Annotated in this window: 90 protein-coding genes, 8 tRNA genes, 4 rRNA genes, 4 pseudogenes and 1 other annotated feature (2 of these 107 cut by a window edge); of the genes and pseudogenes, 56 read left to right on the forward strand and 50 right to left on the reverse strand. The window is 49.9% G+C overall.

The genetic code is table 11. The features are described from left to right. On the forward strand, window positions 1-383 hold the 3' portion of the coding sequence (gene arsC, locus CWC46_RS08015; RefSeq protein WP_021017388.1) for a glutaredoxin-dependent arsenate reductase. The gene continues 43 nt to the left of window position 1, outside the view; only the last 383 of its 426 coding nucleotides appear in the window; its start codon lies beyond the left edge, outside the window; the stop codon is at window positions 381-383. A gap of 30 nt (window positions 384-413) precedes the next feature. Here the strand turns inward: arsC and CWC46_RS23610 are convergent. After that, window positions 414-925, reverse strand: a pseudogene (locus CWC46_RS23610) (PTS transporter subunit EIIC). A 391-nt stretch (window positions 926-1,316) separates the two neighbouring features. Then, window positions 1,317-2,639: a 6-phospho-beta-glucosidase gene (locus CWC46_RS08030; RefSeq protein ID WP_021017386.1), complete on the reverse strand. Its 1,323-nt coding sequence runs from the start codon at window positions 2,637-2,639 to the stop codon at window positions 1,317-1,319. Between the two features lie 593 nt (window positions 2,640-3,232). Here CWC46_RS08030 and CWC46_RS08035 point away from each other — a divergent pair. Continuing rightward, the gene (locus CWC46_RS08035; protein WP_037382587.1) at window positions 3,233-4,129 is read left to right on the forward strand and encodes a LysR substrate-binding domain-containing protein; all 897 of its coding nucleotides are present in this window, start codon (window positions 3,233-3,235) and stop codon (window positions 4,127-4,129) included. Here CWC46_RS08035 and CWC46_RS23615 read toward each other — a convergent pair. The 8 genes and pseudogenes from CWC46_RS23615 to CWC46_RS08070 all read right to left on the reverse strand — a co-directional run bounded on the left by CWC46_RS23615 (window position 4,072) and on the right by CWC46_RS08070 (window position 10,893). Beyond that, entirely contained in the window at window positions 4,072-4,239 is a 168-nt protein-coding gene (locus CWC46_RS23615; RefSeq protein ID WP_157831362.1) for a transposase domain-containing protein, read from the reverse strand. The genes CWC46_RS08035 and CWC46_RS23615 overlap by 58 nt on opposite strands. Before the next feature lie 206 nt (window positions 4,240-4,445). Next, window positions 4,446-6,518, reverse strand: coding sequence for an ATP-binding cassette domain-containing protein (locus CWC46_RS08040; protein WP_021017384.1), 2,073 nt, complete (start codon window positions 6,516-6,518; stop codon window positions 4,446-4,448). A 7-nt stretch (window positions 6,519-6,525) separates the two neighbouring features. After that, window positions 6,526-7,752, reverse strand: coding sequence for a sugar ABC transporter substrate-binding protein (locus CWC46_RS08045; RefSeq protein ID WP_021017383.1), 1,227 nt, complete (start codon window positions 7,750-7,752; stop codon window positions 6,526-6,528). 582 nt (window positions 7,753-8,334) lie between these two features. Then, window positions 8,335-9,246, reverse strand: a complete 912-nt coding sequence (locus CWC46_RS08050) for a DMT family transporter (RefSeq protein ID WP_021017382.1) — start codon at window positions 9,244-9,246, stop codon at window positions 8,335-8,337. Continuing rightward, complete coding sequence (locus CWC46_RS08055) at window positions 9,243-9,746, reverse strand: DUF1203 domain-containing protein (RefSeq protein ID WP_021017381.1); 504 nt, start codon at window positions 9,744-9,746, stop codon at window positions 9,243-9,245. The genes CWC46_RS08050 and CWC46_RS08055 overlap by 4 nt, the downstream gene beginning before the upstream one ends. A gap of 246 nt (window positions 9,747-9,992) precedes the next feature. Continuing rightward, window positions 9,993-10,186, reverse strand: a pseudogene (locus CWC46_RS08060) (transposase); the annotation flags it as partial. Between the two features lie 84 nt (window positions 10,187-10,270). Next, entirely contained in the window at window positions 10,271-10,657 is a 387-nt protein-coding gene (locus CWC46_RS08065) for a VOC family protein (RefSeq protein WP_021017380.1), read from the reverse strand. Between the two features lie 11 nt (window positions 10,658-10,668). After that, on the reverse strand, window positions 10,669-10,893 hold the full coding sequence (locus CWC46_RS08070; RefSeq protein ID WP_021017379.1) for an FIG domain-containing protein: 225 nt from the start codon (window positions 10,891-10,893) through the stop codon (window positions 10,669-10,671). Window positions 10,894-10,993: 100 nt separating this feature from the next. Between CWC46_RS08070 and CWC46_RS08075 the strand changes: the two genes are divergently transcribed. Then, complete coding sequence (locus CWC46_RS08075; protein ID WP_021017378.1) at window positions 10,994-11,764, forward strand: DeoR/GlpR family DNA-binding transcription regulator; 771 nt, start codon at window positions 10,994-10,996, stop codon at window positions 11,762-11,764. A 299-nt stretch (window positions 11,765-12,063) separates the two neighbouring features. Here the strand turns inward: CWC46_RS08075 and CWC46_RS08080 are convergent, their stop codons facing one another. After that, window positions 12,064-14,448, reverse strand: coding sequence for a glycoside hydrolase family 3 N-terminal domain-containing protein (locus CWC46_RS08080; RefSeq protein WP_021017377.1), 2,385 nt, complete (start codon window positions 14,446-14,448; stop codon window positions 12,064-12,066). Window positions 14,449-14,479: 31 nt separating this feature from the next. Continuing rightward, window positions 14,480-15,871: a glycoside-pentoside-hexuronide (GPH):cation symporter gene (locus CWC46_RS08085; RefSeq protein ID WP_021017376.1), complete on the reverse strand. Its 1,392-nt coding sequence runs from the start codon at window positions 15,869-15,871 to the stop codon at window positions 14,480-14,482. Between the two features lie 427 nt (window positions 15,872-16,298). Here CWC46_RS08085 and CWC46_RS08090 point away from each other — a divergent pair, with 427 nt between their 5' ends. Continuing rightward, on the forward strand, window positions 16,299-17,540 hold the full coding sequence (locus CWC46_RS08090; RefSeq protein ID WP_021017375.1) for an NRAMP family divalent metal transporter: 1,242 nt from the start codon (window positions 16,299-16,301) through the stop codon (window positions 17,538-17,540). A gap of 87 nt (window positions 17,541-17,627) precedes the next feature. Here CWC46_RS08090 and CWC46_RS08095 read toward each other — a convergent pair whose 3' ends face one another. The 7 genes from CWC46_RS08095 to CWC46_RS08125 are packed head-to-tail and all read right to left on the reverse strand — an operon-like array spanning window position 17,628 to window position 26,328. After that, window positions 17,628-18,743: a M24 family metallopeptidase gene (locus tag CWC46_RS08095; RefSeq protein ID WP_021017374.1), complete on the reverse strand. Its 1,116-nt coding sequence runs from the start codon at window positions 18,741-18,743 to the stop codon at window positions 17,628-17,630. After that, complete coding sequence (locus CWC46_RS08100) at window positions 18,740-19,969, reverse strand: M20 family metallopeptidase (protein WP_021017373.1); 1,230 nt, start codon at window positions 19,967-19,969, stop codon at window positions 18,740-18,742. Before CWC46_RS08100 ends, CWC46_RS08095 begins: the two co-directional genes overlap by 4 nt. A gap of 18 nt (window positions 19,970-19,987) precedes the next feature. After that, entirely contained in the window at window positions 19,988-21,637 is a 1,650-nt protein-coding gene (locus CWC46_RS08105) for a dipeptide ABC transporter ATP-binding protein (protein ID WP_021017372.1), read from the reverse strand. Further along, window positions 21,637-22,464 (reverse strand): ABC transporter permease, encoded by an 828-nt coding sequence (locus CWC46_RS08110; RefSeq protein ID WP_021017371.1) that lies wholly within the window; start codon window positions 22,462-22,464, stop codon window positions 21,637-21,639. The genes CWC46_RS08105 and CWC46_RS08110 overlap by 1 nt, the downstream gene beginning before the upstream one ends. Further along, window positions 22,457-23,404, reverse strand: a complete 948-nt coding sequence (locus tag CWC46_RS08115; RefSeq protein WP_021017370.1) for an ABC transporter permease — start codon at window positions 23,402-23,404, stop codon at window positions 22,457-22,459. The genes CWC46_RS08110 and CWC46_RS08115 overlap by 8 nt, the downstream gene beginning before the upstream one ends. Before the next feature lie 13 nt (window positions 23,405-23,417). Continuing rightward, the gene (locus tag CWC46_RS08120; protein WP_021017369.1) at window positions 23,418-25,016 is read right to left on the reverse strand and encodes an ABC transporter substrate-binding protein; all 1,599 of its coding nucleotides are present in this window, start codon (window positions 25,014-25,016) and stop codon (window positions 23,418-23,420) included. 25 nt (window positions 25,017-25,041) lie between these two features. Beyond that, entirely contained in the window at window positions 25,042-26,328 is a 1,287-nt protein-coding gene (locus CWC46_RS08125; RefSeq protein WP_021017368.1) for a M20 family metallopeptidase, read from the reverse strand. A 77-nt stretch (window positions 26,329-26,405) separates the two neighbouring features. Between CWC46_RS08125 and CWC46_RS08130 the strand changes: the two genes are divergently transcribed. From CWC46_RS08130 to CWC46_RS08165, 8 genes are all read left to right on the forward strand, one after another. Further along, window positions 26,406-27,179: a GntR family transcriptional regulator gene (locus CWC46_RS08130; RefSeq protein WP_021017367.1), complete on the forward strand. Its 774-nt coding sequence runs from the start codon at window positions 26,406-26,408 to the stop codon at window positions 27,177-27,179. A gap of 1,019 nt (window positions 27,180-28,198) precedes the next feature. Next, window positions 28,199-29,188, forward strand: coding sequence for an ABC transporter substrate-binding protein (locus tag CWC46_RS08135; protein WP_021017365.1), 990 nt, complete (start codon window positions 28,199-28,201; stop codon window positions 29,186-29,188). 123 nt (window positions 29,189-29,311) lie between these two features. Further along, window positions 29,312-30,157, forward strand: coding sequence for an ABC transporter permease (locus CWC46_RS08140; protein WP_021017364.1), 846 nt, complete (start codon window positions 29,312-29,314; stop codon window positions 30,155-30,157). Further along, window positions 30,157-30,921: an ABC transporter ATP-binding protein gene (locus tag CWC46_RS08145; RefSeq protein WP_021017363.1), complete on the forward strand. Its 765-nt coding sequence runs from the start codon at window positions 30,157-30,159 to the stop codon at window positions 30,919-30,921. The genes CWC46_RS08140 and CWC46_RS08145 overlap by 1 nt, the downstream gene beginning before the upstream one ends. A 5-nt stretch (window positions 30,922-30,926) precedes the next feature. Then, the gene (hisD, locus tag CWC46_RS08150; RefSeq protein WP_037382493.1) at window positions 30,927-32,261 is read left to right on the forward strand and encodes a histidinol dehydrogenase; all 1,335 of its coding nucleotides are present in this window, start codon (window positions 30,927-30,929) and stop codon (window positions 32,259-32,261) included. Further along, a complete protein-coding gene (locus tag CWC46_RS08155; RefSeq protein ID WP_021017361.1) occupies window positions 32,254-33,540 on the forward strand; it encodes a hypothetical protein in 1,287 nt (428 codons plus the stop codon). Before hisD ends, CWC46_RS08155 begins: the two co-directional genes overlap by 8 nt. A 10-nt stretch (window positions 33,541-33,550) precedes the next feature. Continuing rightward, window positions 33,551-33,742 carry a hypothetical protein gene (locus CWC46_RS08160; protein ID WP_021017360.1) on the forward strand — a complete coding sequence of 64 codons (192 nt, stop codon included), beginning with the start codon at window positions 33,551-33,553 and terminating at the stop codon, window positions 33,740-33,742. Window positions 33,743-33,750: 8 nt separating this feature from the next. Next, window positions 33,751-34,503 (forward strand): SDR family NAD(P)-dependent oxidoreductase, encoded by a 753-nt coding sequence (locus CWC46_RS08165; protein WP_237160213.1) that lies wholly within the window; start codon window positions 33,751-33,753, stop codon window positions 34,501-34,503. Window positions 34,504-34,553: 50 nt separating this feature from the next. On the opposite strand, the gene CWC46_RS08170 is transcribed toward CWC46_RS08165, so the two are convergent. From CWC46_RS08170 to hutH, 4 genes are all read right to left on the reverse strand, one after another. Beyond that, window positions 34,554-35,705: an alpha-hydroxy acid oxidase gene (locus CWC46_RS08170; RefSeq protein WP_021017358.1), complete on the reverse strand. Its 1,152-nt coding sequence runs from the start codon at window positions 35,703-35,705 to the stop codon at window positions 34,554-34,556. Then, the gene (hisC, locus tag CWC46_RS08175) at window positions 35,702-36,814 is read right to left on the reverse strand and encodes a histidinol-phosphate transaminase (protein ID WP_021017357.1); all 1,113 of its coding nucleotides are present in this window, start codon (window positions 36,812-36,814) and stop codon (window positions 35,702-35,704) included. Before hisC ends, CWC46_RS08170 begins: the two co-directional genes overlap by 4 nt. Window positions 36,815-37,033: 219 nt before the next feature. Further along, a complete protein-coding gene (gene hutU, locus CWC46_RS08180; RefSeq protein WP_021017356.1) occupies window positions 37,034-38,719 on the reverse strand; it encodes a urocanate hydratase in 1,686 nt (561 codons plus the stop codon). A 35-nt stretch (window positions 38,720-38,754) separates the two neighbouring features. Next, window positions 38,755-40,296: a histidine ammonia-lyase gene (hutH, locus tag CWC46_RS08185; RefSeq protein ID WP_021017355.1), complete on the reverse strand. Its 1,542-nt coding sequence runs from the start codon at window positions 40,294-40,296 to the stop codon at window positions 38,755-38,757. A gap of 352 nt (window positions 40,297-40,648) precedes the next feature. Here hutH and hutC point away from each other — a divergent pair, with 352 nt between their 5' ends. Beyond that, window positions 40,649-41,404, forward strand: coding sequence for a histidine utilization repressor (gene hutC / locus CWC46_RS08190; protein ID WP_021017354.1), 756 nt, complete (start codon window positions 40,649-40,651; stop codon window positions 41,402-41,404). 199 nt (window positions 41,405-41,603) lie between these two features. On the opposite strand, the gene CWC46_RS08200 is transcribed toward hutC, so the two are convergent. The 3 genes from CWC46_RS08200 to CWC46_RS08210 all read right to left on the reverse strand — a co-directional run bounded on the left by CWC46_RS08200 (window position 41,604) and on the right by CWC46_RS08210 (window position 45,160). Further along, on the reverse strand, window positions 41,604-41,906 hold the full coding sequence (locus tag CWC46_RS08200) for a hypothetical protein (protein WP_021017353.1): 303 nt from the start codon (window positions 41,904-41,906) through the stop codon (window positions 41,604-41,606). Between the two features lie 17 nt (window positions 41,907-41,923). After that, window positions 41,924-42,928: a radical SAM protein gene (locus CWC46_RS08205; RefSeq protein ID WP_021017352.1), complete on the reverse strand. Its 1,005-nt coding sequence runs from the start codon at window positions 42,926-42,928 to the stop codon at window positions 41,924-41,926. A 588-nt stretch (window positions 42,929-43,516) separates the two neighbouring features. Continuing rightward, entirely contained in the window at window positions 43,517-45,160 is a 1,644-nt protein-coding gene (locus tag CWC46_RS08210; protein WP_237160220.1) for a dipeptidase, read from the reverse strand. On the opposite strand from CWC46_RS08210, the gene CWC46_RS23465 reads away from it, so the two are divergent. After that, window positions 45,111-45,242 carry a hypothetical protein gene (locus CWC46_RS23465; RefSeq protein ID WP_255401464.1) on the forward strand — a complete coding sequence of 44 codons (132 nt, stop codon included), beginning with the start codon at window positions 45,111-45,113 and terminating at the stop codon, window positions 45,240-45,242. The genes CWC46_RS08210 and CWC46_RS23465 overlap by 50 nt on opposite strands. A gap of 62 nt (window positions 45,243-45,304) precedes the next feature. Here the strand turns inward: CWC46_RS23465 and CWC46_RS08215 are convergent, their stop codons facing one another. Next, a complete protein-coding gene (locus CWC46_RS08215; protein ID WP_101377483.1) occupies window positions 45,305-46,729 on the reverse strand; it encodes a phosphatidylserine decarboxylase family protein in 1,425 nt (474 codons plus the stop codon). A gap of 646 nt (window positions 46,730-47,375) precedes the next feature. Between CWC46_RS08215 and CWC46_RS08220 the strand changes: the two genes are divergently transcribed. Then, a complete protein-coding gene (locus tag CWC46_RS08220) occupies window positions 47,376-48,071 on the forward strand; it encodes a DUF4336 domain-containing protein (protein WP_021017349.1) in 696 nt (231 codons plus the stop codon). Between the two features lie 35 nt (window positions 48,072-48,106). Here CWC46_RS08220 and CWC46_RS23470 read toward each other — a convergent pair whose 3' ends face one another. From CWC46_RS23470 to CWC46_RS08250, 5 genes are all read right to left on the reverse strand, one after another. Then, window positions 48,107-48,238 carry a hypothetical protein gene (locus CWC46_RS23470; protein ID WP_021017348.1) on the reverse strand — a complete coding sequence of 44 codons (132 nt, stop codon included), beginning with the start codon at window positions 48,236-48,238 and terminating at the stop codon, window positions 48,107-48,109. Then, window positions 48,238-48,906 carry a B3/B4 domain-containing protein gene (locus CWC46_RS08230; protein WP_021017347.1) on the reverse strand — a complete coding sequence of 223 codons (669 nt, stop codon included), beginning with the start codon at window positions 48,904-48,906 and terminating at the stop codon, window positions 48,238-48,240. The genes CWC46_RS23470 and CWC46_RS08230 overlap by 1 nt, the downstream gene beginning before the upstream one ends. A 99-nt stretch (window positions 48,907-49,005) precedes the next feature. Further along, window positions 49,006-49,809: a helix-turn-helix domain-containing protein gene (locus tag CWC46_RS08235; RefSeq protein WP_021017346.1), complete on the reverse strand. Its 804-nt coding sequence runs from the start codon at window positions 49,807-49,809 to the stop codon at window positions 49,006-49,008. A 165-nt stretch (window positions 49,810-49,974) separates the two neighbouring features. Then, a complete protein-coding gene (locus CWC46_RS08245; RefSeq protein WP_021017345.1) occupies window positions 49,975-50,748 on the reverse strand; it encodes a (S)-acetoin forming diacetyl reductase in 774 nt (257 codons plus the stop codon). A 333-nt stretch (window positions 50,749-51,081) separates the two neighbouring features. Further along, window positions 51,082-51,903, reverse strand: a complete 822-nt coding sequence (locus tag CWC46_RS08250) for a phage tail protein (protein ID WP_021017344.1) — start codon at window positions 51,901-51,903, stop codon at window positions 51,082-51,084. A 342-nt stretch (window positions 51,904-52,245) separates the two neighbouring features. On the opposite strand from CWC46_RS08250, the gene CWC46_RS08255 reads away from it, so the two are divergent. The 6 genes from CWC46_RS08255 (at window position 52,246) to cybB (ending at window position 66,376) form a co-directional block, all read left to right on the forward strand. After that, the gene (locus CWC46_RS08255; protein ID WP_101377484.1) at window positions 52,246-59,415 is read left to right on the forward strand and encodes an Ig-like domain-containing protein; all 7,170 of its coding nucleotides are present in this window, start codon (window positions 52,246-52,248) and stop codon (window positions 59,413-59,415) included. 46 nt (window positions 59,416-59,461) lie between these two features. Continuing rightward, window positions 59,462-60,958 (forward strand): TolC family protein, encoded by a 1,497-nt coding sequence (locus CWC46_RS08260; RefSeq protein ID WP_021017047.1) that lies wholly within the window; start codon window positions 59,462-59,464, stop codon window positions 60,956-60,958. A 184-nt stretch (window positions 60,959-61,142) separates the two neighbouring features. Continuing rightward, entirely contained in the window at window positions 61,143-61,919 is a 777-nt protein-coding gene (locus CWC46_RS08265; RefSeq protein ID WP_051391533.1) for an efflux RND transporter periplasmic adaptor subunit, read from the forward strand. Next, window positions 61,916-63,235: an efflux RND transporter periplasmic adaptor subunit gene (locus CWC46_RS08270; RefSeq protein WP_021017045.1), complete on the forward strand. Its 1,320-nt coding sequence runs from the start codon at window positions 61,916-61,918 to the stop codon at window positions 63,233-63,235. The genes CWC46_RS08265 and CWC46_RS08270 overlap by 4 nt, the downstream gene beginning before the upstream one ends. Continuing rightward, window positions 63,232-65,337, forward strand: coding sequence for a site-2 protease family protein (locus CWC46_RS08275; protein WP_084297655.1), 2,106 nt, complete (start codon window positions 63,232-63,234; stop codon window positions 65,335-65,337). Before CWC46_RS08270 ends, CWC46_RS08275 begins: the two co-directional genes overlap by 4 nt. A 505-nt stretch (window positions 65,338-65,842) precedes the next feature. Further along, window positions 65,843-66,376, forward strand: a complete 534-nt coding sequence (gene cybB, locus CWC46_RS08280; protein WP_021017043.1) for a cytochrome b561 — start codon at window positions 65,843-65,845, stop codon at window positions 66,374-66,376. Window positions 66,377-66,437: 61 nt separating this feature from the next. Here cybB and CWC46_RS08285 read toward each other — a convergent pair whose 3' ends face one another. Further along, window positions 66,438-66,926 carry an SRPBCC family protein gene (locus tag CWC46_RS08285; RefSeq protein WP_037381977.1) on the reverse strand — a complete coding sequence of 163 codons (489 nt, stop codon included), beginning with the start codon at window positions 66,924-66,926 and terminating at the stop codon, window positions 66,438-66,440. A 1,335-nt stretch (window positions 66,927-68,261) separates the two neighbouring features. Here CWC46_RS08285 and pncC point away from each other — a divergent pair. From pncC to luxS, 12 genes are all read left to right on the forward strand, one after another. Continuing rightward, window positions 68,262-68,756: a nicotinamide-nucleotide amidase gene (gene pncC / locus CWC46_RS08290; protein ID WP_037381975.1), complete on the forward strand. Its 495-nt coding sequence runs from the start codon at window positions 68,262-68,264 to the stop codon at window positions 68,754-68,756. Between the two features lie 105 nt (window positions 68,757-68,861). After that, the gene (recA, locus tag CWC46_RS08295; RefSeq protein ID WP_021017040.1) at window positions 68,862-69,938 is read left to right on the forward strand and encodes a recombinase RecA; all 1,077 of its coding nucleotides are present in this window, start codon (window positions 68,862-68,864) and stop codon (window positions 69,936-69,938) included. A 48-nt stretch (window positions 69,939-69,986) separates the two neighbouring features. Beyond that, on the forward strand, window positions 69,987-70,460 hold the full coding sequence (locus tag CWC46_RS08300) for a regulatory protein RecX (protein WP_021017039.1): 474 nt from the start codon (window positions 69,987-69,989) through the stop codon (window positions 70,458-70,460). Between the two features lie 139 nt (window positions 70,461-70,599). Then, entirely contained in the window at window positions 70,600-73,227 is a 2,628-nt protein-coding gene (gene alaS / locus CWC46_RS08305) for an alanine--tRNA ligase (protein ID WP_021017038.1), read from the forward strand. 324 nt (window positions 73,228-73,551) lie between these two features. Continuing rightward, entirely contained in the window at window positions 73,552-73,737 is a 186-nt protein-coding gene (csrA, locus tag CWC46_RS08310; RefSeq protein ID WP_005972168.1) for a carbon storage regulator CsrA, read from the forward strand. Window positions 73,738-74,038: 301 nt separating this feature from the next. Next, a tRNA-Ser gene (locus tag CWC46_RS08315) sits at window positions 74,039-74,131 on the forward strand. Window positions 74,132-74,138: 7 nt separating this feature from the next. Further along, window positions 74,139-74,215 (forward strand) — tRNA-Arg (locus tag CWC46_RS08320). A gap of 72 nt (window positions 74,216-74,287) precedes the next feature. Further along, a tRNA-Arg gene (locus tag CWC46_RS08325) sits at window positions 74,288-74,364 on the forward strand. Window positions 74,365-74,423: 59 nt separating this feature from the next. Then, a tRNA-Arg gene (locus tag CWC46_RS08330) sits at window positions 74,424-74,500 on the forward strand. A 196-nt stretch (window positions 74,501-74,696) separates the two neighbouring features. Further along, window positions 74,697-75,263: a fructose-1-phosphate/6-phosphogluconate phosphatase gene (gene yqaB, locus CWC46_RS08335; protein WP_021017037.1), complete on the forward strand. Its 567-nt coding sequence runs from the start codon at window positions 74,697-74,699 to the stop codon at window positions 75,261-75,263. A gap of 497 nt (window positions 75,264-75,760) precedes the next feature. Then, on the forward strand, window positions 75,761-77,314 hold the full coding sequence (gene gshA, locus CWC46_RS08340) for a glutamate--cysteine ligase (RefSeq protein WP_021017036.1): 1,554 nt from the start codon (window positions 75,761-75,763) through the stop codon (window positions 77,312-77,314). A gap of 169 nt (window positions 77,315-77,483) precedes the next feature. After that, on the forward strand, window positions 77,484-77,999 hold the full coding sequence (gene luxS, locus CWC46_RS08345; RefSeq protein ID WP_021017035.1) for an S-ribosylhomocysteine lyase: 516 nt from the start codon (window positions 77,484-77,486) through the stop codon (window positions 77,997-77,999). A gap of 65 nt (window positions 78,000-78,064) precedes the next feature. Here luxS and CWC46_RS08350 read toward each other — a convergent pair whose 3' ends face one another. After that, window positions 78,065-78,859 (reverse strand): cytochrome C assembly family protein, encoded by a 795-nt coding sequence (locus tag CWC46_RS08350; RefSeq protein ID WP_037382272.1) that lies wholly within the window; start codon window positions 78,857-78,859, stop codon window positions 78,065-78,067. Between the two features lie 171 nt (window positions 78,860-79,030). Between CWC46_RS08350 and ffh the strand changes: the two genes are divergently transcribed. From ffh to rplS, 5 genes are all read left to right on the forward strand, one after another. Beyond that, on the forward strand, window positions 79,031-80,392 hold the full coding sequence (gene ffh, locus CWC46_RS08355; RefSeq protein WP_021017033.1) for a signal recognition particle protein: 1,362 nt from the start codon (window positions 79,031-79,033) through the stop codon (window positions 80,390-80,392). A 159-nt stretch (window positions 80,393-80,551) separates the two neighbouring features. Next, a complete protein-coding gene (gene rpsP, locus CWC46_RS08360) occupies window positions 80,552-80,800 on the forward strand; it encodes a 30S ribosomal protein S16 (RefSeq protein ID WP_021017032.1) in 249 nt (82 codons plus the stop codon). An 18-nt stretch (window positions 80,801-80,818) separates the two neighbouring features. Beyond that, entirely contained in the window at window positions 80,819-81,367 is a 549-nt protein-coding gene (gene rimM, locus CWC46_RS08365; RefSeq protein ID WP_021017031.1) for a ribosome maturation factor RimM, read from the forward strand. A 38-nt stretch (window positions 81,368-81,405) separates the two neighbouring features. Next, the gene (trmD, locus tag CWC46_RS08370; protein WP_021017030.1) at window positions 81,406-82,161 is read left to right on the forward strand and encodes a tRNA (guanosine(37)-N1)-methyltransferase TrmD; all 756 of its coding nucleotides are present in this window, start codon (window positions 81,406-81,408) and stop codon (window positions 82,159-82,161) included. Window positions 82,162-82,224: 63 nt separating this feature from the next. Beyond that, on the forward strand, window positions 82,225-82,572 hold the full coding sequence (rplS, locus tag CWC46_RS08375; RefSeq protein WP_021017029.1) for a 50S ribosomal protein L19: 348 nt from the start codon (window positions 82,225-82,227) through the stop codon (window positions 82,570-82,572). Window positions 82,573-82,876: 304 nt separating this feature from the next. Here the strand turns inward: rplS and CWC46_RS08380 are convergent, their stop codons facing one another. Then, complete coding sequence (locus CWC46_RS08380) at window positions 82,877-83,809, reverse strand: nucleoside recognition domain-containing protein (RefSeq protein WP_021017028.1); 933 nt, start codon at window positions 83,807-83,809, stop codon at window positions 82,877-82,879. A 229-nt stretch (window positions 83,810-84,038) separates the two neighbouring features. Beyond that, entirely contained in the window at window positions 84,039-84,755 is a 717-nt protein-coding gene (gene btsR, locus CWC46_RS08385) for a two-component system response regulator BtsR (RefSeq protein WP_021017027.1), read from the reverse strand. 229 nt (window positions 84,756-84,984) lie between these two features. Between btsR and CWC46_RS08390 the strand changes: the two genes are divergently transcribed. Beyond that, entirely contained in the window at window positions 84,985-86,058 is a 1,074-nt protein-coding gene (locus tag CWC46_RS08390) for a 3-deoxy-7-phosphoheptulonate synthase (RefSeq protein WP_021017026.1), read from the forward strand. 3 nt (window positions 86,059-86,061) lie between these two features. Further along, complete coding sequence (gene tyrA / locus CWC46_RS08395) at window positions 86,062-87,183, forward strand: bifunctional chorismate mutase/prephenate dehydrogenase (RefSeq protein WP_021017025.1); 1,122 nt, start codon at window positions 86,062-86,064, stop codon at window positions 87,181-87,183. 62 nt (window positions 87,184-87,245) lie between these two features. On the opposite strand, the gene pheA is transcribed toward tyrA, so the two are convergent. From pheA to bamD, 3 genes are all read right to left on the reverse strand, one after another. Continuing rightward, window positions 87,246-88,403 (reverse strand): bifunctional chorismate mutase/prephenate dehydratase, encoded by a 1,158-nt coding sequence (gene pheA, locus CWC46_RS08400; protein ID WP_021017024.1) that lies wholly within the window; start codon window positions 88,401-88,403, stop codon window positions 87,246-87,248. A gap of 25 nt (window positions 88,404-88,428) precedes the next feature. Continuing rightward, window positions 88,429-88,552 (reverse strand) — a sequence feature (Phe leader region). Window positions 88,553-88,661: 109 nt separating this feature from the next. Next, window positions 88,662-89,000: a ribosome-associated translation inhibitor RaiA gene (gene raiA, locus CWC46_RS08405; RefSeq protein WP_021017023.1), complete on the reverse strand. Its 339-nt coding sequence runs from the start codon at window positions 88,998-89,000 to the stop codon at window positions 88,662-88,664. Between the two features lie 294 nt (window positions 89,001-89,294). After that, window positions 89,295-90,029, reverse strand: coding sequence for an outer membrane protein assembly factor BamD (gene bamD / locus CWC46_RS08410; RefSeq protein WP_021017022.1), 735 nt, complete (start codon window positions 90,027-90,029; stop codon window positions 89,295-89,297). A 132-nt stretch (window positions 90,030-90,161) separates the two neighbouring features. Between bamD and rluD the strand changes: the two genes are divergently transcribed. From rluD to CWC46_RS08470, 11 genes are all read left to right on the forward strand, one after another. Further along, on the forward strand, window positions 90,162-91,139 hold the full coding sequence (gene rluD / locus CWC46_RS08420; protein WP_021017021.1) for a 23S rRNA pseudouridine(1911/1915/1917) synthase RluD: 978 nt from the start codon (window positions 90,162-90,164) through the stop codon (window positions 91,137-91,139). Window positions 91,140-91,143: 4 nt separating this feature from the next. After that, window positions 91,144-91,869, forward strand: a complete 726-nt coding sequence (gene yfiH, locus CWC46_RS08425; protein ID WP_021017020.1) for a purine nucleoside phosphorylase YfiH — start codon at window positions 91,144-91,146, stop codon at window positions 91,867-91,869. Window positions 91,870-92,004: 135 nt separating this feature from the next. Further along, complete coding sequence (gene clpB, locus CWC46_RS08430; RefSeq protein WP_021017019.1) at window positions 92,005-94,578, forward strand: ATP-dependent chaperone ClpB; 2,574 nt, start codon at window positions 92,005-92,007, stop codon at window positions 94,576-94,578. 472 nt (window positions 94,579-95,050) lie between these two features. Beyond that, window positions 95,051-96,592: ribosomal RNA gene (locus CWC46_RS08435) — 16S ribosomal RNA — on the forward strand. 81 nt (window positions 96,593-96,673) lie between these two features. Further along, window positions 96,674-96,749: transfer RNA gene (locus tag CWC46_RS08440), tRNA-Glu, on the forward strand. A gap of 339 nt (window positions 96,750-97,088) precedes the next feature. Beyond that, window positions 97,089-100,178 (forward strand): 23S ribosomal RNA (locus CWC46_RS08445). Window positions 100,179-100,289: 111 nt separating this feature from the next. After that, window positions 100,290-100,405: ribosomal RNA gene (gene rrf / locus CWC46_RS08450) — 5S ribosomal RNA — on the forward strand. Window positions 100,406-100,421: 16 nt separating this feature from the next. After that, window positions 100,422-100,497, forward strand: a tRNA-Thr gene (locus CWC46_RS08455). Between the two features lie 41 nt (window positions 100,498-100,538). Then, a 5S ribosomal RNA gene (gene rrf, locus CWC46_RS08460) occupies window positions 100,539-100,654 on the forward strand. The 16S, 23S and 5S rRNA genes sit together here with 3 tRNA genes alongside, the layout of an rRNA operon. Before the next feature lie 121 nt (window positions 100,655-100,775). Continuing rightward, a tRNA-Asp gene (locus tag CWC46_RS08465) sits at window positions 100,776-100,852 on the forward strand. 257 nt (window positions 100,853-101,109) lie between these two features. Continuing rightward, window positions 101,110-101,343: an integrase arm-type DNA-binding domain-containing protein gene (locus CWC46_RS08470; RefSeq protein WP_021017018.1), complete on the forward strand. Its 234-nt coding sequence runs from the start codon at window positions 101,110-101,112 to the stop codon at window positions 101,341-101,343. 124 nt (window positions 101,344-101,467) lie between these two features. On the opposite strand, the gene istB is transcribed toward CWC46_RS08470, so the two are convergent. Further along, entirely contained in the window at window positions 101,468-102,256 is a 789-nt protein-coding gene (gene istB / locus CWC46_RS08475; RefSeq protein ID WP_021017017.1) for an IS21-like element helper ATPase IstB, read from the reverse strand. Further along, on the reverse strand, window positions 102,253-103,275 hold the full coding sequence (gene istA, locus CWC46_RS08480; RefSeq protein WP_021017016.1) for an IS21 family transposase: 1,023 nt from the start codon (window positions 103,273-103,275) through the stop codon (window positions 102,253-102,255). Before istA ends, istB begins: the two co-directional genes overlap by 4 nt. Before the next feature lie 535 nt (window positions 103,276-103,810). Between istA and CWC46_RS08490 the strand changes: the two genes are divergently transcribed. Then, window positions 103,811-104,599 carry an endonuclease/exonuclease/phosphatase family protein gene (locus tag CWC46_RS08490; RefSeq protein WP_021017015.1) on the forward strand — a complete coding sequence of 263 codons (789 nt, stop codon included), beginning with the start codon at window positions 103,811-103,813 and terminating at the stop codon, window positions 104,597-104,599. 88 nt (window positions 104,600-104,687) lie between these two features. On the opposite strand, the pseudogene CWC46_RS08495 reads toward CWC46_RS08490, so the two are convergent. From CWC46_RS08495 to gloB, 3 genes and pseudogenes are all read right to left on the reverse strand, one after another. Beyond that, window positions 104,688-105,475: pseudogene (locus CWC46_RS08495) on the reverse strand (transposase). A 98-nt stretch (window positions 105,476-105,573) separates the two neighbouring features. Next, a complete protein-coding gene (gene mltD, locus CWC46_RS08500; RefSeq protein WP_021017013.1) occupies window positions 105,574-106,941 on the reverse strand; it encodes a murein transglycosylase D in 1,368 nt (455 codons plus the stop codon). Between the two features lie 70 nt (window positions 106,942-107,011). Then, window positions 107,012-107,767, reverse strand: coding sequence for a hydroxyacylglutathione hydrolase (gene gloB / locus CWC46_RS08505; RefSeq protein WP_021017012.1), 756 nt, complete (start codon window positions 107,765-107,767; stop codon window positions 107,012-107,014). A gap of 43 nt (window positions 107,768-107,810) precedes the next feature. Between gloB and CWC46_RS08510 the strand changes: the two genes are divergently transcribed. Continuing rightward, window positions 107,811-108,524 (forward strand): methyltransferase domain-containing protein, encoded by a 714-nt coding sequence (locus CWC46_RS08510; RefSeq protein WP_021017011.1) that lies wholly within the window; start codon window positions 107,811-107,813, stop codon window positions 108,522-108,524. Window positions 108,525-108,531: 7 nt separating this feature from the next. Here the strand turns inward: CWC46_RS08510 and rnhA are convergent. Further along, a pseudogene (gene rnhA, locus CWC46_RS08515) lies at window positions 108,532-109,105 on the reverse strand (ribonuclease HI). Between rnhA and dnaQ the strand changes: the two are divergent. Both dnaQ and CWC46_RS08525 read left to right on the forward strand, forming a co-directional pair. Beyond that, window positions 109,059-109,796 carry a DNA polymerase III subunit epsilon gene (gene dnaQ / locus CWC46_RS08520; protein WP_021017009.1) on the forward strand — a complete coding sequence of 246 codons (738 nt, stop codon included), beginning with the start codon at window positions 109,059-109,061 and terminating at the stop codon, window positions 109,794-109,796. The pseudogene rnhA and the gene dnaQ sit on opposite strands and share 47 nt — an antisense overlap. A 128-nt stretch (window positions 109,797-109,924) precedes the next feature. Next, a tRNA-Asp gene (locus CWC46_RS08525) sits at window positions 109,925-110,001 on the forward strand. A gap of 791 nt (window positions 110,002-110,792) precedes the next feature. Here the strand turns inward: CWC46_RS08525 and CWC46_RS08530 are convergent. Then, window positions 110,793-112,028 (reverse strand): MFS transporter, encoded by a 1,236-nt coding sequence (locus CWC46_RS08530; protein ID WP_021017008.1) that lies wholly within the window; start codon window positions 112,026-112,028, stop codon window positions 110,793-110,795. A 23-nt stretch (window positions 112,029-112,051) separates the two neighbouring features. On the opposite strand from CWC46_RS08530, the gene CWC46_RS23060 reads away from it, so the two are divergent. Further along, window positions 112,052-112,381, forward strand: coding sequence for a hypothetical protein (locus CWC46_RS23060; RefSeq protein WP_157831363.1), 330 nt, complete (start codon window positions 112,052-112,054; stop codon window positions 112,379-112,381). Here CWC46_RS23060 and CWC46_RS08540 read toward each other — a convergent pair. The 4 genes from CWC46_RS08540 to speE form a co-directional block, all read right to left on the reverse strand. Beyond that, entirely contained in the window at window positions 112,353-112,916 is a 564-nt protein-coding gene (locus CWC46_RS08540; RefSeq protein WP_021017007.1) for an isochorismatase family protein, read from the reverse strand. The two genes, CWC46_RS23060 and CWC46_RS08540, sit on opposite strands and share 29 nt — an antisense overlap. A 71-nt stretch (window positions 112,917-112,987) precedes the next feature. Further along, the gene (locus CWC46_RS08545) at window positions 112,988-113,440 is read right to left on the reverse strand and encodes a MarR family transcriptional regulator (RefSeq protein WP_173861215.1); all 453 of its coding nucleotides are present in this window, start codon (window positions 113,438-113,440) and stop codon (window positions 112,988-112,990) included. A 978-nt stretch (window positions 113,441-114,418) separates the two neighbouring features. After that, window positions 114,419-115,213, reverse strand: a complete 795-nt coding sequence (gene speD, locus CWC46_RS08555) for an adenosylmethionine decarboxylase (protein ID WP_021017004.1) — start codon at window positions 115,211-115,213, stop codon at window positions 114,419-114,421. 30 nt (window positions 115,214-115,243) lie between these two features. Then, a protein-coding gene (gene speE, locus CWC46_RS08560) for a polyamine aminopropyltransferase (protein WP_021017003.1) crosses the window boundary here: on the reverse strand, window positions 115,244-115,343 show its 3' portion. It continues 764 nt past the right edge of the window; 100 of the gene's 864 nt are visible here — the last part of the coding sequence; its start codon lies off the right edge, out of view; its stop codon occupies window positions 115,244-115,246.

The raw sequence follows: 115,343 nt of genomic DNA on the forward strand, positions 1-115,343 counted from the left end.
CGCGTAATACGCTGGAGATGATCCGCAACAGCGGTACTGAGCCGAGCGTTATTCTTTACCTCGAGAACCCGCCTTCACGCGATGAGCTGGTCAAACTCATTGCAGACATGGGCATTTCAGTACGGGCTTTGCTGCGTAAAAACGTCGAGCCTTATGAGGAACTGGGCCTTGCAGAAGATAAATTTACTGACGATCAGCTCATCGATTTTATGCTGCAACATCCGATCCTGATTAACCGTCCGATTGTGGTGACGCCGCTGGGAACTAAACTGTGCCGTCCTTCGGAGGTGGTTCTGGATATCCTTCCAGATACTCAGAAAGCGGCTTTTACCAAGGAAGACGGTGAAAAAGTCGTTGATGATACAGGTAAACGATTGAAATAAAGGTGAAGGGGGCAAATGCCCCCTTATTTCTTACACAATAGTTGAACCATGTAAACCAACTGCCCAAAGTAATGTGATGAACAACGTTGTTAGCATTGCCCCCCAATAAGAACCGCCAGCATGTATTAAAGGTTTAGAAACCAAAGTCTGAATTAAATTATGAATATCCCCATAGCTTGGGTTTTCAATTAACATCCTTAAAACTAGAGAAATGATCATTATAAATAAGGCAGGGATTAGTGCTGAAAAAGACTTTGCAACGGCAGGTGGTACACTTCAGGCATTTTTATAACGATTCCCTTCCTAACAAAAAACCCCATTACTTCTACCGTAATAATAGCCATTATGATAGAAACAAACATGCCTTTTGCGCCCACATAGTTCAGGTTTATCCCCGTAACATTGATGGTTTTATCTAATCCTTTTATGAAAACAGGTATGTTGTAGGGAGATACTATAATAGATTGTAAATGCCTTTGATTTCCGACTTTTGCAGCATATGGAACAAAATACTTGTCCAAAAATGCTGTCAGTTTTCCCATGCTATCACTCACTTTCTTAATTATTTAATGCTTCATAATAGTTAATTTCTATAAGATTACATTAATCACAGGTTGTATTTTTCTTCACTCTAATTCGTTAGATTAATAATGTCGGTTTGCCAAAAAAATCCATGATCTACTTCTCAATTTTATTATAATAACTGTTCTTTATTTTTAAATAAGTAAATTCACCCTTCAATATTTTGTTTTTGATTGAAGAGTGAAAGCAGTGATAGCCAGTTATTATTAATGTTGCCGATGCTGATCACACATTAATAATAAAACTGTGCTGGGTTTTATATAGTATAAGTTTTATTCAAGGTATAAATACACCTCACTTACTCATATTGTTCACTATATATAAAAACTCTCATGATACTGGGCGTCCCTTCTATTCGGAAATCCAATGAAATTGGGGCATGAAATCCAGGTTTGACCTAATTGTTTCATCCAGGGCTTCATCAAGCACGCTGCCGGTAATAACGATTGGGTTTAGAATTAATGCTCTTTTAGCGTCATTCAGGTTTCCATTCACTGCTGCGCTAACCGTGAGTGATTCGAACTCTTTCATCAATTGAATTAAACGTAATGTGTCAGAAGGGAATGGTTCAACGTTCAGTGGTAGTGGACCACTTTGGGTTATAACTGAACTGACTTCTACAACACAATCGTCCGGTAATCCTTGAATTGTACCTTTGTTTCGAGTATTTACGTGCATAATGGTCCGTTTATCGTTGTAGATAGAAGCCATCAGTTCGCAAGCGGCTTCGGAATAATATTGGCCACCACGTTTTTCGAGCTCTTTGGGTTTGTCCGCCAGTTCTGGATTTTTATAGATATCGAACAACCGTTTTTCCATTTCTTTAACTACTTCACCACGCGTTCCTTCATTATTGGCTTCACGCTTTTCCTGCTGCAGGATATCCTGACTCATGTAGTAGTAACGCAAGTATGCACATGGGATCATTCCCATGTTTTCGATTAACTGCCGTGGCCACTCGAATTTTGGAATATTGCTGGGAACTAGATAGTCTTTGCCATTAAGTATTTCTTGTGCAATAAAGTCGATTTTATTTTTCCCTTTGTATAAAATCTTCCGAGCCCAAATCAAATGGTTAAGGCCTGCAACTTGTATAATAAAATCTTCTTCGTTTGCATTCAGAAGTTTTGCAATTCCCTTTTGCATAATAACTGGCACGTTGCACAGGCCAATGGCTTTTATTGTCGTGTGTTTAAGTATGGCTTCGGTCACGATGCCTGACGGGTTTGTGAAATTTAAAAGCCAGGCTTCAGGGCATAGCTCCTCCATATCTTTACATATGTCTAGTGCGATCGGAATAGTACGACATGCGTTTGCAAAACCACCTAGCCCATTAGTTTCTTGGCCAATCATTCCATACTTTAGTGAGATACGTTCATCTCTTATCCGTCCTTCAAGGCAACCAGCTCGAAATTGTGAACAGACAAAATCAGCGTTCTCTAATGCAGGACGGCGATCAAGTGTTACCTTGACGTCTATATTTCCCCCGGCTTTTTTAATCATACGGCGAGCGAGTCCCGCAATAATATTAACTTTCTCACGGCCCTCCTCAATATCTACTAACCATAACTCTTTAATTGGTAATTCATTCTTGCGCTTTAATAACCCTTCAATTAACTCAGGCGTATAGCTAGAACCGCCACCGATAACTGTTACTTTTAGCTGCTTTGCCATATATCACTCCTCAAATTCGTAAATGTAGAATATAGGGTATTTCATGGCAGCTAACGTTATTTAACAAACCAAATATACGCCGTTATCTATTAGTTCAACTAATGCGTATCTTCTTTAGTGCCACGGTAGTTGACACTGCACGAGAACACCCTTGGCTGGGGCTGTTTTTCATACATCCCCCATGAACCGTGATGAATAATTTTCTTCTCTCCTGACCATTCGCCAGGGCACCAGTCAGCGGCTGATCCGAGAAGCTGAAAAGATAGGGTTATGGTCGATTACAGAAGCGGCAGTGTTTCATCCGCCGTCTGCGATAGCTGTGCACGGAACTGCTGCGTTGTCAGCAACACTGATATAAGACACGTAAATCAACTGGGGTAATCAACTATCTTGACACCTACCGAAAAGCGCAGGCACAGTGATCATCGTTGCATGGCCCTGGAGCAGTTGGCCTTGTGGGGAAGGCACGGTGTTATTCAATCGACGGGGTGCATGAGACCGCGAAGCGCATTATTCAGAACGTTAGCCAGGGGACGCGTAAATCAACTGAAGTAGCCACTATCTTGATTCTTACTCTAGGGCAGACATCAACAATGGAACATAAGCAACATTTACTTGCAAACTTGTACACATTTAGTGTCGTCGCAAAGTTTTTAAGCTTTACATTAGCCGCAGAAGAACTGTGCCTAACGCAAGGTGCTGTGAGCCAGAGAATCAAAAAAATAGAGCAAGATTTGGGGTTTAAATTATTTGTACGTTTGACCCGGAAACTGGAGTTAACTGAAGAAGGTCGGCGTGTTTGGGTGACATTAACCCATTCGCTTGAGAATATTTTTTCTGAAATAGACGATATTCGCTTCAACGAGCTCAGCGGCGAGTTATATATTGGCGTCGCTCCAACATTTGCACACTTATGGCTAGTCCCTCGACTACCTATTTTTCAACAACTTTACCCCCAACTCGATGTTAAAATCCGAGTGAAAGCAAGTAAGTTGGATTTTCAAAATCAGCCCGTGGATTTGGCTATTTATTATGGAAATGCCAGGCATGCTGATTTTTATCATCGCAGGCTATTTGATGAATATTTAACACCCGTTTGTACATCTGAATATGCAGAGAAACTAGCGTTTTTCAAAGGCGATTCCAGGTTGCATGAAGCTTGTTTTTTACATTGCACTGAATCGTTAGAATTTCTTTCTCCACTTGCTGAGTGGCAACATTGGTTAAAAAAAACCGATCGTGATGTTAATATTCTCAAAAAAAAATATGTTTTCAATCATGAAGAGTTAACTATGGTTGCAACAAAAAAATCAATGGGTATTGCAATGGGGCGTTATTGTCTTATTAAGCCCTATTTAGATAGTGGTGAGTTGATCGCCCCCTTTGAGCGTGTACCGTCAGGACTTGGTTATGATCTTATTTGTCCTAAAGGTCATGAAAAAAGATCAAGATTCCACGCTTTCTCAACGTGGATTGAGGAATATTTATAGGTAGGCAAGCGCGTTAATGCGTCACGCAGCCAGATATAAGGATCGTGGGCGTTCAGTCTGGCGGTATTCAGCGGGTTCAGATAGAGGCGTGAACACGCGCGAATCGGCACCGGCAGTCTGAACGGCGTTGTTCAGTCGTCGTGGCTGCGGTACGCCATTGACCACGTCAAGGGCTGGCCGACGAACCGTGTACGCGACCTGTAACCCTGGAGAGTTTCTTGCTTCTGTTCAATCCGCCCATCCATAGGCATTGTATTTTCTCCGGGAATTCCCGCTCAAATAAAGGATGATGCCAAGCTGCTGTGAGTAGGCTTCGTTAACGCGATGTTTCACCGCGCCGGCGCACCACCACATCCACCGTAATAGCCGCTAACAATACCACTGCGGTTGCCATCAGTTGCACGGCGGCCGGCAAACCCAGCAGCGCCATCCCGTTGACAATGGCTGCAATCACAACGCCACCTAATACTGCATGCAGTGGATGGCCGCGTCCTCCAAACAAGCTTGTACCGCCGATGACGGCAGTGGCCACCACATATAAGACGATCGTACCACCATCAAAGCTGGTTGAGATTGAGCGCAAGCGTGAGGCGTAAATAATGCCGCCAATACCGGCAGTGACTGCGGCCAAAGTGAATGCCAGCAGTCTGATTTTCGCCAGATTAATTCCCGCTCTGCGCGCGGCTTCAGCATTACCACCAATGGCATATAAATAGCGGCCAAAGCGTAGTTTTCCCAGCAGCACTGCCCAAGCACATAACACCACAAATACGATGGGAATGACCCAAGGCATACCATTAATAGGGAAACGAGGAATGCCGCGATTGGCGTTAGAAATCAGCATTAAAACCAGCCCAGCCAAGATGGCCGCGGCGATTTTGAGCCAAGACAGCCCAACAGGTGGCGCAACTAAGCCACTGGCACGGCGCAGGCCATCACGACGCAGGGTGAATACGCTAAAAGTGAGGATGATCGCAATGGTCACCACCCAACCTACCAGTGGGGTGAGGGTGCCGTTGGCAAAGTTATTGATCACCTCACTGTTGATGGGAATCGTCCCGCCGGTGCCGAGGAGCTGGATCATCAGCCCTTGAAAGCCCAGTAATCCAGAGAGCGTGACCACAAAAGAGGGCAACCTTAAGCGCGTGATCAACAACCCTTGCAGCGCCCCTAAAGCGCCGCTGACACACAATGCAGCGATAACCGCCGCCGGCCAATTCCAGCCAATCGAGGGTTGTACTAATACTGTGGCGACCGTGGCGCCAATCCCTGCGACAAACCCAAGTGATAAGTCAATCTCTCCTAAAATCAAGATGAACACTTCGCCCATCCCAATCAGCATAAACACCGCACCTTGGACCAATAAATTCACTAAATTGCCAGAGGAGAGGAACTTATCATTTTGAGTTTGAAAGATAGCCGCGATGAGGATCATCCCCAGCAGTACGGGTAATACGCCGCTTTGACCTGCAAGAACTTTCGCCCACACCGCTTTGAGATAGCTACCTAATGTGTCCGCTTCGGTATTACCAATAACAGCAGCGGCATGTGCTTGGCTTGCCTGTCGTTTGGCGTTTTCTACCGCAATTGATGGCGCGGCAGATGATTTTGCATTTGCAGTGACAAGGTGATCGCTTTGTCCGGTGGTCATCAGTTCCACCACCCGCTGCGTGTCGAAGCTTTTAGCGGGGCCTTCGCCTACCATCTGCCCTAAACGCAGTACTGCAATGCGATCGGCCACCGCGAACACATCATTAAGATTATGCGAAATCATCAGTACCGCCAGCCCTTGGTCGGCCAAGCGGCGCACAAGTTCAAGGACTTGACCGGTCTGCGCCACCCCCAGCGCTGCGGTGGGTTCATCTAAAATCACCAGCTTAGAGTTCCACATCACGGCTTTGGCGACCGCTATCGATTGGCGCTGCCCGCCAGAAAGCGATGCAACCGGTTGGCGAATCGAGCGCAGCGTGGTCACGCGCAGGCTCGATAAGGTCTCGGCGGCTTCACGCTCCATGACATCTTCATTGAGCAGTCGCCCATATAATCGCTCGCGGCCAAGGAACATGTTTTGTACCACGTCTAAATTGTCGCACAATGCCAGATCTTGATAGACTACCTCAATGCCTAATTGGGCTGAATCGCGTGGTGAGCGGATTCTCACCACTTCACCTTGCCAGCGGATCTCGCCGCCATCGGCCTCATGGATCCCGGCAATGGATTTAACCAATACCGATTTACCCGCCCCGTTGTCACCGACCAGGGCAGTGACCTGCCCCAGTGGTACATCTAAATCAACGCCGATTAACGCTTGCACCGCGCCAAAGCGCTTTTCTAACCCTCGGATCTGTAATAATGGGGGGGCGCTTAGGTGTTGTGTTGTGTTTTGCATAAGGCCCCTATGGGTTGATTTGTGCATTTTGGCAAGCTTTCGCCATTCCTTCTCCTTGGCACAGTTTGGCTGCTTTGACAAAGCCATCTTTTATTACTGTGCTTTTGACGTTGCTTGGCGTGACCCAAATCGGTGAGGCTAAAACCGACGGCACGGACTTGCCGGTTTTCGAGTCAAGCGTCTTACCATTGACTAAACTTTTGGGTGGCTGCATCCCCGCACGCAGATAGATCGCCAACGCCGCCGCCGCTTGCGCTTCCAGGTAGATAGGTTTGTAGACGGTGCCACATTGATAACCGGTAATAATGTTTTTGATTCCCGTTAAGGTCGCATCTTGGCCTGTAGTAGGGAAGGCATGTGGCGGCACTTTTAGGGTTTTCAGATAGGCGATTACCGCGTTGGCATTGCCATCATTGGGGGTGACCACCGCATTCATCTCCGGGTGCGCAGTAAACTGCTGCTGGAAGGTGGTTTGAGCAACCGCTGGGTCCCAGCTGCCAGCGGGTTCGCCGACATTCACATAAGCACCTGATTTAAATTTGGGCTGCAAGACGCTCATATAACCATTGTGGAACAAGGTGGCATTGTTATCCGTTGGCGCACCGCTCATCACCAAAACGTGCGGTTTTTTGATCTGCCAATCCGTAATGCACTGTTCGAGACCTTTACCAATGAGTTTTCCGACCTCCACATTGTTAAAGCTCACATAGTAGGCGCGATTGCCGCCGAGCGTGATGCGGTCGTAGTCAATTACCGGCACGCCATGGGCTTTGGCATATTGCTCGATAGCAGCGCCACCGCCTGATGATATGGGGTCAATTAACAAAACGCTGGCACCTTGCGCGATATCTGATTGCGCTTGGGTAAGCTGGGTGGCTTCACTGCCTTGGGCGTTACTGATCATATATTGATCCGGGGTTAACCCCGCCGTTTTAAATGCCTGTTCCAGGTAAGGCTGGTCAAACGAGGTATAACGAGCCGACGTGGTGGTCTCAGGGAGGATCACGCCAATTTTCCCCGAGCCTTTTTTGACAATAGTGTGCAACTGGCTCATTGCGCTAAAGTCGGGGGTAAAATCGGCTGCTGAAATGGCTGCCTGAGCACAACCGGCGACACCAAGACCCATCAGAGCAATATAGGTGCTGATGAAGTGGACTCGTCGATTCGGGCGGCGTTCACGACTTATTACAACGCATTTCAGGTTTTCTTTTAATTGAGATGATGTCGATGTCATATTTCTCTCCGTTGGATTTTATTAAGTAAGTCCAAGTCAGTTGAGTGGCTTGTCATTGCCCTGCTATGTACATCAAAATAACCAAAAGCGTGAAGACGGCGATCGCAGAGATTCGCAGTCTGATGGCATGCAGTATGGATAGCCGTACCAAGAGAAAAGGTGAATTATGTGGCTGATGTTAAAATTAGGTTATTGCTTGATAATAAAGAGTGCGATATGTCACGTTTGTGCTAGCGAATATGTTTGCATGTATACAAAATAGGTTAGTAAATGTTAATGAAGTTGTTGCCTTTAGTTAATTTATGCGGCCTGTTTTTCCTGATCACCACGGCAGTGCGCTTGTGGTACTTGTGATAATGTATTAACGCTACCTCACAAGTGCAAAGCTGTTGCCTCGATGCGCCAGCAGACAGGTAATAAAAGATGTGGTGTTTGGTTATATTGAAATTGACGAAACCGTTACCGTCGGCACAGTGCCAATGGTTGGTTAAACTCGAAACAATATGAAATAAAGAACCTTACTTAGAACTATGCCCGTTATTGTTGGGCAGGGTCATCTATGTAAGGTTGCTAAAAAATCAGCTAACAAGTACCACTTTTTATGATCTTATATGCCTTTTCTGGACTCACCAGCATCCATACTGCAATACAGACAATTAATGAGCCGATGATAAAACCTTCTGTAATGGTTTCGCCTAATGCAAGATAACCCCACAATATTGCGAATGGTGGAATTAGAAATGTCACCGTTAAAGAACGTAGAGGGCCAATGTCCGCTATCAGTCTGAAATAGAGAATATAAGCCAGTGCAGTACAGATAAAACCGACCGCAAGCACACTTGCCCACACGTATCCCTGAGACCAGTTGATTGCCGGTCCCATGCCAACTGACCAGCAAAAGAACGGCAGCAGAAATAGAGTGGCGCCAATCTGGCTGCCAAAGGCGACTATTTTAGGATCAAGTCCGCCTCTGTTTGAGATCCAGCGACGCGTCAAAAATCCAGCCAAGCCGTAACACCCTGTTGCGACCAAACACGCAATAATGCCTGCAGCTACACTACTGGTGGAGTTGACTTCCCCTACAGTGGTAATCACTATTATCCCTATTAGCCCCAACAATACCCCCATCCATTTTTTTGCCGTCAACCTCTCACCAAAAAAGGCGAATCCGATCATTACTCCCATTAATGGTGTCGTGGCATTAAGTATTGCTGAATATCCCGCCGGTAGCCATCTGGCTGCCAAGCAGTACATAAAGAATGGCACTCCTGAATTAATAACGCCAAGTATTAATGAAAACTTAAATTTACCGTCAAAACGGAATGAAGATTTAAGTAATAAAAGAATTACAGTGAGACCCGTTAAGCCAAAAAAAACTCTTAAGAAAGCCGTGTTTACTGCACCAAACGCTGGTGCAGCAACTCTCATAAATAGAAAACTTGCTCCCCATATTGCAGCCAGAAAAAGTAATCGAATATAATCTGAAGTTCTCATGCTTCACCTTCATTAAAAATGTTGTTTTGCCTATCGCTTCGGGTAATTCGACATGAAAAACAGCCTTGTTTAGCATTGTGAGCAAGAATGTATTTTATCTGAGTATTTTCAAAATATGTTAATATGTTTTCTTCAATCTCCTCATTAGACGCGATTTCTGCATCAATCATCATGTCATTATTATCAAATGCACGTAATGACATAATTCTTGAATTCATAACTTCGGGTATGCAATCGATTAAAATAGCCGCTTCACTTTTCCCTTCCCAGATAAATATTGCATGTGACCCTCTATATGGCGTCGGACTATCCAGGTAAGTGTGATTGAGTAATATGGCATATTCTCCAACAGGAATATATCTCAATGAAATTCGGTCAGGATAGGCTTGGGATTTATCAACTTTAATCCTGATGGCACCATGCTCTTTCAGTTTACGGTCTGATAAACCGTAAAGATGTTCGAAATCACTTCCGTTCAACCCCTTAATTAGATAAGACATATTTTTATTCCAGTACAGGATGATATCGTTAATACATTTATTAATATCATATGTTCAATGTAAGCGGTAAGTCCGATTCTTGCTTTTCATTCTAAAATTCATTAATTTTTAGGCTTGATATATTTGAGAATGTTTACAAACATGTTATTTGTCATGTTATTGGACCATGGTACAGCAACCGGGTGAGATTTGACGCGCAGGTAGCCGGGATGGTTTCACCACTTTTTTTGCATCGCCTCTTGGATGATTTCGATCGGCGTACTCCGCTGGCCAGTAACCTGCACGGGTTCGCGACGGGATCAGTGCCTTGATTTTCTTACGAGTTAGTTCGTCGTGGCACCGCTATGTGTCATAAGCGCCATCAGCTGAAGCCCCCTGATTTTCCGGAGGGTCTGGCGGACAGGTCCCGGGAATGCCTCTGCATCGGTCACATCTGTCACTCTATCGCCTTCTGGCTCATTTTCAAAAGAGGCGACAACTATGCTGATACTGATGGAGCTGTGTGTCAGCTTATCTACAGTATTCTACTTTGCCACCAGTTCTATACGGTTACCATCCGGATCGGCGATGACGGCCTCGTAGTAACCGTCACCTGTCAGACGGGGAGGACTAAGCAGCGTGCCACACTGACGTGCATTCTCCGCTAAACGATCTACATCCTCACTGGCACCCACGACTACTGCAATGTGCGCCCATCCGACGAACTCTGGATATTCAAGTGCTGGAGGAAGTGCTGGCAATGTCATCAGTTCGACAGTTGGCCCTTGCGTCAGGGTGATGAAGTGTGATTCAAACCCTGGCCGGTTCTGACTAATATACCGTGCATTGCTTTTCCCGCCGAAAACCTGCTGCCAGAACAAGACCTGCGCATCCAGGTTACGGGTCCAAAGTGCTACATGTGTAATTTCCATGATTAACTCCGTTACTCTTCGCCCAGGATGGCATGATTCGGAAAGGTCAACGTTATGTATTCCCGGAGGCGCTTTTCGGGCGCCCGGTTTGCGTCGGTAACGGGGTCGACGCTGAAACCTTCTTTGGGTTTGCTTGTCATGCCCAGATTCATGCGTTGGCGATAGCTCTTCATCGTGATGTCTTCAGACAGCGCGGCCAGTTGGTGCAGGAAACAGATATCGGGTAGTGATGACATAGTGAGATCCTCTCGTCAGGTCAACATTAGTTGACAGATTCACCATCAATTCGTGATCATGGCTATTCATGCTCGATTGTGGGATTAATAAGGAGATTTCATGCTTGATTATGCAGCTTTTCCGGAGCAACGACAAGCCCTCATTCGCCAGATCCTTCAAGAGAACGGAAGGGTGATCTGTGCGAAGCTCGCTGCTCAAATGAACGTGTCTGAGCATACAATTCGTCGGGATTTACAGGAGCTTAGTAAGGAAGGTATATGTAAAAAAGTCTACGGCGGAGCTGTTCTGCAATTGCCTGATGCTGGTAGCTTTGTCAGTCGAAAAGGGCAAGAGTTTGCAGGAAAAAGCATAATCGCGCAAAAGTGTGTGGAGTTTGTTAAGCAGGGCTCCTGTGTTTTTATCGATTCAGGTACCACAAATCTTGCTATTGCCCGAGCCCTCTCAGAAGATCTCCGGGTCACGGTGGTCACCAACTCTCCGGAGATCGCCGTTGAACTGTTGAAACGTCCTCAGTGTGAAGTGATCATGCTTGGCGGACGTGTCAATAGAACTCCGGGGGGATGTGTGGGTAGCACTGCCGTAGGCCAACTCCAGGGGATGATCTTTGATCAGGCATTTATTGGCGCCTGTGCGATGGATCCGGATGCCGGGCTGACGGGCTTTGATTTTGAGGACTGTGAGTTCAAGAAAGCGGTTGTTCGCCAGAGCAATCAGGTCATTATAGCGCTGACGGCAGATAAAATTCCTGGTCTGGCGCGTTATGTTGTAGCTGATGCCAGTGAAATTGATGTGATGGTGGTGGAAGAGAACCTCAATAAGGAGTTTCTTAACGCCTTTGATGCACAGTCTATTCATATCGTTACCGTCTGAGTAGGTAATCGTGGGGGGCGCTATCGTCTTGGTATCCAAGGAGATATTAACCCTGGCGATGGGTATCATCTTAATCTGCTGTTTCGGATGCGGCGTGGCGTTGCTGCTCTGGATTTGACGTTTTTCGCTATTTTAAAACTGCCCGTAAGCACAGGTAGCGCTCGTTAAAATCTGGGTGAATACCAAGGTTTTACTGTAATTATGGGAATGGATTTTTACGCGGTAAAAATAGAGCGTCGTTTAGTTATGATGATGTTAGGTTGTAGCGGCGGAGTCATTGACTTCGCCACTACGTCGTTTTAGTCCTCCCGCGCTATCCGGCAATAGCTCTCCATACGCCAGTTTTGTGGCAGCACATGTGTTGTGCCGCGGGTCATAACGACGCCCTTGGCGCGAATATCGGCGCTGGAAGCCCCGATCTGAACCTCGAATTCGCCAGGTTCTACGATTCTGCGACCCTGAATATCGGTAAAATTCAGCATATCAGTGGGGATATGGAACTCCAGCACGGCGCTTTTTCCTGCTGCCAGCCAGATGCGCTGGAAGGCTTTTAATTCTTGTATCGGGCGTACCAGCGACGCCAGCACATCCCTGACATAGAGCTGTATCACGTCGTATCCTGCCACGGGTCCGCTGTTGGTCACGCGTATGCTAGCCACCAGTTCGCCATTGTCGATCGCCACCGGTTCCCCGATCAGTTGAAAATCCTGATAGGTAAACCGGGTCCAACTAAGACCATAGCCAAAGGGGTAGCGGGTGCCGAAGGAGAAAGCGATGGGCGTACCGCCGCTTTTCAGCTTATGGTTGTAATAATAGGGTGCGGCTCCGGCGCTAGTCGGTGCCGAGATCGTCAGTCGACCGGCCGGTGCCTGGGCGCCACTTATGATGTCGGCGATGGCCCGACCGCCTTCCTGACCTGGTGCGAATGCCATCAGGTAACCTGCCAGCCGGTCTTCCATGCCGTTAAGGTGGTAAGGCCGTCCGCCAGTCATGATCACGACGGTAGGTGTGCCAGTGGCCACTACCTGTTCTAATAGTTGCTGTTGTACGCCGGGCAACTGCAAGCTGTCCGTATCGGACCCTTCACCCACCGTCCCGCTCTGGAACAATCCAGCCAGATCACCGACAAATACCAGTGCCACATCACAACGGCGCGCCAGCGCCACTGCTTGCGGGATCAGGCTTTCATCTTGAGAAACTGGTGACGCCTGCAACGGTCGGCCACTATCACCGGGGAACACTGGTGTACCCGCTTGACGTGTCTCAAGGATATGGCAACCCTTGGCATAGTGAATATTATCGTCGCCGTAAGCGGCGTGCAGCCCCTGTAACGGTGTCGTCACCTGACTGGTCTGGGCGACAAGATCGCTGATAATCAGATGAACCGGGAAACTATAGCCGCTCAGTAGCGCCAGCGGATCATCGGCGGTGGGGCCTATCACCGCGATGCTGCTGCCGCTCGCCGGTACCAGCGGCAGCAGACCGTTGTTTTCCAACACGGTAATGGACTGTACCGCCACCCGCCAGGCCAGTTCACGGGTTGATGCCGACTGTAGGTTGATCTGCCGCTCATCGACGTAGGGGTGTTCGAACAACCCCAATCGGAATTTTTCCTGCAACACGCGCGCGACGATATCGTCTATTTTGTCCATGGTTATCAGACCTTGCGCGACGGCTTGCGCCAGATGTTGAGCGCAATCTTCCTTTGGCAATTCGATATCCAGTCCGGCGTTAAACGCCAGTGCCGCAGAGTTCGCCGCGTCGGGGCTGACACCATGATGTTGGTGCAGCAGGCTGATGCCACCATAATCCGCCACGATCAGCCCGTCGAAACCCCAGCGGGTGCGCAGCACGTCGGTCAGCAAGAAATGGTCACTGTGGCAGGGTTGGTTATCAATATCATGGTAAGCCGGCATTACCGATCCTGCGTTGGCCAGCTTCACCGCCATTTCAAATGGCAGCAAGAATGTATCATTCAGTTCTCGAAAGCCGAGATGCACCGGCGCATGGTTGCGTCCCCCTTCGCTGAAGGAGTGTCCGGCATAGTGTTTCAGTGTTGCAAGCAGATCTCGGCGCGGTCCCTGTAATCCCCGGACATAGGCGCACGCCATGATGCCCACCAGGTAGGGATCTTCGCCAAAGGTCTCCTCGGTACGCCCCCAGCGTACATCACGCGAGACATCCAGTACCGGCGCTAATCCTTGATGACAGCCAACGCTTTTGGCCTCCAGGCGGATCGCGGCGGCCACCTGTTCGATGAGCGCCGGATCCCAGGTTGCGCCATAATTAAGCGGTGAGGGGAATAAGGTAGCGTCTTTACAGAGTAATCCCACCAGGCATTCTTCATGGAACATCGCCGGAATGCCCAACCGGGTCTCTTCCATCATGGTCTTTTGCAGACGATTTAATGCCCGAACGCCTTCCACTGGCTCCACCACGTGGGATCCCAGTGGTCGGGTAATCTGTCCAATGCCAAGTTTGAGTTGGGCCTCCAGCGCCAGAGACGCCGACGCGCCGCTGAAATCATCACTCAGATCGCTACGCACCCGGTGATGGCCGTCACTGGCGAGGATCAGCCACAGCCCGTGCAGTTGCGCAAATTTTTCCTCGTCGCTCATGCGGCCGAGTAGATCCGTCACGCGCACGGACAGGGGCTGCGAAGCGTCCTGATATGGATAGACCATAGTGATTCTCCTTATTCAGACGTTGGGATGTTCAGATGTTTGCATGATTCACCGTCGGTTCCGTTGTGTCTGGTGTGGATCGGTTTTTCAGCGCCAGCTGGCTGGCAATGTCTCGCACATAGCTGCTGTTAAGTTTGTAGGTAAACAGCAGGATTCCCATCAGGGTAAAGAGCAGCGAAGGGACGAGGGTGAATAGTGCGTTGATGGTGGTTAACACCGTTGGTAGCTGCAACGCGGTGTTGGGCAAGTAGTCGACAAAGCCCAGCACCCAGCCGACTACCGCACCACCGATTGCCAATCCGAACTTGATGGCGAACAGCGCGGTAGAAAAGACCAGACCGTCCAGACGACGGCCGGTGCGGTGTTCTTCATAATCCACCACATCGGAAAACATGGTCCACTGCAACGGGGTAGTGAGATTCTGGATAAAACTGAAAATAATATTGAGGGAAAATATCAGCCACACGGCGTGTGGGGAAATAAAGAATATCACCGAGCCGCAGATGACAAAGGTCAGGATCATATATTGATAGGATTTTACCCGGTCAAATTTACCGAGCAGCGTTTCGGAAAGCAGCGCGCCAAATAGCGCCGCTACCATACCGCTGACAATAAAAGGAAATATCAGCTGTGGTTGCAATAGAACATATTTTACATAGTAAATGGTGGCTGATCCGCGGGTGACCACTGCCACCAGCAGCAATATATTGAAGATAAAAACGATACGCCACTGGTGATTACGCCACAGTAGCTTCAGGTCGTTGAATATTGAATTTTTACCACTGTTTCCTGGGTGATAGCGTTCTTTGGTCATAAAAAAACAGCAGAAAAACAGAATCACACCCAACAATCCCATCAGGCTCATGGCGTAAAAATATCCGTTGCGGGCATTGCCTTGTCCTAACCAATCCACCAATGGTAAGGCGATTACCGTGACCACCAACCCGCCGATAAACGACAAGGCAAAGCGCCATGACTGGATTGAATGACGCTCACGCGGATCCTGGGTCAGTGCTCCGGGCATCGCGCAGTAGGGTACGTTAATTGCCGAGTAAACCAGGCAGAGAAGACAGTAAGTTACGCTGGCGTAAATAATTTTTCCTGTCAGCGAAATATCGGGTACATAAAAGGTAATCAGGCAGCAGATGCCGAAAGGCACAGCAAACCATAATAACCAGGGTCGAAACTTGCCATATCGGGTATGGGTACGATCGACCAGAGAGCCAATATAGGGGTCGATAAAAGCATCCACTGCGCGTACCGCCAGGAACATGGTGCCCATTACCGCGGCGGGCAGGCCGAAAACATCGGTATAAAAATACGCCAGGAACAGGGTGGCGGTTTGCCAGACCAGCGCGCTTGCCATATCGCCGAGACCGTAACCTATTTTATCTTTTACGGAGAGTACCGGGTTATTTATCATTATGAACTTCCTTCTTTTTGTCAGGAAGATAATGGCCTTTAGGCCACTGAATTGTTTCTAATAGACACACGCTTCCCGATGTATTAAATGGCACGAGTGTTAATTCAGAGAGATAACGAATTAGCGCGGGGCAGGTGTGTCAGTGTCCATGGAGTATAAGGAGGTAGTTTTCTGGTAACCAATTGAGAAAATTAACTATAAAATTACGTTTTTTTATTTTTTGCCCTATCTGTGACGGCGAGCATGTTTTAACGCGACGATGAATAAAAGGTAATTAATTGCATACGAAATAATCCATTAGTGCTACTAATCACCGCTTCGGACAGACGCATACTCGTAATTATTTTCTGCTAAGAAAAAAACAACAATGGATCATATTTTGCTTAATAAAACCTTTGGATGACTATTCCATTGGAAGGCAAATTGTATGACGGCACAAGAAACACAGAATAAAGCGTTTGTTCGTAGTCGACGCTCTTCATTGATCGCGGCCATTTTTCTGATGGCCACCTCTGCTATTGGCCCTGGCTTTATTACGCAAACCGCTACTTTTACGGCCACGATGGGGGCCGCGTTTTCCTTCGGTATTTTGGCGTCTATCGTCATCGACTTTGTGGTGCAGCAGAACATCTGGCGCATTGTCACCTTGACCCGGATGCGTGCGGCGGATGTTGCAAATATCGCCTTGCCAGGTAGTGGGTATTTGTTGGCGGTGCTGGTTATTTTCGGCGGGTTGGTGTTTAACATCGGTAATATTGCCGGGGCCGGACTCGGATTAAATGCGATGTTCGGCCTTGATCCCAAATGGGGAGGGCTGCTAAGCGCATTTATCACGATTTATATTTTTTCGTCACGTCGAGCCAGTACGGTCATTGACCGCATGATTGTTGTTTTGGGATTGATGATGATCGTTTTGACGTTGTACGTCGCATTCATGTCCTCCCCGCCGATAGGTGAGGCACTACGCCAGAGTGTGTTTCCGGACAAGGTTAACTTTGCTTCCATCACCACTATCGTCGGGGGCACGGTGGGGGGCTACATCAGTTATGCCGGCGCCCACCGCCTGTTGGATAAAGGCATGGGCGGTGTTGAGAACATCAAGGCAGTTTCCTCTGCGGCCACCAAAGGCATTCTTGTGGTGGGGTTAATGCGCTATGTGCTGTTCCTTGCCGTATTGGGGGTGGTGGCTAGCGGGGTAACGCTTGATATATCCAGCCAGGTAGCGAATCCGGCTTCTCAAGCTTTCCAGCATGCGACTGGGGCTCTAGGGGGGCGCATCTTTGGCCTTATTTTTTGGGCATCCGCGCTGACCAGCGTTATCGGGGCCGCATATACGTCCGTCTCCTTTATTACGGTATTTAAAAAATCCATTACCGAGCGCCACCGCAATATTGCCACGATCATCTTTATTGCCGTGTCGCTGGCGGTTTATCTTCTGTTGGGGACCGCTCCTGCCGCATTACTGGTTTTTGCCGGCGGGTTTAATGGACTTATCCTGCCAATTGGTCTGAGCCTCTTTCTCTACGTAGGCTGGAAATGCGCGGAACTGATGGAGGGTTACCACTATCCGCGTTGGTTGTTGTGGCTGGGCCTGGCGATCTGCGGCTTGACCTGGTATATGGGGTTGATGTCGGTGAGTGCCATTTTCCACTTTCTGAAAATGGCTTGAGAGTGCGTTGTGTTTAGCGTGATTGATTTTAATGATTATTTCTCTCATTACCGTACAGGTGACTTTCTGTTATCGCCGCACATTTCATTATGGCAGTAATAGCAAATGACGCGGTAACTGGCTCAGTCGTTGTCCACCTTGGGGCGTTACTACCACGCTTTCACTAAACGCCAGCGAACGAGCGGAGACATACATGTGAAATACCATGTTTTCCTCCAACGGCCAGTTAGCCGTTGGTGTAAAGCAGCGCGAGAAATCACTGGGCCGGGGAGTCCGTGTATAGAGCCCCAGTGCGTAACCGGTAACGTTGCCGTAATGTTCTCTCAAACCTGCATCCAGCACCGCCTGCCGTAATAGCGCATCCACATCGCTGGCGTTTACGCCCGGTTTCATGGCGGCGATTTGCGCATTTTGAAATTGTATTAGCTGTTCCGCGCACTGGCGGTGTTCTGATGTCGGAGGGCCGATGAGAAAGGGGCGCATCAGGCGCGCACTATAATGGCGGACGGTGGGGATCAACTCGACATGCAGGATGTCGCCCGCAGTCAGATGGTGATCATGCCCACTGGCATGCAGGAAGCCGTTATCCCCGCCAGCGCAGACGATTGGGCCGGTTTCACCGCTGTCGGCGCCATTATGCAGGAATATCTGCGCGGCCAGCGCGCTGACATCACGCACCCGCCAGCCGGAAGCCGCCTGGGCGGCAATGGCACGCATTGCGTCGTCGGCGATATGCGCCGCCTGGCGTAACGCTTCCAATTCATCGGTAAATTTTACGCTACGTAGCCGATCGCTTATCCCTGTCATATCCTGCCAGTGAACGCCGGGCAGGCGCTGGCATAATTGTTGCCAGTTATGGACAGTCATGCCGTAGGAGTTGAAATCCGTGCCAATACAGGCATGGCCGTAGCCCCGCTGCGACAGGCTGTCCGCGACTGCCTGATAGGGATCCTGGTGATCATCATAAGTGACAATATCGTTCAGGTTGCTCAACGCACGGCAGGGCGCCTCATCCAGCTGGCGTAATACCATCCAGGGTTCGCCTTCCAGCGGTACCAGACAAGCGCGATAACACGTTTCCGATACTGTGTAGCCGGTTAACCATGCCAGTAATTCTCCGTGGTCGATTAACAACAGCGTGACGTCCGCCAACTGCATGGCGGCTCGGGTTCGTGCCAGGGCAAGCGCATAGTGTGATGTCATGAAAGTGTGCTTTCTGGCTGGCAGATATCCAGGATGGCCAGCAGATAAATGCGGATGGCATCGAGGAAATCGCTGATGTGGACTCGTTCATCCGGCATGGTGTTGAATTTTCCACCAGGGCCGCAAACCACACCTTCCATACCGGCACGCTGGTAGAAATGAGCAGCGTCAGTGCCGTAGAACGCGGGTGGTGTAATCGCACCCGTGGGTTGTGGTGTACCGCGCACGGTCGTATAGGCACGGTTGACCGCCGCCACAATCGCCGATTCTCGGGGGACTTCAAAAGGTAGCATGGTGGGTTTGTCCCGTTGACCATCGTCGAACAGTTCTGCTCTGAGACCGGGATGGCGAGCACAGAGATTGTCCAGCAACGCCTGCATATCTGCCAGTACGCCTTTGACCGTCTGACCAGGTGCAAAGCGTGCCGACCCCTTGATGCGGGCGAAATCTGCCACTTGAGGAGGGCGCCATTCCTGCAAATCATGCCCCAGTGCACCGTGGACTATCCCGACGTGGCAACGGTTGATGCTGAGGTGTTCTTTCGTGAGTGCGCCACTGAAGGTCATGGCATTTAACTGCGGAATCAGTTCTACGGCGGCGGCGATGGCATCCACCGCCTGTTCACGTTTGGATAGATGGCGAGTGTCACCGGTTAGTTCAATGGTGAACATCAGTGATCCGGCATGCATGGTCAGTGCCTGGATGTCGGTTGGTTCCGCGTTGATGAAGTAATCGGCCTTGATACCCTGTTCAATAGCAGCGATGGAGCCGATACCACCCTGGAGTTCCCCAACCACGTAGGTCAGGATCACGTCGCCTTTCAGTTTGATACCGGCATCGATCAGCGTTTTCAGCGCACAGAAGTAAGCCGCGTCACCCGCTTTCATATTGGACACGCCGATACCATAGATAAATTCGTCATCAATCTTGCCGTCCCACGGGCCGACGGTCCAGCCTTCGGTCACTGGGTTAGTATCCAGATGGCCGTTAAACAGCAGGCTGTTGCCGCCACCGGTGCCATGCAGGGTGCCAATGGCGTTAAGCCGTCCGCCGGGGACCGGTGTGAGAATGGTCTCCAGGCCGAGTTCGCGCATCTGTGCGGCCATGAATTCCGCCAGTTGCTGTTCGTCATCGGTGGCGCTGTAGCTTTTGTGTCGCACCATGGTGGCCAGGAAACGCAGGCAAAAATCGGTGTCGATGCGATGGAGTAACTGTTCTTTGGTCATGATGGATTCATTCTATGTTTAGTTAAATTCAGGTGAACGTGTCTCGGGGGCCGGGATGGCCGACAGTAACGCCCGGGTATAGGGGTGCTGAGCTTGTGCCGCCATCGCATCGCCCGACAATACTTCCAGCAGATCACCACGGTACATCACCGCAATGCGGTGCGCGATTTGCTGGATCAGATTGAGATCGTGGGTGATAAACAGGTAAGCGGTGCCGTAGCGTCGCCGCAGCTCAAGCAATAATTCAATTACGGTGGCCTGCACTGAGACATCCAGTGCGGCGGTGATCTCATCACAGATCACCAGTTCTGGCGGATGGGCAAAAGCGCGGGCAATCGCCACCCGTTGTTTCTGACCACCGGAAAGCTCATGGGGATAGCGTGACGCCATTGATGCCGGAAGGCGTACTTCCTCCAGCAGTCGGGTGATGGCCTGCGCTTCAGTTTCACCATCGGGCAGGCCATACAGCCGTAGCGGACGCGCAAGAATGTCACCGATGCGCATCCGTGGGTTCAGTGAGGCATCTGGATGCTGAAAAATCATCTGTACCCGGCGGCGGTAATCTTTGTCCATCTCGGCATGACCAAACAGCATGTAACCGCGGAAATCCAGCGAGCCCTCAAAGGGCACCAGACCGGTGATGGCTTTCGCCAGTGTTGATTTGCCGGAGCCGGATTCACCTACAATCCCCAGGATTTCCCCCTCATGAAGGGTCAGTGACACCGCGTTGGCAGCTTTGGTGTGGTTGGGGCGGCGTTTCAATAGTTTGTCCAGCAACCGGTGATGACCATACTGAATGGTGATCTCATTCAGGGTGAGTAGTGGTTGCGATGACGGTATGGCGTTTTCCAGCAGGCGTTTCGTGGGATCAGGTATTGCGGCGATCAGTCGCCGGGTGTAGTCATGTTGTGGCATTTGAAATAGGGAGGCTGCATCAGCCTGTTCCACAATACGGCCTTTTTCCAGCACACAGACACGATCGGCGATGTGAGACACCAGTGCGAGATCGTGTGAAATATATAAGGTGGCTACGCCAGTCTCTTCTCGTAGTCGTTCAAACAGTGCCAGAATTTGTGCTGTACTGATGACATCCAGCGCCGTGGTCGGCTCATCAAAAATCAGGCAGTCAGGCTGACAGGCGAACGCGGTAGCGATCAGGATGCGTTGCTTTTCACCGCCGGAAACCTGATGCGGGTAACGTTTCATCATTAGCGCCGGTTCTTTCAGGTCGACATCTCGTAACAGGGTTTCTGCATAGTCACGGGCTTCTTTGGCACTCAAACGACGGTGACGACGTAAGACTTCGGTAACCTGTTCGCCCAGCGTCAGGGTCGGGTTGAGTGAGGCACTGGGATCTTGAAAAATCATCCCCAGTTGTCCACCCCGAAGCTGGTGCAGTTTGTCCGTCGGCAAGGTGCGTAGATTCAGATCGCCAAGATAAATGTCTCCCTGACCCTCTCTGGCATTACTGGCCAGCCAGCGCATGATCGCCCAACCGAGTGTGGTTTTGCCGGAGCCGGATTCACCCACCAGGCCGACCACTTCCCCTCGATTTACGTGCAGGTTGATATCCTGAAGCACAGGCAGGTGTGATCCGTTCGGTAATGTATATACCAGGTTGTAATGATTGACAGCCAGTACCGGTTTTATTGCATCAGGTGTGCACATCAGTGACTCCTCGGATTCAGGACATCACGTAACCCATCACCGAGCAGGTTAAAACCGATCGCCACGATCGCGATGGCCAGTCCGGGGATCAGCATCATCCAGGGGGCGTTGAAGAAATAGGCGCGAGCCTCGGAAACCATCAACCCCCATTCCGGTTGTGGTGGTTGAGCGCCAAGCCCGAGAAAACTGAGGGTGGCGAACAACATGATGGCAAAAGATACCCGAATGGTGGATTCCACGATGATGGGGGCCACGATGTTAGGCAACATCTCCCGTAGGATGATGTAGAGCGAGGATTCTCCCCGGGCAATGGCGGCATTGACGTAATCCTGCTGGCGCGCTGCCAGCGCGACACTGCGGGCAATGCGCACCATACCGGGGACAAAGGCAATGGTGATCGCCAGTACGGCGTTCAGGCTGTTTTGTCCCAGGGTACTGACAATCAGCAGAGCGAACAGCAAACTGGGGATCGACATGATGGCATCCATAGTACGCATGATGGCTTCATCTATCCTGCCACCCAGATAGGCACTGGCGGTGCCGATGACCGAACCGATGATCATCGCCAGTACGGTGGCCAGCAGCGAGTCGATAATTGTGGTACGGGCACCGAACAGCACCCGGCTGAAAATATCACGTCCTAGTTGGTCGGTGCCGAACCAGTGCTCAGCACTCGGTGCCTGGTAACGTGCCAGAATGGATATTGCTTCTGGATCGGCGGGTGCCAGATGACTGCCAGCACACACGATCAACAGCGCCACCAGTAGAATACTGACCCCGGCAATTCCTTGCGGGGTACGCAACAGTCTTTTGACTACATCAAACATATTGGATCCGCTTATCAAGCATGGCGTAGGCCAGGTCAGCCAAAAAGTTAACCACCGCATAGGTAGTGGCGAGGATCATGACACCGCCCTGAATGGTGGGCAGATCGCGTGCTTGTACTGCAACGATCAATTCACGGCCGATACCCGGGATGGCGAAAATTTCTTCCACTACCACGATACCCCCCAACAGATACCCCACATCCAGCGCCACGATAGTAATCGCCGGCAACAGAGCGTTACGCAACGCGTGACGCCACAGGATCCGTCGTCGTGACAGTCCCTTCAGCCAGGCGGCTCGGATGTAATCGGTATGGAGGACATCTACCATTTCCGAACGCACCATGCGTGATACATGTGCCACCAGGATCATCGTCACCGTCACCGATGGTAAAATCAGGTGACGCACGCCATCCGCAAGGTTCTCGCTGAGCGGTACGTAACCGGTGGCCGGGAGCAGTTGCCAGACATCGGCAAACAGCAGCAGCATCAGGGTGGCGGTCACGAACTCGGGAAATGAAATACCGATATAGGACAGCACGCTGACCAGTACATCCGCCATCTTTCCTTTTCGCACTGCCGCCCAGATACCCAGTGGCAGTGCAATGAACAGCATCAGCGACAGGGCGCACGCCGCCAGCAACAGTGAGCGGGAGAGGGCTGTGAGCAGCGCTGGCGCCACCGGAAGATTGGTGCGCATGGACACGCCGAAGTCTCCATGCAGCATTGCCGTAAGCCAGTGCCAGTACTGTAACCAGGCGGGAGCATCCAGACCGAGGCGGGCTCTGACGGCAGCCAGCGCTTCAGGCGTGGCGTTCTGCCCAAGAAGTGTGACTGCTGCATCGGCGGGTAACAACTGGGTAATGCCAAAGACCAGCACCGAAACGACCAGCAGAGTATAAATGACCAATAACAGGCGTTTTAGTAGATAACTTGCGCTCACAACCACTCCCTGTTTAGTTCCGACGTACCGGTGCTTGAGGCGTCAGCCAGACATGATCAAGACGAAACACCGCACCGCGCGGATGCAGCGCGTAGCCGCGCACATAATGCTGGCTGGCGGAGAGTAGATTGAAGAACGCCGGAATCACTGAAGGAATCTGATCGTGCATCAGCAGTTGTGCTTTGCCATAAGACGCCCGGCGTTTGCTGTCATCCGTCGTGCTTCTGGCTGCGGCGATGGCGGCATCGAAATCGGCATTGTTCCAGCGGGTTTCATTCCAGGCGGCATCCGAGGTGTAGAGCAGGGAAAATATTGCGTCTGGTGTGGGTTGCATGTTGTAGAAACCGACGTAGAAGTTGCCTTTTTTCCAGACTTGATCCAGATAAGTGCTATTAGCCATGGTTTGGACATTGATACGGAATCCGGCCGGTTTGGCCATTTCCCGTACTGCGATCCCCAACTGGGTGCGGGATGCCGGTTTGTCCGAGGCGATCAGCGTCAGATCCAGCCCATCCGGGTAGCCTGCGTCGGCCAGTAATGTCTTGGCTTTGGCGTAGTCGACTTGTCGTAGTGGAATATTTCTGTACCACGGATAAGAGGCGCTGATGGGCGTGTCATTGCCGGGGGTACCGTAACTGTCGGCTACAAAATCGATCATCGCCTTGCGGTCAATACACAGCGCCAGCGCCTGCCGTACCCGCATGTCATCAAACGGTTTTTGATCGCACCGCATGTTGATATTCAGGAACTGGCCGGATGGCACCCGCAGTGGCTGAATACCACTGGCGGCGGACAGGCGTTTGAATTCGCTGGGCTGGGCTGCCAGCATCAGATCGGTATCCCCGGCGATCAACGCAGAACTTTCGGCAATTGCGTCAGGATAGACAACTATTTCCACCCCATCGAGATACGGGCGTTTCGGGTCGTAATAGTTCGGATTGCGTTTCACCACGATCTTGCGATCAGGCTCATACGATACCAGTATGAACGGGCCTGCCCCTAGCGCTTCTTTTGACAAGCGATCCAACTGATTCTGTGCAATAGCAGCAGGCACAATCTTGGCATCAGGATATGTCAGCATGACAGGCAGGTCGGCATAGGGAGCCTGGGTATTGATCACGACTTTGTCATTGCCATCGGCATGTAGATCTTTGATCGGGCCGATATTGTGCCGCCCCGGCGACGCGTTTTTGACGTCCAGGATAGCATTGAGGCTGGCGACAACATCATTGGCGGTCAATGGTGAACCATCGCTGAATTTCAGGTTGGGGCGCAGAGTGAATGTCCACTGCGTGAGGTCAGCGTTGGCGTGCCAGGCGCTGGCCAGATCGGGTTCGGCCTTCATCTCCTGTGTCAGCCTGGTCAGGCCGCTGTAGAGCAGTTCAGCCAGTAGGTATTCAGGGTTAACGCGTGCCTGCTGTGGATTTAGCATGTTGACTGCCTGGTCGACACTGATGCGCAGAATGCCTCCATTGCGCGGGGTGCCTCCTGCTGTCATTGCACTTGCTTCTGTCGCCTGCGCATGAAATGACAATGGCAGCATGGCAGTGCCGGTGATCAGTGTTGCGTGGGTAATAAACTGCCGTCGGTTTATTCCTTTCATTGCACACATCGCGGTTTCCTCTACTGTCTACTGTTTATAATGAAATACCCTGGGTTGGCGAAAAATCATCGGCCAGATAGGCCAAAATGGACTGCGATAAAGCGACAAGATCCTGCATGGTGGTGTATTCATCGGCAGCATGAATATGGTTATCCGGCCGTGCTAGCCCACCTAACAGAATTTCCTGAATGCCTGCCTGCTGAACCCATCCCATGTCGGAGCTGGTGGATGATCCCCAGGCGGCAAAATCGTCTGTATGAAAACCGAAGCCCAGACTCAGCGCGTGTTGCCAGCGCGGCCAGTGCGGCCCGGTCGGGTCACTGACCGGTGCCAGATGACCGATCAGATAGTGCTCGGTACTCAGTGCGGCGGAAGACGACATCGATTGCGTAATACAGTCGGTCAATTCTTGCCAGACATCGTCAAAATGCTCTTCAGGTGCGTAGCGGCGGTTAACCAGTAGGTCGAAGCAGGCTGGCAGCGTGGAACCTTTGCTGCCGCCTTGGGCCATCGCGAGTGTCAAACGGGATGTCAACGGTTTACCCGCAAAGTGCGGTGGCGATGGCATGGCAGAGGTACGCTTCTCGACTCGTTGTTTCAGCGCCATCAGCGCCTGCATCAATGACTGGCTCTCTTCAATGGCGTTGATACCGTCAACGGGATCGCCAGAGTGCGCGGCCCGGCCTGTCACACGGATCTTCACATCCAGACTACCAAAGCAGCCAGCCCAGATACGGGGAACCGCTCCACCATTGAAACTCAGCATATGTCCCTGAAATAGCTGCTGTTCGGCCAGATAGCGAATACCGGGATATAGTCCGCCCTCTTCATCGGTACACAGTAACAATACCGGGTTGAAGCGTAGCTTGAGCTTATACCGCTGTGCGGCACGAAGCGCCGCCAACGCGGCGACGATCGTCCCTTTCATGTCAGCGCTGCCACGGCCAATCAAACGCTCGCCAGTCTGACTGAGTACCAGTGGCGGGTAATGCCAGCCATCACCTGGTGGTACGGTATCGACGTGAAAATAGAGATTACAGTTTTCCGCGGCATCAGCGGGCAGCGTTGCCAGAAGATTGATCCGCTCTCCCACTGCGCTGCCATCTGGTGAATGCCATAAAGACTCGGGTACTGAAACGCGTTGAAAGGTAAATCCCATCGGTGTCAGCAGAGACTCCATCAGATTGGCAAATGCACCGTAACCATTGCCAGGCGGAAAGCTGGTATCAACGGCGAGCATCTGACGCAAATCTTGTAGAATGGCGGTTGAATCACCAGATATTGCCGCCAAAGCCTGCTTAAAATGGGATTTTACGTGCATGTCATGTTCACTGAGTTGTATTTCTATATAGTTTATAGATAATGCAGATAAGCGAGATGGTCAACAGGTAATCATTCATGATAATGAAAAGATCTGACGGACAGGATGCAGTGGTTTTTAGTCGTCTTGAGGAGTTTGAAGGTGCCCCGCGCTATGAAGTGGTGAAGCGCTATATCAGTGAATCAATACTGGTGGGGGAGCTGGCTGCGGGTACGGTGCTGCCCAGTGAAAATGCTCTGGCGGTCGATTTTGGGGTTTCTGTGGGGACGATTCGCAAAGCGCTGTCCGCCTTGACCACCGAAGGGATGCTGATGCGCCGCCGTAAAACGGGTACGGTGGTCACAGGATGGGCACCGTTGCACAATTTGAGTCACTTCTTTCGCTATTTCCGCCTTCATGGCAAAGATGGTCGTTTGCTCAATTCACAAACGATCCTGCTGGATTACCACCAAGCGCTCGCCAGTGAACAAGAAGTGGAAAAACTGAAGCTGCAATCAGGTGACACGGTTATCTACCTAAAAAGGCTGAGAAAAATAGATGGTGTACCCGCCATGCATGAAACTATTGTGCTGCCTGAAGCGCGTCTGCCCGATTTTCCGCATGAAGATCAAGTGCCGTCATTGCTCTACCGGTTTTTGATGGATCAGTACGATATTCGAGTGGCGGCGGTGCGTGAGCAGATCACCGCTGAACTGGCCAGTGAAGAAGATTGTCGATTGCTGGCGTTGCAATCGCCTCAGGCGATACTGGTCATTGATGAAATCTCTTTTGATCAGAGCGCACTGCCAGTGATTCTGGCCCATCACCGTTTCATTACCAGGAACGTCATGTATGTCAATGAGATCCGTTAACAGAGCCTGAATTTATCCTCGCATTTCAGTTCACCCGATATGCTTATTCTGAATTTGTAGAAAAATCTGTTGGTTGTGCGAGGGCCTTGTCAAGTCGCGTACAACTCTGCTCCCGGCAGCGTTGCCACCCGAATCACTAACTTGAGTAATCTCATCGGGATCCCTTCGTTTGCCGGGTTCCTGCAACTTGATTTATTTAGGGTGTAACCAGCCATACTCATCTCATTTCCTACAATACTGGAGGCAGGAACTGATTTATTTATTACTGTCGTAAGATATCCCTGATGAAGGCGAAAAAGATCCTGTATCGCGCCTGTAACTGATCTGCAACTGACACAATAGTGTGCCAGATAAATTTATATATAAATCATGTGCCTGTGATGAATATGGCTGCTTATATTTATGACAGACTTTCTGCTAAAGGCAAATCATTTGTACCGATCGATGATAGCCTTGATATAGTTGAAAACTATCAATAAAAGATTATTGATCTGTATAAACGATCGATACTATATTAGAAAATTTTAATTTATTCTCTGATTTGTGTCTTCTTTGACCACTAAAGGTGGATTTTGATGATGTCATCGCCTCTTTTATCAAAGAAAATACGGTGCTTTTACTTCTTTCTATCAGCGTTTTTTCACACCATCGTATGCAATAACGTAAACGCAGTAATTGTAACGTCCCCCCTTCTGGATAGCGTTTTCCGCCTGTGCCGATAATTTTAATAAACTCTCTTACGCACTACGACAAAGGTTAAGGCTCTTCTCATTGCCCCGCTTATGCTCAAAACGCGAGCAGTTATGGTGCAAAGAATCGCCACCCTGCACCACATTGAGCCAGTCTGCTACCCATGACGATAAAACGAAGCTCCTGCCTATGGTGGTGTAAAGCGCGAAGTAAGTATGCTGAGAGATTGGCATTTATATTGCATATACTTGTATATACATAGACAGACAATGACTTAATAGACAGACGACAACTTGAAACTTGCTTAACTTCACCAGAAGGAAATCGATATGCTTTCTTTGCGTACCATAACATTTTCACTCGCTGCTGCTTGCTGTCTTGGCGTACTAGCGTCCACCACTTCCCTGGCGGCGTCAGCGCCAGAATCTGGTGAGTTGAAATTAGGTGTGGAGCCCTGGCTGGGTTATGGCCAGTGGCATGTTGCCGCCGCTCAGAACCTGTATAAGAAAAACGGTCTGGAAAAAGTCGATATCATCAACTTTGCTGAAGACAAGGATATTAACGCGGCGCTAGCCAGCGGCCAGATCGACGCCGCCAGTATTGCGACCCATACCGCGATGGGCATGATTTCCGCCGGTTTGCCCGTGAAGATTGTCCTGTTGCTAGATCAGAGCCAGACTGCCGATGCCATGCTGGTGTCCAAGGACGTGAAAACCCTGAAGGATTTGAAAGGTAAGCGGGTGGCTTATGAAGAAGGCACCACCAGCGATATTTTGCTGCGCAGCGCCCTGTCCTCAGTCGGGATGTCGCTTCGTGACATCAAGCCAGTGCCGATGCCAGCCGCGTCTGCCGGTAGCTCGCTGATTGCCAAACGTGTACCGGTAGCGGTGACCTACGAACCTTATCTGTCGGTAGCAATGAAAGCTGACCCGAGCGTGAAAATGCTCTACAGCGGGAAAAACGATCCGGGTCTGATCAGCGACGTATTGGTCGTGCGTGATGATATGATCAAGAACCGACCCGGTCAGATTGCGGCTCTGATTAAGACCTGGGGCGCGGCAGTGACGCATTATCAGGCTAATACTACTGCCGATCGCGCAGTGATTGCCAAGGCGGTCGGCTCCACGCCGGAAGACCTTCGTACCGCTTTTAACGGTATCAAATATTACACCCTGGCCGAGAACAAGCAGCAATTGAGCCACGAGTTCTCGAACAAAACCTTCCCCCATGTACTTAAAGCGGCTACCGATGCGGGTATCGTAACCCGAGCTATTACGCCGAAAGAGGCGATTAACGCCAGTTTCGTTAACGCTGAGTGATCGTTACTGTTTCCACGTTCTCTTCCCTCTGCGGGGAGAGTTGGCGGGGACGTCGCCATGAACGTTCCTCGTCCTGATGTCCTCCGCCGGGAGGCGTAATAACCGGCTGTGTTCGGAGGCAGTATGAGTTCGTTAAAGCTGGAGAGCGTCAGCATGCCAGACAAACCGCGCCGCCGTCGTTGGAGCCTGATGACCATCGGTAAGGAACCTACACGCACGCAATTTCTGACTATCGCCGTGGCAGTGTTTGTGCTGCTGTTGCTGAGCTGGTGGCTGGCCACCCGTAACGGTGCGATCCCAGCCATTTTTCTACCTGGTCTGGATCGCGTCTGGTGGCGTATTGCCGGCCTCGCGGCTGATGGGACACTGTGGGGGGATGTGAAAAGTAGCCTGTACCGCATTGTGATCGCCTTTGCCATTTCGTCGGTGATGTCTATCGTCATCGGTGTGTTAGCGGGTTGTTACGGTCTGTTCAAGGCTATCGTCGAACCGCTGGTGGACTTTATCCGATATATGCCGGTGGTAGCCTTTGTGCCGCTGACGATTCTGTGGACTGGCACCGATGATATCCAAAAGTTCCTGGTGATCTGGATTGGTACCTTCTTCCAGCAGGTGCTGATGATGATTGATGCAGTCAAACGGGTGCCCATCGACTTTATTGGTCTGGGCCGCACGCTGGGCATGCCGGATCGCAAGATCTTGTATCGTATTGTGCTGCCGGCTGCATTACCCGGTATTTGGGATGCCCTGCGTATCAGTCTGGGTTGGGCCTGGACCTGGTTGGTGCTGGCCGAGCTGGTGGCTTCAACTTCCGGACTGGGCTACCGCATTGTGGTGTCGCAGCGCTATTTCCAGACCGACACGATCATCGGCTATATCCTGTTGCTCGGTTTCCTCGGGCTTATTACCGACCAACTGATGCGCGCCGCTGAGCGCGTGCTGTTCCGCTATAACCGGAGGCGTTCCTGATGGCTACCTTAACCCTGCAAACGCTGGAAAAAAGTTTTCCGTTGGGCAAAACGCGCCGCCGCGTGCTGCACGGTATCGACCTGACCCTGCATGATAACGAGTTCGTGTCGATTGTCGGTGCCTCGGGTTGCGGCAAAAGCACGTTGCTGTCTATCGCCGCCGGGCTGGAAGAGTTCGACAGCGGCGACGTGCTGGTGGATGGGCAGTCGATTACCGGTCCCGGCATTGATCGTGGTGTGGTGTTCCAGTCCTACACCTTGCTGCCCTGGCTGACCGCGCGTCAGAATATTGAATTCGCCCTCAAGGCGGCTGGCATCCCCGCCAGTCAGTGCCGTGATATCGCTCAGCAACACCTGGAACTGGTGAAACTCGACAACGCCGGCGACCGTTGGCCCGGCGAACTGTCCGGTGGCATGAAGCAGCGCGTGGCGATTGCGCGTGCGCTGTCTTACCGTCCGAAGATCCTGCTGATGGACGAGCCGTTCGGTGCGCTGGACGCCATGACGCGTCACCAGATGCAGCAACTGTTGATTGAAATCTGGGAAAAGCACCGTCTGACGGTGATGTTCGTCACCCACGATATTGAGGAGGCTGTGTGGTTGTCTGATCGCATTGTGGTGATGGGACAAGGCGTTATAGAGACGACTTTCGATGTCGGCTTGCCGCGCCCACGCGTAGAGGCGTTAAGCCGAGAGGCTGAATTTATTGACCTACAACATCGTGTTCTGGATCGCATACGCCATCCGGCACTGGCTAATGAATAAAGGAAATGAAGATGGCTGTAACTTTTCATGATCTGTCGGCGTCAGATACGCTGCCCGCCGAACTGTTCAAACGTACTGAATCCGATCTGTCATTCTTCACCGAGCGCGTAGTGCCGATTATTGCCGCGGTACAGCAGGAAGGTGATGCGGCACTGATCCGTTTCGCCCGTGAATTCGATGGCGTGCAGCCGGAACATTTCGCTATCCGTGCTGAAGAAAGTGAGTTCGACGACGCTTTCGCACGCATGGACCCGGAAGTGATCGAATCGATCCGCTTTGCGGTGGAAAACGTGCGTGCTTTTCACGAGGCTCAGAAACCGGAAGAGATGTGGCTCAAGGAAATGCAGCCAGGTGCCTTTGCTGGCGATCGCCATGTGCCGATCGACGCAGTGGCTTGTTATGTGCCGCGCGGCAAAGGCTCATTCCCTAGCGTGTTGGTCATGACGGCGGTGCCGGCCGTGGTGGCCGGTGTTCCGCGCGCAATTGTTATTACCCCGCCGGGACCGGACGGCAAGGTGGATGACGCAACTCTGGTGGCGGCGCGTCTGGTGGGTATCACGGAAATTTACAAATGTGGTGGCGCTCAGGGCGTGGCGGCAGTGGCCTACGGCACCCAGAGCGTACCAAAGTGTCTGAAAATCGTCGGTCCAGGCAGCCCGTGGGTCGTGGCAGCCAAGCGTCAACTGACCCACCTGCTGGATCCGGGTGTGCCAGCCGGCCCAAGCGAAAGTCTGATTCTGGCGGACGACAGCGTAGATGGCGCATTGGCGGCACTCGATTTACTGATTGAATCGGAACACGGTCCTGACTCATCCGCTTATCTGGTGACCTCCAGCCGCCGCGTGGCGGAGCAGGCCATCGCCGCTTTGCCCGGTTACTGGGCGCAGCAGACCGAAAAACGCGCCGAGTTTTCGCAGAAGGTCCTGGGCGGCGATCACGGCGGCGTGGTGCTGACCCGTGATTTTGCCACCGCAGTGGAATTCGTTAACCAGTATGCCCCAGAGCATTTGGAAATCCTGGCCGCCGAGCCAATGGCGGTGATGACGAAGATTCGCAATGCCGGTGAGATCTTGTTGGGCAATTATACTCCGATCACCTTAGGTAACTTTGTGTTGGGCCCTAACGCGGTACTGCCCACCAACGGCGCGGCTAAAACGGCCGGGCCGCTGTCAGTGTTTGATTACATGAAGCGCATCTCCATCGGTTATGTCACCGCCGCGGGTTATGACCCACTGGCCGTCAAGGCCAAGCGTTTCGCCGAATACGAAGGTTTCCCAGGACATGCGCTGGCAGTTTCCGATGTACGCAAGCGACTACTGGAAGGAAAAAACAATGCCTGAGGCCTGCCGAGAACCACTGGCCGCGCAAGCCCGGACACTGGCGCGTGCTGGAAAATGGCAACCGGCGAGTGACAAGCTGTGTCAGCTGATTGGGGAAGTCGTCGGCATACCTGCTCGTCATCTGGAGATTAACCGCGACCAGTACAGTTTGAATTCACTGAACGGCCGTGTCACGCTGGCGGATGATCGCACACTGTTCTTCAAATACCACCATGAAGAGGGTGAAGACCATACCATTGAGGAGTATTACCGTGCTGGGTTGCTGCGTGATCACGGTTTCCGGGTGGATGTACCGCTGTATGCCTGTGGTGAGCCGGGACGGCAAATTTTATTGTATCAACTGCGCAATGATCGTCGGCTGGCGGACGTGTGCCGTGATATCGAGCTGAGCGGCGACTGGGATGGTATGGGCGCTGTGGTGGGTGCACAACAGCGTGCCGATGCCGAAATCCTGGCCCTTACCCTGCCAACCTTGCGACCGGGACAGGCCGCCGACGTGGTGACGGAACCGATTCATCAATTGTTCTATCATCGGTTGATGTCCCCTGGCGATACGCCGGGACTCGGTGGCCGTGTCAAACAGTTCTATGTGGATCAAACCTTTAAACTGGGCGACGAATCGCTCAGTTGGCAAACGTTGAGCAATTTGCAATGGGAAATCAACGGTGTGCGTTATGGTCATACGTTGCGCCAACTGTTTTTGGAGGCAGCGGTGGTGCTGGCGCCGGGAAGTCTGGCCAATCACGGCGTGGTGGTGGCGCACGGTGATGCCCATAATGCGAATGTGTGGTTCGATACCCATGCTGATCAGCCACAATTGGTGAGTTTCGACCCGGCGTTTGCTGGCAGCCATATTCCAGCGCTGTTGGCGGAGGTTAAGGCCACTTTCCACAATATTTTTGCCCATCCGCACTGGCTATACGAGCCCGCGCAGGCGACGGATTGTTATCAGATCAGTGTTAAACGGCGCGGCGATACCCTTGAGGTGCGGCACGACTGGCAACTGACGCCACTGCGCGCCGCTTTCCTCAATAGTAAGGGCGAGCGTTACTGGCGTCCTCTGCTGCGCGAGCTGAAGGCGCGTGGTTGGTTACCCCGGCACTGGCAGCGCATCGTGCGGCTGGCGTTATTCTGCTGTCCGATGCTGGTGCTGGATTTGCGAGCCGACGGAGGCAGTGGGCATACGTCGGTCAGCTCGCCGCTAGGTCTGTCTCTGGCTGTGATGCTCGGCAGCGAGGGCGATGACGCGTTCAATCAGTGGTTGCAGCAACTGATTTAAGGAGCGAAGTATGGAGGCGGTACGATTATACGGCATTGGCGATCTACGCGTGGAGTCGGTTGCCGAGCCGGCCATCGCGGCAGGGCAGGTGCGGCTGTGGGGATTGGTGGCGCCGTCAATCCCGCTGGACGCGGTGCCTCAGACTTATGACCACCTTATCAAGGGCAAGAGTCCCTATCTTAAATCGGTGATCCAGCCATGAATGCGCGGATGCAGACTTTTTCGTTACAGGGCCGGCATGCGCTGGTGACCGGCGGCACGCGTGGTATTGGCCATGCGCTAGCACTAGGACTGGCTGAGGCGGGTGCTATGGTGACCATCACCGGACGCGATCAAGACAGCCTGTCAGCGGCGCTGTCGCACCTGCGTCAGGTGGATGCCGGTGCGCAGGGCGTATTGCTGGATGTGGCAAACACCGCGCAGATTTCGTCGGTGTTTGCCGCACTGGACGTTGCCCCGGATATTCTGATTAACAATGCGGGCACTGAGCAGGTATGTCCGTCACTGGATCTGGATGAGGCGTTATGGCAGCGCATTGTTGACACCAACCTGAAGGGCGCTTTTTTTACGGCTCAGGCTGCCGCCCGGTTTATGGTGAAAAATAGCGGCGGTTCGATCATCAATCTGTGTTCGCTGACCAGTCAGGTGGGTGTGCCGGGCGCAGCGGCTTACGGCGCATCGAAGTCGGGACTGGTGGGGCTGACCCACACTCTGAGCACTGAGTGGGCGCGTGACGGTATCCGGGTTAATGGTATCGGACCTGGTTATTTCAGCACCGATCTAACCGCAGTGTTCTATCAGGATACCCAGTGGTGCGAGGCGATGCTGCAAAAGATTCCGCAAGGACGTTTCGGTGAGCTGGACGATCTGGTTGGTGCGGTAATTTTTCTGTGCTCCGATGCGGCGCGCTATATAACCGGTCAGGTACTGTATATCGATGGGGGATATCTGGCGGCGATCTGAACCGGCCATATGCGACCGGTTTGGTATGGCAGTGAGGGACTCACGCCGCTTCAGCGTAGTGTTGGGAGGTTTTCCCGTAGCAGATGCGGGCCCAGCTCATTGATGCAACTGCAACCTAGCTGCGCCAGCGTGCGATCGATTTCAGCGTACAGGATGGATAACGCCTGATGCGCACCGGCTTCACCGGCAGCAGCCACCGCATACAGCAAAGGGCGTCCCAGCAGTACGGCGTTGGCACCTAACGCCAGCGCCTTGACGACATCGGTACCGCGGCGGAAACCACTGTCAATGAGAATTATCGCCTGCTCACCCAGCGCGTGGCGGATGTCCGACAGTACCAGCATCGGGCTGATGCTCCCGTCCAACTGACGGCCACCGTGGTTGGATAATACGACGCCATCCGCCCCCAGCGTCATCGCCTGCCGCGCATCCCCCACCGTCATGATCCCTTTGATCAATAGATCTCCCTGCCATTGCTGACGCAGCCAACCTAGTGTTTCCCAGTTGAGGGTCGTGTCCATCTGCTCGGCAAAATAGGCTGCGCCGCCGACACCACGTTGGTATTGTGGTGGCAGGTAGGGTTTTAGGTTGCCGAAGCCCGGCATACCCTGTGGTTTTAAGGTACGCCAGACCCAGCCTGGCCGACGCGCCACGTCGAGCAAGCTGCGCAACGACAGTTTCATCGGCCGTCGGTAGTGGCGTTTGTCTCGTTCCCGATTGCCGAAATGTACCGCGTCCACCGATACCACCAGTGTGGTGCAACCGGCGGCGCGAGCGCGGGTGAGCAGATCGATGGTTACGCGGCGATCTTTGAGGACATATAGTTGAAACCAATGATGGCCCTGACCGTCGGCCGCTACCTCTTCCAGCGAGGCGGTGGAGACGGTGCTTTGGATCAGGCTGATGCCAGCACGGCGTGCGGCACGTGCCAACATCAGATCAGCCTGATAACGTAGCATGCCGTTATAGCCAGTAGGGGCGATGAGCAAGGGGGCGCACAAAGTCTCCCGGCCCAGAACTACGCTCAGATCCCGCTGGCTACAGTCCTTGAGCACTGGTGGCACGAATTGCCAGCGTTCGAATACGGTTCGGTTATGCGCCAGCGTGCGTTCATCATCTGCCCCGCCATCCACATAACTGAATGCGAATCCAGGCAGTGCCCGTCGGGCCTGCGTCCGAAAGTCGTCGAGATTTAAGATCATAGTACCTGCCTGAGCGCACTGATGAAACGTTGATTGTCGACCGTGCTACCCACCGAGACGCGGATCCAATGGGTATAACCCGGCTCCAGCCAGGGTTTGACAATCACACCAAATGGCAGTAGCCGCTGAGCCAGCGCGGCGCTATCCCCCGCAGTACGGAAGAACAGGAAGTTGGCGCTTGACGGCACCACCTGTAACCGGAGTTGAGTCAATTGATCTGCCAACCAGGTACGCTGAGCGCTGACGTGGGCTACGCTGCGTGCGGTGTGGTCACTATCGTGCAGGGCGGCGATAGCCGCTGCCTGGGCTGAACGGTTGATATTGAATGGTGTGCGCACCCGGTTGAGAATATCGACCAACGCGGGATCGCTGGCCAGTCCGTAGCCGACGCGCAGCCCTGCCAGACCATAAGCTTTGGAAAAAGTACGCAGTACGACCCATGGCCGCGACTGGTGTTGCAGCACTGCCAGGCTATCGGGATAGCCATCCAACTGTGCGCAATATTCGTAATAGGCCTCATCGATGACCAGCAGACAATCTTGTGGCGAACTGTCAATCAGGCGCTGGAAGCCGTCGCCGTCCAGCATGCAGCCGACCGGGTTGGATGGGTTGCTGAACATGACCATTTTAGCCGGGGTCTGCAACGCTTGTTGCCAGGCCGCGACATCAAATGCCATCTGGGCATTGACCGGTACACCAGTGACATTGGCTCCCATCATCTGTGGGTAAATCAGATGCAGGCCGAACGACGGCAGCAGTGTCACTACCCGGTCACCAGGGTTAACGAAGGCCAGACACAGGAGCTTGAGCAGGTCTTCCGATCCGTTGCCGATAATCACCCGGTTGGCGTCTACGCCATTGGTCTGGGCCAATGCATCGCGTAGCTGCTGGCTGCTGGGGTCCGGGTAAATGGCGCTGAGGCGGGCACTCTCCTGCAACGCGGTTATTACCTGTGGACTGGCTCCCAGCGGGTTTTCATTACTGGCCAGACGCGCAATGGTATCCACGTTGTAGCGGGCACGAACTGCTTCATCGGACAGCCCGGCGTTATAGGCACCCAACTGTCGTGCTTCTTTACGAACCAACGTATTAATCAACTGTTCGGACATAATGGTCTCCAGATTGAATCGCATGGAGGGGCAGAGACAATATCAAACGCGTTTGATGACAAAGCATATATAGCGGCGATAATGAGAAGATCGTAAAGACGCTGCAAGTCCCTCCCTGTAAGCTCAAGCCGCGTCATCCCTGGCGCGGATGCTTTACTTCTCTTTCTCATTATCACCGTTCCGACGCTATACGTAAGTTTGTCAACGCTCTGTCAGGTATTACTTCACCATCGGCAGATTCAGGTCGTGCGCATGGGCGCAGGCTACGGCGCTATCATAGCCCGCATCAGCATGACGCATTACGCCAGTAGCAGGGTCGTTCCACAGCACGCGACCCAGACGGGTGTCAGCCTGTTCGGTGCCATCACAGACGATCACCAGACCGGCATGCTGTGAGAAGCCCATGCCCACGCCGCCGCCATGATGCAGGCTAACCCAGGTGGCGCCACCGGCAGTGCTGAGCAGCGCGTTGAGTAGCGGCCAGTCGGATACGGCGTCAGATCCGTCTTTCATCGACTCGGTTTCGCGGTTGGGCGAGGCCACCGAGCCGCAGTCCAGGTGGTCGCGGCCGATAACGATCGGTGCTTTCAGTTCGCCATTACGTACCATTTCATTGAATGCCAGCCCAGCCAGATGACGTTCGCCAAGACCCAGCCAGCAGATACGGGCCGGCAACCCCTGGAAGGCGATGCGTTCGCGTGCCATATCTAACCAACGGTGCAGATTCTTGTTGTCCGGGAACAGTTCTTTGAGTTTGGCATCCGTCTTGTAAATATCTTCCGGATCGCCGGACAGGGCGACCCAGCGGAACGGCCCCTTACCTTCACAGAACAACGGACGGATATAGGCGGGCACGAAGCCAGGAAAATCAAAGGCATCGCTGATGCCTTCGTCCAGCGCCACCTGACGAATGTTGTTACCGTAGTCGACGGTTGGAATGCCCATATGGCAAAAGTCGAGCATCGCCTGAACATGTACCGCCATGGAGGCGCGTGCGGCTTTATTCACTGCCTGTGGATCCTCGGTACGCAACCGGGCCCACTGATCCAGCGTCCAGCCGATCGGCAGATAGCCGTTGATCGGGTCATGCGCAGAGGTTTGATCGGTGACAATATCGGGTTTCATACCGCCGGCTTTGGCGCGCTTGACCAGCTCCGGCAGCACTTCCGCCGCATTGCCCAGTAAGCCGACCGAAATAGCGCGCTGTGCCTGGTTAGCTTCAGCGATCATTTGCAGGGCTTCATCCAGTGTGTAGGCTTTGTAATCCAGATAGCGGGTTCGCAGACGGAAATCGATGCGCGATTCCTGGCATTCCACCGCCAGTACCGAAGCGCCAGCCAGTACACCAGCCAGCGGCTGAGCACCGCCCATACCGCCCAGACCGGCAGTCAGGATCCATTTGCCACGCAGGTCGTCGTGGTAATGCTGACGGCCGGCTTCGACAAACGTTTCATAGGTTCCCTGCACAATGCCTTGCGCGCCGATGTAGATCCACGAACCGGCGGTCATCTGGCCGTACATCATCAGACCGGCCTTATCCAGCTCATGAAAGTGGTCCCAGTTGGCCCAGTGGGGCACCAGGTTCGAGTTGGCGATCAGCACCCGCGGAGCGTCGGCATGGGTGCGGAACACCCCGACCGGCTTGCCGGACTGCACCAGCAACGTCTCTTCTGGCTGGAGCGCCTTGAGCGAGCGCAGAATTTGTTCGAAACATTCCCAGTTGCGTGCCGCCTTGCCAATCCCACCATAGACCACCAGATCTTCTGGGCGCTCAGCTACGTCTGGGTCGAGGTTGTTTTGGATCATGCGGTAAGCGGCTTCAATCAGCCAGTTGGCACAGTGCAATTCGCTGCCGTGAGGGGCGCGCACCACGCGAGCGACGGCTTTGCTTACAGTCTCAGTCATTTCTTATTCCTTATCCAAAATAGGGTTATCCCTGATCAGGCGTAGCTGGGCAGCATGGTGGTGATGGCATCAGGCCAGACAGTATTGACAGCCCATAGTCGCATCTGCTCGATATCGGGTGCCATCAGGCGGTCTTTATCCAGGAACGCTACGCGCTCACGCAAGCGTGCCAGCTCCTGTTCCAGGACTGCGGAGCTTTTCAGCGGGCGGTGAAAATCGATACCTTGTGCCGCTGCCATAGCTTCGATACCGACCACCGCGGCGGTGTTGAAGCACATCTCTCCCAGACGCCGCGCCGCATAGGTGGCCATCGAAACATGATCTTCCTGGTTGGCGGAGGTAGGCAGGCTGTCCACACTGCCTGGATGGGCGAGGGATTTGTTTTCCGATGCCAGCGCGGCGGCGGTGACCTGGGCAATCATAAAGCCGGAGTTGACGCCGCCATCGTTGACCAGAAACGGCGGCAGACCGGACAGACCGCTATCCAGCAGTAATGCCAGACGACGCTCGGAGATGGCGCCGATTTCTGCCACCGCCAGCGCGATGATATCGGCGGCGAAGGCCACTGGTTCGGCATGGAAGTTACCGCCAGAAATGACATCTCCGGTATCGGTAAATACCAGCGGGTTGTCGGAAGCTGCGTTGGCTTCTATCTGTAGCACGCGCGCGGCGTGTTGCAGGTTATCCAGGCAGGCACCCATGACTTGCGGTACACAACGGATAGAGTAGGGATCCTGCACGCGTCCGCAGTTGACGTGAGAGGAGAGGATTTCACTGCCTTCCAGCAGTGTGGAGACGGCGGCGGCTACGGCTATCTGGCCTTGCTGGCCGCGGGCCTGATGAATCCGGGCGTCGAATGGTTTGACTGAACCTTTGATGGCTTCCAGTGAGAGCATGCCGGATATCAGGCCGGCGGCGAACACTTTTTCGGCCTCGAACAGGCCGCGCAGTGCCAGCGAGGTGGATACCTGGGTGCCGTTTAGTAGCGCCAGTCCCTCTTTCGGGCCGAGGACGAACGGTTCCAGACCGGCTTTTTTCAGCCCGTCTACGGCGGGGATGCGTTTACCTGCTACTCGCACCTCGCCTTCACCCAGCAGTGTCAGCGACATATGCGCCAGCGGGGCCAGATCGCCAGAAGCACCGACCGAGCCTTTTTCAGGAATACACGGCATCACGCCGGCGTTGAACAAGGCGATCAGTGCGTCCAGTAGTTCGATGCGGATGCCGGAATGGCCACGCGCCAGACTGATGATTTTTGTTGCCATGATCAGGCGTACCACATTATCTGGCAGCAGTTCACCCAGACCGACACTGTGGGATAACACCAGGTTACGCTGTAATTCGGCCAGGCGAGCTGCGGGAATGGTGGTTTGCGCCAGCTTGCCAAAGCCGGTGTTGATACCGTACACCACGTTACCGGCACTGACGATGGCATCAACGGTATTACGGGCGGCAATCACCCCGGTGCGTGCGTGTTCATCCAACGCCAGGCTGACATCACCGTGGTAGATGGCTTTGAGCGTCGTCAAATCCACCTCACCGGGCGTCAGGTGACATGCTTGTGTACCGAGCAACATAGTATACTCCTGTCTATACAAGTTCTGCGAAAAGGAAACCCGATTAAACGGGCAAAGTGTCAGGTCGCCGTCACTGGCATCACGTAGTCAGATCATCACGATGCTGAGTGAAGCCTAAGGCGTATAGTATTGTATATACAACTTGTTGCAATGCTTATGCCAGATTGCTTATATCATTCCGGGGGACCTAATACCGTGATCGCCGCAGAATAGCAGCCAGTATGGTAATTATGATGCACTGAACTGAGGCTTTTTATGCACTATTTTGGTGCTGGCGCGCCAATTAAGATGTATATACATTTGCTTTATCAACCAGTAAACTGAAGTTGTCATTTTTCTTAAGGATATGGATATGGTCGAGCAGAGCGCTATTTCGCAACTTGCCGCCGCCATGAGTGATCAGCCGGCGCCCATTTATTTGCGCGTGAAGCAGGCGATCATCAGCCAGATCACCGAAGGCGTGTGGAAAGCTAATCAACGCGTGCCGTCCGAGAGTGAGCTGGTCAATGAGCTCGGCGTCAGCCGCATGACGATCAATCGCGCTCTGCGCGAGTTGACCAGTGAAGGTTATTTGATTCGTATGCAGGGCGTAGGTACCTTTGTTGTCGAGATGAAGGGCTATACCGCCATGCTGGAAGTGCATAACATCGCAGAAGAAATTGCCCAGCGAGGCCATCGTCATACCAGTAAAATTCTGTCGTTGGCAGAAGTGAAGGCCGATCCGGAGCAGGCAGCGGTACTGGGTCTGGCCACCGGTCATTCGATTTTTCATTCAGTGATTGTGCATTACGAGAACGATTTGCCGGTGCAGTTGGAAGATCGGTTGGTAAACCCACTGATGGCACCGGATTACCTTAGGCAGGACTATGACAACCAGACGCCGTACACCTACCTGATGCGTGTGGCTCCGTTGACCGCAGGAGAGCATATTGTGGAAGCGGTGGTGCCAGATGCACGCCAGCGCAAGGAACTGCTATTGGATGAGCACGAACCCTGTTTATTGATTCACCGCCAAACCTGGAGCGATGCCAAAATCGTCACCTATGCCAAGCTGCTGTATCCCGGTTCGCGCTACAAGTTGTTGGGGCGTTTCAAAGGGCACGGCTGATGCCTGGCGATATGCGATATATTGGTGCCAGATAATCGCGGTAAACCGAGTAAGTCCCCAGTCACTGACTGATATCAGCTTCTGGAGACTCACCCGGCAGCTTTCTTTCTGCAACTCGAATTATTCAGGATATGTACAGTAAATAACTTATCCCATTAATTGATACTGCTTTAAATGATCCAATGCTTTCGACCCTATATTAATTGGTCGAACAACCACAATTTCCTATATTTGTATTTACAACCACATCACCACGGGTACTGGCCTGATGTGCTGCATCAAATAATGCTTTTGTTTTCTCTGCATCAATATTATTGAAAACTATTCTGCCATCAGGTTGTACTGTGATATCTTTTACAGATATTTTTCCAAAAGAGGTATTGATTTGTGATGACGTATTGGTAATAAGGTATTGTTCCAATTTACTATTTTTTTTGAAAATTAATTGCTTTTTATCTTCATCAATGACACAGTCTTTTTGGGGAATGTCGACGTGGTCCATAATATATACCTCACTGTTTATATGATGTTTGTAACAGGGATTGTTGATTTATCTGCCCACAATTTGTGTGCGGATATTGATGGGCACTCTAGATCTTTTTCATTTTCAGTAAATAATGGGATAGACCATGCTCGTACTTTATCTATGTCTAATGTCATTAAACCATCTTTGTTTAAGTGTCCAATGCTATTGACATCACTGTTAAGTGCTACAGTACATTTTAAAACATCTCCATTAGGGCGTATAACAAAACTATTTAGTTTTGCAGCATAACAAATATAATTATTGTTAACAGATTGAAAAATCAGTTCTGGCTGTATTAACTTTAATAACTCGGACAAATAAGTTAGCTTTTCTTTTTTATCATTAAAAATGGTAATGTTATCGTCATTATCTCCGCCTAGTCTTTCAATGGAATGGAAAAAAATTGTGAATCTATGGTCATTAGAAAATTCTTTGTTTATTCTTTCTATTAACGTAATGGTTTGATGAATATTATCAGGAGAATAATGTACCCTTAGTATTATATTAAAATTTAACGTCGATCTCCTGGCTTCCATAAGGTTATGCCATATCGTTTGAAAAGACCCTTTTCCATTGGATTTTTTTCTCATCTTATCATGGTATTCTGCATATCCATCAAGCGTGATTTGATAGCTTGTTATGTTCAGGTTTACTAAGGCAGTTAAATTCTTAAGTGTCAAATAATAGCCATTTGTCGTCATACTGCTGGTATATTCAACATTATTTTGCTTTGCGCTGTATTTTATATGACTGCTGATTTTTGTGATCTGACGTAATGCTAAAAGTGGTTCTCCTCCGAACCATAATATATTTAATTTTCTTAGTCTTGGTAATGCATTATCAACGAACTTATTAATTGAATCAGCAACTTCATTTCTCATATTGCCAATTGCGAAATCCTCGTAACAATATACACATCTGAAATTACACTGCTCGGTAGGCATTATAGTCAGTTCAAGGTATCGGTCATCTAATGAGGCTAAGATATGATTGTTCATTTATGATACTCTCGGTTTATCAAACATACCCACCATGCTTTACATTACAGGTGTATTGATTTTATTATTCTTCTCTATTAACTATAGTTAATGAAAATTTTATTTCCACTGATGATCGATTTGATGTCTGGTTTTTATATCGAGTAGACTTCAGGATGCAAAAAGGCAGCAAGTGAGCGAATCACGATACGCTTACCTAAGTAAATAATTCGGATGAATAAAATCAATGCATCAGCAATATGAAAGATGAAGTGGATGTAACGCGGAATTTCATAGTCAGATAAAAGTTATTCATCTTTATATATTTAAGACTATTAGTCTTAATTGTTATTATTTCGATAATTTTTATTGGGATGAGATAATCAATTCTAACCTTGATGGATATGGAGTGAGCAAACTGTGCCAGTTGGCTCAAAAAAATATAGGTCAGCCAATGTTGCAATCCAATAAATTCACTCTCCACGTAGCGAGAAGGAATACTGAACAGAATGAATCAGGCCACACCATGCCAGCGGTTTAATGCCAGATTGTCGGATGATGTGGCCAAAGCCACCACGCGCCCCTAGGTCAATTGACTATTGTCGCCGCTCAGCCGCGGGTTCCTTGTGGTGTTACCGGCATATCATAAGTTACTGGACCGTTTCGATAATTGGTGATGCTTAGCCAGTCGGCCGAGTAGCCAATAGGAATGGCTGGCGGATTTTGCGGCGGAGCGGGCGGCGGATTAATGTAGCCATCGGAGTATTTGGCAATCAGCATATCGGCCAGTTCCCACCAGCGTGTCAGAATGTCGTGAGCGTTTTTTCCGCATAGTGAGGTGAGCAGCGCGGCATCATTTTCCCTGGCCATGATGTCGTCCCACTCACACAATCGTTGTACCGCTATGGTTTCCAGTATTTGTTGCAAGGGGCGGATATCCACGTTGTACATCCGTTGGTAGTTGAGTCTGGCCCAGTTCGCCACGAAATCAAAGGCCCACCAGGCAGCGATGCGGTCAAACTTCTGGGGATCGCCAACCTGATAGGAGAGTGGCAGGTTGGTTACCCGGGATGGGAATGGCGAAAAGCAGGTCGTACTGGCAACGTCGGGCCCGAACCAGACGATCCCTTTAGTGAGTTCAGGCGCGGTTGGTCGTGTTTGGGCGACATAAACATACCCTTGATAAAAAATTGATATAGCGCGTTCCCATGCACCACTCAGCGGTCGCGTGGTAGTGGAAACGTTATTTTGATCGCCATCGTAGGGACCGATATAGCGATTAGGGTCACCATACGGGCCAGCGGCTACACCTTTGGTCAGGTCAAACGGCGTGCCTTCATAGTGGTCACGGTAGAGAGCAAAGACATCCTGGGTACTAAGCGGGCTTTTGGGGGATACCGAGAAGGGATAATCAGTGGTGTAGCTACCGCCGTTTACCCATGGGCTGAGTCCCAGGTCGGGATTGACTCGATCAAAGATCCGCCAGACCCGACGCAGCGAGTAATAAGGGTGGTTGTATTCGCCCCAACTGACGGAAGTAAGCCAGTCGACCGGGCCGGTTTCCGGTGTCGCCCAACCGACTTTTTTCAGCCCGGACAACAGGTGTCTGGAAAAAAATTGATCCGGGTTGCCTTCTTTTATTTCCCGGATGCGAAACTCGTTGGCCGCGACAAACACGGTGCTATCCGGTACGCGCTGGGCAATCCAGGCGGAGTGGTAAACCTCATCGGGCAGGGCGCACATTTCGAACACCCACCCTTCGTGTTCATCGGCCACCAACAGGGTTTCGCCTGTCGAGAAGTAACCGTAGGTGTCAATAAGCGAGCCCATCAGTTCCACGGCTTTCCGTGCGGTTTTGCATCGTTCCAGCGCAATCCTTGATAGCTCCGCGCTGTAAAACAGCCGGCAGTGGGTGTCGTTGCTCGCCGCCTCTTCTACGGTAACCGGATCAGGCTCGTATTTCGCGCCATTGGTACATTCGCCGAACATCAGATTGTGTTCGTTCATGATGCCGTAGTTGCCGTCGAAATAGGCATAGGTGTGTTCAACCTGCGGTATTGCGCCGATGATCGGCGTTTCCGGCCAACTGGGCGTGTTATAACCCGGACCTCGATCCTGGCTGACAATACGGGGGTAGGCGGCATTGGTACTGTTCACGATCCTTCGGAGACTGCCTGGCGCATGATGTTTCGCGGGGACGTAGATGAATCGTTGGTCCGATAGTTCATCGTCATCAGAGTGGGTGACCATCATGGAGCCATCGGCGGTAGCCCCCTTTGTCACTATCATTGTGGTACACATGTTTTACCTGACCTTGATTTACGCTATGGGGTAATCCCCCGGCGTGACCGAGGGAACCAACGCTATTGACTGGACAAGCCATGCGCTTTCCGGTGATTATTTGTGGTTACCGGCGGTGGCTGTAGCGATAATGCTACCCATTTTTGTGGGATTGGGGTCCTCGCGGTGTTTGACGGCGTTACGTGCCCAGGCTTCGAGTTTCACCCTATCTTTCTGGAAGATCATCATGTGTGTCGAGCCACCGAATTCGAAACGGCCTATCTCGGTGCCGCGAGTAATACTGACCGGGGCCGCACCCTCCTCGACGATAAAAGTGCTGGGATCGATGATGCAGCTGGAGACCTCCACCATTCCGATGCAGATGAGCGCAATATAGCCACATGATTTGTGTTTGAAGATAAAGATGGCACGGGTGGCGACGTGACCCAGATAGGGTTGTGATTCGGTTCCTTCCCAGGTGCCTTGGTCTTCCCCCTGTCCGGGGCGCTGGGCGAAATAGGTTCCCGGTTCTACCCACGACCGTACCAGAAAGCCATCAAGCGGTGAATTCCAGCGGTGATAGTGTGTAGCAGACAAGAACCCCTGATAGATCTGACCGCCTTCAAACAGTTTCGCCCATTGCCGCTGGCCTCCGAACAGATCGAGCAAGAAGTAGTTCATGTCCTTGGCCCAGAATTGACTTTCCAGCTTAATCTTGTTGGCGTATTTCCAGGGGGTAGTTTCACAACCGATATCGATCTGGGTTTTAGGATCGCCATGGAATGGCCGTGCGCCTTTCACAAACTGACGGAGAAAGAAGGCATTCCATGAATCAAAGCCATATCCCGGTTTACTGGGGTCGTGTTCCATCTCTTTCCATACACCTGCTTTATGAGCCGCCTTGGATATCCATGACCCCGGTTTTTCCGGGTGTTGAATGTCGAGCTTGTCGAGAGAGTCGCTGCTCTTGAGGAACGTATTCCACGCGTTAAGCACCGGTTTGAATTGCTGATTGAAGGCGGCGTCGTGGAACAAGGCAACACCGGCTTCGGTTCCCATCGCGACGGAGAGGAACGCATTCATCGGTGTACCTACCTGTGCGGTGGTATTGAAGGACGATGACGTAGTGATGATTTCATTGAGGATCTCGAAGAAGCTGTCATATCCCTCAATCCAGATGGCATCACCGTCTTTTTTGATCTCGGTTCTGGTCTCTTTAGGCAGGGAGGCGATAAACGCATTGGACTGTTCGATCATTGATGTCAGCCACATGCGGTATACACTGTGAGACGTAACCCAGTTTTTGAATTCCTGCATGACGGGTTGTAATGGAGCAAGCGTATTGGCCTTTTTCTTGGCGGCAATATGATGACGAAGCGGGATAAGGAATTTAGCGGTTGCCCATACGCGGTTGGGAACCCAAAAACCCATCTGAATCGGGCCTGCGTTATCCAGAGTGAGTAGGCCGGATTGGCTTCCTTCGTGATGGGCGTCAGTGGATGAAGAATGTGTGTGTGAAGCCTGATTTTTAGTGCGAGCCATAATATTTCCTCTTGATTCTGGTACGCTACCGCCCTTGACTGAATACGCCAATAGCCGGACGGTTTATTAATTCAAACGACCTCTTCATATTAAAAATAGGTGGATTCCAGGTAATGGCAAGCGCGACAGCGTGAACGTATTTTCTTGGTGCCGCGTAATTTTCATTCCTACCAGTAGCACACTGACGAGCGCTACTGATATATCTCATCGCTGTCGATAATTTAGTGCTTGGATTGTAAATAATAAAAGCACCCTCCATAAAAAAACGAAACACCAGGAAATCGTTATTATTTATAATTGTTACTCTGTTATCTATTATTTCAGTAACATAAAACCAACATTGCAATTGATTTGTAATTTAAATAAAGTAAGTAAAACTAATGACAAAGCATAATAAAAAGTAACCTTTATTAAAAAATACACAATTCAAAATATTTAGATAGTGTAATTGATTGATATTATTTAATTTTATTTAATTTCATAACATTAATTTCAATTAGTTTTTTCGTGAAAATTTTAATGGGTCAGCGTGCCGTACTTCATATAATCTTTACGGCGTTGCCAATGAACGGCAAGCATGTCGTCGCATCATGTTGAGTGCATTGGAAGAGAGGAATAAGTTCCAGTGTATTTACAGGAGTAATAGATGAATAAAATTGGTGAGAATATTTGGGTTTTCAACGGTGAAACGGTTTCTTTTTTTACGCTACCTTATTCAACCCGGATGACGGTGGTACGTTTATCTGATGGCACGCTTTGGGTGCATAGTCCAATCCGGTTGGAGGCGCATCTACAGAAACAAGTCGATGAACTGGGGATTGTCAGTTATTTGGTGGCGCCGAATCAGCTTCATCATCTGTTCCTCAAAGACTGGCAGCAGCATTATCCGGATGCACAAGTATTCGGTACTCATGAGGTTCAACAGAAACGTCAGGACATTATTTTTGATGGTATTTTTACGCCTTCATTTAATGCGCCGTGGTCGGAGGATATAGACCAGCTGTTATTTACCGGCTCGCCAGCCATGGAAGAGTGCGTATTTTTCCATAAACCATCAAAAGCCCTTATCGTGACTGACTTAATCGAAAATTTTGCGCCAGAATCGTTTAGTCCACTGAAGCGCTTATTGGCAAAGGAAGCCGGTATATTGGCGCCTGATGGACAAATGCCGTTGGACTGGCGTTTAAGTTTTATGCTTAACAAATCGGAAGCCAGGCAGCATATGGAAAAGATCCTGAATTGGCATCCGCAGACGATAATCATGGCGCATGGGATCATCATCGATCATGACGCAGAACCGTTTTTACGGCGTTCATTTCACTGGTTAAGCCTGGAGCAATAATCTTGTTCCTCCGCCGATACACCATTACATCGCGCTTATTGCGCTGAGGACGCCAGTTTTATGCCGAGTAAAACAAAGGCAAAGGCAAAACTTCGGCGCATCCAGATCAGCATGGATGGGCGCGAGATGACGACCAGCAGTGAGGTGAGTAAAAAATCGAATGTCATCAGCACTTCCCTCTGATGAGGGTGGGATGAGATGTGGCGTTATTAAGCACGCTCTGCAAAGCATCCAGCAGGCGGGGAATATCATCTTGCGCTGTTGAGTGCATGGCCTCAGCCACTATCAATATCGTGGTACTTCCATGATCGATGGCCGAGTAGCCGCTCTGGCGATTTGTCCAGCGTCTGGCATGCGCCCGGTCGGCATCGTCGGAAAAAATCACTTCCCCCTTATCTGGATGTTCAATGTCGCCCGAAAAGGGTTGATAAACCTCGTTGCCTCTGGCGTGGCGGACCATCAGGTCGCCGGATACGCAATCAAGGTCAAATACGGCGACAGGAATGCCAAAAGCAAGAGAAATGGCATTACACAGGTCAATCAATGGATTGATCTGCGGTAGTTCGCCTTCTTTACGAAACCGACGCAACAGGGCTTCAGCGGCACAACGATACTGTGTCGGTTTCAGCTTCATTTTGGTAAACGCCTTGCGCCAGGCCTGAATTTCTGGCCATTCTCCTTCGTGCGCCAGGCATAGTCGGTTTGTGGCGATGCGATAGAATTGATTGATTAGCGGTGTGAAATCGCCTCTATTGATGAAACCTGCCAACTGAATCGTGCCGGTTATACGCTCAGGAAAACGTTGTTTCATCTCATCTGTGTAACTCAGTTTCATATGCCCACCTGCCGATTGACCGAATGCGTATTTTTATCCTCGGTCCATCATCGCCATCGCTGAAGTGCGCGTCTTGAATAAAATTGCAGGTTGAACAGATTAGGTTTGTGACATTTTAAAACGACCTGGCGGTATTCCGATTTGCCGTGTAAAAGCCCGTGTCATATGGCTTTGATCAGCAAAACCCGCATCCAGGGCGGCTTCGCTGAGACTTTTACCGGACAGCAATAACTGTCGGGCGAGCTGCACCCGACGTTGTATCAGATAAGCATGTGGTGTAATTCCCAGCTCACGGGTAAACGCCCGCAGTAATTGGAAGCGGCTGATACCGATGGTTTCGGCGAGTTCCGCCAAAGAGGTGAGTTGCTCCGGGGCGTCATCGAGGCGCTGGCGTACTTTGTCAATATCTGGCGTGGTGTGTTCCGTTTTGGTGTGTTGGGTACTATGTGCATTCAGAACGTGATTGAGTAGCAGTAAGCCGTGTTCCTCCACCATGAGCGGCTCAGCGAGGGTATCGGTTACGCTGACGAAAAATTGAGAGAAAAGCCGTGAGAGGATGGGGTCGTACACGGCGGGTCGCGTGAGTTCGATATCTCCGCTGATGTCATGAGGCAGGTAGTGTTCCAACAACGAAGGGGTGAAGTAGAGCATCCGCCATGTTCGTAGCTGTTTGCCAATGGGCGAACCGTCATGGATTTCACCGGGATTAACCATAATGGCGTTACCGGGGCCGGCCTCAATCAATCCTTTGCCACTCCATGAGCGATGCCCGCCGCGGGCAATAACGCCAATGCCAAATTGTTCATGGGCATGGCGAGGAAAGCTGATATCAGAAGCCAAATACATCGCTTCCAAACCGGGCATCAGCGTACGGTAAGGGTGTGATTGGTTGATTCTGCTCATGCCCAGTCCTCTGACAGAATAATGTTTATATAAATAGCATAATTCAGCCGCAGCGATAGCGTATCTGTAATGAGTGTGGCAGGCGGGGAAGGCGGCTTTGAGGTCGGCACTATAATGAAAAGCACCACAACGTCTGTTGCGGTGCCGAAGAATGAAAAAATAATATTAATTAAATACCATACCACCATCAATCAGCAGTGCTTGTCCGGTCATATAATCTGAATCCGGGCCAGCCAGATAAGCCACGCAGGCCGCGACGTCCTCCGGTTCTGACAAGCGTCCCAGCGTGATGCGTTTGGCAAATTCCTCGGTGCCATAACCCAGTGGCTTCCCGGCTGCCTCAGAAATCTGCCGGTCAATGCTTTCCCACATTGGCGTTTTGACAATGCCTGGGCAGTAGGCGTTAACGGTAATACCCAGTGGCGCCAGATCTCGTGCGGCGGTCTGCGTTAGGCCACGAACGGCGAATTTACTGGAGCTGTATACCGCCAGTTCGGGGTTGCCGACATGCCCGGCTTGTGAGCTGGCGTTGATGATCTTCCCGCCGTGTCCCAGGGTTTTAAAAGCGTGTACGGCAGCTTGAATACCCCAGATCACGCCTTTAACGTTGATGTTGTACACTTTGTCCACGATTTCTGGCGTGATGTCCTCAATGGGTGTAGTGGGGGCGATACCCGCATTATTGACGATCACATCGAACCCGCCTAGTTGTTGCCTGGCGTTATCGACGGCAGAGAAGACCTGATCGCGATCGGAGACATCCGCTGTTAAGGCAATAGCTTTACTGCCCATTGCTACTATTTGTTGGGCGACTTGTTTTGCTGTTTCCGCGTTGTAATCAACCACGGCAACGGAAAAACCCTCTTTGGCAAGACGCAATGCGATGGCTTTACCAATCCCCTGACCCGCGCCAGTGACTAATGCAACTTTATTTCCCATTTTTGTTCCCTATTTTCCGGACAAGACAGCAGTAACGCTAACGCTGGTGTTTCAAAATAGAAACTTATAGTCAGTATGGCTGATTATTAATTTATGAAATTACCTGTCTGGAAGAGAAAATGCCCGAATGGCATTTTTTATCGGGTTTCTCCCTGGCTGGAGTATATTTCGCCACTCAATATCTGAAAATGAACAGATGGATATGGACGTGCTGGCCGGTATTATTAAATCGATATCGTGTCCATGTGGGAACATCCATTAGGGAAGCACGAGAAAGATGTCGATGAAAAAGCATTGATTCTCGTGCTGATGTGTCTCAGATATTTTACCGCATTAATTGGGTCTTACCGGATAAACCCCTTCTACGGCAATACACATTTTTAGTCCCAGACTGGGTGACTGCGTTGAAACAGGTATTGAGGCAGTTGAATTAGGGCCTACAGCAACCGCACCACCTGTAATTGTTGAAACTGTGGTCGTCGTGGCGGCCGTGCCTGCATTACCTGTAGTGCTGACTTTGGCCGGTAACATGGCCGGGCCCGCTGCACTGGGGTCAGTGGTGGTATACGGACCGTTGAAGACAACACTTAATGAACCTGATTTACCGCTGAGTCCACTCAGATAACCGGTCTGCCCGGTGCCCAACGTTGGTGTGGTGCCTGTGCTGGTACTCACCGGCAAGTAGGCACTCACGTTTAAATTTCCCGTCGTGGCTGGGATATTCACTGTCTGAGACCCACTAACTGGCGTAAATACTGCTGGGTGAGTATGTGCGGGAAGCTGGTTGGAAACTAATGTCGTCGTCGAACTTCCATATCGTTGTCCCCATTCTGTGTCTAATTGTGCGCCATATGAGCCTGGATAGCCTGCACCTATGGCTGAACGACCGCGTAAATCGGGTAAGGCGAAGTTGTTGCCCGAGCCGCCATAGGTATAACCAAACAGTGAATAAAGCGCCTGATAAGAATTGACGAGAAGTTGCCGGCCATCGGCAGGGAGGTAACCATTCGGACAATAGTTGAAGGAGAAAGTACAGACCTCACCAATAAACGGTTCGGTGCCACAGGCTGATGCGAAAGCTGGCGTGATACCTATACCTGCAACCAGCACGATAGCCGGAGAAACAGGTAGCAATTGTGTCATTTTCTTTAACATTTCCGGATCTCCTAATTATGTCTATTTGTGACATAAAGTGTCTAAACTTTAATGTCCACGATATCATTATTCAGTGTAGTTGATGGAAATGTGCATAACCTTTTCAGTTAATGCGTTTTATTGGAATGTGACTCCCCTCTATTTAGTAAGTAAAAGGTAAATATTTTTTAATAAATATTTCTATTTATTGGTGCTAAATGCTAAATAAATACCATTATAGAGAGATGAGTGTGCATGTCTTCTTATGCGATTGCCTTGTCTCTGAGCGGTGTTCATTTCACTCTGAGAACACAAAGTGTAGTGAAATTATCCGGCGCGGTATGGGAATAGAGGGGTAATGCAATGTTATGGCGTAATTGGTTTACTCATTCAAAACTTAACAGTCAGGCTCCTGTAAATCATGTAATGCCGGTTTCTCAGCCGCTGGCTTATATGCTTGAGCCGCGGATGTTATTTGATGGGGCAGTCGCCGCCACTGTTGCTGATACTGCGGCAACAACGTCGGATGCTGCGGCAACAGCGTCGGATACTGCGACAACAACGTCGGATACCGATAACTCTGGCACCGATACGCATTCAACAGAAAACACCACGCAAGATAGCAGTGATCAATCAACTTCCAGTGCTGCGACCAGTGATAGTGCAGTGGCGACAGAGAGCGCCACCACCGGACACAAAGAAGTGGCCTTTGTGGATACTTCCGTTGAGGACTATGAAACTCTGGTGGCGGGCATCGATTCGAGTGTAGAAGTGGTGTTGATTGATGGTAGTGAAGATGGCTTGCAGCAGATTGCCGCCTGGGCGTCGACACACAGCGGTTATGATGCCATTCATATTTTCTCGCATGGTTCTGAAGGAACACTGAATCTCGGGAGTACGCTGTTAACCAGCGCGTCGCTGGAGTCGTCTGATGTTCAGGCGGAACTTGCCACGATTGGCCGTGCGTTGACTGCTGACGGTGATTTGCTGCTTTATGGTTGTGATGTGGCGGAGGGGAGTGAGGGTCAGGCATTTATCACCTCGCTTTCTATTGCTACTGGCGCGGATGTAGCGGCATCAACTGACGCGACGGGGCCGCTGTCCGAAGGCGGGAACTGGAATCTGGAAAGCCAGACTGGTGATATCGAAACCAGCAGCATCGCCGTTGATAATTATGACCATTTTCTGGCTACCTCAGCGACCTTTGGGTTTGAAGCGGATACCACTGGTGTGGGAACGACAACTGTAACCCAAACGGTAAGCGGCGAAACGTTAACTATTACCTCGACGACAGTCTCGATAGTTGATAGCAGCACGACATCCGGACAGGATATTAGTGGTACTGTCACTTTATCAACGGATTACGGAACGGCTCTTGAAACGCAACTCGTCTTCTCTGTGTCGGGAAAGGTTTTTGATTTTTCCTCCATTACGATTTTTAACGTCAATACCAACGATACCTTCACATTTACGGCGTCCAACGGGGCGACATACTCGGTGCTTATTACCGCCGGGGAAACCAAAACCGTCGATCTCAGTGCGAATACCGATTTTCAGGGCGTATCCAGCGTCACAATAACTGCCACTGATCCCTATGCTATTGATTTCGATGATGTGGCCTTGAGCAATATCCAGTCGCCAGGGCCTACGATTACGTCCGCCACTTATGATGCCAGTACCAATGTGCTGACGGTGACCGGTGCCGATATGGTCACGGGCGATAGTATTGACCCCACCAAACTGACACTGACCGGTGAAGGCGGCAATACCTATACGTTGACCAGCAGTACAGTAACAGCCACCAGCGCCACCAGTTTCTCTATCACCTTGAATGCGGTTGACCAATTGAATGTGGAAGGGTTACTGAATAAGGACGGAACGTCATCTGCTGACAGTACCACGCTTAATCTGGCCGCCGCAGCCAGTTGGGATACCAGCCAGACCACATCGGCGGATCTGACGGGCAATGGTATTACTGTCAGTAATGTTCAAACGCCGACAATTACTTCATCAACTTATGATGAAACAACCGGCGTACTGACGGTTACCGGTACCAACATGGTCAAACAGGTCGGCGCTAACAATGATGTCGATATTACGAAGCTGACTTTCACCGGGGAAGGCGGTGCCACTTATACGCTCACCAGTGATACCAGCAGTGTGGAAATTACCAGTGCCACATCGTTCACCGTGACATTGGGTTCGACCGACAAAGCCAGTGTTGACGCCTTGCTGGACCAGAACGGAACCTCTTCTAGCAGTAGCACTACCTATAACCTGGCGGCGGCGGATGACTGGAACGGGACGATCACCGGCGGCAGCATTGCGGATCTCACCGGCAATGGCATTACCGTCAGTGGCGTCAATGCCGCACCTGTGGTCAGTAATCTTAACGGCGACAGTGTAAGCTTCACCGAAGGCGGCAGCACGGTATTGCTCGATTCCGGCAGCGATAGCACGGTGACCGATGCGGATTCTACAGATTTCAACGGTGGCAACGTTACGGTCTCTATCACAGCCAATGGCGTGAGTGGCGAAGACGTGCTGGGGATTGTGGATCAGGGCACTGAAGCCGGGCAAATCGGTCTGTCTGGCAGTAGTGTGTTGTATGGTGGCGTTGTCATTGGGACTTACACCGGTGGCAGCAGTGGCAGCGATTTGGTGGTGACGCTTAATAGCAGCGCCACCCCCACAGCGGTGCAGGCATTATTGCGTACCTTGAATTATCAGAATACCAATACCTCTGATCCTTCAACGTCTACCCGTACCGTCAGTATCACGGTGAATGATGGCGACGGGGGGACCAGTAACAGCTCCAGCGTTTCGGTGAGTGTGGTGGGGGTCAATGATGCGCCGACTGTCACCGCGACCGGTAATGATCCATCGTATAACGAGAATGGTAGCGCGGTGGATCTGTTCAGTTCAGTGACCGTCAGTACCGTGGAAGCCGGGCAAACCATTACGCAATTAATACTTACCGTGAGCAACCTGAGTGATGGCAGCAGTGAAGTTCTGGTGGTGGACGGTAGCAGCATCGCTCTCACTAACGGTAACAGCGGCACCACGGCTACCAACAGCATGAGCTATAGTGTCAGTGTTACGGGCAGCACGGCAACCGTGACATTCGGTAGTGTCGCGGGGATAAGCAGTGCAGCGGCCACTACCTTGGTGGATGGCATGAGTTACCGAAACGACAGTGAAAATCCTACTAGCGCCAGCCGGGTGGTCACATTAACCAGCGTGACTGATAACGGGGGTACCAGTAATAGTGGTGTAGATACATCATCATTGTCATTAACGTCAACCGTAACTGTGACGGCGATTAATGATGCTCCCACGCTTTCGGCTCCTGCATCAATCAGCGTTGACGAGGATGTCAGTACCGCCATTACCGGGATCAGTTTCGCGGATGTCGATGCTGGCAGCGCTACTGTCACCGCGACGTTTGCCGTCGGGTCTGGAACACTGACGGCCAGTAGCGGTAGTGGTGTTACCGTGTCCGGCAGCGGTACGGCGACGCTCACGATGAGCGGGTCGATTACCAATATCAATGCGTTTATCGCGGCCAGTAATGTCACCTTTATCACCGCCAGCAACGCCAGCAGTAATGTCACACTGACGGTGACCATTGATGATGGCGGAAACACCGGTGTTGATCCAGGCACCAGTGGTACCAGCACCACCGAAGCGGATTCGACGACAGTGACGTTGGCGGTTACGGCAGTGAATGATGCGCCGGTTAACTCGGTGCCTGCGTCTCAGAGCACGCAGGAGAATACCAACCTGGTGTTCAATTCGGCCAACAGTAACCTTATCAGTATTAGTGATGTTGATGCTGGCAGTAGCGATATGCAAATAACGCTGACTGCGACGCATGGCGTGCTGACATTAAGCAGTGTGAGTGGCTTGACGTTCAGTACCGGTTCTGGCACCAGTGATGCCACCATGACGTTTACCGGAACATTGACGTCCATTAATAATGCGCTTAATGGCATGGTATTTACGCCGGACAGCGCTTATAACGGCAGTGCGTCTGTACAAATAGTGACCAGCGATCAGGGTGCCTCCGGCAGCGGCGGTACACTGACTGATACGGATACTGTCACTATTTCAGTTAATCCGAACAGCGCTGCGGTTTCCAACGTCAGCTCCAGCTCGGCCAACGGCGACTACAAAATCGGGGATACCATCCTCCTGACGGTCACATTCGATGATACGGTGACGGTGGATACCAGTGGCGGTACACCGACATTATTACTGGAAACTGGCAGCACTGATCGTCAGGCAACCTATCTTTCGGGGTCTGGCAGCAATACCTTAACATTTACCTATACCGTCCAGAGTGGCGATCTGAGCGCTGATCTGGATTACACCAGTACCTCGGCGCTATCGCTGAACGGCGGCACCATCATTGACAGCAATAGCCTTGATGCGACCCTGACACTGCCGACGGTTGGCGGCGCCAGTGGTATTTCCGCGCAAAAGGCCATCCAGGTGGATGGTGTGCGGCCTACCGCCACGATAGACATGGCTGACACGGCGTTGAAGGTAGGTGATACCTCGCTGGTGACCATTACTTTCTCCGAAGCAGTGACTGGTTTTACCAATGCGGATCTGACCGTCGCCAATGGGTCGCTAGGCAGCGTCAGTTCGTCCGATGGCGGCGTCACCTGGACGGCGACCTTCACGCCGACCGCCAGTATCGCTGATGCCAGCAATGTGATCACGCTGGATAACACCGGTGTGCAGGATGCGGCGGGCAATAGCGGCAGCGGCACCACTGATTCGGCGAACTATAGCATTGATACCCAGCGTCCTACTGCCACGATCACTCTGGCGGATACGGTACTGAAGATAGGTGACACTTCTCTGGTGACCATTACCTTCTCCGAAGCGGTGACCGGTTTTACCAACGCGGATCTGACGGTGGCCAACGGGACGCTTAGTAGCGTCAGTTCATCTGATGGTGGTATTACCTGGACGGCGACCTTTACGCCTACTGCCAGTATCACCGACGCTACCAATGTGATCACGCTGGATAACACCGGCGTGCAGGATGTGGCGGGTAACAGTGGTAGCGGCACCACCGACTCGGCGAACTACAGCATTGACATGGTACGACCTACCGCTGCCATCGCCATGGCGGATACGGCGCTGAAAGCGAATGAAACGTCACTGGTGACCATTACCTTCTCCGAGGCGGTGACCGGTTTTACCAACGCGGATTTGACCGTCGCCAATGGGACGCTGAGCAACGTCGCGTCATCTGATGGCGGCATCACCTGGACGGCGACGTTCACCCCTACTGATGGTATTGCCGATACTACCAATGTAATCACGCTGGATAACACCGGTATTCAGGATACGGCGGGCAACAGCGGCAGTGGCACCACCGACTCGGCGAACTACAGCGTTGAAACAATACGACCCACCGCCACCATTGTCATGGCGGATACGGCGCTGAAGATAGGAGACACCTCGCTGGTGACCATTACCTTCTCTGAGGCGGTGACCGGTTTTACCAATGCGGATTTGACGGTGGCCAATGGGACGCTGAGCAGTGTTAGCTCGTCCGATGGCGGTATAACCTGGACGGCGACCTTTACGCCGACTGCCAGTATCGATGATGCCACCAATGTGATCACGCTGGATAACACCGGCGTGCAGGATGCGGTAGGTAACAGCGGCAGCGGCACCACCGATTCGGCGAACTACAGCATTGATATGGTACGGCCTACCGCCGCCATCGCCATGGCGGATACGGCGCTGAAAGTGAATGAAACGTCGCTGGTGACCATTACCTTCTCTGAAGCGGTGACTGGCTTTACCAACGCGGATTTGACGGTGGCCAATGGGACGCTGAGCAATGTCGCGTCATCCGATGGCGGTATTACCTGGACGGCGACCTTTACGCCCACCGACGGCATTACCGATGCCACTAATGTGATCACGCTGGATAACACCGGTATTCAGGATACAGCCGGTAACAGCGGCAGCGGCACCACCGATTCGGCGAACTACAGCATTGAAACAGTACGACCCACCGCCACCATTGCCATGGCGGATACGGCACTGAAGATAGGTGACACTTCTCTGGTGACCATTACCTTCTCCGAGGTGGTGACCGGTTTTACCAACGCGGATTTGACCGTCGCCAATGGGACGCTGAGCAACGTCGCATCATCTGATGGCGGCATCACCTGGACGGCGACGTTCACCCCCACTGATGGTATTGCCGATACTACCAATGTAATCACGCTGGATAACACCGGTATTCAGGATACGGCGGGTAACAGCGGCAGTGGCACCACCGACTCGGCGAACTATAGCGTTGAAACAATACGACCCACCGCCACCATTGTCATGGCGGATACGGCGCTGAAGATAGGAGACACCTCGCTGGTGACCATTACCTTCTCTGAGGCGGTGACCGGTTTTACCAATGCGGATTTGACGGTGGCCAATGGCTCGCTGAGCAACGTCGCATCATCTGATGGCGGCATCACCTGGACGGCGACCTTTACGCCTACTGCCAGTATCGATGATGCCACCAATGTGATCACACTGGATAACAGTGGACTCCAGAATGCCGCCGGTAATAGTGGTGCCGGTACCACTGATTCATCAAATTACAGCGTTGATACTCTGCGACCTACCGCTGCCATCACCATGGCGAATACCGCGTTGAAAACGGGCGAAACGTCATTGGTGACCATTACCTTCTCCGAGGCGGTGACCGGTTTTACCAACGCGGATTTGACCGTCGCCAATGGGACGCTGGGCAATGTCGAGTCATCCGATGGCGGCGTCACCTGGACGGCGACCTTTACGCCCACTGCCAGTATCACCGATACCAGCAATGTGATCACGCTGGATAACACTGGCATTCAGGATGTGGCGGGTAACAGCGGCAGCGGCACCACTGATTCGCCGAACTACAGCGTTAATACCCTTAGTGTTGATTTGACGGGCGATCCAGAATTCAAGTCTTCAGGAGGCAAGGGAGAATCGCTGACGAATATCAGTGGGGTTGGTTCGCAATCACAGTTGGTGTTGATTAACTCACCTACCGAGATAGGTGGTGCCCTGGACGCGACCGTGCCGTTCCTTGCGACATCTTCATTGAGTGGGACGACGGCGGGCACTACCAGTGCATTCGCTCCTGCGTCCCAAGGTGGCGGTGCAACCCAACCAGGCAACATTGCCACCATATTTGCCGGTGATGGCGTGGCGACTCATGAGTCGGGCGTGGTATCGACCCGTATTCCATCATTGAATCAATCAATGGGTGGCCGTTCTACCTTGTCGGGGTTATTCACCGAGCTTCCCCTACCGGATATGACACCGCTGTCTACTTTTTCCCAAGGTAGTTGGCAGGGTGTATTTGGTTCACACGTTACTTCTGGATCTGTACCGGTCTCTGTGTTCGGGACACCGGTGTTTAGCCAGCAGTTAAAAATCCTGGATGAGTATGACTATCAGCGACTGGCATCACTTGCCGGGGCACTGCAGCAGGTTAATCCATCGGTTTAAATGAACTCAGTAAAAATAAAAAATGGCGAGGGTAAGGAATTTCAATATGAATAAATGCCCGAAAATTCTCAGTATCAGCGTTGTGGCGCTCGTTATCAGTGGTTGTACCGTGTCCACGAAGCCGATTAATAAAACGGAAAGCCTGCGGCGAGCAAACGCTGACCTCAGCATAATGTTTAGCCATCAGGAGCCGGTAACCGGACCGATCACATTGCACGACGCGATGGCCAGAGCGCTTAAATATAATCTTGAAGCCAGAGTTAAGGTGATGGAGCATGCGTTGTCTCAAAATCAGCTCGATCTGGCGAGTTTTGATATGTTACCCAGACTGGCAGCAGAGGCCGGGTATGTGACACGCAGTAACGTCAGTGCATCCAGTAGTCGTAGTGTTGAAACCGGAAGCCAGTCTCTGGAACCTTCTACATCTCAGGATAAAACCCGTCGTGTCGCCGATTTGACCATGGTCTGGAATGTTCTCGATTTTGGCGTCAGTTATGTCACGGCGCAACAACACTCCGATCAGCGCTGGATTGCCGATGAACGCCGACGCAAAGTAGTACACACCATTGTACAGGACGTGCAATCCGCCTACTGGCGCGCTGTGGCGGCGGAACGGTTGCTCAGTCGGATTGACGCACTAATCGATCGTGTGAACATGGCGCGGGAAAATAGCCAGAAAATGACCACTCAGAAAGTCGGTGATCTGGTGGAAGCTTATACTTATCAGCGTGCATTGCTGGATGCTACCCGGCAGTTGGAAGAACAGCGCCGGGCGTTGTCACTAGCCAAGACCGAACTGGCGACCTTGATGAATTTACCATTAGGCACCCAGTATGTGCTGGCGTTACCGGATGAAAATCAGATGCCGGAACCGGCACTGCATGTTGACTTCAACCGGTTGGAAAAAGCCGCACTGGTTAACCGTCCGGAACTGCGCGAGCAGGATTATCAAGTGCGGATCAGCGCGGCGGAAACGCGTAAAACACTGTTACGCATGCTGCCGGGACTGGAAATGTCCGTCGGTGGAAATTACGACAGCAACTCGTTTTTGGTCAATCAAAGTTGGGCGGATGCCGGGATAAAAGTCACCTGGAATCTGTTTAATCTGTTTTCCGGCCCGACGGCGCATCGGGTAGCGAAAGCTGGGGAAGCCGTGGCAGAGGCTCGTCGTCAGGCGATGTCGATGGCGGTGATGGCGCAATTGTATGTAGCCCGTGCCAACTTTAGCGAAGCACAGCGGCAATACCGTACTGGGCGGGAACTACAAAAACTGGATTCGAAAATTCTGGAACAACTGCGTAATCGTTATAAGGCAGGCAGCATTGGTGAATTGCAGTTAATTCAGGGGGAACTGAATGCGGTGAATACTTCCTTGCGAAACGATCTGGCTTACGCGGAACTACGTAATGCTTATAGCCAGATTTTTGTGACGGTAGGGCTCGATCCGCTGGCTGATAGTAAAGGGCTAAACGATATCGCGTCCGTGAGCCGGTCGCTGGATAAAACAGAGAAGAACTGGGCAGCAGGCAATATTGCCATGTAATACGACAGTATCAACATGGCATCGCTAATGACTATCTATGATGATTTTTCGCGAGGCTAGTGGGTTTATCAGTGAGTCAGGGATGACAATCAACACAGTGAAATAATCACTCTGATTTATCCCACCTTACGTTTTGTATTAGGCTGGTAATGTGGACATTAGACTGACATCTTGGGTAAACACACTGTATTCGCTGGTGTTTGCCGGTTTTTTTACTATCTCATTAAATCTTTCCGCCGCTCAAACGGACGACGTTTTACTTCAGGAGCCTTCTGTACCCGCTGTTTCCGCTTCCACGCTCAGAGAAGCCAGAGGAGTGTTGCGCGCTATCGATCAGGCAACACTTTCCAGTGAACTGAATGCCAAAGTAGTGGAAATGCCATTCCGTGATGGCGAGCCGTTTCATAAAGGTGACTTGCTGGTGCGTTTTGATTGTTCAGCATATCAGGCCCAACTGGCGGCAGCGAAGGCGGCGGCACGTGCCGCTCAGCAGGAGCTGAGCCAAAACCGACAACTGGCGGAAATGAAATCGGTGGGACGGAATGCTGTCGCGTTATCGGAAGCCCATCTGGCGCAGGCGGTTGCAGAAAGCCAGGTTTATCAGATTCAGACCAGCCGTTGTCTCATCACCGCGCCTTTTGATGGACAGATTGTCTCCCGCAAGGTTCAGGTATCTGAGTATGTTGGGCAGGGGACGCCATTGCTGGAGATTGTGGACAACCGTCATCTGGAAATACATTTGCTGGTGCCATCACGCTGGTTGATATCACTTAAGCCGAAACAGACCTTTACGTTTACCCCGGATGAAACCGGTGACCCGCTAGCGGCTGAAATCGTACGTATCGGCGCTCGTATCGATGAAAGCAGTCAGACGCTGAATTTGATCGGTCGGGTGATAAAACCGGATAGTCGTTTACTGGCTGGAATGAGTGGCAATGCCCGCTTTACGGAGTCACAGTGAGTGAACTGGATTGCTCTCGTTCTGAACAGGTGTTTGCCCGGTTTATTCATCTTGAACATTTGGCCCGAGCCGCCAAAACTCCTGAAACACTCGCCTATACGATGGTCAATGATAGCCAGAGGCTGTTTGGTTTTCGTCATGTCGCGTTGGTTATCGGCGGCCGGGTTCGCGCGGTAACCGGGGTTTCGGTACCTGATCCTCACGCGCCATTCATTGCATTTATCGAGCGGGCTTGCAGACAATTGGTCGTGAGACAGAAGGCCGCGCAGGCCACCATGATCGATGCCGCTTGGCTGGATCAACAGTCGCAGCATGACTGGCAAACATTATCTGCTCAAGAGGCGTTATGGGTACCCTTAACGGATGGCCGGGGCCAACTGATTGGTGGGCTGTGGTATGCACGGGACCAGCCATGGCAGGAAGCTGAGCGTTTGTTGGCGGAACAACTGGCAGACGCATACAGCCATGCCTGGCTAGCGCTGGAACCTCGTAAGGTCTGGCGGCCTGGCCTACCACGGGTAAAAGTTCTAGCCGGAGTCGTGGTATTGGCCCTGGTGATGATGATCCCTGTACGACAATCGGTGTTGGCACCCGCGGAAGTTGTACCTTTAGAAGGACAGGTTATCGCGGCGCCGTTGGATGGCGTCATTGCCGCGTTTATGGTGAAACCGAATCAGTCGGTAAAACAGAATGATGTGTTGGTACGCTTTGATAATACCACGCTGAAAGCGCAGGCGGATGTGGCTGCGAGAGCGTTGGGTGTGGCAGAAGCCGAGTTACGTACCCATTCTCAGCGTGCCTTTCAGGATGTTGAATCCAAATCCAAACTTGACTTGCTTTCCGCACAGGTGGAGCAGAAGCGTGCTGAGTTGGCGTATGCGAAGGATCTTTTACAACGCAGTGAGATCCACGCGGAACGCGATGGCATTGCCGTTTTTGCCGATGCTGATCGTTGGGCGGGTAAACCAGTCAGAACCGGTGAGCGACTGATGGAATTGGCCAATCCCCAGCAGGCAGAATTGAAGATAGAGTTGGATGTCGGGGATGCGATCCATTTCCCGCCATCGGCGGAGGTGGCTCTTTTTCTAAGCAGTGATCCATTACAACGTCATGCCGCTAGCCTGGAACGCATAGCCTATGAAGCGGCACCAACGGCTTATGGCACACTGGCATATCGTCTGGATGCCCGTTTTATCGGTGCGCCGCCGCGTATTGGTTTGCGTGGAACGGCAAAAGTATATGGTGAGCATGTGCCGTTGGGTGTGTATCTGTTTCGCCGACCATTAGCGGCAGTGCGTAAAACGTTGGGAATATGATGGCAGTTTTACCGGCGTTACGTGAAGATTTACAGCTCTCTGTCGCCGCTCCGGCATTGGACGGTTCACCTCAGTGGACGCTGGCGGATACGCTGGCCGGTCACTATTTCAAGTTGAACGCGACGGCGATCCGTCTACTACGCTATTGGTCATTGCAAGAGCCGGAGAGAGTGCTGGCGGCGGCCAACCAGGAACCCGGTATACCGGTTACTGATGCGGAATTGCAAAACTTGCTGCGATTCCTGCGCGCCCATGATCTGGTGTCTGCCGGTGATAACGAGCAGCGGGCCAGTTACGCCCTTAAAGCGGCGATGCGGCGTCAGAGCCTGCTAAAACAGGTATTACATCAATATTTGTTTTTCCGTGTTCCCTTATGGCGTCCAGAACCCTTTCTTAACCGCACATGGCCCTGGTTACAACGGAATGGTTATATCTGGCTGCGCTTTGTTTTACCGCTGATATTGCTGAGCGGGTTATTCCTGGTGGGTCGGGATTGGGCGCGTTATCGCAGCTCGTTTCCTCACTTGTTTAGTATATCGGGGATGATGGCGTTCGGCGGGGCATTGGTTTTTGCCAAATTCATTCATGAACTGGGTCACGCCTATATGGCGAAAAAAGCGGGTTGTCGGGTACAAAGTATGGGGGCGGCATTTATTGTCATGTTTCCGATGTTTTATACCGATGTCAGCGATGCCTGGCGTTTGAGCGACAATCGTTCACGTTTATTGATTGGCGCAGGCGGTATCCTGGCGGAACTGATGCTGGCTTCTGTCGCGTTGCTGGCTTGGTCTTTTCTTCCGGAAGGGCCGCTGCACACGGCGGCGTTTCTGCTTTCCAGCGCAACCTGGATTACTACGTTGATCGTGAATCTCAATCCTCTGATGCGTTTTGACGGCTATTTCATACTCAGCGATTTTTGGCAGGTTGATAACTTGCAGGGGCGCGCTTATGCGCTTTGTCGTTGGCATTTGCGGGAAATCCTGTTTGGGTATGGTGACGCTCCACCGGAACGTTGGTCACCCCGAATGAATTTTCGTCTGTTGTTGTGGGGATATGCCTCCTGGGTTTGGCGTTTCTTTTTGTTTTTCGGTATTGCGTTGACGGTATATCACTACTTTTTCAAGGTGTTAGGTATCTGCCTGATGTTGGTGGAGATGGGATGGTTCATCGGTTTGCCGGTGATGAGAGAAATGATGCAGTGGTGGCAACAGCGCCATCGCAGTAATCCGCGTCGGGCAGTGGGGGCTGGTTTAGGTGCGGTGTTGCTACTACTTGTCCTGTTTGTCCCCTGGCGCAGCAGTGTGGAAATACCCGCAATACTGGAATCGGCACGCGTCAGTACATTGTATGCGCCTGCGCCGGCACAGATAATCCGTCTGCATGTCGTCAATGGTGAGATAGTGAAAGCGGGGCAGGTGCTGGCAGAGCTAGCATCACCTGATCTGAATTCCCGGTTGACCATCGTACGCCAGCGTATTGCTATTTTACAGTTACAGATGCGCCGTCAGGCGGCACGACGCGATACAGTGGGTGAAACATGGATACTGGAGCAAGAACTGGCGGAATCGCTGGCGCAATATCGTGGGCTGGCTGCGCAGTTGGCCCGCTTGCAAATCCGCGCCCCACAATCCGGGCAGGTGAGAGATATTGCAACCGATCTGACCCCCGGCCGTTGGGTTCCTTCTGAATTACCTTTACTGCGAGTCATGGATCCGAAGGCAAGTCGGGTACGAGGCTATCTGCGCGAAGATAACCTGCATCGTATTGTGAATGGTGAAACCGGACAATTCATTGCGGACGATCCTGCCTGGCCAGCAGTATCGGTGCAACTGACGTCGATTGATCCGACTGGCGTCCCTTTTTTGCAACTGGAGCCACTGACCTCTGATCATGGCGGTCCGATAGCCGTACGCCGGGACTATCAGAAAAAACCCATACCGATACAGGCCTGGTATGGCGTGGATATTAATGTTACATCCCCAATGGTTTTGCCCGCTCAGCCGTTACGGGGAGTGGTGGTGCTCAGTGGCAAATCGGAGTCGCTGTTTTCCGGTATCTGGCGACGACTGGCGGCATTAGGTGTGAGAGAAAGCGGGTTTTAAACGACAACTCATGACACGGCGATGATGTGTCATATCACTCTATTGGGCACAAACTGGTGAGATCCCTGAATGTGGAAATCGTGATGGATTTTAGTTGAGAATATAGTTGGTCTGACGATCAGCATGTTTACTGACAGTCGAAAATAATATTCAGTCTTATGTGTTATTGCCATTCTGTAATAGAGGATGTTTTTTTACTGAAAAATACATTCCTCCTCTATTTTCTCCCTATTTTTTTCACCATGTAGTTAGGTATTGATTCATTTTACATCACACCAATTAACATTACTCTCAGATGACAGTTCTATACACTCAAGCTGTTAGTATTTTTCCAATCCTTGTTGATGTTATGTGTATACCCTGTCAGAGAGAGTAGTTTTTTCCCGCCTTGTGCGGGATTTTTTTTGCCAGAATAACCGGTCTGTAATGTGAAAAAACTAATATTACCTTAAGCTTGTAAGGATAAACTTGTTGCATCCTTATTATCCTATAGAGAAGGAATTCCATGAAAGAGAAATACCATTCTTCACAAATCGCATTACACTGGCTAGTTTTGTTGTTGGTGATTGCGACCTATGCATCGATGGAGTTACGAGACTTTGCTCCCCGGGGCGGTAGTGCGCGTGCATTGATGAGTTCCATACATTACAGCTGTGGTGTATCGGTTTGGGTTTTGATGATCGGGAGAATGTTACTGCGTTTTATTCATCCTACGCCCGAAATTACACCGAAGCCGGAACGTATTATCTCCATCGCTTCTCATGCAGTACACGGTCTTTTATATCTGATATTCCTTGCTCTACCCGTCTTTGGTATTATGACGATGTATTTCCGTGGCATCGACTGGACAATCTTTGGTGTCTCAATGCCAATCGCCGCAGTACCTAACTATGATTTGAAAGAAACGATGGAAGGCATTCATGAAGTGATTGCCAATGCGGGCTATTTTGTGATTGGCCTCCATGCGGCAGCTTCACTGTATCATCACTATATAGTCCGTGATAATACGTTGCTGCGCATGATGCCTGGTAAAAAATAGTCCACTGATTCCAAATTATGATGGTTTAAACAGCTACCGGATCAAATCTCCGGTAGCTGTTTTATTGATGATCGGTGTCTGGGGAGGGAAGTATTTCTCCCGTTTCCGCCAGAGTTTTAAACCGTTGCAACGTATTGCTCAGCATCTCTTTGGGCAGGAGTTGAAACACCTGGCTGATTTTCCTGCCTAAAAAACCTCCCGGTGGATCAAATCGGATCATTAATGTTACCGCTGTTCCATTCACTTGCGGCGCGGGACCGAATGACAACCGCCCTTCATTGGGTATGCGAGCGCCTTGCAGTGAGCGCCAGTAGATAAATTCTCCCGGTTGTTCGTCAACGATGCGCGCCTGCCACTCAATGTATTGCCCGAATGGCGCTTTCATTCGCCAGCGAGAGTCTGTTGCATTCAGAATATCGATTTGAGCAACATGACTCATTAATATCGGTAGTGTTTCCGGCTTCCTCCACAGGTCGAACAGGATGTCTGCCGGGCGTTCGATGACAATTGAGCTGCTGATGTGATCAGTATCGTGCTCGATTGTTCTCATGTGGCGTAAGAATAGTGATGGCACGTAAGATTCTCCCTTAACGAATGCTCAGTCCGACGATGAGCATTATCTAGCTGAATAGCATAGTAACAATGAAGTATGTCAATACATTGCCTGCCCCACTCATCATTATCCAGTATCATAGTAAGGGTTGTAAGCATTTTGTGTACCCGACACATAATGGTTCAGCGAATTAGCTTGGTACGTCATATCATGGAGTATGGAATAACTTCGGAAAGTGTCGATGTAAATCAATTAGATGCTACGCTCATCATCGTTCAGGTTGCAGGTACGTTGTCTCTTGCAATACCCGATTAGCTCATTAACCTTAGACTCCGGTGTTATTGAGTAAAAATGCGGTTTTTCTGAAGATAGACTCATTTTCTCATAGCATAGAGAGGTTTTTTATAAGTATTTCTCCGTGTAATTTATTATTACCCGAGTGATTGTTTTTAATGATATTACTTCTGGTTTAAAAGGTACGATAAATATTGTTATTTTTGTCTCTTTTATATCTGTTTTTGTTTATTACTAAGGCTATCTTAAGGTTGGTAGCGTATATTTTTTTACAGGCAGAAGATAAATGCCTCGCCAGTAACACCAGGGAATTATTTCCTATAATAAGAAACATGGCCCACCAATAGGAGGGCTTTTTTATTGCTCTTCTTTAGTGGATTTATTATGGCGGTGATAATCACATTGGTCATTATTTCTATTAATTTTGATATTACTAATGAAAAGTGAGTTTTTTATCAAGCAGCGGAACATTACCTGCCAATACCAACTGATTGCCGTTTCGATAAAACAAGAGATCGGTCGGGTTTCGTGATATGTTTTGAAATCTATGGGGTGTACATAGATGTATGTTTTTGATGAGTAACTAACAGTGTTACTATTGTGAAATATTTCTCGCTGAAGTTAATATGGTTTTAAATAAGTCCAAAAAATAAAGTATAAAAACAGCAAAAGATAGTCAGTATCGCACCACCAGTGAGTTTTATATAATAAACTCTAACTTGTCTACCGGGGGAGGGGGAACACTTTTCATTCAACCAATAATATTATTTATTCATGCTATTGAAATAACTACCATAAACAATTTATTAATGTAATTCAGTATGATAACAGAAATTTGTTGCCCATGATCTGACCCCATCCCTGATTTTCACTTCATATATATTATGTATACATGACGTATATTTTTCTTTTTCCCGTACACTAAACACAGCCTTTCACCCTAGTTTGCAAAGCTCATCGCATACCTTGCAGCAAGGCGTCTTTTCAGATGAAAAGTGCTACCCTGACTGGCGGGCTGTTAATTACTATGGTGTGGTTATGACAGAGAAAGAGGTGCTGCAGTTAAGTCGGCTGGTTGGGATCCGACTTAAGGATAATGGGGCTAAGGTGACTTGCGTCGAATCCTGTACGGGTGGATGGCTAGCCAAAGCTATCACCGATGTTGCAGGGAGTTCTGCCTGGTTCGATTACGGTTTCGTCACCTACAGCAATCAGGCTAAGCACGAGATGGTGGGTGTAAATGAAGAAACATTAGCGCGGTTTGGTGCAGTCAGCCAGGAAGTCGTACAGGAAATGGCCATTGGCGCTTTGCTTAGATCCAATGCCCACTATGCCGTTTCCATTAGTGGTATTGCTGGGCCCGACGGGGGAACGGAAGAAAAGCCAGTAGGAACAGTCTGGTTTGGATTTACCGATAATCAGGGGAAAACCCTTGCCCGAAAAGTTCTGTTTGAGGGCGACAGAGGTGACGTTCGACTTCAATCTGTCTATTACGCCTTGCAAATCTTGCTGGAAGAGTTTCTGCAAAAATAACCTTGATGCTGTATGGGTATACAGTATAATATCAACCATCAGTTCGGTGAATCATGATTAAGCAACAGTGTAAAAGCAGCCTTACGCTGCATGACAGGAGTAGAAATGGCTATTGATGAGAACAAACAAAAGGCATTGGCTGCGGCAATGAGCCAAATCGAGAAACAATTCGGTAAAGGTTCTATCATGCGATTGGGTGAAGATCGCTCAATGGATGTTGAAACCATCTCTACGGGCTCTCTGTCTCTGGATATCGCACTGGGTGCCGGTGGTTTGCCGATGGGTCGTATCGTGGAAATCTATGGACCAGAGTCTTCCGGTAAAACCACGTTGACACTTCAGGTTATTGCCTCTGCTCAACGTGAAGGTAAAACCTGTGCATTTATCGATGCTGAGCATGCACTGGATCCGATCTATGCGAAAAAATTGGGTGTGGACATTGATAACCTACTATGTTCTCAGCCTGATACCGGGGAGCAAGCGCTGGAAATCTGTGATGCCTTGACCCGCTCTGGTGCCGTTGACGTTATCATCGTTGACTCCGTTGCTGCATTGACGCCAAAAGCTGAAATTGAAGGTGAAATCGGTGATTCCCATATGGGGTTGGCCGCCAGAATGATGAGCCAGGCAATGCGTAAGTTGGCTGGTAACCTTAAACAAGCCAATACGTTACTGATTTTCATCAACCAGATCCGTATGAAAATTGGTGTGATGTTTGGTAACCCAGAAACCACTACCGGGGGGAATGCCCTCAAATTCTACGCTTCCGTGCGCCTTGACATTCGCCGTATCGGTTCCATCAAGGACGGTGAAGAGGTTGTCGGTAGTGAAACTCGAGTAAAAGTGGTTAAAAACAAGGTGGCAGCACCGTTTAAACAAGCTGAATTCCAGATTCTCTACGGAGAAGGAATTAACATTTACGGTGAACTTGTCGATCTGGGTGTGAAGCATAAACTGATTGAGAAAGCGGGTGCCTGGTATAGTTACAATGGCGATAAGATCGGTCAGGGTAAAGCAAATGCCGGCAATTTCCTGAAGGAAAACCCGGCCATCGCATCTGAGCTGGATAAAAAACTGCGTGATATGTTGTTACATAAAAGTAGTGACTTAACGTCATCTGAATCCGCTGGTGATGTTGAACTTGACAAAGTGATCGCTGGCGAAACTAGTGAAGATTTTTAATGTTGACGATGTCAGTAACGCGCTATCGAACAGTACTAGGATGACGGGATGTGCAGGCTATTACGTTATGCGATGAATGTGCTCTCGGTGCGTGACCATAGCGAAGCAGAAATACGCCGCAAACTAGTGGCGTATTTCTGTTCAGTAACTATTGAAGAAAGTCAGTCTTCCAGTAAAGAGCAGGAGATAGAGCAGGTTATCACCTATTGCAAGGAGCATGATTGGTTAGATGATACCCGTTTCGCTCGACGTTATATTGCCAGTCGCAGTCGTAAAGGTTATGGCTCACAACGTATCCGCAGTGAACTCAGTCAAAAAGGCATTGATAGATATACACAAGCTTTGGTATTTCAGGATTGTGATATCAATTGGTGTCAATTAGCTCAGGATATCGCCAGACGCAAATTTGGATCTCTCTTGTCAACGGAATGGAAAGAAAAAGCTAAAATCCAGCGTTATTTGCTCTATCGGGGCTTCTTGCATGAAGAAATTCAATCTATTTACATGAATTTTTCCGATTGAACGCACACGGTATTTTACTTCCCTCTTAAGAAAATTTATCTTATTCCCACTTTTCCTGTTCGTGTTTGGCATTGTTGCGTCGTTATGTCGCATTCATTTTGCCCACGACTGTTTTTTTTAGCTTGATTTCAGGATAATTATGAGCAAGAACACCGCTGAGATCCGTCAGGCGTTTCTCGACTTTTTTCATAGCAAAGGACACCAGGTTGTTTCCAGTAGCTCTCTGGTGCCGAGTAACGATCCGACATTGTTATTCACCAATGCGGGGATGAACCAGTTCAAGGACGTATTCTTGGGACTGGATAAGCGTAGCTATTCACGTGCCACTACCTCTCAGCGTTGTGTTCGTGCCGGTGGAAAGCACAACGATCTTGAAAATGTAGGTTATACCGCCCGTCATCATACTTTCTTTGAAATGCTGGGTAATTTTAGCTTCGGTGATTATTTTAAGCACGATGCTATCAGTTATGCCTGGGAACTACTGACCAGTGAGCAGTGGTTCAATTTGCCTAAAGAAAAACTGTGGGTAACGGTATACGCAACTGACGATGAGGCCTATGACATATGGGCCAATGAAGTGGGCATTCCCAGTGAACGTATTATCCGTATCGGTGATAATAAAGGGGCTCCGTATGCCTCAGATAATTTCTGGCAAATGGGAGATACGGGGCCTTGTGGTCCCTGCACTGAAATTTTTTATGATCATGGTGACCATATTTGGGGTGGGCCTCCGGGAAGTCCGGAAGAGGATGGTGATCGCTATATTGAAATCTGGAACCTGGTTTTCATGCAGTTCAACCGCCAGGCTGACGGCACGTTATTACCGTTGCCAAAACCGTCAGTTGATACAGGTATGGGATTAGAACGTATTTCCGCTGTGTTACAGCATGTTAACTCCAACTACGACATTGACCTGTTCAAAACGCTGATCGATGCCGTTGCGAAGGTCATTGGCACTCAAGATTTGACTAACAAATCATTGCGCGTAATTGCTGATCATATCCGTTCCTGCGCATTTCTGATCGCAGATGGCGTGATGCCGTCTAATGAAAATCGTGGCTATGTATTGCGTCGCATCATCCGGCGCGCTGTCCGTCATGGTAACATGCTGGGTGCTGAAGAAACGTTCTTCTATAAATTGGTAGCGCCGCTGATTGATGTTATGGGGCCAGCGGCGGAAGCGCTGAAGTGTCAGCAAAACGTGGTTGAGCAGGCGTTGAAAAGTGAAGAAGAACAGTTTGCTCGCACACTGGAACGCGGTTTGTCACTGTTGGATGAGGAAATTAAAAACCTGCGAAGTGATACGTTGGACGGGGAGACTGCATTCCGCTTGTACGATACCTACGGATTTCCGCTGGATCTGACAGCCGATGTATGCCGTGAGCGTAATCTGAAGGTAGATGAGGCCGGTTTTGAACGAGCTATGGAAGCCCAGCGTCAGCGTGCTCGTGAGGCAAGTGGTTTTGACGTCGATTATAACACCCTGGTTCGTGTGGATACGGTTACACCGTTCTGTGGTTATCAACATACCGAGCTGCAATCCAACATTATTGCGTTGTACCGTGAAGGTGAATCCGTCGACGTGATTCATGCTGGTGATGACGCCGTCGTCATCTTGAATGAAACGCCTTTCTATGGTGAGTCGGGTGGGCAAGTGGGCGATCAGGGAGAGCTACAAACCAAAACAGCCCGTTTCATGGTGCAGGATACCCAGAAATATGGTCAGGCGATTGGTCATATTGGTAAGTTGACTATGGGTTCGCTACAGGTAAGTGATAGTGTTGATGCGCTGGTAGACAGTGCTCGTCGTAGTCGCATTCGTCTGAACCATTCGGCAACACATTTACTGCATGCCGCGTTGCGTCAAGTCCTGGGGGATCATGTTGCGCAGAAAGGATCCTTGGTGAATGACAGCTACCTGCGCTTTGATTTCTCTCATCAGGAAGCGATGAAACCTGAACAAGTGCGTCAGGTCGAGGATATCGTTAATGCTCAGATTCGCCGTAATCTCCCGGTTGAAACTGAAGTGATGGCATTGTCGGCGGCGAGAGAAAAAGGGGCAATGGCGCTCTTTGGCGAAAAATATGAAGATCATGTTCGCGTTTTAACCATGGGTGATTTTTCTATTGAGCTCTGTGGTGGTATACATGCCAGCCGTACTGGTGACATTGGTCTATTCCTGATTGAATCTGAATCCGGTACTGCCGCAGGTATCCGCCGTATCGAGGCTGTAACGGGAGACAATGCGATAGCTGCATTGCATCGTCAGAACGATCTTGTGGAAGATGTGACTCATCTTGTGAAGGGTGACAGCAATAATCTGGTTGAAAAAGTACGTTCTGTCCTTGAGCGCACTCGTATGCTGGAAAAAGAGTTACAACAGCTGAAAGCACAACAGGCGGCTCAGGAAAGTTCTTCTCTTTCCGGTAAAGCGAAAGATATCAATGGAGTAAAACTGTTAGTAGCCCAGTTGGACAATGTTGAGCCACAAATGCTTCGCACGATGGTTGATGATCTGAAAAACCAGTTGGGATCGGCGGTGATAGTGCTGGCAACGGCTTCGGATGGTAAGGTAAGTCTTATCTCTGGGGTAACCAAAACGTTGACTGACAGAGTTAAGGCTGGCGAACTCATCGGATTCGTGGCGAACCAGATTGGTGGCAAAGGTGGTGGTCGTCCTGATATGGCTCAGGCGGGCGGCAGTGATGTCAAGGCATTACCATCTGCGCTAGCCAGCGTTGAAGGCTGGGTGGCTAATAAGTTATAAGTATTATTATACCAAGCGCTATCCTGGCAAAACGCCATGACTCTTAATGGTTTTGGCGTTTTTGGCCTGCGGTAAAGGATGACCGTAAACAAGACGAATCGTGTGTCTCTTTCAGAATGTTGAATGCAGAATATGCCTTGGTCTGGTTGTGATAACAAAAAACGCAAGCTGTCTTATATCGGCTAAACTTAACATTAGTAACAAGCTATGAGTGGGATGATGAGGCAATTATTGTCATCTAGGTTTACGTTTCCTCGGCACATGATGGATAATGGCGAGAGAACGAAGAGACCTGACTCTTTATAATCTTTCAAGGAGCAAAGAATGCTTATTTTAACTCGTCGAGTTGGCGAAACCCTCATGATTGGCGATGAGGTAACGGTTACCGTACTAGGAGTAAAGGGCAATCAGGTTCGTATTGGTGTGAATGCGCCTAAAGAAGTTTCTGTGCACCGCGAAGAGATTTACCAACGTATTCAGGCAGAGAAGTCTCAGCCAACATCTTATTGATTCACAATGCGTCTCGCTCTCACGAGGCGCTATTGTTGTTCTGGTTTTTGATTCGAATTTTCAGCTCCCCTCATTTTTATTTTTTGCATTCACATCTTGTCTGATACAGGATAATCAGTTGTTTTCCTGTTGATAATATATTCATTTTGTTGCCAATCCATCCGTGTTGGGTGCGAATTGTGCAAACAAACATGAGAAGGGAAAAATTGTTTGACTTATAAGTCCTGGAAAGTAATATGTGCGCCACGCAGTATCGGTGAGCACTGAACGAGAAATCAAAAAGTAATCATTGGTAGCGTAAGGTGAGGTGGCCGAGAGGCTGAAGGCGCTCCCCTGCTAAGGGAGTATGCGGTCAAAAGCTGCATCGAGGGTTCGAATCCCTCCCTCACCGCCATTAATATGCATCCGTAGCTCAGCTGGATAGAGTACTCGGCTACGAACCGAGCGGTCGGAGGTTCGAATCCTCCCGGATGCACCATTTAGTGGGTGTGTTTTGTCGGGTTTATCTAATGAATCCGAATAAAAAAGAGAATTTTCAGTAAAATTTAATGCATCCGTAGCTCAGCTGGATAGAGTACTCGGCTACGAACCGAGCGGTCGGAGGTTCGAATCCTCCCGGATGCACCATTAGCCTGTTGTTCTCTTCCTCTCATATCGAAACACAAACGATCCTGTTATCTCAGTACGCATCCGTAGCTCAGCTGGATAGAGTACTCGGCTACGAACCGAGCGGTCGGAGGTTCGAATCCTCCCGGATGCACCATATTGATTTGTTTCATCCATGTAGCTTTTCCCTTCGTCAGCCGTTTTCTGAAATTTATCTTATAGTTCTGCTTTCATAGCCTGACGTTTGCCCAATTTTTTCTGTAATTGTATGGTTTTATTGAGGTTATTGAGTCAGAGACAATGTTTTTACTTTACGTTAAAGTAGAAACTCTTTTTTAGTGACTGGAGTCGTGATGTACGATCGCTATCAAGGTTTGATCTTTGATATGGATGGCACCATCCTCGATACTGAACCAACACACCGTAGAGCATGGCAACAGGTGTTAGCAACGTATGGGATGCATTATGATCGTGTCGCCATGACAGCATTGAATGGATCTCCAACCTGGCGTATTGCGCAATCTATTATTACCAGCCATCAGGTCAAACTTGATCCTTATATGCTTGCTGCTGAAAAAACGGCTATTGCAGAATCAATGTTGCTGGATGCGGTAAAACCTCTGCCATTGATAGACGTCGTCAAAAAGTATTATGGTCTCCGCCCAATGGCTGTCGGTACCGGTAGTTCACGAGCCCTGGCAGAACGTCTGTTGCGGCATCTTGGATTACGTGATTATTTTGGTGCTGTTGTCGGTGCGGATGATGTGCAAAATCATAAGCCTTTCCCTGATACTTTCCTGCGCTGCGCCGAACTTATCGCAGTGGCGCCTGAACATTGTGTTGTTTTTGAAGATGCCGATTATGGTATTCAGGCGGCAGAACGGGCTCATATGGCTGTTGTTGATGTAAGAACATTTTGAGCGGAACCTGAGGGGATCTCCCTGTTCTGGCGCCGTTTTCTAAGTGTCTCCTTACGCCCCGCCAGATTTCAAAGCATTGCTGATCACTTTTAGTGATGAATAGCACTGGACTTATGCTATTGATATCTATCGTAACCATTGGGGAATGTGCTGAAAGATTAAGCAGTGTTGTTACTGGTCATTTTTTACCTGAACTGGAACGGTTGTCTCGTGTTGAAATGGCAATGCGCCAGTTACGCCATCATAGTCCAACTGCACTATTATTTAGCTGGGTTCCGGTAATAGGCGATTTATTATGTGTGTTGGCTGGTTGCGTACGCCCTGGTAAGGGTGACTCTTTATCTCTTTGTTGATAATGTCTTGCGCTATATCGTTTTTGACAAGGATCACTCTTCAAGGCATGGATGGTGATCCTGAACAGTTGTAATCATATCTGGTGAGCTCCATGTAGCCTTTACTATGCTTACCATCATTAAAATCAATAGCGGGAGGTCGATTTGATCCCGGACGTATCACAGGCGCTTTCCTGGCTGGAAAAAAATCCTCAGGCTATAAAGGGGATCCAACGAGGAATTGAGCGCGAAACATTGCGTATTATGGCAAACGGACATCTGGCTAATACGGGACACCCGGAACAACTAGGGGCAGCGTTGACGCACCCTTGGATTACAACGGATTTCGCTGAAACTCTATTAGAGTTTATTACTCCGGTGGATAGAGACGTTGATCATCTTCTTACCTTCTTGCGTGATATCCACCGTTATGTCGCCCGCAATCTTGGTGAAGAGCGGATGTGGTCACTGAGTATGCCGTGCTTTATTGCTGCAGAACAGGATATTGAGCTGGCGCAGTATGGCTCCTCTAATATTGGACGATTTAAAACATTGTACCGGGAAGGATTAAAAAATCGGTATGGTGCGCTGATGCAAACCATTTCAGGAGTACATTATAATTTTTCTCTGCCGATGTCCTTCTGGCGTGCCCGGGCTGGTGTTGAGGATGAGATTAGCGGCAAATCCGACATTTCTACCGGTTATTTCCAATTGATACGAAATTATTATCGTTTCGGTTGGATTATTCCGTATTTATTCGGTGCTTCACCGGCTATCTGTCAATCATTCCTGCAAGGCAGGGAAACCTCAATACCTTTTGAACGTACAGAAAACGGGATGTGTTACCTTCCTTATGCAACGTCGTTGCGCCTTAGTGATTTGGGTTATACCAACAAATCGCAAAGCAATCTTGGGATTACTTTCAATAACCTTGAGACTTATGTTTCGGCACTGAAGCGGGCGATAAAAACACCATCAGAGGAGTATGCTCGGATTGGGGTGAAAAAAGAGGGGCACTATCTGCAGTTGAACACAAATGTGTTACAAATAGAAAATGAATTGTATGCTCCGATTAGACCTAAGCGTGTTACACGTACAGATGAGTCTCCTTCTGATGCGTTATTACGTGGCGGTGTCGAATATATTGAAGTACGGTCATTGGATATCAATCCGTTCTCACCGACAGGTGTCAGTGCTGAGCAGGTACGTTTCCTCGATCTGTTCTTAATCTGGTGTACATTGGCGGATGCTCCGGAGATGAGTGCGGATGAGCTGCTTTGTACACGTAAGAACTGGAACCGGGTTATTCTGGAAGGGCGTAAGCCTGGTCAAACCATTGGTATGGGGTGCGAGTCTGAACAGCAGCTCTTGGCTGATGTGGGACGTAGATTATTTACCGATTTACGACGTGTTGCGGAATTGTTAGATCATGAGAATGACAACCCTTATTATCAGCAAGTCTGTGATCAGCTAGTCGGTGGTTTTGACGACCCAGAGAGTACTTTCTCTGGACGATTATTATCTATGATGTTGGAAAGCAGTAGTGGCAGTGTCGGGCTGAGATTGTCTGGACAGTACCGGGAAATCTTGTTGCAGGAGCCGTTGGAGATATTGTCAGAGTCTCGATTGGCGGCGGAAAGTGCACGTTCCTGGCAACATCAGCGTCAGTTGGAAGCAAGCGATACAGTGAGTTTCGATGAGTATTTGGCCGCTCATTAGTATCAAAAAGAAAAAGGCCACATGAGTAATGTGGCCAAAAGAAATATCTGATAATGATAATTAGGGATGATGATAATAAATGCGCGTCTTTCATATACTATGACTCGTACTGATCAAAAAAGTTTCCTGTAAACGAGAAAAATAATTTTTTCGATGAGGAGGTGGCAAGATGCCATTACTAGATAGTTTTACCGTAGACCATACTCGAATGGACGCTCCTGCAGTTCGTGTCGCAAAAATCATGAAAACCCCTCATGGTGACACGATTACTGTTTTTGACTTGCGTTTTTGTCGCCCGAATTCTGAAATCATGCCAGAGCGGGGTATTCATACGCTGGAGCATTTGTTTGCGGGGTTTATGCGCGATCATCTGAATGGAGATGGCGTGGAAGTTGTTGATATTTCCCCTATGGGTTGTCGTACGGGTTTTTATATGAGTCTGATTGGTACGCCAGCAGAACAACGCGTTGCTGAGGCTTGGAAAGCAGCAATGGCGGATGTACTGAAAGTCACTGATCAGCGTAAAATCCCGGAGCTCAATGTGTATCAGTGCGGAAGTTATACAATGCATTCTTTGGAGGAAGCGCAGGATATTGCTCGTCATATCCTGGAAAAGGATGTGTTAGTAAATAGAAATGACGATTTGGCATTGCCGAAGGATAAATTGGCCGAGTTGCATATTTAGTGGGCTAACTTGCCATATGCAGTGAAAAAAGAGAGCTCAGTGTTTAGGGGCTCTCTTTTTTTAATTTAGTGAGCAATAATGTTTTGAATAACCCTGCTGCCAAAATAGGCTAGCGTCAGTAATAATGCACCAATCAGGTTAAACCATACTACCTGACGACCTCGCCATCCTTCATGATAATGTCCCCATAACAGCAGGATATAAACAAACCAGGCTAGTAGGGAAAAAAGGGCTTTGTGAAAATTTTCTCTGTTGTTCAGCAGGTCATTCATATAAACAAGACCGGTACACAATGTAAGTGTGAGTAGAACAACACCGACCTGTGTAATATGGAACATTTTGCGTTCTATGCTTAGTAATGGTGGCATATCCGTTGCGAAACCCAGCTTTTTGGTTTTCAGCAGATAATCTAGAAAGGCCAGTTGCAGCGCGTAAAGTGCGGCGATCATCAGTGTGGCGTAGGAAAATAACGCCAGGCCAATATGCACCATAAGACCCGGTCTTGCTTCCAGATGCGTGATAAATTCTCCAGGCATGAAGCTGGCAAAAACCAGATTAAGCAACGCAAAAGTATAGACAATAGGCAATAGAAACCAGCCACGATTGCGTGATGCCACAATGGTCATTATCGTACAGATCATCAAGCTGATTAATGACCCAATATTCAACAGACTCAGGTTCTGTCCGACCTGAACATCAAAGATTCGTTGATATAGCGCCACTGCATGGCAGACAAGGGCGAGTGTGGCGGATACCACAGCCAGACGGCGATAGGCACTGTCTTTTCGCACCAGACTGGGGATAATCAGTCCGAGGCTGAGTGAATAGGCCGCTAAAGCCACAATAGCGAAAACAGACATAAACAATAGGTTATTAAATATCAACTGGGTAAAATAGAGAGTCAGTATAGCCTTAGTCAGTAAAGGCACCAACTTGTTATCCACGAGTAGCGCAGAGATTGGCAAGGCTTTCGTGTTATAATTCCCCTATTCGCGTCGCGGTAGCGGCCAGTTTTACGTTGAGCATGAGATATGTTTGAAAATTTAACCGATCGACTATCGCGCACATTGCGCACTATTAGCGGCCGTGGCCGGCTGACTGAAGAGAATATTAAAGAAACATTGCGTGAAGTGCGCATGGCTCTGCTTGAGGCTGATGTGGCTTTGCCGGTAGTTCGTGATTTTATCAACCGGGTCAAAGAGCAATCGGTAGGACAAGAAGTCAATAAGAGTCTGACGCCAGGGCAAGAGTTTGTCAAAATTGTTAAAAATGAACTGACTGCTGCGATGGGGGAGGTTAATGCCGAACTAAATCTGGCCGCACAGCCCCCTGCCGTGGTGTTGATGGCTGGCCTGCAAGGGGCCGGTAAAACAACCAGCGTGGGAAAGCTGGGCAAATTTCTGCGTGAGAAGCAAAAGAAAAAAGTGCTGGTGGTTTCTGCCGACGTTTACCGTCCTGCAGCCATTAAACAGTTGGAGACCTTGGCTCAATCTGTCGGTGTAGATTTCTTTGCGTCAGATGCGCAGGAAAAACCGATTGATATTGTTAACCGTGCGCTACAGCATGCCAAACTGAAATTCTACGATGTTCTGTTGGTGGATACCGCTGGCCGTTTGCATGTCGACGACGCCATGATGGATGAGATCAAGCAGATCCATGCAGCGATTAAGCCGATAGAAACCCTGTTTGTCGTCGATGCCATGACGGGGCAGGATGCGGCAAATACCGCGAAAGCGTTCAGTGAAGCACTACCGTTGACTGGGGTGATTCTAACCAAGGTTGATGGTGATGCACGTGGCGGTGCTGCGCTTTCTATCCGTCACATCACTGGTAAGCCGATTAAGTTCCTGGGTGTAGGTGAGAAAACGGAAGCCCTTGAACCTTTCTATCCTGAGCGTATTGCTTCCCGCATTCTCGGCATGGGGGATGTACTTTCTCTGATTGAGGATCTTGAAAGCAAAGTTGATCGTACTCAGGCTGAAAAACTGGCCAAGAAACTCAAAAAGGGTGATGGATTCGATCTTACTGATTTTCTGGATCAGCTAAAACAGATGCGCAATATGGGCGGCATGGCCAGCATGATGAGTAAATTGCCGGGGATGGGACAATTACCGGACAATGTGAAGTCTCAAATGGATGATAAAGTTCTGGTGCGCATGGAAGCGATTATCAACTCTATGACTCGGCAGGAACGTGCCAAACCTGACATCATCAAAGGTTCCCGTAAACGTCGTATTGCAATGGGGTCTGGGATGCAAGTGCAGGACGTAAATCGTTTGTTGAAGCAGTTTGATGATATGCAACGCATGATGAAGAAGATGAAAAATGGCGGTCTGGCCAAAATGATGCGCGGTATGAAAGGTATGATGCCACCGGGATTCTCGGGGCGTTAATACCGTCAATTTTAATCTGGCTCGTATAAAGTCTTACTTGATAAAGACGCTTTAGATTGCTTTTTGCGCCAAAATGAGTAAACTTTTCGGGCTTTTTATATGACACTGGGCCCCGTTCCTCGATGGGGCCTGGCTGTTTTATTCACTAAAGAGGATGTTATGGTAACAATTCGTTTGGCTCGTGGCGGCGCTAAAAAACGCCCGTTCTATCAAGTCGTCGTGACCGATAGCCGCAATGCGCGCGATGGTCGTTTTATTGAACGTGTAGGCTTCTTCAACCCGATCGCAACTGGTCAGGCTGAAGTCTTACGTTTGGATCTTGACCGTATTGAGCATTGGGTTGGTCAGGGTGCTACCGTTTCTGATCGCGTTTCTGCGTTGATCAAAGACGTTAAGAAAGCAGCATAATCTGTTGCGGTGGTGACAATGAGCAATCAACTTAGCTCGCATGCTCCCGTTAGCCCGGTTGTGATGGGTAAAATGGGGTCAACGTATGGTATCAGGGGTTGGCTCAGAGTGTTTTCATCCACCGAAGACGCCGAAAGTATTTTTGACTATCAACCCTGGTTTATCCAGAACAAAGGTCGTTGGCAGCTTATCGAAATTGAGAGCTGGAAGCACCATAATCAGGATCTGGTCATCAAAATTAAAGATGTTGATGATCGGGAAGCTGCGAATTTACTGACGAATTGTGAAATTATCGTTGATTCAGCGCAGTTGCCTGAACTGGGAGAGGGTGATTATTACTGGAAGGATCTTATTGGCTGTGAGGTTGTGACCACTGCTGGTTACGAGCTGGGGAAAGTCACTGATATGATGGAAACCGGTTCAAATGACGTCATAGTAGTAAGAGCTACTCTGAAAGATGCTTACGGAGTCAAGGAGCGGTTGATCCCGTTCCTGACTGAACAGGTTGTCAAGCATGTTGACCTCTCTACTCATCGTATCGAAGTAGATTGGGATCCTGGTTTTTGAACTCTGTACTGAATAGTAATATCGGGTGGAACAAAACTATGTGGATTGGGGTTATCAGCCTGTTTCCAGAGATGTTCCGCGCCATTACTGATTATGGAGTTACAGGCCGGGCAGTTAAAAATGGCCTGCTGAGCGTACAGTATTGGAGTCCGCGAGATTTCGCTTACGATCGGCATCGTACCGTAGACGATCGCCCCTATGGTGGTGGCCCCGGTATGCTGATGATGGTGCAACCTTTGCGGGATGCGATTCATGCAGCAAAAACAGCGGCAGGCAAAGGTGTGAAGGTGATTTATCTGTCACCGCAGGGCCGCAAATTAGATCAGCAAGGCGTACGTCAACTTGCCACTAATCAGAAGATGATTCTGGTTTGTGGTCGATACGAGGGAATTGATGAGCGCGTAATCAAGACTGAGATTGATGAAGAATGGTCAATCGGTGATTACGTTCTCAGTGGTGGTGAATTGCCAGCAATGACATTGATTGATTCCGTGTCCCGGTTTATTCCGGGGGTTCTGGGTCATGAAGCTTCAGCAGAAGAGGACTCTTTTGCGGATGGATTGTTGGATTGCCCCCATTTCACTCGTCCTGAAGTGTTGACCGGTATGGACGTTCCGGCAGTTCTGCTGTCAGGCAACCATGCTGAAATACGTCGCTGGCGTTTGAAGCAGTCGCTGGGCCGAACCTGGCTTAGAAGACCTGAACTTCTGAAAAGCCTAGCTCTGACTGACGAGCAAGCAAGGTTGTTGACTGAATTTCAAAATGAATATCAGTCTGGACAACACAAGTATTAGTGGGTCGTTACGGGAGTGCCGAGCGAACCCAAATATCAGTTTACCTAGGGTAAGAGACATATTATGAGCAACATTATCAAGCAACTTGAACAAGAGCAGATGAAGCAAGATATACCTGCATTTCGTCCGGGTGATACCGTGGAAGTGAAGGTATGGGTCGTTGAAGGTTCCAAAAGACGTCTGCAGGCATTCGAGGGCGTGGTTATCGCTATTCGTAACCGCGGTCTGCACTCTGCATTCACTGTTCGTAAGATTTCTAATGGCGAAGGCGTAGAGCGCGTATTTCAGACTCACTCTCCAGTAGTGGATAGTATTACTGTTAAACGTCGCGGTGCTGTGCGTAAAGCCAAACTGTATTACCTGCGTGAACGTGCTGGTAAGTCTGCTCGTATTAAAGAGCGTCTTAACTAAGAGCGCGCTTTCGCAACATCCGAAAAGCGGTTATAGAAAAGGGACGTGCCACACTGGCATGCCCTTTTTTTTACTATTAATTCCAGATAATACCAATGACAGATGGTGAGCAACACATCTTAATTTGACTTGCGTGCTATGACGGTTGGGAACATATGTATCCGATCATTGATAAATTCAACATCGCTAAATCCTGCGTTTCCTAATTGAATCTGTGTTTGCTCGGGATGGTCCGTTTGGCTTCAATAACTCCGTGAGAAAAGCTGATGTTGAAACGACATTAATTTAGTATCAATTTCTTCAATTAAAATATCAACAAATGCAGCAACGTTCTAATCAGAATACCAAACAGGGCACCCAGCGCAGCGTAGCGGAATAAGCGGGTGAAACGTGAGCCCACGCCTAGAAAAATGCCAATTCCCGGTAAATCAAAGGTTTGTACCAGCAAACCGGTGGAGGCGTTGATCTGGCTGGCGGTCATTTTCCCTTGATAAATTAGGTCTGACACTACGCCAAAGTAAGCGGTGCCACCCGCCAGACATTTCACCAGTGTTGGCATCACGAAAATAGGGGAAATATTGACCGAAGCAAGTAGCGGCGAGAAAAAGTGTTCAAGTGCAGTTACCGCGCCAGCCGATTCCAGAATGCCGACAATCGTCATTGATAAAATTAGCATCGGCACCGATCCGAGCGCCAACCTGATGGCGTCTGCCCCCGCGCTATTGATGATACCGATAATCCCTTTCCGGCCAGGCTCCTCGGCAGAAACCTCATCGGAGCGGCTGCTTTCCGCCGCGGACAGTCTACGTCCAAGAACATGATAGGTGATAGCTGCGGCAGCCAGGCCACCAGTGATTGAAATCACGATGGCCGCAGCCCAGTTCAGGCCAAACGGAATAAGAGGGTAAAATACGTTGCCCTGTCCCATGGCGAATACCATGGCCAGTGTTGCTGCCATATGGCGATCGGATATGCCTCGTTTTTCCATAATTGATAAGGTCGCCAGTGGTGCGGCAAAGCTGACAAAGTTGAGCTGAATCAGTGCAAAGGTGCTCATGCCGGCTAGTCCAAAGGGTTTGAGGATGGGGGCCATCCACCTGACGAGTGCATCCACTATCCCTTTTGATTCCAGAAACTGCATGATGACTAGCATTACGACCATGATCGGCAGCAGCGTATAAAGCGCGACATCAACGGAGGATTTCCCCGACGACATGATGATTCCAATGACATCCATCTAAATATCTCTGAGCGGGTAGAACTATTCGGTTTTTTGTTGACCGACGAGACTGACCCGAAATTTCTGTCCCGCTATTTTCGTGATAAACATCACAATATTCCAGTAAGTTTTTGCCAGCGTTGGCGATAAATTTGGTGGTCAAAGGTTATTACTGATCTTGGTGAAAACCATTAACCTTTTTGTCAGATGTGTATGCTTGGGGCGAGTTCTTCATTAAAAACAACATTCAGGTGATACCCAGTTTTTCTTTCAATAATTTTAAATATCGTCGACTAACCGGTATGTGTTTACCTGTATTGGTTATGACATCAGCAGAACCGTTATCCATTAGTTGTATTTCCTTCAATAATTCCGTGTTGACCATATATTGTCGATGACAGCGAACAAACGGTGTCTTTTCCTCCAGTGTTTTCAGTGAAAGTTGGGTATAACCTGATTGTGTCACGCCTACGACATGTACACCGCTGAGTTCTGAGCTTAAATATTCAACTTCTTCAACTTTCAGCAGAAAAATACGGTTGTGCCCATAACAAGGAATATGGCGTAAGTAGGGTTCGGTAATTAATTGTACATTTTTATTTACACTTACACCTCGTCGTAATCTATTTAGCGTCTTTGATAACCGTTGAGCATCAAGAGGCTTGAGTAGATAGTCGAAGGCATGTTCTTCGAAAGCGCGAATGGCATATTCATCATACGCTGTGACAAACACCACATATGGCATAGTGTCTGGATCAAGCATGGACACCATTTCCAATCCGTTGATTTTTGGCATTTGGATATCGAGAAATATCACATTCGGTTGAAGACGATTTATCGTCGGTATGGCTTCCAGCGCATTGTTGCATTCGGCGATAATAGTGATATCCGATTCGTTCGCCAGGAGTAGCCCCAGCTCTTCGCGGGCTGGTTTCTCATCATCGATAATTATTACTTTTAACATTATTTCCCCCTTATGTATTGATTCTATCATTTCCCAACAAAGGGATAGAGTGGTGTTGGCTGGAAGTGAGGGTTGATGCAAATTTAGTGATCTTTATCTGGTTTTACAGGCAGTAATTTTTTCTTTACGGATGTGGATTGAAAAATTTACGCGGTATGTTATGGTGTCATCCGTAACGCGATATGGGCGCTAGTGTCCCTCATAGACAGGAATTAACAGGATCATGCATATGCAAAAAGATTCGCTCAATAATATCAATATCAGTGATGAACAGGTGTTAATCACGCCTGATGAATTGAAAGCCAAATTCCCACTGAATGATCGAGAACAGCAAGCTATTGCGCAGTCACGTAGCACCATTGCGAATATTATTCATGGCCGTGATGATCGACAGTTGATCGTTTGTGGCCCTTGTTCAATCCATGATACGGATGCTGCTCTGGATTATGCGCGTCGTTTAAAAACGCTTTCAACTGAATTGAGTGATCGGCTGTATATCGTTATGCGTGTCTATTTTGAAAAACCGCGTACCACTGTTGGTTGGAAAGGATTAATCAATGATCCTTACATGGATGGGTCGTTTGATGTAGAAGCTGGATTGCATATTGCCCGTGGTCTGTTACTTGAATTGGTCCACATGGGATTGCCGTTGGCGACTGAAGCTCTGGACCCGAACAGCCCACAATATTTGGGGGATCTCTTTAGTTGGTCTGCAATCGGCGCGAGGACCACTGAGTCCCAGACGCATCGGGAAATGGCTTCTGGCCTCTCAATGCCGGTCGGCTTTAAAAATGGTACGGATGGTAGTCTTGGTACTGCTATTAATGCAATGAAAGCAGCCTCAATGCCACATCGTTTTGTTGGTATTAACCAGGGCGGTCAGGTATGTCTACTGCAGACACAAGGCAACGCTGATGGACATGTTATTTTACGCGGCGGAAAAAGACCTAATTACAGTGCACAGGATGTCGCTGAGTGTGAAAAACAGATGCGGGACGCAGGGCTGAAGCCGGCGCTGATGATAGATTGTAGCCACGGTAATTCCAATAAGGACTATCGTCGGCAGCCGTTGGTGGTGGAATCGATTATTGAGCAGATTAAGGCAGGTAACCGTTCTATCATAGGATTGATGCTAGAGAGCAATATTAACGAAGGCAATCAGTCATCCGAGCAGCCACGTTCGCAGATGCATTATGGTGTATCCGTGACTGATGCCTGTATCAGTTGGGAAAGTACGGAAACATTGTTACGTTCGTTACATCAGGAACTTGATGCGGTAGGCACAAATCGGTTAGGAGAATAATAAATGGTCGCTGAACTGACCGCTTTACGTGATCAGATTGATGAGGTAGATAAAGCGCTGCTGACGCTGTTATCACGCCGATTACAACTGGTAGCGGATGTTGGCGAAGTGAAAAGTCGCTATGGGTTACCGATTTACGCTCCGGAACGAGAAGCAGCGATGCTGAGTTCACGCCGAAAAGAAGCGGAGATGTTAGGTGTTCCTCCTGATCTGATTGAGGATGTTTTGCGTCGTGTCATACGGGAATCATATTCTAGTGAGAACGATAAAGGGTTTAAAACGCTATGTCCTCAACTCCGCTCCGTGGTGATTATTGGTGGTCATGGGCAGATGGGGCGGTTGTTTGACAAAATGCTGACGTTGTCTGGTTACCAGGTCAAGATTTTGGAACAGGATGACTGGCCGCAGGCTGACGCGTTATTATCCGATGCAGGTATGGTTATTGTCAGTGTTCCTATTCATGTAACGGAACAGGTCATTGCCCTGCTTCCCAAACTACCTGATGACTGCATCCTGGTAGATCTGGCATCGGTAAAAAATGGTCCATTGCAGGCGATGTTAGCGGCTCATTCGGGTCCTGTATTGGGATTGCATCCGATGTTCGGACCAGACAGTGGTAGCCTGGCCAAACAGGTGGTGGTGTATTGTGACGGTCGTCAACCTGAAGCCTATCAGTGGTTGCTGGAGCAAATTCAGGTATGGGGAGCGAGATTACATCGTATCAGTGCTGTTGAACACGATCAGAATATGGCCTTTATTCAGGCTCTACGCCATTTCGCTACTTTTGCTTATGGGGTGCATTTGGCAGAAGAAAATGTGCAATTGGAACAATTACTGGCTTTATCTTCACCGATTTATCGCCTGGAACTGGCAATGGTAGGCCGTCTGTTTGCTCAGGATCCGCAGTTGTATGCAGATATCATCATGTCTTCAGAAAATAATCTGGCATTGATCAAACGCTATTATCTGCGATTTGGTGAGGCTATCGCGTTGCTGGAGCAAGGAGATAAAGCTGCTTTTATCAGTAGCTTCAGAAAAGTTGAACACTGGTTTGGTGATTATGCACGCCGTTTCCAATCAGAGAGCCAAGTGTTATTGCGCCAGGCTAACGATATTCGGCAGTAGAAAATTAGTCTTTAATGATATTACCGCCATTCCCCTTTAGTCGGGTATGGCGTTTTTTGTTATCAATCAGTCTCTACTGGTACAATGTTTTCACTGGGATAGCAGCCAAGCACTTTTAATGAACGGGTTATCATCGCCAGATCTTTGAGCGCGTTTTGCATTTCTTTACTGCGCAGATTGGCCTGAACATCAATATAAAACATCTCTTCCCATGGATTACCGTGAATGGGTCGGGACTCCAGTTTTGTCATTACGATACCGTGTTCACGCAGTACAAGTAATGCCTCCACCAGAGCGCCGGATTGCTGACCTGTTGCCATGATAAGCGTTGTTTTGGCTGGTACCTGTTCGGTAACTTCGATAGGTTTGCGGGCCAATATAATAAAGCGGGTAATATTTTGTGACTGGTTCGCCAGGTTATGTTCCAGTACTTGTAACTGGTAAAGCGTACCTCCTGCCTCACTGCCTAATGCGGCAACCTTGGAGGATTTCAGTTCTGATACTTTGGCCATTGCCGCAGCCGTACTTTCGCAGTATTCGATTTTCCAGTGTGGGAAGCGATTAATAAAATTGCTGCATTGTTGAAAGGGTTGGGGATGGCTGTAAACCGTTTCTATTTGATCAAGGTGGGTATCAACAGCGACCAGAACACAGTGATCAATCGGATTGGTTATTTCACCAACAATAGATAATCCTGTGTGTTGCAGTAGGTCATAGACATCATTGATAGAACCTGAACTGGTATTTTCAATCGGTAATACAGCGTAATCAGCCTGACCGATTTCCACTATGTTGATGATGTCGTGAAACTTTTGGCATCCGCACTCAATAATATTGTCGAAATGGCGAGCTGCATACTGGCGGGCTGCCAAATGAGAATAAGAACCTTTCGGACCTAAAAAAGCAATACGTGCTGAATGTGACGTGGTTTGATTCAAATGTTGTTGCAGTAAGGCTTGCTGAGTAAGAACAGAATCTTCGATAATAAGCTGGAACAGCCGAGTAATATAGTGGCCATCAAGATGATGTTTTTTCCCTTCGTCAATCAAGGCTGAAAGCAAGTCGCGTTCACGTTCCTTATCGCGGATGGGGCGGTGAGTATGTTGTTTGGTTTTTGCTACCTCCAGTGCCAGCTCCCGTCTTTGAGCTAACAATTCAAGCAGTTGCATATCTAGAGCGCTGATGCGGTTGCGTAATATCAGTAACGGATTGTCGGTCATAAGGCATTTACCTGTTTGCTGTCCATATAAAAAAGCCCCCTAAGTTCAGGAGGCTTTTTTGTTCGTCTTCGTATTCTCACTCACACGACAATTGCCCCCAGCCGGGTAGAATGAAAAAAAATACGAAGAAGAACAACTTTTGATTCATGATTAAAATCCTTGCTGTTGATGTTAGTAAGGTAACTGCTGCCTTTTCATCCTGTCAATAAAAAACGCGCCTGACGGCGCGTTAGTGGAAATAAAATACATAACCTGCTTTTATTCCTCCGGAGAAACCTGCAGATTGACATCTTTTATACAAGACTCGGCACGACGCGCTTCGCTTTTATGCTGTACTTTATTCAGCTGGCGTTCGAGTTTGGCAATGAGCTCATTGATGGCAGTATACATATCTTCGTGTTTGGCACTGGCGACCAGGGGACCATTGGGGGTATTGATCGTGGCATCGGCAACAAAGCCTTGTGGCTCTTTGGATAGGATAATATGTGGGTTAATTAACTGTGTTTGCCATTTATCCAGTTTCGTGAGACGGTCTTCGACATGTTGACGTATTGCGGGGGTAATATCCATTTGCTTACTGGTAATATTGATAGTCATAAAAACTTACCTCTCTGCCTTGTCCGTCTTGGATAGTTTCAGCATACCTCTAGATGGAACAAAATGGGTGATTCCGATCACTTTTTTTTGTCACTTTTCGTCAATAAACCTTGATTTGTGAACTGTCTTTGGGAATAACCACACTGGTCTTGTGGCTGTGTAAAGGCTATGGCATTATCGGTAAGATTTATTGTTGACGCTGGGTGTTTTATTTCCCGGCGTTTCATTTTCAAACAAGAAATACGGTATAAAAAACGGCAGCCTAAGCTGCCGTGGTGATAGGCTTTGTAATCGTTAAACAGGGTTGACGGCGATAATTTTTGCTACTTTGTCTGCCTCTGCAGTTAACTGCAATTCACGGTAAGCATTTTCCATTAATGGCAGCGCTTTTCTTGTCGCCTGCGTATCCGGATAATCTTTCATCATTTGCTCAACACGGTTAACAACCGCTACATAAGCGCCGCGTTTCGTGTAATATTGCGCGACTGAAAGTTGATATTTGGCCAGGCGTTCTTTCAGGAATTCCAGACGTTTGCTGGCATCAGTAGCGTAGAGACTTCTCGGGTAACCTTGCACTAGCTGGCGAAAGGCTTGGAAAGCTGCACGGGCGTACTGAGGATCGCGGTCTGAACGATCAACACCAAAGAATCCTTGTAATGCACTATCATCTAACGCCATGTTGGTCAGGCCACGCATATAGAGCACATAGTCTATGTTAGGATGCGTAGGGTTCAGGCGGATAAAACGATCAATGGATGCCTGAGCTAACGGTAGCTCGGCAGATTTATAGTAGGCATAAATGAGATCCAACTGAACCTGTTGTGAATAAGGACCAAATGGATAACGGTTATCCAACGCTTCCAACTGCGTAATGGCGGCCTTAAAGTTGCCATCCTGCAGTTTTTCCTGAGCAGTGGCATAAATTTCTGAAGGTGGGCGATCAGGAACTGCATCTTTGGAGTTGCTGGAGCAACCAACCAGCGCCAGGCTCAACGTGGCTGCAGCCACCAGGTATTTCATACGCGTCATGACGTTTTGATTATCCTCAGTGTTTTTTCGGGAAACTGTCCGTTAAGCTCCCGATTAAGACCAGCTACAATAGTACATTATTTTAAACGGCGTCGCCGTTAAAACCCAACGTTAATAAAGAAGCTGCATACTATGGCACAACAAGTACAACTCACGGCAATAGTGGCCGAATCTCAACTCGGACAACGTTTAGATCAGGCTTTAGCCGAATTGTTCCCTGATTATTCCCGTTCACGCATAAAAGAGTGGATTTTGGAACAGCGGGTACAGATTAACGGCAATATTATGAATAAGCCAAAAGAGAAGGTGCTTGGTGGCGAATTAGTGGCCATTGATGCATTGATCGAAGAGGATGCGCGTTGGGAAGCACAAGCAATTGCACTGGATATTGTTTATGAAGACCAGGATATTCTGGTGATCAATAAACCCCGAGATCTGGTTGTACATCCTGGCGCGGGAAATCCTGACGGTACGGTATTAAATGCATTGCTCCATCATTATCCAGAAATTGTGGATGTTCCTCGTGCTGGGATTGTTCATCGACTGGATAAAGATACCACTGGATTGATGGTTGTGGCGAAGACCGTACCGGCCCAAACCCGGCTGGTGGAGTCGTTGCAGGCCCGTGAAATTACCCGTGAATATGAAGCGGTGGCGGTTGGTACGATGACGGCGGGAGGGTCGGTTGATGAGCCGATAGCCCGTCATGCTACAAAACGTACTCACATGGCTGTTCATCCGATGGGAAAACCTGCTGTTACGCATTACCGGATTATGGAACATTTCCGCGCTCATACCCGTTTGCGGTTACGTTTGGAAACCGGCCGTACTCATCAGATTCGCGTACATATGGCACATATAAATCATCCTTTGGTGGGTGATCCTTTATATGGTGGGCGTCCACGCTCTCCGAAAGGAGCGTCAGACGAATTTATCGCGGTTCTACGTGGTTTTGATCGCCAGGCTCTACATGCCACCATGTTGCGTTTGTATCACCCTATCAGTGGAATTCAGATGGAGTGGCATGCTCCCCTGCCACAGGATATGGTGAAATTGATAGACGCATTAAAAGCTGACACAGAAGCGTTTAAAGAACAACTGGGCTGGTGACTACATGCTTATACAACCCAATTGGCCAGCACCACATAATATTCGTGCTTACAGCACTACCCGCATTGGGGGCGTCAGTATGCCGCCCTATGATTCCTTTAATTTAGGAAATCATGTCGGTGATGATGCACTACACGTGTATGAAAATCGAAATAAGCTGGTGGAAGTCGCATCTTTACCATCAATGCCATACTGGTTGGAACAGGTTCATGGTACACAGGTTGTGGAATTAGATAATGACACGCCGGTTTCAGTGAAAGGGGATGCTGTATATACCAGGTGCAAAGAGCGAGTTTGTGCGGTGATGACGGCCGACTGTCTGCCTGTGTTGTTTTGTACTGAAGCTGGTGATGAAGTCGCCGCCGCTCATGCTGGCTGGCGAGGATTGCAGGCTGGGGTGCTGGAACAATCGGTATTGCGATTTCGCTCCTCTCCATCGAATATCATGGCATGGTTAGGCCCGGCTATTGGTCCGCGACAGTTTGAGGTGGGTGCTGAAGTAAAAGCTGCCTTTACTCAGGATGATCCCCAATCGGCAATGGCTTTTGTCTCTCAAGGTGAAAAATTTCTGGCGGATATTTACCAACTTGCACGTTTACGTTTGCAGGCTGCGGGTGTGACGAAAATTTTTGGCGGAGAGGCCTGTACCGTCAGTGAACCGCAAAAATTTTTCTCATATCGACGCGATGGCGTAACCGGTCGTATGGCAACTTTAGTCTGGGTGATATAACCTATTGAATTAAGGCGGTCCGGGACAGTTAACGTTTTTCCTCCTATTATTACTGGCAAAGTCATCTTGAAATTTTGAAAGATGGCCTTATTTAATCTCCGGTAGCAATTTTGACCAGTATGTATGGGAGGAGTTATGCGTCTGGATCGTCTTACCAATAAATTCCAGCTTGCCCTCGCCGATGCTCAATCTCTCGCACTTGGGCGGGATCATCAATTTATTGAACCACTTCATCTGATGAGTGCTCTCCTGAACCAGGAAGGTGGCACGGTTAGCCCTTTGTTAACGGCGGCGGGCGCAAATGTTGTTAATCTTAAAAGTGCCATTGAACAGGCATTAGGTCGCTTACCACAGGTAGAAGGGACTGGTGGCGATGTTCAGCCATCCAATGAACTGGTAAAAACTTTAAATATCTGCGACAAGCTGGCCCAAAAACGGGGCGATACATTTATTTCTTCAGAACTGTTTGTCTTGGCTGTTTTAGAGTCCCGAAGCACATTCAGTGATGTGCTAAAGAACGCTGGCGCTACCGAGGAAAACGTGACTAAAGCGATCGAACAGATTCGGGGAGGAGAACAGGTGAATGAGCAGGGAGCAGAAGATCAGCGGCAGGCTTTAAAAAAATACACTATTGATTTAACCGAGCGTGCCGAGCAAGGCAAGTTGGACCCCGTTATTGGCCGGGATGAAGAAATTCGCCGTACTATCCAGGTATTACAGCGCAGAACAAAAAACAACCCGGTACTCATTGGTGAGCCTGGCGTAGGTAAAACCGCAATTGTTGAAGGGCTTGCACAGCGTATTGTCAATGGGGAAATTCCTGAAGGATTAAAGAATAAACGCGTTTTATCGTTAGATATGGGCGCGCTGATTGCAGGAGCCAAATACCGTGGTGAGTTTGAAGAGCGCCTGAAAGGTGTACTAACCGACCTCTCGAAGCAGGAAGGCAATGTCATCTTGTTCATTGATGAACTACATACCATGGTCGGTGCTGGCAAGGCTGATGGTGCGATGGATGCAGGTAATATGCTGAAACCTGCGCTTGCTCGCGGTGAATTGCATTGTGTCGGCGCAACCACGCTGGATGAATACCGTCAGTATATCGAAAAAGATGCCGCGCTTGAGAGACGTTTCCAAAAGGTGTTTGTCGCTGAGCCAAGCGTGGAAGATACCATCGCGATTCTACGTGGTCTGAAAGAACGTTATGAGTTACATCACCATGTACAGATTACCGATCCGGCGATAGTCGCTGCTGCTATGTTATCTCATCGTTATATTGCCGATCGTAAATTACCAGATAAGGCTATCGATCTGATCGATGAAGCGGCATCAAGCATTCGTATGCAAATCGACTCTAAACCAGAACCGCTGGATAGATTGGATCGCCGTATTATCCAGTTGAAGCTGGAACAGCAGGCGTTGAAGAAAGAGTCTGATGAAGCCAGCCTGAAACGCCTGGAGCTGTTAAGTACTGAACTGGAGCAAAAAGAGCGTGAATACTCGAAGCTAGAGGAAGAGTGGAAGGCGGAAAAAGCTTCTCTGACGGGGACTCAGAATATTAAAGCTGCGTTGGAACAAGCGAAAATCACTTTGGAACAAGCGCGTCGTCAGGGTGATCTGGGACGTATGTCAGAACTGCAATACGGCAAGATCCCCGAATTGGAAAAACAGCTTGCTGCAGCGACCCTGGTAGAAGGCAAGACAATGCATCTACTGCGTAACCGGGTTACAGATGTGGAAATCGCCGAAGTACTGGCGCGGTCGACCGGTATTCCTGTCTCCAGAATGCTGGAGGGCGAACGTGAAAAACTGTTACGTATGGAGCATGCGTTACATCAGCGTGTGATTGGCCAGGATGAAGCGGTTGAGGCAGTCGCCAACTCTATTCGGCGTAGCCGTGCCGGACTCTCTGATCCAAATCGTCCCATTGGGTCATTTCTATTCCTGGGACCAACTGGTGTCGGTAAGACTGAACTTTGCAAGTCACTGGCTTCATTCCTGTTTGACAGTGACGATGCCATGGTTCGTATTGATATGTCTGAATTTATGGAGAAACATTCTGTATCGCGTCTGGTTGGCGCCCCTCCGGGATATGTTGGGTATGAAGAGGGGGGGTATCTGACGGAAGCCGTGCGCCGTCGTCCTTACTCGGTGATTTTGCTGGATGAGGTGGAAAAAGCACATCCGGATGTATTCAATATTTTGTTGCAGGTATTGGATGATGGGCGTCTTACTGATGGTCAGGGGCGGACAGTCGATTTTCGTAATACGGTTGTTATCATGACGTCTAATCTGGGGTCAGATTTAATTCAGGAACGCTTCGGCGACATGAATTACACCCAGATGCGTGACATGGTGCTAGAGGTTGTTAGTCATCACTTCCGTCCTGAATTTATCAACCGAATTGATGAAGTTGTGGTATTCCATCCCTTGGGGCGTGCACATATTGCTTCTATTGCCCAGATTCAACTTCAACGTTTGTACCAGCGTTTGGAAGAGCGAGGTTACAGCGTGACGATTACCGAACCTGCGTTGGCGCTACTTGGAGAGTTGGGGTTTGATCCGGTTTATGGGGCCCGACCGCTTAAACGAGCTATCCAACAGTTAATTGAGAACCAACTGGCCCAGCAGATTCTGTCCGGCAAGTTAATTCCCGGTAAACTCGTGACGTTAGATGTTGAGGGAGATACGATCGTCGCGCATCAATAGTTATGTTGACATGTGTTACAAGCAAAAGACCTGAATTTAGTTATTCAGGTCTTTTGCTTGTAAAAGTAGCGATTAATGCTCAATAAAGTTCCATGCAAAAGCGCATTGATTCAAAAGTGAGCAAACGAATTTTTTTTTGCAATTACCCCTTGTCAGGCCAGGAGAAGTGCCTATAATGCGCCTCCACTGACCCGGCGCTGGTGAACAACACAACGCAGAGTCAGGCCGGGAAAAACGAATTATTCGTTGACTCTGCAAGAGGATGGCGTAGTATACGCGACCTCACGTCGGCGGCAGCGCCGCGACGAACGCTCTTTAACAATATAATCAGACAATCTGTGTGGGCACTCACAGGACCCTATCGTAATCAATACGAAAAGACTTGAAGAGTGACTGACAGTAAATTCATTACGAATAGACAGTTATAAATTCTTTGAGCATCGCTTCTTCGGAAGCACATCAAACAAATCTTAAATTGAAGAGTTTGATCATGGCTCAGATTGAACGCTGGCGGCAGGCCTAACACATGCAAGTCGAGCGGCAGCGGGGGGAAGCTTGCTTCCCCGCCGGCGAGCGGCGGACGGGTGAGTAATGTCTGGGGATCTGCCTGATGGAGGGGGATAACTACTGGAAACGGTAGCTAATACCGCATGACGTCGCAAGACCAAAGTGGGGGACCTTAGGGCCTCACGCCATTGGATGAACCCAGATGGGATTAGCTGGTAGGTGAGGTAATGGCTCACCTAGGCGACGATCTCTAGCTGGTCTGAGAGGATGACCAGCCACACTGGAACTGAGACACGGTCCAGACTCCTACGGGAGGCAGCAGTGGGGAATATTGCACAATGGGGGAAACCCTGATGCAGCCATGCCGCGTGTATGAAGAAGGCCTTCGGGTTGTAAAGTACTTTCAGCGGGGAGGAAGGGGAGCACTTTAATAGAGTGTTTCATTGACGTTACCCGCAGAAGAAGCACCGGCTAACTCCGTGCCAGCAGCCGCGGTAATACGGAGGGTGCAAGCGTTAATCGGAATGACTGGGCGTAAAGCGCACGCAGGCGGTCTGTTAAGTTGGATGTGAAATCCCCGGGCTTAACCTGGGAACTGCATTCAAAACTGACAGACTAGAGTCTCGTAGAGGGGGTAGAATTCCAGGTGTAGCGGTGAAATGCGTAGAGATCTGGAGGAATACCGGTGGCGAAGGCGGCCCCCTGGACGAAGACTGACGCTCAGGTGCGAAAGCGTGGGGAGCAAACAGGATTAGATACCCTGGTAGTCCACGCTGTAAACGATGTCGACTTGAAGGTTGTGGCCTTGAGCCGTGGCTTTCGGAGCTAACGCGTTAAGTCGACCGCCTGGGGAGTACGGCCGCAAGGTTAAAACTCAAATGAATTGACGGGGGCCCGCACAAGCGGTGGAGCATGTGGTTTAATTCGATGCAACGCGAAGAACCTTACCTACTCTTGACATCCTCAGAAGAGACTGGAGACAGTTTTGTGCCTTCGGGAACTGAGAGACAGGTGCTGCATGGCTGTCGTCAGCTCGTGTTGTGAAATGTTGGGTTAAGTCCCGCAACGAGCGCAACCCTTATCCTTTGTTGCCAGCGCGTAATGGCGGGAACTCAAGGGAGACTGCCGGTGATAAACCGGAGGAAGGTGGGGATGACGTCAAGTCATCATGGCCCTTACGAGTAGGGCTACACACGTGCTACAATGGCGCATACAAAGAGAAGCGAACTCGCGAGGGCAAGCGGACCTCATAAAGTGCGTCGTAGTCCGGATTGGAGTCTGCAACTCGACTCCATGAAGTCGGAATCGCTAGTAATCGTAGATCAGAATGCTACGGTGAATACGTTCCCGGGCCTTGTACACACCGCCCGTCACACCATGGGAGTGGGTTGCAAAAGAAGTAGGTAGCTTAACCTTCGGGAGGGCGCTTACCACTTTGTGATTCATGACTGGGGTGAAGTCGTAACAAGGTAACCGTAGGGGAACCTGCGGTTGGATCACCTCCTTACCAAAGATAGCCGTTGTGTGAAGTGCTCACACAGATTGTCTGATGAAAACAGAGCGCGCGTCAGCGAAGCCGACATGATGTGTCCCCTTCGTCTAGAGGCCTAGGACACCGCCCTTTCACGGCGGTAACAGGGGTTCGAATCCCCTAGGGGACGCCAAAAATGACAGTGGGTGAAAGGCACGGTCGACGATAACCTAAAGCTGATTAGCGATAGTCAGGTTTATGTTATTTGCTCTTTAACAATCTGGAACAAGCTGAAAATTGAAACGATACAGCGAAACCTGCCTTGATGGCGGGAGTTGGCTGTATCAGAGTCTCTCAAATAATCGCATCCCGGATATTCCGAATCGATGAATGAGCGAGCCCGATGAAGACAAGGCGTACCGCACGGAGGAAGCGCAGTGGACGTGATGTCCATGAGCATACCGAGTACGGCACAACACAGTATTCATGAGGCGCAGCCATTCAGAAAAGAAGAAACACCTTCGGGTTGTGAGGTTAAGCGACTAAGCGTACACGGTGGATGCCTAGGCAGTCAGAGGCGATGAAGGGCGTGCTAATCTGCGAAAAGCGTCGGCAAGGTGATATGAACCGTTATACCCGACGATACCCGAATGGGGAAACCCAGTGTGTTTCGACACACTATCATGTCATGAATCCATAGTGACATGAGGCGAACCGGGGGAACTGAAACATCTCAGTACCCCGAGGAAAAGAAATCAACCGAGATTCCCCCAGTAGCGGCGAGCGAACGGGGAAGAGCCCAGAACCAGAATCAGTTTGTGCATCAGTGGAAGCGTCTGGAAAGTCGCACGGTACAGGGTGATAGTCCCGTACACAAAGATGCACTTGCTGTGAGTTCGACGAGTAGGGCGGGACACGAGATATCCTGTCTGAAGATGGGGGGACCATCCTCCAAGGCTAAATACTCCTGACTGACCGATAGTGAACCAGTACCGTGAGGGAAAGGCGAAAAGAACCCCGGCGAGGGGAGTGAAACAGAACCTGAAACCGTGTACGTACAAGCAGTGGGAGCCCCACCACCAAAGCATTCTCTGGTGATGAAGGCAGCGCAACAGCAGCATCGCGGTGGCGGCGCGTCTTTTGCGACGCCCAACACACAAGACAAGCGGTGAGTGCTTTGGGGTGGGGTGACTGCGTACCTTTTGTATAATGGGTCAGCGACTTATATTTTGTAGCAAGGTTAACCGAATAGGGGAGCCGCAGGGAAACCGAGTCTTAACTGGGCGTCAAGTTGCAAGGTATAGACCCGAAACCCGGTGATCTAGCCATGGGCAGGTTGAAGGTTGGGTAACACTAACTGGAGGACCGAACCGACTAATGTTGAAAAATTAGCGGATGACTTGTGGCTGGGGGTGAAAGGCCAATCAAACCGGGAGATAGCTGGTTCTCCCCGAAAGCTATTTAGGTAGCGCCTCGTGAAGTCATCTTCGGGGGTAGAGCACTGTTTCGACTAGGGGGCCATCCCGGCTTACCAACTCGATGCAAACTACGAATACCGAAGAATGTTATCACGGGAGACACACGGCGGGTGCTAACGTCCGTCGTGAAGAGGGAAACAACCCAGACCGCCAGCTAAGGTCCCAAAGTCATGGTTAAGTGGGAAACGATGTGGGAAGGCCCAGACAGCCAGGATGTTGGCTTAGAAGCAGCCATCATTTAAAGAAAGCGTAATAGCTCACTGGTCGAGTCGGCCTGCGCGGAAGATGTAACGGGGCTAAACCATGCACCGAAGCTGCGGCAGCGGACATATCACTTAAGACAATTATGCGAAAACCGATTGACGGAGCGCCGCGACGTCAATGTGTTGATTACGTCGAGTTGACTTAAGGATATGTCCGTTGGGTAGGGGAGCGTTCTGTAAGCCGTTGAAGGTGGTCTGTGAGGATTGCTGGAGGTATCAGAAGTGCGAATGCTGACATAAGTAACGATAATGCGGGTGAAAAACCCGCACGCCGGAAGACCAAGGGTTCCTGTCCAACGTTAATCGGGGCAGGGTGAGTCGACCCCTAAGGCGAGGCCGAAAGGCGTAGTCGATGGGAAACAGGTTAATATTCCTGTACTGGGTGTTACTGCGAAGGGGGACGGAGAAGGCTATGTTGGCCGGGCGACGGTTGTCCCGGTTTAAGCGTGTAGGTGGGTGCTCCAGGCAAATCCGGAGCGCTATTAACGCCGAGGCGTGATGACGAGGCACTACGGTGTCGAAGTGACAAATGCCACGCTTCCAGGAAAAGCCCCTAAGCATCAGGTAACATCGAATCGTACCCCAAACCGACACAGGTGGTCAGGTAGAGAATACTCAGGCGCTTGAGAGAACTCGGGTGAAGGAACTAGGCAAAATGGTGCCGTAACTTCGGGAGAAGGCACGCTGTGCGAGGTGAAGTCCCTGGCGGACGGAGCGTTGCGCAGTCGCAGATACCAGCTGGCTGCAACTGTTTACTAAAAACACAGCACTGTGCAAACACGAAAGTGGACGTATACGGTGTGACGCCTGCCCGGTGCCGGAAGGTTAATTGATGGGGTAAGCCGCAAGGCGAAGCTCTTGATCGAAGCCCCGGTAAACGGCGGCCGTAACTATAACGGTCCTAAGGTAGCGAAATTCCTTGTCGGGTAAGTTCCGACCTGCACGAATGGCGTAATGATGGCCAGGCTGTCTCCACCCGAGACTCAGTGAAATTGAACTCGCTGTGAAGATGCAGTGTACCCGCGGCAAGACGGAAAGACCCCGTGAACCTTTACTATAGCTTGACACTGAACCTTGAGCCTTGATGTGTAGGATAGGTGGGAGGCTTTGAAGCGTGGACGCCAGTCTGCGTGGAGCCAACCTTGAAATACCACCCTTTGATGTTTGATGTTCTAACGTGGGCCCGTGAACCGGGTTGCGGACAGTGTCTGGTGGGTAGTTTGACTGGGGCGGTCTCCTCCCAAAGAGTAACGGAGGAGTACGAAGGTTAGCTAATCCTGGTCGGACATCAGGAGGTTAGTGCAAAGGCATAAGCTAGCTTGACTGCGAGAGTGACGGCTCGAGCAGGTGCGAAAGCAGGTCTTAGTGATCCGGTGGTTCTGAATGGAAGGGCCATCGCTCAACGGATAAAAGGTACTCCGGGGATAACAGGCTGATACCGCCCAAGAGTTCATATCGACGGCGGTGTTTGGCACCTCGATGTCGGCTCATCACATCCTGGGGCTGAAGTAGGTCCCAAGGGTATGGCTGTTCGCCATTTAAAGTGGTACGCGAGCTGGGTTTAGAACGTCGTGAGACAGTTCGGTCCCTATCTGCCGTGGGCGTTGGAAGATTGAGGGGGGTTGCTCCTAGTACGAGAGGACCGGAGTGAACGCACCACTGGTGTACGGGTTGTGATGCCAATTGCATTGCCCGGTAGCTACGTGCGGAAGAGATAACCGCTGAAAGCATCTAAGCGGGAAACTTGCCCCGAGATGAGTCTTCCCTGGGCCTTAAAGGCCCCTGAAGGGACGTTTAAGACGAAGACGTTGATAGGCTGGGTGTGTAAGCGCAGCGATGCGTTGAGCTGACCAGTACTAATGACCCGAGAGGCTTAACCTTACAACACCGAAGGTGTTTTGGACGAGAGACGCAAAGATATTTTCAGCGATGTTCCGAGATTGGTTCTGATGGTTGCGCGGGAGTGTGACGGTCGGGATGAAACAGAATTTGCCTGGCGGCGATAGCGCGGTGGTCCCACCTGACCCCATGCCGAACTCAGCAGTGAAACGCCGTAGCGCCGATGGTAGTGTGGGGTCTCCCCATGTGAGAGTAGGGAACTGCCAGGCATTAACATTTAGGTGCGCTGATATGGCTCAGTTGGTAGAGCGCACCCTTGGTAAGGGTGAGGTCCCCAGTTCGACTCTGGGTATCAGCACCATCTTGTTGCAATAAAGTGTTCGGCAAGAATTAAAGAATTTGCCTGGCGGCGATAGCGCGGTGGTCCCACCTGACCCCATGCCGAACTCAGCAGTGAAACGCCGTAGCGCCGATGGTAGTGTGGGGTCTCCCCATGTGAGAGTAGGGAACTGCCAGGCATCAAACACGTGCTAACAGAGATATCTGATAGCCAACAGAATTACGGAAGTAGTTCTGAGCACGGAAAGTGAGCCCTGATGAGGGGTAAGTATCAGGATGATACAACGTAGCAGAATCGGTGGAGCGGTAGTTCAGTTGGTTAGAATACCTGCCTGTCACGCAGGGGGTCGCGGGTTCGAGTCCCGTCCGTTCCGCCACTTATCTATTCCGAGATGTATTTATGCTTCTCAGAATGAAAGAACCGTATAGCCGTCATAGGCATACGGTTTTTTTTCGTCTCTATAATACCCTCAGCACATATTGAGGTGTCAGGCGCAAAATGACCCCAGTGACCTATGTACTGGAAAGATAAATTTCATAGGTCATTTTCTGTTTTATAGCTGATAAAAGGTTGCGGATACAGAATATTACACCACTCCCGTCGTTTGGTTTTTTAACGATAATCAAGGGGTGAATGATGAGCGGAACACACTACCTGCTTTCTGCCGTCGCAGTACAAAAAGCAAAACCCGCCGATAAGGATTACGATCTAACTGATGGTCATGGACTGACACTTTCCATCAGGACTAGTGGTAAGAAAATCTGGTATTTTCGTTACCAGCGCCCCAATTCCGCAACGCGTACCAACATTACACTGGGCATTATATCCTTCCATGACGCTGGCTGCCGTGCGTACCCTTTACGATGAATATAAGAGAGCCGTTGCAAGCCTCACGGAAATGCATGTATTTTATGTTTTTATATAGATGTCAATACCGATTGAATTGTGACCCACCTCGCCAAAGTAAATCTGACGACCCACCCACCAATGATTATTCCTGTAGTTCAGTTATCTTCGATTTCTTTAACTGACCACTTTTCAGTTTGTCTTTCAGGCGATAACTTTGACCACTTATCTGGACGATATGTGCATGGTGAAGCAGTCGATCTAACATTGCTGCCGTCAGCGTTTCATCATCACCAAACGTACCTGACCACTGAGTAAACGGCAGATTACTCGTGAGGATCAGACTTCCGGTCTCATAGCGCCGGGCGACAACCTGAAAGAACAAATTAGCCTCTTCCTTACCGAACGGCAGATACCCGACCTCATCAATTACAAGCAGTCGCGGCTTGTTGACGCACCGTCCTAAATATCCCTTGAGATCACCCTGTCGGTGAGCGGCGACCAACTGCAACATCATATCTGCTGCCGTTATAAAGCGAACACTTTGGCCTGACATCGCCACTTTATGTGCCAACGCACAAGCCAGATGGCTCTTTCCTACGCCCGAGGGACCCAGTAAGACAATGTTCTCGTGCCGTTCTATAAATGCCAGCCCGGCGAGTTCCTGAAGCTGAGCTCGTGGTGTGCCGCTGGCGAACTTGAAGTCGAACTGCTCCAGGGTCTTAACCGCTGGCAGTCCTGATAACCGCAAAAGCGTCTGCTGGCGACGTTCGTTACGGCTGTTCGTCTCCAGTTGCAGAAGCTGTTCCAAAAAGTCGCCGAATGGCCCGGTATCATCCAGTGTTTTTTGTGCGAGCGCGGGCCACTCACTGGCAATACGTTCAAGCTTGAAGTCGGCACAGAGCTCGCTAATACGTTGATGCTGAAGGCTCATAATCCAGCCTCCAACAGCGACTGATAGACAGACAGTGGATGTTGAAAACTCTCTCTTGGCATAACTCTTTGATTATCCGTGGCGACGGGTATCGTTCTTCCCACTCGAGGAAGGGGAAGCAGCGCAGCCAACTCCTGTTGCAACCGGTGTTCTGGTGCGACACCGGTCGTGCCATGCTTGCGGGCATTGGCTACGGTGATCAGCCACGGCCCGATGCGGCTGTTGGCTGAGTCCACATCAAGCAACAGCCCGGCCTGCTTAAACGTGGTGGCCAGCGGGACGACAAAGCTATGCTTCAGATAGCGATTGAATCGTTCAACTTTACCCTTGGTCTTTGCGCGATAAGGCCTGCACACTCGGGGAGTAAAACCGTACTTCTCGGCGAGAGCCAGCAATGGCGGGTTCCACCGGTGACGGCCATCGCCATAAACGTCACGTTCAAGAATAATGGTCTTGGCATTATCAAACAGGAGATGTCTCGGCGTTCCGCCAAAGGCCAAAAGCGCCTGTTCAATACCGTCACACCATGCTGCCGTATCCTGGCGGGGATAAAAACGTACAAAGGTTGCCCGACTCCAGCCCAGTGTAGCGACAAATGCCAGCAACGGGTGTCGGCCCTGTCTGATCACCGTAAAATCGACCTGCATCTGCTCACCGGGCTGCGTCTCAAAACGCACGACGGGATCGTTCGGCTGTTGCTTAAGCGGAAGCAAGAAAGCCGTCAGCATGCTGTATCCACCGGAGTACCCGCGAAGTTGGATCTCACTCAGCATAACGCTGGCCGGTATCCAATGAGGTCTGGCAGCGTCAACACGTTCAAGAATATAGGGCTTAAACGGGTCCAGCTTCCCGGGTCGGGGAAGGCGTGCAGAATAACGAGCTTTAGCAGGTGAGTCCTGCATGTGAATATAACGGCGGACGGTCTGGCGGGAACATGAAAGCTGCCGGGCAATACCCCGAATAGACATGCCCTGACGTAAAAGAACTGCAATCTCCACGCGTAACTCCAATGTCAACATAGGCAGCTCCAAAGCTGCCATTTTTACCCCAGGTGGGTCTGTTTTACATTGGCATGTGTGTCATTTTTACATCGGTACTAACATATAGAAGCTATTTTTTTAATGAAGAGATAGTAGTGACTGAAATGCCAGTGATGATGGAGTGAAAACCGAGCGATTAAACACAAGCAAGTAGATTCCTGTTTGCAGAACAATTTCAAAAGGGTTTATAACGCTGCCAGAAGCGATAACAGATGGTGATTAATTTTCTTGTTTATCAAATAGATAATGGTGCTGGTTTCCATCCGTTTCGCCAAATTTACCAAAACACTGGGTATTAACGCAGGTTTTTTTTGTATATAATGACTACAATGTTTTCCTTTTCCCCTTGGTCTCGGTTTATTCACCAGATCTTTTCTCTTCTTCTGATTGTCTACCGTAACCATTTATCCTACATTTTTCATTCTATTGATTTGGCGCGTTGAAAGTCAGCCATAAAGTCCCTATAACTGAATTGTACCTTATTCAATAAAGAAAATATGAAAGCAGGCAATACGTGCGAAAAAAAACTTATGCGATGAGATACGTTGCGGGGCAGCCAGCAGAGCGGATTTTTCAGCCAGTGGCTATGCAGTCTATGAAACAATCTTCATCCTCTGGTTTATTGCTGCCAGAAAAAGATATCCTGCGCGTTATGGTATGGAACATTTTTAAACAGCAACGTATGGATTGGTTATCAGTGCTGCAGGGTTTTGGTAGTAATACGCAGCTTATGTTGTTACAGGAAGCTCAAAGTACACCAGAGCTTATCCGTTTTGCGACCACCAATTATCTGTCTGCTGATCAAGTCCCTGCGTTTGCACTTCCTCAATATCCATCCGGTGTTATGACATTGTCGGCTGTTCAGCCAATGTACTGTTGTCCATTGCGTGAACGTGAACCATTGCTCCGCTTATCTAAATCGGCGTTAGTAACGGTTTACTCACTACATGGTGGGTATAAATTGATGGTGGTGAATATCCATGCGATAAATTTTAGTTTTGGGGTGGAAATCTATAGCAAACAATTGGAGGCGATTGGTGACCAATTGGGTTGTCACAACGGACCTGTAATTATGGCTGGCGATTTTAATACCTGGAGTCAGCCAAGGATGAATGCATTGTACCGATTCGCCACGCGGATGGGATTGATGGAAGTGTGTTTTTCTGATGACTATCGACGCCGGTCATTTGGGCGCCCTTTGGACTTTGTTTTCTTCCGTGATTTGGATGTGGCTGCTTCATCGGTATTGGTGACTAAAGCTTCTGATCACAATCCTTTGTTGGTTGAGTTTGTATTGGTTTGAATTGTGGTGATGAAAAAAGACCACCAAAGGTGGTAATGCCAGTCAGTTAAGCAACTGGCTGGCTGTTTTTATTGACTTTGGGATATTTTCAGAGCCTTTCCTTTACCACTCTTGGGAAGGCCCTTTCTCTCTTTATCGGCAATCTCACCATCTCTGTCATTCTCTCGATGTCCCGCATCAGCTCTGGAATTCGGCCCAGTGAGGCCCCCTGTAATGTCATCAGCATCCGCATTACCATTCCGCAGGATTCTGAGAAACTCAGTTGATTTGGCCAGTAACCTTTCAGGCTATCATCTGATAACGCACCAGATTATAAGCCAGCAGCACGCCCCACCGTTCCTGCTCAACCACTCCAGCTTTTTACTTTCCACTGTTAGTCTGCTCAGTTGCATCGTTTGCTTATCTCCCTGTAACCCAGCTCGATTTCCCAGCAATAGCTGTGCAATTCGGCCATTCTCCCTGCCGGGATAACGCATCGCATCCGTCATGGATATCAGCAGATAACAGATTTTTTCTTTCCGGGTGGTCGTCAACCGTCGGGCCGTCATTTCATCTCCCAACTCCGGTCACTTTTTCCTTGCCTGCGGCTGCGGTAACAGGTGGCTGGTCAGCCCCATCTGACAGACCCTCTTTACCTGAGAGTAGAGTCCGGTCTGCCCAGCATATGTCTGACGCGGGAAGGCCGCATCGTTGTCCGGCGTACGCCAGACCATTATCTCCAACGGCAGACGACGCTTGCGCCGGATTCAGTGAGACAACGGGCAATCAATTCCGGATCAAGAAAATTACCGAGAGAGGCCAGAGGGGACGGGTAGCGCCGTAGCAGGAAACAAGGTCGAGAGCCTGAGCAATGCGCATAAAAAAATCCGAAAACAAGGAACGTTTCCGGATTCTCACACAGCCATTGGATCGTTCAACTGATCCTTAATTGATCGTCGTTACACCTAAAGATGGTCTTTTGTGACAACCAAGTATCAGGAGTCTGGTGATGATTTGTTGCTGACATAAAGTGTCAGTCGATCACCGGGTTGAAGATTGGTGTTTTTATTAATGACTGTGTTCCAGCGCATAACATCTGCAATATCTACGCCATGGCGCTTAGCAATACTGGTAAGCGAGTCACCTTTGCGAACACGATAGACGATAGAACGATTTTTACTTGCCTCTGAAACTTTGGCAATCTGCAACGTTTGGCCTGCCTTTAGCATACTTCCGCGTAAATTGTTCCAGTTTCGCAGATCTTTCGTACTGACATTCAATCTTTTAGCGATGGTGGATAAGGTATCGCCTGATCGAACTTTATACTCTACATCACGGATTGCCTTAGCGACCTGTACCGGTTGCATTGCCGAAATATCATTTTCAGCCAGTGAGTCTTTCAACTGCTCGGCATGAGACTTTGGTACCATAATGTAATGCGGACCGTTGGGTGCAGTGACATTTTTCTTATACCCCGCATTATAAGTTTTCAGCTTGCTTACGGACAGCCCTGCCAGTTCGGCAGCTTGTGTCAGTTCCATCTGTTGGCCCAAATCCACCCGTGCTAATGCTCGGTTTTCATTGGCTTTAGGTAGATCAACACCATACTTTTTACTGTGTTTAAATATGTCGCTCAAGGCCAACATCTTTGGGATATATATGGACGTTTCACGAGGTAACGCTAACGCCCAGTAGTCTGTTGGAAGACCTTTCGCTTTATTTCTCTTTATCGCCTGCATAACACGTCCTTCGCCACTGTTATAAGCGGCGATGGTTAACAACCAATCACCGTCAAACATGCGGTTCAGGCGCTGCATCATGTCTAAGGCAGCGGTTGTGGATGCGACAACATCACGACGTCCGTCATACCACTGGTTTTGTTTCAAACCATAATTACGTCCCGTGCCAGGAATAATCTGCCATAGTCCTACAGCATTGGCAGAAGATCTGGCATTTGGGTTAAAAGCGCTCTCCACTATGGGTAGTAGTACCAGTTCCATCGGCATATTACGTTCTTTAATCTGCCCGACTATCCAGTACATGTACGGCTCTGCCCGTAATGTTACATCGTGGAGATAGCTCTTATTCTTTAAGTAACGCCTTTTTTGCTCGCGGATCCGGGCATTATCCGGAACCTTCATCTTCAGCTCGGTACTAATGAAGTCCCACAAATCTTTTTGCGCCAAGGTGTTATCATCCAACCATAGCGCTTGGGTCTCTCGACCATCTGTGTATTGTCCTGCTTCATCTTGACTTGCTGAAGACAAACTCTGTCCATGCTGTTTGGGTTGCGATGTGTCATAAGACGTACCCTGGCAACCCGCCAACAAGACTGAGGCGATGATTATCGCTTTAGCCTTCATATGTGTGTCAATAGTTGTCTAAAAGATAGGCGATCATACTTTGATTGGTCGTCCAGCACAATAAAAACCTTCAATAGTGGTCTTTCAAGTCACGTAATTGCGCAAAAATCTGCCAATCCTCGGTGATATCTGTATTAATTGACAATTTTCTTTGTAAATCAATGTCATGATAACGTAAAAAAAGATTAATTGTGCGTTCTAACTTTAATGTAGTGGGGACAGTTGAGTGTCCTTTTCCCCTTACTTGCCTGACTTTAACGAGATAATCCTTAATAGCGATGTCTTCAGGCCATAGCTGATGAGCAAACTCTAGATTTGACAAGGTATATTCATGAGCACAACAAATCAGAGTGTCATCGGGTAAAAGCATTATTTTATTAATAGATTCAAACATCTGCTTAGGCGTACCTTCAAATATACGTCCACATCCCGCTGAAAATAACGTATCACCACAGAACAGATATGGATGGGTGTAATACGCAACATGGCCCAATGTGTGACCTGGGACGGAAAAAACAGAAAAATTCGAACCTAACGCTGAAATTGTGTCGCCTGACTGAATTGTATGTGTTATCCCGCACTGCTCAGTTTCCTGAGGTCCATAAATAATTATTTCAGGATATCGCTTCGCCAACTGTTTTACCCCGCCTACATGGTCATTATGGTGGTGGGTCAATAGAATGGCTTTAGGAGATAACTGATATTTTGCAAGTGCCTCAATAACAGGGGAAGCTTCTCCTGGATCAACAATGGCACACTGCTTTTCTTTGTTGCTTAATAACCAAATGTAGTTGTCCCTAAATGCAGGAACACTGATAAGATTCATGGCACATCCTCTTTTGCTGTTAGCCTGAGGAAGATACTAGAATATGAAGCCAGCACAAACATCTCATGCAATTATAGCTCCGGACTCATGGGACGCTATCCCATGGGGAGATTACTATCGTGAAGCGCTGGATATGGCGCTAGTGCCATGGTGGCCAAGGCTGTTCGGTTTTCATTTGCTGAAGATAGGTCAGCTTAGTACGGCGATAGAAAGCAACGACTGTACTATTCCTCATCAGGTCAATGTGACGATGAATAATACGTCGGCACATGTTATTGCCACGCCGAGTCAACTCCCGTTTGTCGAAAAGTCGGTAGATGCCTGTTTATTGGCGCATATCCTTGAATACTCTTCAGATCCGCACAGTGTTCTGCGAGAAGTCGATCGTATATTGATTAATGACGGTTGGATCATTATCAGCGGGTTTAATCCGGTGAGCCTGGTGGGATTGGGTAAAGTCGTGCCCGGGCTCCGTAAGCGGCAACCCTATTGCAGCAGAATGTTTAGCCAGATGCGTATTATGGACTGGCTGAGTCTATTGAATTATGAAATTGTCTATCGTGCCAGTCTGCATGTATTGCCATGGCGACAACAGGGGAAAGGACGATGGGATAATAACCTGCCGCTGCTGGGGTGTATTAACCTGATTGTGGCACGTAAGCGGACTATCCCGCTAACGCTGATGCCGACACGGACGCCTTTAAGAAAATCATCACTGAGCCGCCCGCTGGGGGTTACAAAAAGTTACCGCAGCTAACCACAAATCAATCAGGTTGATAGCCAACATCATCTAGTGTCGGCATGTTGGCTGCCTGACGTGCAAGTTCATCACAACGTTCATTTTCAGGATGACCTGCATGCCCTTTTACCCACTCCCATTGTAGTTTATGGTGTTGGATGGCCTCATCCAGCCGTTGCCAGAGATCGATGTTTTTCACCGGTTTTTTATCGGCGGTTTTCCATCCTCGTTTTTTCCAGTTGTGGATCCAATTGGTAATTCCTTGTCTTACATATTGACTATCGGTGCTCAAAGTAACTTCACAAGGCGACGTTAGTGTTTCCAGCGCGGCAATGGCCGCCATCAATTCCATACGGTTGTTGGTGGTCATGCGGTATCCTGCACTTAGCGTTTTCTCATGGTGTTTATAACGCAGTAATGTGCCATAGCCGCCTGGGCCTGGATTTCCCAGGCAGGAACCATCTGTGAAAATTTCTACCTGTTTAAGCATCTCTTTTCTCTGGTAGACTCTTGTCCATGAACAAAAACATGAGTCTGACATAAACGAAAACAATGAGCACTGTAATTACGCGACAAATCGTTCTGGATACTGAAACCACGGGTATGAACAAACTGGGGGTTCACTATGAAGGACATCGTATTATCGAGATCGGGGCGGTAGAGGTGATTAACCGGCGTCTTACCGGGCGTCACTTTCATGTCTACACCCGGCCTGATCGTTTGGTCGATCCGGAAGCCTATAACATTCATGGCATTAGTGATGAGTTCCTGGCAAATAAACCCAGTTATGCCGATGTCACTGATGATTTTCTGGCGTTTATCCGCGGAGCTGAGCTGGTCATTCATAATGCGATGTTTGATATCGGTTTTATGGATTATGAATTCCGCATGTTGAACCGCAATATTCCCAAAACAGAAACGTTTTGTAAGATTACTGATAGCCTGTTGATGGCGCGCAAGCTATTCCCCGGCAAGCGCAATAATCTGGATGCCTTATGTGACCGTTATCTGATAGATAACAGTAAACGAACGCTGCATGGCGCATTACTCGATGCCGAAATTCTGGCTGAAGTTTATCTGGCCATGACGGGTGGACAAACGTCGTTGTCGTTTTCAATGGAAGGAGAAAGTCAACGACAAGGGGATGATGCAAGCGAAGCCATCCAGAGAATCGCAAGACCTACGTCGTCGTTAAGCGTGGTTTATGCCAATGCGGAAGAGCTGCAGGCGCATGAAAAACGATTGGATTTGATTGTGAAAAAAGGTGGCAGCTGTTTGTGGCGGAATTAACAGCCAGCTCTGGAATAAAATCGTCACTCTGCTGGAATTCCAAGCAAATAGAACAGGTTGGTTATAAAAACCATTGACGTAATAGTATCATCATCATTAATATTCCACCCGCTCTGAGAGCATAGCGCGGTGCGGTAGTTCAGTCGGTTAGAATACCGGCCTGTCACGCCGGGGGTCGCGGGTTCGAATCCCGTCCGCACCGCCATTTCCGTCCCAAGCTGGGCATGTAGATTTCCGCTGAAAACGGCGAAAAGTGTGCGAAGCAGCCCCACCTTCAATTCCGTGATGCGAACTTCGGTTTCTGTGACCTCGACCCGCTGAGCGAAGACACATAGATGATCCTGCCGATAGCCGCCACCGCGGAGCCTGATATGCTAGCGTACCACGTCGGCTAACAACTTATGATGTTTGTCCGCGATCATGTCAGGTTGGAACGTACGAAAGCGATACCGCACTGGCTGATTTCGCGCAATTGCTTCAGCCCGACGCCAGTGAGATTGACTGTGGTGGCGGATTTGGGCGTTCCTCTAGGCTACACAGCAGTGACTTTCGACGACTCGCTATGGCGTGGGCGTCTGTGGGCGCATCTCGATTGCTTGTTTGTTCGCTTGGTGGATCGAAACCGGGGCACCGGCAAGCAGCCTGCAACTATTACCCTAGATCTTTCGGATATGAAGAGTATCAAACAGGCGGCCTCTCAGATATAGGCTCTAAAGGCGATGGTTGATATTCTGATCAACAACGATGTGATGTGGTTTGAGAACAGTGCATAGGCTTGTGATGAACTCGATGTGCTAACCGTGATCAATCCCGCTGTGACCGGAACATTCTTTCTTACTCTGGGCTGGCATCCGCTGATGGAGTCTTTGGCTGTGCCGGATACCGTAACCATTACCCATTTTTTCTTGTAATCAGGAAAGTGGCTGTCCTTTGGTGAAGCAACTATGCGCCATTGCCGACGCTGACAATTCGTACGCTTACCCGGTTCAGGTTCGACTATAACGGATCGGGGGGACTGATCTTGTCCTGGCGTGTCAGGGCTAAAATAGCCACGATCGCCGCAGTGATACCTGAAGCAGCGCCGATGCCGAGCGCCCAGCGCGGCCCGAATTGATTGGCGACCCATCCGACGATCGGCGCTCCAATCGGTGTGCCTCCAAGTCCAATGCCGACGCGAAGCGCCATCACACGACCGCGCATCACCGGCTCGGTCGATAGTTGCATCAGGCTGTTTGTGGTGTTGGTGAAGGTGAGGGCCGCCATGCCGATGATGACAAGCGCGCCGCCGAAGAACCAATAACTTGGAGCGAATGCTGCCAGCGTGAAGCCGAAGCCGAAAACGCTCGTACCGATCAAGAGCAGGCTGAAACGTAGCTTGTTGACGGCTGCGCCCACCAACCCGCCCGTCATCGTGCCGATTGCCATCATCGACGACAGCAGGCCGTACCCGCGTGCATCGACGTGAAAGACGTCAACCGCCATGGTCGAGATGTAAATCGGGTAGTTTAAGCCGAAGGTCCCAATGAGGAACAGCATGAGCAGAATCGCCTTGAGGTCGGGGCGCGCCCACACGTAGTGCAACCCTTCGATAAAACTTCCCTTGCCGCGTTCGGCCCTCGCGTTTGGATGGAGCTCCACGATGCGCAGGAAGGCGAGCGAGATCAGCACGGCGACGAACGAAGTACCATTGATCAGAAAGGCCCAGCCGGTGCCCGTCGCGGTGATGACCAGACCGGAGACGGCCGGTCCTATGACCTGCGCGGCGTTAAACGAAGTCGAATTAAGCGCCACCGCATTGTGCAGGTCTTCGTCTCCGACCAATTCCGAGACGAAGGTTTGTCGCACTGGGGCATCGAATGCCGCAGCACAGCCGAAGAGAAAAGCAAAGACATAGACATGCCAAAGCTGGACAAGCCCCGTGACGGTGAGGACCCCCAGCACCAGCGCGAGGCCACCCATGGCCGCTTGCGTTGCGATCAGCAGCTTGCGCTGGTTGAAATGGTCGGCGGCAAAGCCGGTCCAGGGAAGCAGCAAGAGCTGTGGCGCGAATTGCAGCGCCATGACCAGCCCGACAGCGGATGCGTCATGCTCGGTGAGCTGGGTGAATACCAGCCAATCCTGGGCTGTGCGCTGTACCCATGTGCCGACATTGGAGACGAAGGCGCCTGCTGCCCAGACCCGATAGTTGAAACCGCGCAGGGATCGCAACAGGTCTGCAAGGGGAGACGTCATGGACGCTTCGGCTGATTGCCGCCATGGAATCGGCCAACGTGCCGGGCGGAAAAAAACGCTATCAGGAAAATGCCTGTGCCGCAGGCGATGGTGTCACTCGTGTTTCTCAATCTAAAGTCGACCCGGCAGACGAGGACGTAGCCGACGGCGAGATTGAAAAAGCCCCAAAGTACGTTGACGGTCGACGAGGAGAGCCCTTGCCCCGGTGGTTGTGCGAAAGGGCTCTGGAACGGCCGACCCATCATGCCGCTGATGAAATGTGGTACGGCGTTCGCCAGAAATGCGCCGCCAAAGAAGTACGACATGAGAAAAAGCCAAGGCATATCAGACGCTCTTTGCCGGCAGGAGATTGATGATGTCCTGGCTTGTCCCGGTCTCTCCAAGCCGTGGGAAGACATGGCGGATGCTGAAATCATGGACCTCGGGTCGCATGTCGGCCATGGCGTCGATGGCGAGAGTAACGTTGAACCCTTGTTCATAGGCCTGGCGTGCCGTTGACTCGACGCCGACGCCGGTTGCCACGCCGGCGATCACCACCTGGGTGACGTTGCGCGCTTTGAGCAAAGCATCGAGATCCGTGCTGGCGAAGGCTCCCCAGGTCCGCTTGGTCACCACGATGTCGCTGGGTTGCTGATTGAGTTCCGGGATCAGATCGCTCCAGTCTTCAGGAAGAGATGTTGCTTGACGAGGCTGCTCAGTGCGCCCGGGGGCGGCACCGGCGACATTGACGAGCACGACCGGCAAGCCGGCCTCGCGAAATGCGTCGGCCAGCGCTCGCGCCCGCCCGATGAGGTCGTCGATGGCTTGAATGCCGGGCAGGCTGATAATGCCTTTTTGAAGGTCGATGATAATCAGGGCGGTGATGGGGTCAAGCGTGGTCAAAGCCATGAGGTTGTCCTCTAGAAAACAAAAAAGGTTCTTATCAGTAATCTTTAGTATTTGGCTCTTGCGAACCTTTCTCAGTCGTCGACAAGCCGCCTAAGCAGTTCGACAGCCTTCGCAAGCTCATCCTGCTCCTGCGGCGAAAGGTGCGTCTGGATTGCACGGGTGAGCCAGTCCTGGCGCGCTGCACGTCCTTCTGCGATCCATTTGCGGCAACCATCTGTAAGCGAGAGAAGTGTCTGTCGCCCGTCCGTTGGGTCCGGCCTGCCGCGCACAAAATCAGCGCTCTCCAGTGCCGAGATGACCGTGCCCATTGATTGTGGGCGCATCCCTTCAGCCCGGGCGAGGCTTGACGCCGTTGTCGGGCCATCCTTCTCCAGGCGAAGCAGAACGGCCACCTGAGACGGTGGCAGGTCTTCAACATGAGCTTGCTCGCGTAGCCGGCGCTTCAACTTGCCCATCAAGGCGCGAAGATCCTGGGCAAGGATCGCACTGTGTTTGGTTTGGTGAGTGTTAAGCTGATCATTCATGCTTATCTGCATAGCATATATGAAGTTAATCTGTACAGATTAACTTATCAGTTTTACTGATTTTATGTGACTGTGGCAGTAAAATTCATGCATGGGCACCCAACGTGCCGTTGCACGATGGGAGAAAGCGCGAAGATTTATAAGGCCGCTGCGAAAACACGATCGGCAGCGCAGTGAACACCAGCCCTTCTTTCGTGACTTTGCGTCTAAAGAAGATGTTGCTATAGAGATTGAAACTGAATTCTGGGATTTTTATATCGATGAGGTTAGCAAACGTAACGTGCAAGGAAATCTTCTCGTTTTTTGAGGGACTCTCTCTTGGCATCGTTCCGTGCGATGGAAGCAGACTGGGATCGACGCTTTCTCGATACACGGAGGATTGTGGCTTCCACAGGTAGTTCCATTCTATACGATCGCTCGGAACTCGCCTCTCTCCGGGCGCAGAGGCAGTTGATTGATGTTCTTAGTGGCAAAATCGGCATAGATAGACGTGAAGATGTACGTTTTTGTATGCTAGGTGAATTTGTACTCAGCGCATGACTGCGGTACCAGTAACTGGGTCCAGAGCCGAGGGACGGGTGCAGAAGGCATCCGTGGATATGGTGGTCGCGATTTGCTTGTTCGTCAGCTCGAGGAGGCATTGACGCTTCCCGCAAGTCTTTCCCTTACAGTGCATGGATGAGGAAGTACAATAAGATGGCCTGAGCTTAGGCTCTGCTTAAATCACCACAACCGGTCCATGCGTTCCATTGACAGGTCCATCGATTGAGTCACGTCTGATGGCGGTCCATCATGTAAACACGCGACACATGTCGGCACTCACGCGGTTGCCGACATGCTGTCAGTGTGAACTCAGATGGGAAAGTTTGGCTGTACCTCATTTAGTCGTTCACCGGCGACGCTAACTTCCCATCAAGAACATTCGCTTCTTTGTGCCATTTATCGCTACAGAAGGACGAGCCCTTGGGCTGGTGGCTGCTAAACGATTGGCAGATTCCTGCCGTAATAAATGTCCTGCATCTCTCGATACAGTAAATCGGTAATTCTTTTTCGCTCTGTGGATGTTAACGCATCTGGGCTGGCGTTAAACAAATAGTGTTTCAGATCGAAATCCTTTAGCAGCATCTTGGTGTGAAAAATGTTTTCCTGGTAAACATTAACATCCATCAAGTGATACAGCGATTTCATGTTTTCGGACATAAAATTCTGTATTGAATTAATTTTATGGTCAATGAAATGTTTAACGCCGTTGATGTCACGGGTGAATCCACGCACACGATAATCAATAGTGACAATATCGGATTCCAGTTGATGGATTAGATAGTTGAGCGCTTTGAGTGGAGAAATTATGCCACAGGTGGAAACTTCAATATCGGCACGGAAAGTACACAACCCACCTTCCGGATGGCTTTCTGGGTAGGTGTGCACGCAGATATGGCTCTTATCCAGATGAGCGACCACTGAATTGGGCAATGGGCCTGGATGTTCGGAGGTATCTACATCCCGTGGGTCCATCGGTTCTTCGCTAACGAGAATGGTTACGCTAGCTCCCTGCGGTTCGTAGTCTTGCCGGGCGATATTCAGAATATTCGCGCCGATAATTGAACAGGTTTCGGTCAAGATTTCTGTCAGACGGTTTGCATTATATTGCTCATCAATGTAAGCAATATATCCATCACGGTCATCTGGCGTTTTGGCATAACAGATATCATAGATACAAAAACTCAGGCTTTTGGTCAGATTGTTAAAGCCGTGCAGTTTCAGCTTTTGCAATTTAAGTCACCCCCTTATGGATGCAGGACATCAGCGGGAAGCTGATAATGCATTCAGTAAATACTGTGGCAGAGCAAAACTGCCGATATGGATTGCCGGATTGTAATAACGGCATTCAATTTCTGCGCTA

This window comes from Prodigiosinella confusarubida (assembly GCF_002847015.1).
GTDB classification, from domain to species: Bacteria; Pseudomonadota; Gammaproteobacteria; order Enterobacterales; family Enterobacteriaceae; genus Prodigiosinella; species Prodigiosinella aquatilis.

Excerpts from the sequence above, each read along its gene's own strand:
- CWC46_RS08055 (WP_021017381.1), bottom strand. The coding sequence starts at position 9,746 with ATGTCTTATCTAATTAAGGGGTTGAACGGAAGTGATTTCGAACATCTT.
- CWC46_RS08250 (WP_021017344.1), bottom strand. The coding sequence starts at position 51,903 with ATGTTAAAGAAAATGACACAATTGCTACCTGTTTCTCCGGCTATCGTG.
- istB (WP_021017017.1), bottom strand. The coding sequence starts at position 102,256 with ATGAGCCTTCAGCATCAACGTATTAGCGAGCTCTGTGCCGACTTCAAG.
- CWC46_RS08390 (WP_021017026.1), top strand. The coding sequence starts at position 84,985 with ATGCAAAAAGATTCGCTCAATAATATCAATATCAGTGATGAACAGGTG.
- CWC46_RS08540 (WP_021017007.1), bottom strand. The coding sequence starts at position 112,916 with ATGGCTTTGACCACGCTTGACCCCATCACCGCCCTGATTATCATCGAC.
- CWC46_RS08040 (WP_021017384.1), bottom strand. The coding sequence starts at position 6,518 with ATGCAAAACACAACACAACACCTAAGCGCCCCCCCATTATTACAGATC.
- CWC46_RS08155 (WP_021017361.1), top strand. The coding sequence starts at position 32,254 with ATGCCTGAGGCCTGCCGAGAACCACTGGCCGCGCAAGCCCGGACACTG.
- CWC46_RS08080 (WP_021017377.1), bottom strand. The coding sequence starts at position 14,448 with ATGGTCTATCCATATCAGGACGCTTCGCAGCCCCTGTCCGTGCGCGTG.
- hutU (WP_021017356.1), bottom strand. The coding sequence starts at position 38,719 with ATGACTGAGACTGTAAGCAAAGCCGTCGCTCGCGTGGTGCGCGCCCCT.
- CWC46_RS08530 (WP_021017008.1), bottom strand. The coding sequence starts at position 112,028 with ATGACGTCTCCCCTTGCAGACCTGTTGCGATCCCTGCGCGGTTTCAAC.
- istA (WP_021017016.1), bottom strand. The coding sequence starts at position 103,275 with ATGTTGACATTGGAGTTACGCGTGGAGATTGCAGTTCTTTTACGTCAG.
- CWC46_RS08215 (WP_101377483.1), bottom strand. The coding sequence starts at position 46,729 with ATGGCTCGCACTAAAAATCAGGCTTCACACACACATTCTTCATCCACT.
- raiA (WP_021017023.1), bottom strand. The coding sequence starts at position 89,000 with ATGACTATCAATATTACCAGTAAGCAAATGGATATTACCCCCGCAATA.
- CWC46_RS08200 (WP_021017353.1), bottom strand. The coding sequence starts at position 41,906 with ATGGACCACGTCGACATTCCCCAAAAAGACTGTGTCATTGATGAAGAT.
- clpB (WP_021017019.1), top strand. The coding sequence starts at position 92,005 with ATGCGTCTGGATCGTCTTACCAATAAATTCCAGCTTGCCCTCGCCGAT.
- CWC46_RS08045 (WP_021017383.1), bottom strand. The coding sequence starts at position 7,752 with ATGACATCGACATCATCTCAATTAAAAGAAAACCTGAAATGCGTTGTA.
- alaS (WP_021017038.1), top strand. The coding sequence starts at position 70,600 with ATGAGCAAGAACACCGCTGAGATCCGTCAGGCGTTTCTCGACTTTTTT.
- CWC46_RS08275 (WP_084297655.1), top strand. The coding sequence starts at position 63,232 with ATGATGGCAGTTTTACCGGCGTTACGTGAAGATTTACAGCTCTCTGTC.
- gloB (WP_021017012.1), bottom strand. The coding sequence starts at position 107,767 with ATGAATCTTATCAGTGTTCCTGCATTTAGGGACAACTACATTTGGTTA.
- bamD (WP_021017022.1), bottom strand. The coding sequence starts at position 90,029 with ATGACGCGTATGAAATACCTGGTGGCTGCAGCCACGTTGAGCCTGGCG.
- CWC46_RS08300 (WP_021017039.1), top strand. The coding sequence starts at position 69,987 with ATGTGCAGGCTATTACGTTATGCGATGAATGTGCTCTCGGTGCGTGAC.
- CWC46_RS08350 (WP_037382272.1), bottom strand. The coding sequence starts at position 78,859 with ATGTCTGTTTTCGCTATTGTGGCTTTAGCGGCCTATTCACTCAGCCTC.
- CWC46_RS08075 (WP_021017378.1), top strand. The coding sequence starts at position 10,994 with ATGCTTGATTATGCAGCTTTTCCGGAGCAACGACAAGCCCTCATTCGC.
- hutC (WP_021017354.1), top strand. The coding sequence starts at position 40,649 with ATGGTCGAGCAGAGCGCTATTTCGCAACTTGCCGCCGCCATGAGTGAT.
- CWC46_RS08120 (WP_021017369.1), bottom strand. The coding sequence starts at position 25,016 with ATGTGTGCAATGAAAGGAATAAACCGACGGCAGTTTATTACCCACGCA.
- rplS (WP_021017029.1), top strand. The coding sequence starts at position 82,225 with ATGAGCAACATTATCAAGCAACTTGAACAAGAGCAGATGAAGCAAGAT.
- hutH (WP_021017355.1), bottom strand. The coding sequence starts at position 40,296 with ATGTTGCTCGGTACACAAGCATGTCACCTGACGCCCGGTGAGGTGGAT.
- ffh (WP_021017033.1), top strand. The coding sequence starts at position 79,031 with ATGTTTGAAAATTTAACCGATCGACTATCGCGCACATTGCGCACTATT.
- rluD (WP_021017021.1), top strand. The coding sequence starts at position 90,162 with ATGGCACAACAAGTACAACTCACGGCAATAGTGGCCGAATCTCAACTC.
- CWC46_RS08255 (WP_101377484.1), top strand. The coding sequence starts at position 52,246 with ATGTTATGGCGTAATTGGTTTACTCATTCAAAACTTAACAGTCAGGCT.
- CWC46_RS08095 (WP_021017374.1), bottom strand. The coding sequence starts at position 18,743 with ATGACATCACACTATGCGCTTGCCCTGGCACGAACCCGAGCCGCCATG.
- CWC46_RS08145 (WP_021017363.1), top strand. The coding sequence starts at position 30,157 with ATGGCTACCTTAACCCTGCAAACGCTGGAAAAAAGTTTTCCGTTGGGC.
- CWC46_RS08260 (WP_021017047.1), top strand. The coding sequence starts at position 59,462 with ATGAATAAATGCCCGAAAATTCTCAGTATCAGCGTTGTGGCGCTCGTT.
- CWC46_RS08050 (WP_021017382.1), bottom strand. The coding sequence starts at position 9,246 with ATGAGAACTTCAGATTATATTCGATTACTTTTTCTGGCTGCAATATGG.
- CWC46_RS23060 (WP_157831363.1), top strand. The coding sequence starts at position 112,052 with ATGGAATCGGCCAACGTGCCGGGCGGAAAAAAACGCTATCAGGAAAAT.
- CWC46_RS08285 (WP_037381977.1), bottom strand. The coding sequence starts at position 66,926 with ATGAGAACAATCGAGCACGATACTGATCACATCAGCAGCTCAATTGTC.
- CWC46_RS23470 (WP_021017348.1), bottom strand. The coding sequence starts at position 48,238 with ATGACATTCGATTTTTTACTCACCTCACTGCTGGTCGTCATCTCGCGC.
- pncC (WP_037381975.1), top strand. The coding sequence starts at position 68,262 with ATGACAGAGAAAGAGGTGCTGCAGTTAAGTCGGCTGGTTGGGATCCGA.
- CWC46_RS08170 (WP_021017358.1), bottom strand. The coding sequence starts at position 35,705 with ATGATCTTAAATCTCGACGACTTTCGGACGCAGGCCCGACGGGCACTG.
- rpsP (WP_021017032.1), top strand. The coding sequence starts at position 80,552 with ATGGTAACAATTCGTTTGGCTCGTGGCGGCGCTAAAAAACGCCCGTTC.
- CWC46_RS08125 (WP_021017368.1), bottom strand. The coding sequence starts at position 26,328 with ATGCACGTAAAATCCCATTTTAAGCAGGCTTTGGCGGCAATATCTGGT.
- CWC46_RS08545 (WP_173861215.1), bottom strand. The coding sequence starts at position 113,440 with ATGAATGATCAGCTTAACACTCACCAAACCAAACACAGTGCGATCCTT.
- cybB (WP_021017043.1), top strand. The coding sequence starts at position 65,843 with ATGAAAGAGAAATACCATTCTTCACAAATCGCATTACACTGGCTAGTT.
- CWC46_RS08100 (WP_021017373.1), bottom strand. The coding sequence starts at position 19,969 with ATGACCAAAGAACAGTTACTCCATCGCATCGACACCGATTTTTGCCTG.
- CWC46_RS08160 (WP_021017360.1), top strand. The coding sequence starts at position 33,551 with ATGGAGGCGGTACGATTATACGGCATTGGCGATCTACGCGTGGAGTCG.
- CWC46_RS08245 (WP_021017345.1), bottom strand. The coding sequence starts at position 50,748 with ATGGGAAATAAAGTTGCATTAGTCACTGGCGCGGGTCAGGGGATTGGT.
- CWC46_RS08065 (WP_021017380.1), bottom strand. The coding sequence starts at position 10,657 with ATGGAAATTACACATGTAGCACTTTGGACCCGTAACCTGGATGCGCAG.
- CWC46_RS23465 (WP_255401464.1), top strand. The coding sequence starts at position 45,111 with ATGAATCGTTGGTCCGATAGTTCATCGTCATCAGAGTGGGTGACCATC.
- recA (WP_021017040.1), top strand. The coding sequence starts at position 68,862 with ATGGCTATTGATGAGAACAAACAAAAGGCATTGGCTGCGGCAATGAGC.
- CWC46_RS08085 (WP_021017376.1), bottom strand. The coding sequence starts at position 15,871 with ATGATAAATAACCCGGTACTCTCCGTAAAAGATAAAATAGGTTACGGT.
- CWC46_RS08030 (WP_021017386.1), bottom strand. The coding sequence starts at position 2,639 with ATGGCAAAGCAGCTAAAAGTAACAGTTATCGGTGGCGGTTCTAGCTAT.
- CWC46_RS08140 (WP_021017364.1), top strand. The coding sequence starts at position 29,312 with ATGAGTTCGTTAAAGCTGGAGAGCGTCAGCATGCCAGACAAACCGCGC.
- tyrA (WP_021017025.1), top strand. The coding sequence starts at position 86,062 with ATGGTCGCTGAACTGACCGCTTTACGTGATCAGATTGATGAGGTAGAT.
- trmD (WP_021017030.1), top strand. The coding sequence starts at position 81,406 with ATGTGGATTGGGGTTATCAGCCTGTTTCCAGAGATGTTCCGCGCCATT.
- CWC46_RS08235 (WP_021017346.1), bottom strand. The coding sequence starts at position 49,809 with ATGAGCAGAATCAACCAATCACACCCTTACCGTACGCTGATGCCCGGT.
- yfiH (WP_021017020.1), top strand. The coding sequence starts at position 91,144 with ATGCTTATACAACCCAATTGGCCAGCACCACATAATATTCGTGCTTAC.
- CWC46_RS08105 (WP_021017372.1), bottom strand. The coding sequence starts at position 21,637 with ATGTGCACACCTGATGCAATAAAACCGGTACTGGCTGTCAATCATTAC.
- btsR (WP_021017027.1), bottom strand. The coding sequence starts at position 84,755 with ATGTTAAAAGTAATAATTATCGATGATGAGAAACCAGCCCGCGAAGAG.
- CWC46_RS08135 (WP_021017365.1), top strand. The coding sequence starts at position 28,199 with ATGCTTTCTTTGCGTACCATAACATTTTCACTCGCTGCTGCTTGCTGT.
- CWC46_RS08470 (WP_021017018.1), top strand. The coding sequence starts at position 101,110 with ATGATGAGCGGAACACACTACCTGCTTTCTGCCGTCGCAGTACAAAAA.
- csrA (WP_005972168.1), top strand. The coding sequence starts at position 73,552 with ATGCTTATTTTAACTCGTCGAGTTGGCGAAACCCTCATGATTGGCGAT.
- pheA (WP_021017024.1), bottom strand. The coding sequence starts at position 88,403 with ATGACCGACAATCCGTTACTGATATTACGCAACCGCATCAGCGCTCTA.
- CWC46_RS08220 (WP_021017349.1), top strand. The coding sequence starts at position 47,376 with ATGAATAAAATTGGTGAGAATATTTGGGTTTTCAACGGTGAAACGGTT.
- dnaQ (WP_021017009.1), top strand. The coding sequence starts at position 109,059 with ATGAGCACTGTAATTACGCGACAAATCGTTCTGGATACTGAAACCACG.
- luxS (WP_021017035.1), top strand. The coding sequence starts at position 77,484 with ATGCCATTACTAGATAGTTTTACCGTAGACCATACTCGAATGGACGCT.
- CWC46_RS08210 (WP_237160220.1), bottom strand. The coding sequence starts at position 45,160 with ATGATGGTCACCCACTCTGATGACGATGAACTATCGGACCAACGATTC.
- CWC46_RS08090 (WP_021017375.1), top strand. The coding sequence starts at position 16,299 with ATGACGGCACAAGAAACACAGAATAAAGCGTTTGTTCGTAGTCGACGC.
- hisC (WP_021017357.1), bottom strand. The coding sequence starts at position 36,814 with ATGTCCGAACAGTTGATTAATACGTTGGTTCGTAAAGAAGCACGACAG.
- CWC46_RS08110 (WP_021017371.1), bottom strand. The coding sequence starts at position 22,464 with ATGTTTGATGTAGTCAAAAGACTGTTGCGTACCCCGCAAGGAATTGCC.
- CWC46_RS08130 (WP_021017367.1), top strand. The coding sequence starts at position 26,406 with ATGATAATGAAAAGATCTGACGGACAGGATGCAGTGGTTTTTAGTCGT.
- CWC46_RS08205 (WP_021017352.1), bottom strand. The coding sequence starts at position 42,928 with ATGAACAATCATATCTTAGCCTCATTAGATGACCGATACCTTGAACTG.
- hisD (WP_037382493.1), top strand. The coding sequence starts at position 30,927 with ATGAAGATGGCTGTAACTTTTCATGATCTGTCGGCGTCAGATACGCTG.
- mltD (WP_021017013.1), bottom strand. The coding sequence starts at position 106,941 with ATGAAGGCTAAAGCGATAATCATCGCCTCAGTCTTGTTGGCGGGTTGC.
- CWC46_RS08035 (WP_037382587.1), top strand. The coding sequence starts at position 3,233 with ATGGAACATAAGCAACATTTACTTGCAAACTTGTACACATTTAGTGTC.
- CWC46_RS08510 (WP_021017011.1), top strand. The coding sequence starts at position 107,811 with ATGAAGCCAGCACAAACATCTCATGCAATTATAGCTCCGGACTCATGG.
- CWC46_RS08380 (WP_021017028.1), bottom strand. The coding sequence starts at position 83,809 with ATGGATGTCATTGGAATCATCATGTCGTCGGGGAAATCCTCCGTTGAT.
- rimM (WP_021017031.1), top strand. The coding sequence starts at position 80,819 with ATGAGCAATCAACTTAGCTCGCATGCTCCCGTTAGCCCGGTTGTGATG.
- yqaB (WP_021017037.1), top strand. The coding sequence starts at position 74,697 with ATGTACGATCGCTATCAAGGTTTGATCTTTGATATGGATGGCACCATC.
- CWC46_RS08230 (WP_021017347.1), bottom strand. The coding sequence starts at position 48,906 with ATGAAACTGAGTTACACAGATGAGATGAAACAACGTTTTCCTGAGCGT.
- CWC46_RS08165 (WP_237160213.1), top strand. The coding sequence starts at position 33,751 with ATGCAGACTTTTTCGTTACAGGGCCGGCATGCGCTGGTGACCGGCGGC.
- CWC46_RS08070 (WP_021017379.1), bottom strand. The coding sequence starts at position 10,893 with ATGTCATCACTACCCGATATCTGTTTCCTGCACCAACTGGCCGCGCTG.